Genomic DNA, 113,394 nt, shown 5'->3' with positions numbered 1-113,394 from the left:
GGAATTGTTTCGCAAGGCGCCGCTTGTTGCCGGCTTCCGTTGAACTCGCGAGCGGCACGAGTCTCCAGGTGTTCGCCCAGCAACTCGTGCCCCAATTCGACCGCTTTAGCCTACGAAGATTTCGCCGGTGAAGCTCGGATCGAAGGCGAAGAAACTGCTCAGCTCCGCCGGCGTTTGACCGTCGAACCGCTTGACATGGCGCCGGCACCCGGACGAATATCGGGTGATAGGTTCACGATGCTCGGGCGCGAGGACGTGTGCTCTCATACCCGAGACACGCTAGACCGAAAATCAATCACTGACCCTGTCCCCGAGCCTGCACGTCACTGCAAGTCGATGTCGTGCGTGTTGCTGCCCTTCTTGACGGCGAAACCCGGGATCGCGCCGGGGAGCGAATACTTCTTCGGAACGGCCGCGCCCTTGCTCGCTTCGGGCATGCCGGGCATCGAGGCCGTGCGCCCGACCACTTTCACCGGTCCCGAACCCGTGACGATGATCTTGGCGTCGCCGGGCGGGACTTCGTTGACAGTGTAGGTGCCATCGGCGTTCACGATGGAACTCGATTCCTTGCCGTCCGCGCCGATGAATTTGATGAGCGTGCCCGATGCTGGCGCGGCGCCTTTCACCGTGAGCTTGCCCGTCACCGTGCCCTTGTCGCCGGACGTCCCGCAGCCGGTCAGCGCGAGGGCAACACAAAGCAGGCCCGTTACGGGCAGCCAGCGGTTCGTGAATGAGCACTTCGGCAGAGTTTCGATGTGGGACATGGGTTCCTGATTGGTGGGAGAAAACGAACCGGTTCGGGAAACGCCCGCCCTGGTTGGGGCGGGTGGAAGATCGTGCAATTGGCGCTCTTACCAGTCGCTCGGCAGAACTTGCCCGTCGTCCGGGGTCAGTGCGTACAGCCAGCTCAACTGCGACACGCTGGCGCCGACGCTGCGGACGCTCCCGTCGGCCAGACCCACGAGGCACCCGCTGCTGTGGTTCGCGTACACGCGGGACCGGTCGGTCGCCGCGGACTGCGTCACCCCGAACAGCGGCGCCTGGTTCCAGCTCCCCCAACCGGTGTTGGCCCCGAACCGGTTGCTGGTCACGCCGCCCCAGCCGAACACCGCCGAGTACTTGCCGTCGCCCGCCCAGTCCCACCCCGGGTACGCCCACAGTTGGCCGTGGTCCGACGTGCGCCCGCCGTAGCTGTCCACGAACGTCATCGTGTTGGAGGTGCCGTCCGGGATGTTGCCGACCCGGTACGTCGACTGGTCCGCGTTGTTGACGCGGTTGCTCCCGAACAGCGCGTAGTTGGCCGCGTAGCTCGTCCCGGCCCAGTCCTGGCCGCGGTTGCTGGGGTACCCGCTGTTCATGGTCGCATCGGACGGGCACACGAACGTTTTGATGACCTGGTAGAGCACCTGCGGCTTACTGGTGTTGCCCGCGATCGGCCCCTCCCACGGTTGACTGTACGGCGTCCCGTTGTACGTACTGACGATCGGGGACAGCCCCGCCTGGTAAATGGCGTCCTGTTCGATGAACGGGAGCAGGTAGTAGTGGATCGAGCCCCCGTGCGTTTGCGACTGCGGCGACCCGTTCACGGCCGACGTGATGTTGGGGAGCTGGTCCGAGCGCGAGCTGGCGTAGTTCTGAACGGCCAGCCCCAGTTGCTTGAGGTTGTTGCTGCACGACATGCGCGCGGCCGCCTCGCGCACCTTTTGGACGGCCGGGAGCAAGAGCCCGATCAGGATCGCGATGATCGCGATGACCACGAGCAGCTCAATGAGCGTAAAAGCACGACGGCCCTTCGGTGCGGGCATGGAGAAACTCCCTCGGTTGAACCAAGTGGCAGAAGGAACGGACTCAATAACCCCGCGGCGCGCACTGACCCGCGCCGCACGAACCGGCTCGAACACGTGATTCGGACACTCGCGCGGCCCCGGGCGCTCCGGCCCCGGTCCCCGCGCCGGCAATGGACCGCTACTGATTTGAAAACACTCGGGGCTCAAAAGTTCCGCGGATCGCACACAATAATTCAAAAGATAAAACTATGAGTGGCTATCGGGTTTAATCACACATTCATTATTTGAATCGGCTCGAAATACGCCGCGCGGACGTTTCATTCGCGGCTGGAATTTGTGATCGGACCGGGCGACCTGCGTCCGATCCGCACAAGGGGTGCATACTTTCAAAACGGTCCGCGCGCCGGGAAAAGACGCGAAATTCGGCTACACTTTTCGTGGACCGCGGCGGAATCCGACACGCGGGCCGCGCCGCACCGTTCGTTCTTCCGGGTGAAACGTGAAAACTGTTCTCCTGCCAATTGGCGACGCAGCGGAGGTGCTGGACACCTACTACCCGCTGTTCCGGCTCCGCGAGGAGGGGTACGAGGTGCTCGTCGCGGGGCCGGAGAAGCGGGGCTACCACCTCGTGCTGCACGAGCGCCCGGACGGGTGGGACATCACGCAGGAGCGCCCGGGCTACACGCTCGCGGCCGAAATCGCGTTCCGCGACGTGGACCCCGGCGCGCTCGCGGGCATGGTGATTACCGGTGGGCGCGCCCCGGAGTACCTCCGGTACGACCCGGATCTCATGCGCATCACGAAATCTCTGTTCGCGGCGAACAAGCCGGTCGCGAGCGTGTGCCACGGCATCGAGATCGTTGCCGCGGCCGACGTGATCCGCGGGCGCGAGGTGACGACGGTCGCGAAGTGTCGGTTCGATTGTGAATTTTCGGGCGGGATCTACGTGGACCGCGAGGTCGTGGTGAGCGGGAACCTCGTGACGTGCCGCACGTGGCACGATAATCCGGCGTGGATGCGGGAATACCTGAAGCTCTTACGCGGGTGACGTGCAACGAGTCCGGGAACCATCGGCACCAAACGGGCGTCAAAAGGATGTGTGTGGTCGTGAAATGAATCCGCCCCGGTAGTGCGCCGGGGCGGAATACGGATTAGGGCACCACGACGTCGATCGTTTTTTCTTTCGCGTCGATGGTGTACTTGAGCGGCGACGTGTCCGGCTTGTTCACTGTTGCGGGCAGTTTGGCCAACTCCGGAGCCGGGGGTGCGTTGTCCGGGGCCTTCGTCGGGGTGCTACTGCCGCCGCCGCCCGGTGTAATCAAGCCCCCGCCACCACCACCCGGCGGCCCCGCTCCGGGAAGGGTACCTTTACCGGGTAGCGTCGACCCGCCTGTCTTTCCGGGCATTCCGGGCATCCCGGGGCCGCCGGCTTTGAGCCCGCCGGGGAGCCCGGCGCCGAACTGCTCGACGGTCACCTTGACGTCGCCCATCGGGACGTCGGTGCAGGTGTAAGAGCCGTCGGGCTGGATCGCCGCGGACGCCACTTCTTTATCGGCGCCGTGGAAGGTGATCGTACCCGTCTTGAGGGCCGCTCCTTTATACGTCACGGTCCCGCGCACGATCGCCGCCTGCTTTTTCGAGCACCCGGCCGGAACACCGACCGCTACGGTCACGCACGCCAAAACAATGATTCGGGAGGTTACAGAGCGCTTCATTCCGCGAACTCGGGGTGTGGGAGAAGAATGTGAAAACGCCCCGGCACGCGGGACACTTGCGCCCGCGTGCCGGGAATTGACGGAAACGCTCGGGGCTACCAGTCCGAGTTGAGGACGTTGCCGTCGGCCGGGTAGTTCGCGTTCTGCCAGGTGGCGGCGGAAACGCTCGTGTTGATGGTGCGGACGCTCCCGTCGCAGAGGCCGATGATGCACCCGCCCGGGGTCAGGCCCTGCGGGCGCGTGGGGATGCAGTTGGCGACCGTCGGCCGCGCCTGCGGCGGGTTCCCGTCCGCGTTGATCGCGTACACGGACATCCACGGCCAGTTCCAGTCGCCGTGCGTCCACAGGCTGCCGTTGCTCCCGCAGGTGCCCATCTTCTCGGCGAAGGCCACGGTGTTCGAGGTGCCGTCCGAAATGCCGGTCATCGTCCGCTTGCCGTCCCAGCTCACGTTCGGTTGGCCGAACACGGCGTGGTTCGAGGCGTAGTTCGAGATCGCCCAGTCGCTGTACACCAGGGAACCCGGGGTGGAAGCGTCCAGGGGCGAGATGAACGTCTTGATGACCCCGCGGCGGACCGTCGCGTTGTCGTGCGCGTACACCATCGCCGCGCCGCCCTGGGGCACGAGCTTGTACAGGTTGTCCTGCTCGATGTAGGGCAGGATCCAGAAGTGCAACGAGGCGGTCACGTTGCCGTAGGTCGCCCACTGCGGTGGGAGCCGGTTGACGGCGTCGTGGTGCGAGTGGCACGCGATCGCCAGTTGCTTGACGTTGTTCGTACTGGTCATGCGCGCGGCGGCCTCGCGCACCTTCTGCACGGCCGGCAGCAGCAGCCCGATGAGAATGGCGATGATGGCGATGACCACCAACAGCTCGATCAGCGTGAACCCACGCCGACCCTTGCGGACGTTCAATTCAGGCACGGGGAGAGACTCCTTACACCGAAACGAAGAATGGAACCGACGAGAAAGGACGTAGCGCCACTGTGCGCGTGGCCGTCACCGTTCGAGGCGACGGCCCCACTTTCGCTCAACCGGGGCGAAGGATCAAGGGAAAAATACACCAAAAATGCACATGCCGATGTGAGAGGTCTGTTGGGTTGTCATTCTAATATTATGAATCTTGGCAATCGGAGTGGTGCCTTTTATCGCACAACTGTCTCGATCGTATGGGCGGCGACGGGTTTTCGCGCTCCCGAAAACGCGACCCGCGGAGCGATTCGCGCGCCGCCCGGGGCGCACCGCGGGTGCCCGGTTCCGCACCGAACGTGCCGCCCGTCTTGATTACCCCTTCGCAACTCCAACAATACCTGAATCAGCGCGAATCCTTCCTGCTTGCGGGTGCTCTCATGCCAAATAGTTTCGGAAGCCTCTCGACCCTTTCTGTTGGTGGTAAGCCGTACACGATTCACCGACTCGCGGCCGTCGAAGCCGTTCACCCGCAGGCGAAGAAGCTCCCGTTTTCACTTAAGATCCTTCTGGAGAACCTCTTGCGCAACGAGGGCGTGAGCCTCGCGGTGCGCAAGGCGGACATCGACGCCCTCGCGCTCTGGCAGCCGAAGGCCGAGCCGAACGTGGAGATCGCATTCACGCCGGCCCGCGTGCTCATGCAGGACTTCACCGGCGTGCCCTGCGTGGTGGACCTCGCGGCCATGCGCGACGCGATGAAGACGCTCGGCGGCGACCCGTCGAAGATCAACCCGCTCGTGCCGGTCGAGCTGGTCATCGACCACTCGGTCCAGGTGGACGAGTACGGTACCGATCGCGCGTTCGTGGACAACGTGAACCTGGAGTACGAGCGGAACCAGGAGCGGTACGTGTTCCTGCGCTGGGGGCAGAACGCCTTCCGCAACTTCCAAGTCGTTCCGCCGGGCACCGGGATCTGCCACCAGGTGAACCTCGAACACCTCGCGCGCAGCGTGTTCGTGGACCCGCACGGGGCCGCGTACCCGGACACGCTGGTCGGCACCGACAGCCACACCACGATGATTAACGGGCTGGGCGTGCTGGGGTGGGGCGTCGGCGGGATCGAGGCCGAGGCCGCGATGCTCGGCCAGCCGGTGTCGATGCTCATCCCGCAGGTGATCGGGTTCAAGCTCTCGGGGCGGCTCTCGCCCGGCGCGACCGCGACCGACCTCGTGCTCACCGTTACGCAGATGCTCCGCAAGAAGGGCGTGGTCGGGAAGTTCGTCGAGTTCTTCGGCCCGGGGCTGGCGGACCTGCCGCTCGCGGACCGCGCGACGATCGCGAACATGGCCCCCGAGTACGGCGCGACGTGCGGCATCTTCCCGGTCGACGCCGAAACGCTCCGGTACATGACGCTTACGGGGCGCCCGGCCGAACTCGTGGCCCTCGTCGAGGCATACTACAAGGAACAGGGGCTGTTCCACGACGCCAACACCCCCGAAGCGAGCTACACGGACACGCTCGAACTCGACCTCTCGACCGTGGAATCGAGCCTCGCCGGGCCGACCCGCCCGCAGGACCGGATCGCGCTCAAGAACATGAAGACCGCGTTCGCGGAGGCGCTCCCGAAGCTGAAGGCTGGCGTGAAGAAGCCGACCGCGGTCCCGCTGCCGGTCGCGGCCCCTTCATCCGCGTCGGGACCGTTCGGCGTGAAGGAGGCGGCCCCCGCGCCCGAAGTGCCGGCCGGGTCGCTCCACGACGGCTCGGTGGTCATCGCCGCGATCACGAGCTGCACGAACACGTCGAACCCGTCGGTCATGATGGCCGCGGGCGTGCTGGCGAAGAAGGCCGTCGCCCGGGGCTTGAGCACGCGGCCCTGGGTGAAGACGAGCCTCGCGCCCGGCTCGCAGGTCGTGACCGACTACCTGACCAACGCGGGCGTCCTGGGCGACCTGGACAAGCTCCGCTTCAACGTCGTCGGGTACGGCTGCACGACGTGCATCGGGAACTCCGGGCCGCTGCCGGAGGCCGTGTCGCGCGAGATCGCGGCCGAGGGGCTGGTAGTGTCCGCGGTGCTCTCCGGGAACCGGAACTTCGAGGGCCGCGTGCACCCCGAGGTGCGGGCGAACTACCTCGCGTCGCCGCCGCTGGTCGTCGCCTACGCACTGGCCGGGCGCGCCGACATCGATTGGGACACCGAGCCGGTGGGCGCGGACCCGAGCGGGAACCCGGTTTTCTTGAAAGACATCTGGCCCACGCACGAAGAAGTGTCAGCGGCCATCGGCAGCTCGATCAAGAAGGAGTCGTTCGAGCGCATTTACGGCGCGGTGTACGAGGGCGATTCGCGCTGGAAAGAACTGCGCGTCCCCACGGGCGACCTGTACGAGTGGAGCGCGAGTTCCACGTACATCGCCAACCCGCCGTACTTCCGCGGCATGGGCGTGATGCCGCCGGCGATTGCCGAGATCACCGGGGCGCGGGTGCTGGCGCTGCTCGGCGACAGCATCACCACGGACCACATTTCGCCCGCGGGGAACATCAAGAAGGACTCGCCCGCGGGCAAGTACCTGCTGTCCCACGGGGTCGAGCAGAAGGACTTCAACCAGTACGGGGCGCGCCGCGGGCACCACGAGGTGATGATGCGCGGGACGTTCGCCAACGTCCGGCTGCGGAACCTGCTCGTGCCCGCGCGCGAGGACGGGTCGCGGGTGGAGGGCGGGTTCACCCGGCACCTGCCGGGCACCGAGGTCGTGAGCCTGTACGACGCGGCGATGGCGTACCAGAAGGACGGCGTGCCGCTGATCGTGATCGGGGGCAAGGAGTACGGGTCCGGGTCGTCGCGCGACTGGGCCGCGAAGGGCACGAACCTGCTCGGCGTGAAGGCGGTGATCGCGGAGAGCTACGAGCGCATCCACCGCAGTAACCTCGTGGGCATGGGCGTGGTGCCGCTCCAGTTCAAGGCGGGCGAGTCGGCCGCGAGCCTCGGGCTGACCGGCGAAGAGGTGTTCAACATCGACGGCCTGATCGCGGGCCTCGATAAGAACTTCGACGGCCCGACCCGCGAACTCACCGTCACCGCAACCCGCCCCGACGGGACGACGGTCGCGTTCAAGGCGGTGTGCCGCATCGACACGCCGCAAGAGGTGCAGTACTACAAGAACGGCGGTATCCTGCCCTACGTCCTGCGGCAGTTGCTCCAGGCGAAGTAGGGCGCGGTTCGGTTCCCGTCACCCGCCCGGCGCGCCGGGCGGGCGCGTCCTCACGGCGGTTCGCTCATGGAGTGCATCCTCGCGTTATTTCTGATCGTCGGGACGTTCATGGCCGCCGCGGTGGTGGTCGAGATCTTTTTTCTACTCACGCTCTCGAAGGCGATCGGCGAGTGCCACCCCCGGAACCGGACAATGGAACCGGGGATGGTGTGGCTGAACCTGATCCCGATTTTCAACCTCGCCTGGAAACTCGTCACGGTCATACGTGTCTCGGAGACGCTCGAACGCGAGTATCGGTACCGCGGGTGGCACCGCCGGGACGAGACCTACGGCTACGGGGTGGGGCTGGCGTCGTGCATCGCGATGTTCCTGTTCATGGGGCTGCCGCATCTCGTCCTGAAAATCATGTACTGGGTCAAGATCGCGGAGTTCAACAAACAGCTCACCGGCCAAGACCCTCCGCCCCGCGAAGACGAAGATGACGACCGCCCCGTGCGCCGGCGCCGGCCTCGTGCGGACGACCGCGACGACTACGACGACCGAAGCGACAACCGCCGGCGCCGTGACGATCGCTTCGACGAAGACGACCGCCCGACCCGGCGCCGCGACGAGCACGACGATTACCACGACGACCGCGGCGACGACCGAAAACCGTGGGATCGCGACGGGCGGTAAACGTCTTACTTGCACCTCGATTGTGTCGCGGAGGTGCGGATGTACGGCCAGAACCAGTTTCTCGAAATGTTGGGCGCGCTGGGGTGCGCGGTCACCGCGTTCGTGCTGTCGTTTAGCCTCTCGCTCTCGTTCCTGTCGGCGATCGGGCGGACGCTGCGCCGGGTGTCACCAGAGAACCGGCGGATGGAACCGGCCCGGGTGTGGCTGAACCTGATTCCGGTCTTCAACCTCGTGTGGGCCGCGGTCACGGTGGAGCGCGTGGCGGAGTCGCTGCGGAACGAGTTCCGCTCGCGGGGAATGGACGACCCCGACGAGGGCTACGGGCGCGGGTGCGGTCTGGCGACCGTCGCCTTCATCGTGCCGGGCGTGTGGTTCTACCCCGCGTTCGTGACGTTCCCGATCGCGTTCATTTGCGGCGTCCTCTACTGGCGCCAGTTGAACGACTACGTCGAGCGCCTGAAGCCCGGCGCGTACATCCCCCCGCCGATGGACGAGGGGTGGTGACCGGTCACGGAACGCGGTCGGTGTGGGTCTTGAGCGGGCCGGCCACGTCGTCGGGCACGAGCGGGAAGAACTTGTACCCGGTGCGCTGCTCGACCGTGCTGACGGGCACGACGTACTTCTTCCAGTCGCTCCCCACCGTCTGATCGTTGGGCATCCACACCGCGAAGACCGGCGTATCGGCGCTCGGGGCCGCGGTCTTGTTCGGCAGCACCATCACCACTTTCCAGACGCTCTCGGGCACTACAATCGGATGCGATTTGCCGATCGTGAAGTGCTTCACCTCATCCCTGCTAGCTCCGCCTCGACCGTGTGGACCGCACGCGATGTAAAGCTCGCTGTTCTTTTTCGCGAGAGAGCGGCAGTGCTCTTCCAGCAGGCGCCAGCCCTTTTGATTGTTGTTCTGCGATTGGGGAACAATGTTCGTCATGTAGAACAGGATCTCGTTATCTTCTTTTGAATTCGAGCGGTCCTTGGACGCGCACATGTGTCCGCGGTCGAACCCGGACGCGGCGTAGTCCGAGGATTTGACGCGGTAGAAGTCTTTCGGCAGGTCCGGGTCCGGCTCGAAGCTCGTGTCGCGTTCGGCCGTGCCGATGTCGCTCGCGGTCAGGTTCCAGCACACCCAGTTCGGGTTCTTCGTCGCGTCGTTGTACGAGAGGACGTACTGCGGCCGGTCGATCAGGTACGCTTCGCGGTTCGCCGGGTCGTGCTTGGCTTCGGCCGGTAGCCCGAATCGCACGTTGCGGTTTTCGAGCGTCTGTTGATCGCCCTGCGGACCGGGCGGGTGCCCCTCCTGGCGCGAGCGCACCAGCGCAACGACACCGGCGATAACGAGAATCACGACGCCGGCTATGACGCGCTGCGTCGGCGTCAGTTCGTCCAGGAAACTCTTCGAGGCCATTCCTTAGCTCCGAGAATCGGTCACGTTTCAACGACTTGGGTTTTCACACCGGCGTACTGCCCGTCGGTGGTGCGGCCGACGATGTAAACATCCATGTTTACCTCGCCCACCTTGAACACGGTCACGCCGCTGAGGTGGTGCGCGAGCGTCGCGAACAGGTGGAGGAACTCCCCGCGGCTCTCGCTGGGGATCGTCCGCGTGAGGTCCGGGACCGTGAGCTGCTGGACGGGCGCGTCCTTTTCGACCTTCGCGTTCGCGCGCACCGCGGCCTCGTCCGGCGGGCCGTCGCCCCCGGGCCACGCGAACGCCTCCAACGGCGCGTCCGACTCGCTGGGGAACAGGAGCCCCTTCGCCGCCGCCTTGAGTTCCTTCAGAACCGGGGTCGTCTTCGCCATGTGTGTCGTCCCGTGCGCTACCTTTTGTGAACGGTGACCTTCACCGCGTCGGGCTTTTCCTTCAGCACTTCCGAGACCTCTTTGGGCACCAGCGGGAAGAATTTCAGCCCGGTCTTCTTCTCGACCTCGGCCACGGACACGCGGTAGTGCGGCCAGTCGTCGGTAACCGTGTCGTCGTTGGGCATCCACACCGCGATGACGCGCGTGTTCTTGGTCGGGTTGGTGCCCTTATCGAGCACGAGCGCCACCTTCCAGACGTGCGCGGGAACGGTAATAAACGGCGCGTTTTTACCGATGGTGAGCTTCTTCGTGCCGTCGTTGGCGACGCCCCCGATGCCGTGCGGCCCGGCCGCGATGTACAGTTCCTTGCCGTCTTCCGCTAGCGTCCGGCAGTAGCTCTCGAACCGTTCCCAGCCCTTCTGATTGCACGCGGCCGATTGCGGCACCATGTTCGTCATGAGGAACACCGCGTCGTTGTTCTCCTCCGTGTCCGAGCGGTCCTTCGAGGGGACGAGGTGCCCGCGGTCGAACCCGCTCCCGGTGTAGTTCGCGCTGGTGATGTGGGTGAAGCCCTTCGGCAACCCCTTGTCCGGCTCGAACGCGCCGCGGGCCGTGCGCCCGATGTCCTTCGCGGTCAGGTTCCAGCACACCCAGTTCGCGGTCTTGTGCTTGTCGTTGTACGACATGACGTACTGCGGCCGGTCGATCAGGTACGCTTCCTTGTGGGCCGGGTCCGGTTTCGCTTCGCCGGGCATCCCGTACCGGACGTTGCGGTTCGCGGGCGGCTTCGGCGGGTCCGCGCTGGCGGGCAGCGCGGACAGAGCAACCGCGATCGCAAGAATCAGAAGGAGACGCTTCATGATGGTTACTCGCGAACGATTTTGAGTACGCGACCGTTGCTCGCATCGGAAATGTAGACGTCGCCGGTTCGCGGGTGAACGATGACTCCGTGCGGCTGATTGAACTCTGCCTTTAGCGGATCGCCCCCGCCGAGTCCCGTTCCCTTCTTCCCGGTACCGGCCACGAGCGAGAGTGTACCGTCTTTGGGGCTGTAACGCACGATCCGGTGGTTCTCGGTGTCCGCGATCAGCACCGAGCCGTCGCGGTCGATGCACAAGTGCTTCGGCCCGTTCATCGCGGCTTCGAGCGCTTTCCCGGTTCCCTGGCCCGCCTTCCCGGTCCCGGCGACAGTGCGAATCGCTCCTTTCGCGTCGACAACACGCAGTGCGTGCCCGCTGCGCTCCAGAATCCAGAGATTGCCGTCCTTATCGACCGCATGCGCCCGAGGATCGACGAGCGGCTGCTTCAGTGCGTCTTCGCCGTCTTTCGGAACGCCCTTTTCGCCGTTGCCCGCGACCGTCGTGACCACCTCGGATTTCATGTCGATCTTGCGAATCCGGCGGTTATCGAGATCGGTGAGGTAGAGGTACTTCTTGTCCGGATCGAACGCCGCGCAGAACACGCCGCCGAATTTCGCTTTGGCTGCCGGTCCGCCGTCACCGGAAAAGCCCTTCTCGCCGGTGCCCGCGAACACGGTGACCTTGTCGCTGGCAACGTCGTACCGGCGCACGCGGTTGTTCCAGGTGTCGGCGAGGTACACGTGCCCGTCCGCACCGACCGCGAGCGAGTGCATGCCGTTGAAGGTCGCTTTTGCCCCGGGACCGCCGTCGCCGTCGCTTCCCTTCTTCCCCTCGGTACCGGCGAGGGTGCCGAGTCGATCGTCCCGGAGTAGTCGAAGGCGCTCGCCCTTCGCCATTTCCACAATGTAGATCGTGCCCGTCGGGGCGAAATCGACTCCGAACGGCTGAATCAGCTTCGCCTTTAGTGCTTCTGTGCCGTCGCCACCTTCACCGCCGCCCGCGACGAGACTGATTTTGTCCGCCCACGCGGTCGATGCGCTTAAAAATAATAAGCATGATGCGAGTGACAGAATGCGGCGCATGGTTGGTATCCACGTCAGGGGTGTTGTGAGGGTACGCCGGTCGGGGTGTCGGAGTCAACGCGACCGCGGTATCTTTAGCCGTTATGGACAACACGGAGGTTCTTGTGCTTCACCCGGTCGAACTGATTCTGGCCCTACTCGCGGTTACGGTCGTGCTCGGTTTGGTGGCCCGTCGGCTCGGCATCGCGGAACCGATTCTGCTCGTTATCGGGGGGCTGGTGCTCGGCCTCCAGCCCTGGGCGCCGGGCGTGATGGTCGACCCACAAATCGTGTTCCTGCTGTTCCTGCCGCCGCTCTTGTACGCGGCCGCGTTCCGGACGCCGTGGCCGGAGTTCCGCGACCAGATCCGGCCGATCATGCTGCTCGCGATCGGGCTGGTGCTGTTCACGATGGTCGTGGTCGCGGCCGCGGCCCACTACTTCGTCGGGATGTCGTGGCCGACGGCGTTCGTGCTGGGCGCGATCGTCTCGCCACCGGACGCGGTCGCCGCGGTCGCCGTGACCCAGCGCTTGCGCGTGCCGCGCCTCATCACCACGATCCTCGAAGGCGAAAGTTTGGTGAACGACGCCTCCGCGCTCGTGGCGCTCCGGTTCGCGGTCGCGGCCGTGGTTACGGGCGCGTTCTCTTTGGTGGAAGCGGGTACCGAGTTCGCGATCGTCAGCGCCGGTGGGATCGCGATCGGCATCGCGGGCGGGTGGTTCGTGGTGTGGCTTCACGGGTGGCTCGATCGCAAAAAACTCTCGGACACGAAGATCGTCATCACGATTACGCTCCTCACGCCGTTCTCGGTGTACCTGACGGCGGAACACTTGCACCTGTCCGGCGTGCTCGCGGCCGTGAGTGCCGGGTTCTGGGTCGGGAACCGGTGCGAGCGGGTGTTCAGCGAGGAACTGTATGAAGAGGCCCGGGCCGTTTGGGAGTGGATGGAGTTTCTGCTGAACGGGCTGATCTTCATTCTGGTCGGGTTCGCGCTGCGGCAAATCATCGATCAGGCCAGCGGCGCTCGCTCACCGGCCGACGTGCTCGTGGCCGCCGCGGTGGTTTCGGGCGCCGCAATCGTGGCCCGGCTCGTGTGGATATTTCCCGGCGCTTACGTGCCGCGCTGGATCGATCACCAAGTGGGTATCCCCACCCCATACCCGCCGTGGCGGGGCGTGGTCATTGTGGGGTGGACCGGGATGCGCGGCGTCGTGTCACTCGCCGCGGCCCTCGCGCTGCCGCTCGCCACGAGTCAGGGGCACCCGTTCCCCGATCGCGACATAATTCAGGTACTCACGTTCGCCGTGATCTTCGCCACGCTGGTGGGGCAGGGGCTTACGCTTCCCCTCTTGATCCGCGGTTTGGGTGTTTCGGACGAGCCGGATGTAGCGTCCGATGCGCTGGAACCGCCCCCGGACGACCCGGCCGTTTGAGGCGCCGCGCCCGCGCTTTTTGACGCTCGCCGTTAATTGGACGATCGAGTAGTCTGTTGTGGCCGGCGCCGCGGGGCGCCGCACATCACCACATTAATAGAGGTGTGAAAATGCGGACGCTACTCGGACTCGGGATCGTGCTGGCCGTGGTTTGTGGCGCGCACGCGGCGGACGAAAAGAAGCTCGACGCGAAGAAGCTCGTCGGCAAGTGGGAGCCGGTGAACCCCAAGAAGGGCGAGGCGATGGTGATGGAGTTCACCAAGGACGGCAAGCTGACCGTCACCGGTGACATGGGCGGTAAGGAGCTGAAGATCGAAGGTACCTACACACTCGAAGGCGACAAGCTCTCCTTCGTGCTGAAGTTCATGGACAACGAGATCAAGGAAACGGTCACCCTCACGAAACTGACCGACGACGAGATGGAAGGCAAGGACAAGGGCGGGAAGGTCGAGTCCTTCAAGAAGGTGAAGCCGAAGTAACCCGCTGTTCTTGGTGACTCCGGAGCCGGTCGCGATAACCCTCGCGGCCGGCTCCGGTATTTGGTGCCCCGCATCGGTTTGCACTCGCCGCGTTCGGGCGGGGCGTGTAGTTTCTCCCCAACGACCGCGTGGCGGTCGCCGAAATCGTGTCACTCACCGGAGCAAGCACATGCGTGTCCTCGCCGCGTTGGTTGCGGTTCTCGCCCTCGCCGGGTTCGCCGGCGCCGCGGACGAAAAGATCGATGCCAAGAAGCTGATCGGGAAGTGGGAACCGTCGAAGCCCGAAAAAGACGGCCCGAAGCTGGTTCTGGAGATCGGCGAGAAGGGCAAGTTCACGCTCCACGTGACCATCGGCGGGAAGACCGAGAATATCGACGGCACCTACAAGCTGGAAGGCAACAAGCTGGACATCGAAATGACCTTCGGCGGTAAGACCGAGAAGGAAACGATCACGATCACCAAGCTCACCGATACGGAACTGGTGGCCAAGGACTCGAAGGGCAAAGAAGACACGATGACCCGGGTGAAGGATAAGAAGTAACCGGTTCGTGAACGCGCGCCGACGGCCGCGGGGGATTCATCCCCCGCGGCCGTCTCGCTTTACGCACGTTCGCGCTGGTGGTATCCTGGGACCACCCGTGAGGAGGTTCGTCGATGCGCGGTACCGTCGTCGGTCTGGTCGCGTTGTGGGTCGGTGGCTCCGTGTGGGCCGCGCCCGTTCCGAAGGATCGCACGGAAGCCGAGAAGGTGGTCGGCACCTGGAAGATGGTGCTCGACTCGCGCGGGAACACGGACACCGACGTGGAGGTCGAGTTCACGCAGGGCGGGAAGATGACCATTCGCCAGCGGATCGATAAGGACACGTTGTCCGTGTACGAGGGCAGCTACCGTGTCGTCGGGAACGAACTACCCTACGAAGTGAAGCAAGACGCACTCGTCAAGAAAGAGACGCTCACCATCAAGAAGATCACCGCCGACGAACTGGTCTTCATCGACCCGGACGGGTTGAAGGAAGAGTTCGTCCGCGTGAAGAAGAAAGTCGAACCGAAGAAGGACGACAAGAAGTAGCCGCGTCGGTGGCCCGTACTTCACCGGGCCAGCCGGCGAATCGCGTCGGCCGCAGTTACACACTGCTCGCGCGTCACATCTAAGTGCGTCACGGCTCGAATCACGCGCGTTTCCAGCGGAGCCACGAGCACCCCGTTCGCTTTTAGGCGCTCGGCGACGTCCTTCGCACTGCCGTGTCGTGCGTCTACCTCGAACCACACTAGGTTCGTTTCCACTTCGTAGGGCTTGAGCGTGAAGCCCGGTACTTCTGCCACCGCGTCCGCGATGATCCGCGCGTTCGTGTGATCTTCTGCGAGCCGGTCGATGTTGTGATCGAGCGCGTAGTCGCACGCCGCGGCGAGGAACCCGATTTGGCGCATCGCCCCGCCGAACAGCTTGCGGATGCGTCGGCCGTGGGCAATCAGCTCACGCGGGCCGAGTAACATCGAGCCGACCGGCGTACCCAACCCTTTGCTGAAGCACACGTTTATGGTGTCGAACATCCCGCCCCACACCTTCGCGGGCACACCGGTCTTCACGATCGCGTTCCAGATACGCGCGCCGTCGAGGTGTGTCGCGAGCTTGTGGTGGCGCGCCCAGCGCGAGATCTCGTTGATCGCGTCCGGTGACGTGACCGTGCCGCCCCCGCGGTTGTGCGTCACTTCCAGGCACACGAGCCGCGTTCGCACCGAGTGCATATCGTCGGGCCGGACTTTGTCCGTGAAGTCGCTGGCGCCGAGCCGCCCGTCCCCCGTAGTGCTATCGATCGTGCGGAGCGTGACGCCGCTCAGTGCCGCAGCGCCGCCGGCCTCCCACAAACAGATGTGACTGTTGGTTTCGAGAAGGATCTCGTCCTGCGGGCGGCAGTGAACCCGCACCGCGATCTGGTTGGCCATCGTGCCGCTGGGCACGAACAGCCCGGCCTCGCACCCGAACATCGCGGCGGTGCGCTGTTCGAGTGCGTTTACCGTCGGGTCTTCGCCGAACACGTCGTCGCCGACCGGCGCGGCCATCATCGCGGCCATCATGCCGGGCGTCGGTTTCGTAACGGTGTCGCTGCGGAGGTCGATCATGGAGGCGCTCGGGCTCGGGGAGCCGCTTACGGCTCTTTCTTCGGTTCCTCGGCCTGCCGGTTCTCGATGAACCAGCGCTCGCCGATCTTCTTGAAATACAGCGAGCGGCCCTTGACGTCCGCGTGGGACACGGACGCGGTGCCGTCGGCTTCCGCGAACATGCCGTCCCGCAGGAGCTTTCGCATGTCTTTGAGGGCTTGCGGGTCTTCTTTCAGCTTGCCTTCGATATCTTTGGTGAGCTGCTTGAACCCCAGGAGACGCGCCTTGGCTTCGACCGTCGCGCGGAACTCCTTCGGGTCGAGCGGGAGGCGGTCTTCCGGCGCTACTTTCGTCGGGTTGGCCCGCTGGAAATCCCGCAGTTGTGTGAGTTCGCGCTCCGTGGCGGCCTCGAACCCGGTCGCGCGATCGGTGACCATTTGGTCCGTGAACTTGGGGTCGAGGACTTGCGCAATGAAGTACGAGTAGTCGCCCGCGTCGATGCGATCGAGGGCCGTTCGGAGCACGTTCTTGGGCGTGTTCTGTGCGTGTAATTGGGGGCGGGCAGTAATCCCGTACCGCGGATCGGGGTCTTTGGCGGGCTGCGCGTGAACGAGCGCGCTGGTACAGAACAGGACGACACCCGCGAGCGCAGTTCGCATCGGCAACCTCCGTAAACGAATCGTTTCCACGATACCCGTGCTGCCCGCCGCGCTCCACCCCAAGCCGCGGAGCAAAATAGATGCAAAAGGCGCCACGGATAAACGCTGATAAACACGGATCAGAACAATACTTGAGTTTAAGTGCCGCTCGCACCGACGCGGCACGAATCCTTCCCTTTGTCGCGCAAATCTGACTTCTCTGATCCGTGTTTTTCGGTGTTTATCCGTGGCGCCTTTCGGCCTTTATTGGGCACGCAATACAATCGAAAGTATGGCAGGCAACACATTCGGTAAACTGTTTCGCGTCACCACATCGGGCGTCAGTCACGGCCCCGGGTACTTGTGTATCATCGACGGCTGCCCGGCCGGGCTGGAACTATCGGTCGAAGACCTCCTCCCCGACCTGCGTCGACGCCGGCCGGGGCAGAGCAAGTTGACCACTCAGCGCGACGAATCCGATACGCCGGAAATCTGGTCCGGCGTGTTTGAAGGCAAAACAGACGGCACGCCGATCGGCATCCTGTTTCGCAATTCGGATCAGCGCAGCGGGGACTACGGCGACATCAAGGACAAGTACCGGCCGGGGCACGCGGACTTCACGTTCGATGCGAAGTACGGGTTCCGCGACTACCGCGGCGGCGGGCGGTCGAGCGCACGCGAAACCGTGAGCCGCGTCGCGGCCGGGGCGGTGGCCAAGAAGATCCTCGCGCTCGCGGGCATTCGGGTACTCGGGTACGTGAAGCAGGTCGGCGACGTGATCGCGGACGTTCCCGATCCCACCGCGGTGACGCTGGAGCAAGTGGAAGCGACGCCCGCGCGGTGCCCGGTGCCCGACACCGCGGCGAAAATGATCGCGCTGATCGATTCCGTCCGCATGGATCGCGATTCCATCGGCGGCGTGTGTGAACTCGTCGCGACCGGGGTACCGCCGGGGTTGGGGGAGCCGGTCTTCGACAAACTGAAAGCGGATCTGGGCAAGGCGCTGCTCTCGCTGCCCGCGGTGCTCGGTTTCGAGTACGGGGCCGGCTTCGCGGTCGCGAACATGCGCGGGAGCGCGAACAACGACGTGTTCGTTCCCCCAGAACCCCACGAATCGCCGGTGGCCCCGGACGCGGCCGATTGCAACACCGCGGTGTGGGAACCGCACCACGAGGCCCCCGTGCGGACCGAATCGAACCGCCACGGCGGGATGCTCGGCGGGATCTCCAGCGGGATGCCGATCGTGTGTCGCGTCGCGGTGAAGCCGACGAGCAGCATTCCGCGCGCGCAGCGCACGGTTACGCGGGCCGGGGAGCCGACCGAAATTCTCGTGAAGGGCCGACACGATCCCTGCTTGCTCCCGCGCTTCGTGCCAATGGGCGAAGCCATGATCGCGCTCGTGTTGGTGGACCACCTCCTGCGGAGCCGCGCGAGCCGACTTCCCGGTTAGTACACGCGACGGCACATCGGTTGCATGATTGTCGTTCGTTTCCCGCAAGTCATGAGCGGGAACGCGCGACAATCTCCCTCATCGCCCGAGGAGCAATCCGATGCAAACGATTAGCTCGACACTTTTTCTGGCCGCCGGCTTCGTTCTCGCGGGGACCACCGACCCGCCCGCTGCGCAAAAGCCGCCATCGACACCCGAGAAACAAACTGCCGCTTCCTTGGAAGGCGGTTACGTAATTGTGTCTGGTGAAAAAGACGGGAAGCCGATTCCGGAAGCCGAGATCGCAGGGTCCATCGTCAAGTTCACCGGCGATTCCATCCTCGGCACTGATAAGGACAAGAAGGAGTTCTTCTCCGCAACTTACACGCTCGATACGTCGAAGACCCCGTGGGTCATCACGATGAAGGGCAAAGAGCCCAAAGAAATGACCGCGACGGGGCTTATCAAGAAAGAGGGCGACACGGTTACGCTGATTTACGCGCTGCCCGGTGGCGAGGCGCCGAAGGAATTCATGACGCGGGAGAAGCAGCACCTCTTCGTGCTGAAGAGCAACAGCAAGGGCGTCAAAGACCCGAACAAGTTCACGAAAGAGCCGTAGCCCTCGAACCGCGGCCCGGGAATCTTCTCCGGGCTATTGCCATTTGATGCGCGGGGCGCCTACACTGGCATCGCCGTTAACTGAACGGCCATTTCAACCGACCCGTCGCCCCGATCGCGTCCGACGCTGCCTCGCCCCGACACTTCGCCCGGAACCCCTCGCCCGACACGGAGGATTTCATGTCGATGTTCGTGCGCGCCGCACTGGTTGCGGTTCTGTGTCTGAACGTTCACGCGATGGCTATTTCAGCGGACAACGAGAAGCCAAAATTAGAAGGACAACACCAGATCGTCGGCGGAGAGCGGAACGGTCAACCGGTCGCCGAGGCCGATTTCAAGGGAGCGACGTTCCGGTTCGCGGGTAACAAGCTCACCGGTGCGAACAAGGACGGCACCGAGTTCCTGGTCGCCGAGTTTACACTCGATTCGACCAAGAGCCCGTGCGCGATCGTCATCAAGCCGACCGCCGGCAGCGACAAGGACAAGGAACTGTTCGGCCTGATCGAACGGAAGGACAACACGATCCGCATCATCTACACGGGACCGGGCGGCGAAAAACCGACCGAGTTCAAGACGAAGACCAACCAGGCGATGTACACGCTGAAGTGCGAGAAATAAGGCTTTCCATTGGGACGATATGACGTGGGCCGCGGTGTTCAAAACCGCGGCCCACATCGTTTTTAGCGCTCCCAAGGTTGGCGCGGCGGGGCCGACTGAGTGTGCATGTCGCTGAGGATCGAGTTCATCACGTCGTTGGTCACGTCGCGCCCGCCGCTCAGGTTGATGAAGAGCGACTCGATGGTAAAGAAGATCCCGAACGGGATGCCCCACCACCCGAGCACCAGACTGGTGAGCGTCGGGCCGATCGACTTGCCGAACGTCCCCTGACCGGCCCGAATGAAGTGGATGTCGGTGGGGTTTTTGAAGCTGACGACGAGGAGCGAGATCGCGTACTGAAAGATGACGAACTTGCCGCCGTTGTTTACTTCTTCGGCGAGTTCGCCGACCGTCATACCGTCGATGCCAACAATCTTCACGGGCGACTCCTGAAGGCACGCGCGCCCCGGAACCGGTTCCGGGGCGCGCGTCGATGAGCTTACACTGGGGAAAGCGCTTTCTCAAGAACCTTACGCACTTCGCTCTTCGGGATGCGCTCTTGTTTAAGCGTATCGCGATCGCGGATGGTAACTGTGCCGTCCTTCATTGTGTCACCGTCTACCGTAATGCAGAACGGCGTGCCGGCCTCGTCCTGGCGCCGGTACCGGCGCCCGATCGCGCCGCTCTGGTCGTACACCACGTTGAAGAACGGCTTGAGCTCGCGGTAGAGCTTCTTCGCCTCCTCGTCCATGCCGTCCTTGTTCACGAGCGGGAAGATCGCGGCCTTGATCGGCGCGAGGCGCGGGTGGAACTTCATCACGATCCGCGTTTCCGGGTTCCCCTTCGCGTCGGGCGCCGTGTCCTCGGTGTACGCCTCGCACAGCACCGCGAGCGTGAACCGGTCCGCCCCCGCGCTCGGCTCGATCACGTGCGGCACGAACTGGAACTGCGCCTTTTCTTCCTTCTCCAGCTTCTTTTTCTCTTCCTCGCGCTTGGCCTTGTCGTCCTTGAACGCTTCGAGCCGCGCCTGGAGGAGCGCGTTCCAGCCCTCTTCGTCGAAATACTTCAGGTCTTTTCCGCTGCGACTCGAGTGCGCGGAGAGGTCGAAGTCGCCGCGGTGCGCGACGCCCTCGAGTTCCTGCGGCTCGTCCGAGAACGGGAACATGTACTCGATGTCGGTGGTGCCGACCGAGTAGTGCGCCAGCTCTTCCTGGCCCTGTTCGCGCGGCACGAGGTTCTCGCTCTTCAGCCCCAGGCGCGAGTACCACTGCCGGCGCAGGTCGCGCCAGTACTCGTACCACTTCCGCGACTCGTTCGGGTGGCAGAAGAACTCGATCTCCATCTGCTCGAACTCGCGCGATCGGAACGTGAAGTTCCGCGGGTTGATCTCGTTGCGGAACGCCTTGCCCACTTGCGCGATCCCGAACGGCAGCTTCAGGCGCGACGAATCCAGCACGTTCTTGTAGTTGGCGAAGATCCCCTGGGCCGTTTCCGGGCGCAGGTAGACCTTGTTTTCGTCCGACGCGATCGGCCCCGCGTGGCTCTCGAACATCAGGTTGAACGCACGCGGTTCGGTGAGGGTGCCGTCGCAGTCCTCCGCCGGGCACGGGCGCGGCCACGAGGCCGGGAGTGCGGTGGCCGAATGGTACTCCAGTTGCGCTGCGGCCTTCAGCGCGCGCCCGACCGGGTGCTTCTTCTTGTCCAGCTTGGCGATCTTCTCTTTGAGCAGCGGTTCGGCGTCCGTGGCATTGTCGGCCTCGACCGAGATCGCGTGCGGGGCGCTGTCCACGACCGCGCAGGCGAAGTGGACCTTGTCCGCGCGGAACCGCTTCTTGCACTTGAGGCAGTCCACCATCGGGTCCGAGAACCCGCCCACGTGCCCGCTCGCGACCCACACGTTCGGGTTCATGATGATGGAGCAGTCCAGCCCGACCATGCGAATTTCCTGACCGTCCGGGCCGGGCGGCGGGTTGCGGACCATGTCCTGCCACCACGCCTCCTTGATGTTCCGCTTCAGTTCCACCCCGAGCGGCCCGTAGTCCCAGAACCCGTTGATCCCGCCGTAGATCTCCGAGGACTGGAAGACGAACCCCATGTCCTTGCAGAACTTCGCGAACTTCGCCATGTCGAGCTTGGTCGGCATCGAAAAAACCTCCACTCGGTCGGGCCATATCGGAGAGTGTCTCGCGGCCCGGCCAGGTATGCGAAGCCCTTGGTCTGGACCCCGCGTTAAATTGAGAGCCGGTACGGGCGCGGGGTTCACGTGAACCCCGCGCTCGCGCGGCGTGGACATGATACGAATTGCGGGAACCGGCAGAGTAAGTGCCGTGCGACAAAGGTGATCGGGTTCGTTGGAGGTGCGTTGTGCTGGCTGTCGAAAGGACAGGAAAGGATGTGTGGGAGCGAACGGTTGCTGTGCCGACAAATCGTATTTTCTAATTTTATATTGTTATGGTTAAGGTGTATTTTTAAATGCAACGATGTGGGAACAAGTCACCGTCTTAACTCGTTGCCAAAGACCCGGTACCTGGGGGGCGTTGTCGTGGTTCGAGAGGACCGCGAAATGAAAAGATGCGGCCACGAAGATCTGCGACCGGTCGCGCATCACCCAAGAGACGGCTCGCTAATCTTGGTGAGCGAGAATTCATGAATGAACAGCGTCGTGAAGGGAATTTCCAGCTCGACCCCAGTACTGAGAAGGATTCGATGCAAATACCCGGCGCCCCAGGGGCCCATGCGATCGTCCGTCACCGACTCGATTTCATCGTACAACCAGTGTTCGCCCTCCTTGGAAAACCGCCACCCCTCTGGTTGAGGACGGACGCGAACGTTGTCCCAAAGGCAATAAATCAGAGAGCGGATCGTGCCTTCGTCCTTTACCGTAATGATGGCCACAGAGTACCAAAACGGTACGACCAACGCGGGGTGAAATTCACGAAAAAATTCCCGAGAGAAATGCCGTGCGCCTGCTTGTGTTTGCTCCACGCGTGAAAGAACCAAGCAATCGTGCAAAGATAGTTCGGCAAGTCTTTGAATTTGAGACGGCGTGCGATCCCGGAAAATTTTGAGGTGTTGGGCGTACTGCTCCGCAGCCTTTTCCCATTCTTGGTAGGCTCGATCGGCTTCGTCTTCGTTCGGTGAATTAAACCGAATGTACAGTTCCGGCGTGAAAAATCGCATGGCTCGCTCAGGTGGCTTTGAGTTTGTCGGTCTCGTAGAACGTGTGACCTTCCGGTGGTCGCGGATCGGGTTGCCAATGCGGTAGCGACATCCGGCCCGCGCTCAAGTGGGGAAAGCAGCACTTCGGCTCCCTCCCGATTGCATTTCGTTCGATCTGGCCCGCGAGTCTTCGGTTCGTAACCCGGTCCGGCCCGCACACGATGACATCCTCGCCGTTTCTTCTCCTTGTTTCGGCATCGGTCTGAGTGATCTCGGCGCCCTTTTTTACAGCACCGGCATTACCTCGGATGCCCTCGTAAATCTTCGGCGGCTCCTGGAGAGAGGGAGCCTTGGTCGCCTGCTTCTTTGCCTTCGCCATGCCGTCCCCGAAACGTAGAAGGGCTTTCTCGTTGTGAACGAACGGGGTCACAGATGGTGTTAGTGTACATTTTTGTCCGAAGGGGATACAAGCGCTATCAAAGATCGGATTCAGGAGCAGTAATGACTGCAGGCCGGGTACCGCCCGACCTGCAATCTATCCGTTTGAGCGTCCTCATTCGGCAATCGCCGAACGTTACTTCTCAACGGGCAGTCGTTTGATCTGTTCGTTGATGTTCTTCGCGCGCTCCTTGATCGCGAACCGGAGCCGGTTGACCTGGTTCTTGTAGTCGTTCGCGGCCCCGGGATCGACGGTCTTGAGCGCCGGGTGGACGACGGCCTCCATTTCGTCGAGGCGCGCGATCAACTCGTCCGGCTTGTACACTTTTGTCATGATCTCGCGGAGCCGGGCGAGGTACCGCTTCTTGCCCTCTTTCGTTTGCATCAGCGCGCGGGCCACGCTCCCGCCCCAATCCGGCATGATGGGCCAGTTGGTCTCGGCGAACATTTGGTCCATCCCCGACGGGATGAACGTGATCTTGTTCGTCTTCGGGTGGTGGTAGATGCGGTAGTTGTTGCACTTCGACGGGTACCCGTCCCAGTCGGACGTGATCATTTCGACCACGACGTAGCTGATGAACTTGTCGAGGTCGAGGAGCTTCTCCAGTTTCTCGAACCGCTTCTTCTCGTTCCCCTCGCGGGTCGCGGCCACGAGTGCTTTCAGGTCGGCACGGTCGGCCACGTCGTTCTTGCTCGACACCAGATCGAGCTGCTGGTCGATGTCGCGCAGGAACCCGCCGTCGTAGAAGTTGCCGTTGCTGTTGCCGAAGTGGTTCTGGAGGAACTGCTTGTCGTAGCCCTCCTTGATGTAGTACAGCCCGCGCTTGCGCCCGTTGATCGTGACCGTCGCGTGGCTGACGCGCGAGGCCGGGACGCCCGCGGCGCGGAAGATCTCGCCGCAAATCAGTTCCGAGAGGTAGCTCGGGTCTTGTGCCGAGTTCGCGAGGTGCCACTTGTCCATGCCGTTGTACCGCTGGGCGTCGGTGAACTTGTCCATGTTCAGCGTGAGGCCCGGCTTGTCGTCGAAGTTGCGGTAGCTCCCCGCCGCGCCCTTCAGGTGGAAGCCCACTTCGGCGTACTCGGTGGTGCCCTCTTTGAGCAGCGCCTTGGCGTACTTGCGCGGCTCGCGGTTGATCGCGTCGACCTCCTTCTTGTCCACCGTCAGGACCAGATCGTGGACCTTCGGCTTGCGGAAGAAGTCGTCGCGTTCGGTAATCAGGCGCGGGGCCGGGGCGGTGTCGACGGCGGGTAAATTAGCGGCGGCAAGAACGAGCACGAACAGGCCGAGTAACAGGAGGGGTCGCTTCACGGCAGACTCCGGTGGCGCGGAACGGTCAGCGTGCAACGATTTTACCCGTTATCGGGTCGGTTCCACAAGCGCGACGTAATGCGTCCTCATTTATGTCGTTGTGTCCACGATGACGACATCGACCCCGCGCACTGTGTGGAGGAGCCGGTCAACGAGCGACGGACCGAACCAGCGCCGGTACCACGGGCGCTGCGGGCGGCCCATCACGAGGTGCGTGATGCCGTACTCCGCTACGAACGCGGCCACCGCGGACGGGAAATCGGCTCCCTTGAATGTAAGCGGCACGCCATCGAGTTGCTGCGCGAGGGCGAGTGAATCGGCCACGCGGCGCTGAGTGGCGGCGTCGGTTTTTTCTGTGCTTTCACCCGGAGTTTGCACGTAGACCGCGAACCACGGGGCGCCGAGGCGGTCCGCGAGTCGCGCGCCCTTGCGGAGCAACCGCAGCGCGTTGGGGCTGCGGCTCGATAAACACACCATGACCCGGGCGGACGTGTTCGCTTGCGCCGCGCCGTCCCGCTCGTGTCGGCGCCGGTCTAGTACGTGTGCGACCTGTTCCAGCGCGATCTCACGGAGCTGGTTCAGGTTCGGTTCCGTGAAGAAGTTCGCCAGCGCGCGTTCGGCCCGCTCCGGCGGGTATACTTTCCCGGCCCGCAACCGCTCCTGAAGATCCTCCGCGGGCAGGTCCACGTTAACCACCTGGTGTGCCTGCGCGAGCACGTAATCGGGCACCCGTTCCTTGACCTTCACTCCGGCGAACCGTTCGACGATGTCGTACAGGCTTTCGAGGTGCTGCACGTTCATCGTGGTGATGACGCTGATCCCGGCTTGGAGGAGCGTCTCGACGTCCTGGTAGCGCTTCGCGTGCCGGCCGCCCGGCGCGTTGGTGTGCGCCAGTTCGTCCACGAGGGCGACCGTCGGTCGGCGGTTGAGCATCGCGTCCAGGTCCATTTCTTCGAGCACGACGCCGTGGTATTCGAGTTTGCGCCGCGGAACCTGTTCGAGATCGCTGACGAGCGCGGCCGTGTCGGCGCGCCCGTGCGTCTCGACCACCCCGATGACCACATCCACGTTCTGCTTGCGGAGCCGGTGCCCCTCCTGAAGCATCTCGTAGGTCTTGCCCACACCGGGCGCGAAACCGAGGTAGACCTTCAGCCGGCCGCGCTGCTGTTCCCGCAACAGCGTCAGGAACCGTTCGGGACCGGGGCGAGCCGTGTCAGTGGTCATGGTGTGCTCCCGTTCGCTCGTCCCAGGTGGGGAGCGTGATCCGGAACGTTGTTCCTTTTCCGGGTTCGCTCACGCACGTGACCTCGCCCCTATGGGCCGTGACCACTTCCTTTACGATCGCCAGTCCCAGCCCAGTACCGGCTTCGTCACTTTGACCCGGGATGCGGAAGAACCGGTCGAACACGTGTGGGAGGTACTCCGCCGGGATGCCGACGCCCGTGTCCGTGATCGTGAGGACCACGCGCCCATCCGCTGCTGAGCCGGCGGTGAGTGTGATCCGACCACCTGGCGCGGTATAGGTGATCGCGTTGTTGAGGATGTTGCCGAGCGCCTGGCCGATTCGGGTTGCATCGACTGCGATCAGTGGAGCTGGTTCATTTCCCGTGAGGGCCAGTTCGACGTGTTTGTCGGCGGCCCTTGACCGCACCTCTTCGGCCGCGTGCCTAAGTAGCTCGGTTGGGTCCGCGGGGGTGAACGTCGTTTCGTCACGCGGGCGCTGGAGCCGTGCGAGCGCGAGCAACTGGTCAATGAGCGCGAGGAGCCGTTCGCTGCCGTCGCGTGCATCTAAGAGCAGTTCCGTTTGTTTGGGGGTAAGCGGCCCTACCGTTTCTTCCAGAAGGACGTGAACGGCCAGGCGCACCGAGGTGAGCGGCGTTTTCAACTCGTGGCTCACGGTCGCAACGAGGTCCGACTTGAACTGGTCGAGCAGCCGGAATCGGGTCACGTCGTTCAGGACCACGGCGGCGCCGAGGGTATCGCCCTCCGGGGAACGGATCGGGCGGATTTGCGGCAGGTACGTGCGCTCCTCTCCTCCCGCCCGGAACGAAACGACCTGATCGAAGCCCTCGGGCTGGTACGCGCGCTGAGTTTGGAGAGCGTCCGCCAGCGGCACGCGGAGCGGATCGGGCGGCTGCCACATCGGGCCGGTATCGCTTCCCGCTGGCGCGACGCCGAGTAGCCCCTGTGCCGGGGGATTGGCCAGTTCCACGCGCCCGCCCGGTTCCACCACGAGAATCGGGTCGGAGAACGAATCGATCGTCGCTTGCGCCGTCCGCTGGGCGCGAACGATCCGATCAAGATTCGAGCGCCGGTACTGGCGCAGTTGTGCGGTCATCGCGTTGAAGGATTTGGCGAGCTGGCCGAGTTCGTCCCGGCCGAAGACGGGCACTTCGCGGTCGAACTGACCCGAACCCCCGATCGCTTGAGTCGCTTCTGTTACGGCCCGGATCGGTCCGAGGATCTTGCGGAGCAGGTACCACGCGATCCCGAACACGATCGCTACCAGCGTGCCGAGGCTGATCCCGAATCCGACGAGTGCCCGTCGCGCCGTTTGGCGGGCGTCGTCCCGGGCGCGTTCCATGCTCTCCTGGTTGATGCGGAGGATCTTGCCGGAAACCGTTTTGATCTCCTGGAACGTACCGAGCAGGCCCGGATCGCCCGCGGCGCCCTCGTAGTCCGCGTGTCGCTCTGTGAGGGGGCGGGGGGAGGCGAAGAACCGTACCCCGCGCCGGCGGTAGTCGTCTTTTAAGATTCGTAACCGCGCGACCAGTTCGTCCTCGTCCGGGTAAATGGTAACGTTGCCCTCTTCGATCCGGAACTGCTCCTCGAACGCGCGCCAGTGCGCCTCGAACTGGTTCCGGGCACCTGCTTCCTTTTCCGGAGTCCGGCCCGATAGTGCGAACTGGAACGACGAGTCCATTCGCTCTAGCGCCTCGTTCAAGCGGAACATGGCCTGAACGCTGGCGTAGTTCTCTTCCAGGATCGCGTCGATCCGCGTGCCGGTCCGATCGAGCTGTGCGAATCCGATGGTTCCGAGCGCGGTCAGGAGCGCGACGAGTGGTAAGAACGCGAGCAGGATGCGGGTGCGCAGTCTCATGGGTTCCCCTTCGGCGGGTTCGACCGCTTCCGCTTGCGCCACAACGTGCTCGGGTCGATGCCGAGAACCTGGGCGGCCTCGTCGAGAGACGGGGCCGATGCGATGACCCGGCGAATGTGCTCGGCTTCCAGATCTTCGAGCGTGACGTGCCCGCCGATTTCCATTCGGGGTGCGGGCGCGGTGGTGAGCTGACCGGGCAGGTGTTCCACCCCGATCTCCGATCCCGCCGTCATGATGACCCCGCGCTCGACCGCGTTCCGTAATTCGCGCACGTTGCCCGGCCACGAGTAAGCGTTCATGACCGCTTCGGCTTCCGCGGTGAAGCCGACCACCGACTTGCCGGATTGACGGTTGAAGAACGCGAGCAGACCGCGTGCGATGGACAGCAGATCTTTTCGCCGCGAGCGCAGCGAAGGGACCGTCAGGTCGATCACGTTGAGCCGGTAGAACAGATCTTCCCGGAAACGCCCCGCGGCGACTTCTGCTTCGAGCGGGCGGTTGGTCGCGGCGACGATGCGCACGTCCGCTCGGCGAACGATCGGCTCCCCGACGCGCTCGTACTCGCGATCCTGGACGAGCCGGAGCAGTTTCGGCTGAAGGACGGGCGGGAGGTCGCCCACTTCGTCCAGAAAGAGTGTTCCGCCGTCGGCCGCGTCCACCTTCCCGGTTTTGTCCTGCACGGCGCCGGTAAACGCTCCTCGCGTGTGCCCGAACAGGTCACTTTCTAATAACTCGGCCGACAAACTCGGACAGTGGACCGTCACAAACGGGCGCTTGGAGCGCTTGCTCCGGGCGTGAAGCGCCCGGGCGAGCACGTTTTTGCCGGTCCCGCTCTCACCGCGGAGCAGCACTGTTGCGTCCGTCGGGGCGACCTGAAAGGCCGCGTCGAGAACGCGCTGCATGGCGGGTTCCTGGGTTTCCAGTTCGGTTGTCGGGTCAGGGCCGCCGACTCGTTCCTCGAGCGCTGCAACTCGATTCCGCAACCCCCGGACGAGGGCAGATCGGTCGAGCACCATTCGGATCTGGTTCGGGGTGAACGGTTTGGGCAGGTAGTCGAACGCTCCTCGGCGCATGGCTTCGACCGCGGAATCGAAGCCGGCGAACGCGGTCACAATGACGATGTGCAGGTCGCCCGCGGAGCGGAGCAGCTCGGGGAGCAGGTCTAGCCCCTTTTCCGTTCCGAGCTTCAGGTCGAGGAACGCGAGGTCGAAGCGCTGGCGCCGGACCGCCTCCAGCGCTTGCGCGGAGTTCGCGGCTTCAGTGACCTTGTGGTCCATGCTCTCCAGCGCCGTCCGGAGCGTCCGGCGCAGAGCCGTCTCGTCGTCGATCACGAGCAGGTTAAACGGCTCGGTCGTGTGCTTCATGGGTCACCGGGTTGCAGTTTGCAATCCTCGTCGTGCGGTTCGCAACCCGCGTTCACGCAGGGTTGAGAGAGCCAATTTCGTAAGTCCCGTTATTTCCAGCGGTTCGGCGATTCCGCGAACTTCGGCGCGGGAACTGCCAAGAGGGATAACGCAACATCGCTGCCGGAGGATCGTGAGATGTCCCTTGAGTTCTGGGTGCCGGTGACCATCGGCATCGGGCTAGTCGTGTTCGCGCTCATGTTCGCCTTCGTCGTCGCGTGCGACAAGGTGTGAGGAGAACTACCGTGATCTGGATCACCGTGGCCGTGACCCTGTTCCTGTTCCTGTACCTGCTCGCCGCACTCCTGCGGCCCGAACGGTTCTAACCCGGTCCCGCCTCAGTGCGGACCCCCAATCCGATTTCGTGCTCCCTTGATTTAAGAGTACCGCCATGTGGCTCCTTCCATTACTGATCGTCGGCACCACGGTCTTGCTCTCCGTTCCTATGGGGCGCTACCTGGCCGGCGTTATTGACGGCAAGTACAAGGGGTTCGGCCCGCTCCGCTGGGTCGAGCGCCGACTCGATACCGGCCCGCAGACCTGGAAACAGTACGCGGTCAGCCTGTTGTTGTTCAACACGGTCATGTTCGTGTTCGGGTACCTGGTGCTCGCGCTCCAGCCGGTGCTGCCGCTGAACCAGTCGGACCCGGTGTTCAAGGACGGGAAGGGGATGCTGTCCCCGACCACGATCTTCAACACCGTGACCTCGTTCCTCACGAACACCAACCTCCAGCACTACTCGGGCGAGCAGCACCTGTCGTACTTCTCGCAGCTCGTGTTCATCGTCTGGAACATGTTCACCTCGGCCGCGGTCGGGTTCTGCGCGCTCGCGGCCGTGATTCGCGGGTTGCGCGGCGACGCGCACATGGGCAACTACTACGTGGACATGTGGCGCGTGGTGATGTACGTGTTCGTGCCGTTCAGCGCCCTCACCGGGGGGCTGCTGATCGCGTCCGGCATGCCCATGACCCTCGAACCGGCGGCGGAAGCACAAACTGTGCAGGTCGGCGCGATGGGGACGGATACCGTTGACGGCAAGGACGTGCCGAAGTCGCAAGTGATCGCACGCGGGCCGGTCGCCGCGGTCCTCCCGATCAAGCACCTGGGTACCAACGGCGGCGGGTTCTTCGGCGCGAACTCCGCGCACCCGTTCGAGAACCCGACCGCGTGGACCAACTATTTGGAGTGCGTCAGCATCCTGATCTTCCCGTTCTCGCTCGTCGTGATGTTCGGGCGGATGCTGAACCAGATGCGCCACGCGGTGGTGATCTACGTCGTGATGATGGTGATGTTCGCGGCGATGATCGGCTGGGCCGTCTACCACGACACCCTGAAGCCGAATCCCGGGTTACTGGCGCAGCCCGAGCGCACGGTGAAAGTCGCGGGCGCGCCGGAGAAGGTCGTACCCGCGCTGGCCGCGCTACCGGTCGATCAGGAGGGACTCGGCAACCTGGAGGGCAAGGAACTGCGCTTCGGTCCGTCCGCGGGCGCGACGTTCTCGGCGGTGACCACCGCGGTCACCTGCGGATCGGTGAACTGCATGCACGACAGCCTGAACCCGCTGGCCGGGATCACCCCGCTAGCCGGGATGCAACTGAACTGCGTGTTCGGTGGCAAGGGCGTCGGCATGATTAACATGCTGATCTACCTGGTCGTGGGCGTGTTCCTGGCGGGGCTGATGGTCGGCCGTACCCCGGAGTATTTGGGCAAGAAGATCGAATCGCGCGAGATGAAACTGGCGATGCTCGCGCTGCTCATTCACCCGGTCATGGTGCTCGGCCCCACCGGGCTGTTCGCTGCCCTCGATTGGGGCACCGCGGCGACCAACAACCCGGGGCCGCACGGGTTCAGTGAGATCCTCTACGAATTCAGCTCGGCCAGTGCGAACAACGGGTCCGGGTTCGAGGGGCTGGGCGACACGCACGGGTTCAACGACGCGAAGAAGAACCTTTCGACCCCAGCGCCGTTCGCGGCCCACTGGGACATCGCGACGGGGCTGGTGATGCTCCTGAGCCGGTTCATCCCGATCATCGCCCCGCTCGCGCTGGCGGCTAGCCTCGCGCGAAAGAAGACGACCCCGTTCACGTCCGGAACCATGCGCACGGACACCGTTACGTTCGGGTTCGTGTTGCTGGGCACGGTGCTCCTGGTCGGCGCGCTGTTGTTCCTGCCGGCCATGTGCCTGGGACCGGTGGCCGAGCACTTCGGGCCGATGCCGTTCGGTCGCTAATTGGGATCGTCCCTGGGACTGTGTTCATTCACGGTCCCAGGGAAATCGCGGCCGGTGAACGCCGGCCGATCGCCCAAAACTCTAACTACACACAACGAATATGTCCGCGATATTGATGCCTCCCGAAACTGATCCGAAGCTGGCTCGCAGGGCGAGTCGGCGCTTGAGTTTGTTCGCGCCCGACCTGCTGCGTGCGGCTCTGGTGCGTGCCGTTGTCATGCTGCGGCCGGACATCCTGTGGAAGAACCCGGTGATGTTCGTGGTCGAAGTCGGCACCGTGCTGTCGTTCGTGTACACGGCGCACAAGGTGGTCGCACCCGACTCCACAATGGCCACGCTCGGCTACCTGATCGCGCTAGACGTGTGGCTGCTCCTGACGGTGCTCTTCGCCAATTTCGCCGAAGCTCTCGCCGAAGCTCGCGGGAAAGCTCAGGCCGACGCGCTCCGCAAGACGCGGCAGGAATCGCCGGCGCAACGACTGCGCGTGTCGGACACGTCCCGCGTACCGAACGGCACGCTTGCTGCGTGGTTGCGCGAACCACGCTCGTTCATCGACGAAGTGCCGTCCACGCGACTCAAGCCCGGGGATCTCGTGATCGTGGAAGCCGGTCAGGTCATTCCCGGCGACGGCGAGATTGTCGAGGGTGTCGCGTCGGTGGACGAATCCGCCATCACCGGTGAATCGGCACCCGTCGTGCGCGAAGCCGGCGGTGACCGCTCCGGCGTCACGGGGGGGACGCGCGTTCTGTCCGACGCGATCCTGGTGCGCGTGACTGCGGCGCCGGGGGAATCGTTCCTGGACCGGATGATCGCACTGGTCGAAGGCGCGGCCCGGCAGCGGACACCGAACGAGATCGCGCTCTCGCTCGTGCTTTCCGCGTTCACGCTGATCTTCTTGATCGTGGTGGTGGCGCTGTGGCCGATGGCCGCACACGCCGAGGAGTACATGAAAGGCTTCGTCGGTGCGACCGAACTGAAGAGTTTGGGCACCGACGTCCCGACGCTGGTCGCGCTGCTCGTGTGCCTGATCCCGACCACCATTGGCGCGCTGCTCGCGGCCATCGGGATCGCGGGTATGGACCGCGCGCTGCGGGCGAACCTGATCGCCAAGAGCGGTAAGGCGGTCGAAGTGGCCGGCGACGTCGATACGCTGCTGCTCGACAAGACCGGGACGATCACGCTCGGGAACCGTCGCGCGACGCGGTTCGTCCCGCTGGGGAGCCTCGCCGCGACCGAAGTGGGGTTGCTCGCGGCGCTGTCCAGTGCGGCCGATGAGACCCCCGAGGGCAAGAGTATCGTCGAACTACAACGGCGCACGTCCAGTGCCATCGCCGCGGTTCCGCCGTCGGGCGCGCGGTTCATCGCGTTCACCGCACAGACCCGGATGAGCGGCGTGGATTTGCCGGACGGCCGGGCGATTCGCAAGGGAGCGTCGGACGCCGTTATCAAGTACGTCAAAGCGCAAAACGGGGTAATCCCTCCCCACACCGACGAGCAGGTGAACTCGTTCGCGAGCCAGGGGATGACGCCGCTCTTGATTGCTGAGGGGAACGCGATCGTCGGGCTGGTCGTGCTGGAAGACATCCTCAAGCCGGGGATCAAGGAGCGGTTCGAGCGCTTGCGGAAGATGGGCATTCGCACCGTCATGGTGACCGGGGACAACCCGCTGACCGCGAAGAGCATCGCGGAGCAGGCCGGGGTCGACGACTACATCGCGGAGGCGACCCCGGAAGCGAAGCTCGCCTACATTCGCAAGGAGCAGGCGGGCGGGCGGCTCGTGGCGATGATGGGCGACGGGACTAACGACGCCCCGGCGCTGGCGCAAGCCGACCTTGGCGTCGCCATGAACAGTGGCACCCAGGCGGCCAAAGAAGCCGGCAACATGGTCGACCTCGATAGCGACCCGACGAAACTGATCGAGGTCGTCGAGATCGGCAAACAACTCCTGATGACGCGCGGCGCGCTCACCACGTTCAGCATCGCGAACGACCTGGCGAAGTATTTCGCCATCGTACCGGCGCTGTTCGCGGGGACGCTCCCGTGGCTCAAGGCCATCGACGTGATGAATCTGACCTCGCCGACCTCGGCGATTCTCTCGGCGGTCATCTTCAACGCGATCATCATTCCGCTGCTGATCCCGATCGCGCTGCGGGGCGTGACGTACCGACCAGTGGGTGCGGACGCGCTTCTGCGGCGCAACTTGCTGGTCTGGGGGCTCGGCGGCGTGATTATCCCGTTCGTCGGCATCAAGCTCATTGACATGCTGCTGGCCGTGTTCGGTGTGGCGTAACCGATTCGTGTGGGAACAAATGTAGTCCGCTCGCGGGCGAGCGGGGCTTGGGCTTCCGCTCTGGATCTTGTGGCACAGGCCTCTGGCCTGTGGAGGCGCAACACAGGCCAGAGGCCTGTGCCACAAGTAAATGAACGGAAAGGAATCGTGAGTGTGGTCCGCTCGCTCCGCGAGCGGGGCTTGGGTGCCCGGGGTATCGGGCACGGCACCATAACGTAGGAAGCCGACCGCTCGCGGAGCGGGCGGACCACACTCACGGGCACCACACATGCGTTCGCGGCTCGTTGGGTGCAACCGCGGTTCAAACTCATCCGGGCACGATAACGTACCGGTTATTCTGGAGACAAATATGACTGCTCACATACGTGCGAACTTGTTTTTGCTGGTGTCTACAGTTCTGATTTGTTGCGTGCTGTACCCCGTCACGATGTACGCCGTCGGGCGCGGGCTGTTCCCGACGGCTGCGTCCGGGAGCCTGATTACCGAAGCGGGGGTGGACGGGAATGATGTGGTGAAGGGTTCGCGGTTGATCGCGCAACCGTTCACAAGCGACGAATATTTCTGGTCGCGGCCGTCGGCGGCCAGTTACAACGCGACCGCGTCCGGGGCGTCGAATTGGGGCGCGAACAACCCGAAGCTCCGGGACCGCGTGTCGCAGTTCCTCGGGCCGATCGTGCAGTACAAGAAGAACAGCCGGTTCTACACCGGGACCGATCCCGAAAAGGCCGTCCAGAAGGACATCGAAGCGTGGTTCGCGGCCAAACCGGACCGAGTTGCGGACTGGGCGGGCGAGTTCGATTTGGCCGTTGGGAACTGGGCCAAGACGGATTTCGCGGCCAAAACGGACACGTCCGACGAGAAGTACGGGCTTCAGGGCGAGTTCATCCTCGCGTGGGCGAAGGAGCACCCGGAAGTGATTCGCGACTGGAAGGCCGCTAACCCGACCAAAACGGACGATCCAAAATCCGAAGATTTGGCCGCGGGCTTCTTCGCCAGTTTCGCGAAGATTCACCCCGGAAAATGGCCGGGCGTGGTGGAAGTCGAGCAGGCGGACAAGACCAAAGTGAAGCGCGTCGAACCGGTGCCGTCGGATACTGCGATCAGCGCGAACTTCTTCGAGCGGTGGTTACGCGACCCGGCGAACGCGAATCGTGTTGCGGACCTGGAACCGGTGGCCGCAGACATGGTGATGGCGTCGGGTTCGGGTCTCGATCCGGATATCACGCTTCGCAACGCGCTATCGGTGTACCAACTCGATCGCGTGGCGAAGGCCCGTACCCCGATGGGTGGGGACGGTAAAAAGGTCCGTGACGATATCGCCGCCCTTGTGAAGAAGCGAGCGTTCACCCCGCTCGGTGGGCTCGTTGGCGAACCGCTAGTCAACGTGCTGGAACTGAACCGCGAACTGGACGCCAATTTCCCGGTTCCCGCGACTGGTAAATAAGCACCGTGCCCCGGTCAAGTAGCTTGAGGCTATTCGACCGGGGAATACACTTCTAACGCGGCAGTTACCTCGGCACCGATCAGCCGACCTTCTTCAGCAGCGTGATGCGCCCGGTGCTGACCCACTCGACGACGAAGATGTTGCCGTCTTTATCGAAGGCCGCGTCGTGCGGGTGGACGAACTTGCCCGGGAGCCACTCCTTCGGCTGTGAACGCACCTTGAACCCGTCGAGCACCTTCTTCCGCCACTCCGCGTCGTCGCCCAGGTGAACGATCGGCTTGTTCTCCTTGTCGAACAGGCTCACGCGAGCGTGCAGGTCGGGGACCAGGAGCACGTCGCCGCGAATTTTTGCGTGCGCGGGGAACAGCACGACTTGGCCGGATGCGGTGGAGTCGATCGGCGTGCCGTCCAACCGGAAGCGGCTGAGGCGCGCGTTGGCGCGGTCGCACACCACGAGCACCGGCTTGTCCTTCACGCGGTCGTCGACCCACTGGCCGTGCGGCGTTTGGAGTTGCCCCTCACCCTTTCCGCTACCACCGAACACTTTTACGAGCTTCCCGTCCTTGTCGTAGTTGAGCATGTAGTTGGAGCCGTACCCGTCGCCGACGTTGAACCCACCGTCCGGCAGCCAGCAGATGTTGGTCGGGTTGTAGGCGGGGGTGACAGTTTTGGTCGCGTCCTTCGCGTCGGGGCGCGGGGCGTATTCCGGGCACTCCGGGCGCCCCTTTTCCCACACCTGTTCGCCTTTGAGGTTGGTCTTCACGAGTTTTTTGGTCTTGGTCCAGGTGTTCGAGAAGTAGATGAACTCCTCGCTCCCCTCCTTGCGGATCTCGATGCCGTGGCCCCCCTCGTGCCAGTCCTTGCCGAACGAGCGGATGTACTTGCCCTTCGGGTCGAACACGAACACCGTGTCCATGCCCTTTTTGTTTTTCAGCCCCTGGTGCGTGATGTACACGTTGCCCGCGCCGTCGAGCGCGACGTTGTGCGTCGTCTGCCACTCGAACTCGCCGGGCAGTTCGCCCCAGTTGTGAACGCACTCGTATTTGTGGCCCTCGACGCCGATGACCGGCTTCTTCTCTTCGGCCTTCTTGGTCATGCCGAGCAGGACCGGTCCGGTGGACGTGACAGCAGCAGTAGCGATGAATTCGCGACGGTTCATTGTGGGGAGAGTGGGTATGAGTTACGGGCGGGGTAGGAACGAAGCGTTGAGTTTACGCAAGCATGGAGCCGAACGCAACGAGGCATATTGGGGCCACCGTGATCTCTGTGGCGCGGCCGGCCTCTCTCACCCACTCGGACCAGTTTACCGCCCTGTCGGAGCTACCGATTCGCGCATTTCGGTTTGAGATTGACCGCGTCGCTCCTTGTCGTCATACGACTCGGCATTCCGCACTCTGCACGTTCGTTGCCAAGGCGCCGGACCCGGGAAGGGTGACATGAACCGCGCTCGCGCCCTCGTTATTGGTGGTTTTCTGGCGCTCGCGGTAAGCGGGTGCGCAACCGCCATCGAAAATTCGATCGTGTTCCAGCCGCGAAAATACCCCACGGGCGATTGGGCGCCGACGTCCGGCGTTGAGGACGTGTGGATCGAGTCGTCGGACGGGGTCCGCCTGAACGGGTGGCTCGCGCGCGCCGAGCGCCCGCAAGCGGTCGTGCTGTACACGCACGGGAACGGCGGAAACATCACCACCCGGCGCGAGGTACTCCGCCTCTTCCGCGACCGACTCAACGCTTCGGTCATGGTCTTCGACTACCGCGGGTACGGTAAGAGCGGAGGCGTCCCGACCGAAACCGGGGTACTCGACGACGCCCGCGCCGCCCGGCGGTACTTGGCCGCGACGTGTGGCGTTCGCGAGGGCGACGTGGTGCTCGTGGGGCACTCACTCGGGGGCGGGGTAGCGGTGGATCTCGCGGCGGCGGACGGCGCACGCGGGCTGATTCTGGAGGGCACCTTCACCTCCTTACCGGACGTGGCCGCGAGCCACGTCCCGCTGCTACCGGTGCGTGCGGTGATGCAGTCCAAGCTCAACTCGGTGGACAAGATCCGGAACTATCGTGGCCCGCTCTTCCAGGTCCACGGGGACGCCGACCGCATCGTTCCGTATTCGCTGGGCCAGAAGCTCTTCGCGGCCGCAAACGAACCCAAGCAGTTCATGACGATCCCGGGCGGCGGGCACTCCGACCCGCCGACCTCAGAGTACGTTGCGGCCTTGAAGCAATTCCTGGCGGCACTTCCGTAACGCGCCTCTGCTCGCTCGACCGCGCAACTTTTCTGGGAGAACGCAGAACCACTTTGTGGAATGCGGCCCGAACTGCCGTCGTCTTACCTGAGGGCTGGGCCAATGAGCAACCACTGATAAGCAAAGATCGCCATGTTTTATCTCTCCCTGCCCTTTGCTCTAGTTGTTCTGGTGGCGGCGCACGCAGCGGCTCGTCCGCACCCGCACCCGATTCGCTGGGCCCGGTTCGCTCTGGGAGGTATGTTCCCGGCCTTCTTCTGCCTCGTTGGTTTTTTGCCGGTGGTGGCTGGGGTGTACTTGTTACTGGCGGTGGCTCTTGGGGTGTGGCCTCGTGTGCGCCAGCGAGTGCCCATCTTCTTACCACTCTCGGCCGCGGCTGCGCTGACGGCCTATGGGATCGCCGGTTGGTTTGCCTTGGAGGAGCAAGCGACTCGTGCCCCCCTCCGACAGAAGTACCCGTTTGAATCAATGGCGGATCGAGTGGCCGAGCCATCGGGTACTTTTCGGCGCCCCTTGATCGGTACCACGGCCGAGCAGTTGGATGGGTTTGAACAGGCGGTGCAGAGTGAAGCCGGTGTCACGCTCCGGGGATACCTGTTAGGGCGGCTACACGAGGATACCGTTGAGGCGTTCGTCAACAGTCCCGGCTTCGGGGTGGCACGGGGGGTAGGTTTCCCGACGGAGGAAAGGCTAAAACCCCGGTTGGAGCGCGAGGATACTCCAGTTCAGCCCGGGTCACCAGTGATCTGGGGGTACGGGGAGCCGTTTGGGACCGTCCCGGACACGGACCAGAAGCGCCTCGCCGGATTGCACGCGAGCGGGCTACTGGATTTTGTGAACGCGCGGGAATGGGGGTACGTCCAGTCTCGGACGCGCGTCGCCGGGTTCCTGTCTCACCGATTCAGCCGAGTACCCGAGATCGAAGCTTGGCGGGTACAGCGAATCGAGTTGGTTGGCCTTCTGAAGCACCCGGAGCCGGTGGTGTACATGTCCGATCGGCTCCCGGCGATGACCGAACTGCCGGGCGTGCCGACGCGCCCGTTAGACACGTTCGAGGAAGCGGGGTTGGGAGCCGTTCGCCGCGGGGAAGACGGCTTCGCGGCCCGGCGCGGTGATGTGGTCCGGTTCGTGGGTGGGATTCGCAGCGCGCGACAGTGTGTTGAATGTCACGGGGGCGAGCGCGGTGACCTGCTCGGCGCGTTCACTTACACGCTTCTACCGGCCGGAACGCGCCCGTGATTCGTTGACTCACCGCCCCATGAGTTCGATCCACCGGGCTTCGAGGAGTTCGGAATACTCCATCGATTCCAGCCCGTAGGGGTTGAGCGAATAGCCCTCGTTCACTTCCACCAGAACCGTGCGACCGGTGGTCAGCACGCCGAAATCGATGCCGTAGCCGGCCGGGGCGATGGGGCTGTGGTCCGCGATCGCGTTCTTGATGATTTGCGGATCGGGGTAGTGGAACACGTCACCTTGATAGCGGCACACGTCGAGTACCTGCCCGTTGCGCACGAAGCACCGCCATTCTGAAACGAACGTGACGTACTCCGACACGAGTACCTCGTGGCCGTCGGGCAGGCGCGCCGCGTCCGGCATGTCGTCGGCGTCGTAGACCGCGACCGAGGGGAAACCCTTGTTCCGGCGCAGCGGTTTCACCCAGAGCGGTTCGCTCGGCACCTTTTGGCCGTACTCGGAACGTAGTGTGCCCCACGTCGAGGACCAGACCTTGCGCCCGCGGTATTTGGCGAGACACGCGGGGAGATTGTCCGCTACGGGAACCGGTACCCCGAGTTTGGTCAGTGCGGCTTCAACGACCGGCACCCCACCGGCCACTAGCGTATCTCGCGCAAGGGGAAGTGCTTCGAGTTGCGACGGCTCGAACAACTCGCACCGGACGCCGCGTTTGCGGAACCCGTCCCACGCACGGTAGAAGGAGTCCGTTGCCGGAATGCCGTTCTGGGACTGGATGTAGGCAAGTTTGATTGACATGGGATCGCGCTCCGGGGCGTTCGGAATCGTCCGTCGCGATCATTGTACCGGCTGCTTCAACCCGAAAATCAACACGGCCCGCCGAATGGATTTCGTCCCACTCGATGGGCCGCGTGCGATTTCGCAGTTCGTTGTTTCGGGAGCGATTACCCCGGAATCCACGGGAGGAAGACGGTCGTCGTCCCGGGGCGGCTGATAACGCCGCTCGCGGGGTTCAGGAACGTGTTTTGCGCGGGGTTGAAGTACAGCCCGGTGCCCGGGGCGTAGGCGCCGGTAAAGGTGGGCAACCCGCTCCCGGGAACGCGGAAGAACGTGCTGCCGTCCGCGGTGCGGGCGACGCCGCTGAGCGGCCTATAGACCGTACCCGAGATCGGGTTCACTTGCAGGTCCGGTCCGCGCCACATCAACTGGCCGGGTTGCTGGATCGCAATCGGCGGTGTGGAGGTCGCGAACGGTCGGAACGGGTTAATTGCAAACGGGTTGTTGAACACGTTCGGTGCAAACGGGTTGTTGACGAACGGGTTGTTCGGCGCGAATAGCGGGTTAAACGGGTTCAGTACGAACGGGTTGTACGGCACAAATTGGGTCTGGTTCAACCACGGGTTGTTGAGTGCCGGGTTGAAGAACGGGCCGGGATTAAACGCCGGCGGATAAACCACGGACGCGGGGATGCCCGGCATCGTGTTGATTTGCGGGTGAACGATGACGGCCGGCGCCTTTTGGCCGGCATTCGGTTGCGGGCGGAACACTCCGCCGACTTGCGGCTGAACTTGTTGCGCCTCGGCCCGCGTTGCGGGCGCGACGGCTGCGAGTGCAGCGAGCACGCGGAACGACCACTTGGGAGCGATCATGGCAGTCCTTTCGGTGCAACTCTTCCCCAAACGCTTGAACGCGCTTCGGGCCGTGGCGTTTGTAAATTTATGTGGCGCTACCTGATAGGTGGTAGACCCGCGTCCGCCACCCACTCATGAAACGCTCGGAGCGGTCCGACTTGCGCGCCGATAGAGAAACAGTTTGACGAACCCGAACGCGACCAGCCCCGGTCCCTCGCCCGCGGTCCACCACCAGGGGACGCCCGCGCTCAGGTCCACGATCAGCAACCCGACCCCCAGAACGGCGTGGAGCCACGCGAGGACCGGCACGAGCGGCCGGTACCGCTTCCAGTCGAGGGTGATCGCGAGCACAATGGCCCCGTGCATCGCGTACACGAGCGAGAGCGACCGCGTCATGTACCGCGTGATGACGGCGTCCGGGAGCGGGCCGAGCCCGAGCCAGTCGCGGTGAACCGTGTCCATCCACCCGAACGGCAGGAACGCACACGGGAACGCGCAGAGCACGACGCCTGCGTCGATCCGCATGAGCCACAACAAGAGTCGGTCGGCGGTCATGGAGGCCCAGTAGAAGCGGTGAAGTGGAAGCGCTCGCCGAACCGGATGCGGAGCGCGTCTACCGTTTCTGGCGAGAGTGGGTTGTAACTGAGCGAGAAGCGTTCCATCTTTTCGGGATCGATCGCGTCGGCGAGTGCCAACGCACCAGCGTCAGTGATGTTGCTACCGCACAAACTGAGGTCAGTCAGTCGGGGGATGAGTGGTAGCAAACTCCGCACGCCGGTGTCGGTGAGTTCGTTGCCTCCGAGGTCAAGTGATCGCAGTTTGGGCCACGCGACTATCGCGAGTGCCCGTGTCCAGTCGCCTTCGAGATAGCTCTGAGTTAGATCCAATTCTTCCAAATTCGGACGAAATGCAGCGCTGGCGATAACGCCGGTTGCGCCCGGCATCAAGCGCCCCCACACGCTAAAAGTGCGGAGATTCTCGATTTGGGGTTGGTGTGTGAGTAAGTGGAGATCGGGCTGTTCGACCATTAGGGAGAGTGAGTGGAGGTTAGATAAAAGTGGTGAATGAGCTAATTGCTCTATGTACTCGCGTGGCCCCGGTTGGAAATTGGGTGCCGAGCGCTCTAGCGTCAGCTCATTAAGGCCCGACCAGTGGTGACCGTGAAACACGTTTTCAAGTATTTCGAGGATTTGTTGGTTGTGCTCGTTTGGCACCCCAATGGTCAACGACCTTAAGCGAGCGAGGCAGGGGGCGTTCAAGCGTTGCCACTGATCGAGATTCCCGGCGATCGTGACCCGCAGATCATTGACCGGCTCCAGTCGGAATGCTGCGGTAATGTCGCGGATTGGGAGCCGTGATTCAAGAGAAACCCGCAAGCAACTGACGAACCCGTTGAACAAGTAGAGAGATTCGACAGGTTCGTTAAAGGCCGTCTAGAAAGCTAGGATTTCACCGCCTTGGGCGGTCTCCTCAGTAGGTCATCGTCCTTGTTCTTGTCGGGCAAGCCGAACCGCGACATGCGATGGATCATGGCGATGTAGATCCATGCCTCGCTGCTCTTGGTGTTGTGCTCATAATCCTTGGACAGGCGCCGGTACCGGCCGAACCAGCCGAACGTGCGCTCCACGATCCATCGCCACTTGTGGACCTCGAATGTGGTCTGACCGGGGCGCCCGGTGACCACCTCCAGTACCCACCGCGCGTGCCCCTTGATCCACTCGCCCAGGGCGCTCGCCCGGTAGTTCGCGTCGGCCCACACCTTGGCCAACCGGGGCATCGTCTTCCCGACCTTCTCGAACACCTTCACCGCCCCGTCCCAGTCGGTCGGGGCCGCGGGAAGAACGACCAAACCCCAGATCAGCCCGAGCGTGTCCACGAGCACGTGGCGCTTGCGCCCGGACACCTTCTTGCCCGCGTCGTACCCCTTCGGGCCGCCGGCCTCGGTCGTCTTCACCGACTGGCTGTCGATGATCCCGGCACTCGGAGTTGGTTCCCTTCCGCCGCACACCCGGATCTCGGACCGCAGGGCGTTATGTACCTGCTCCCACACCCCCGCATCGCGCCACGTGTAGAAGTAGTAGCTGACCGTCTTCCACGGCGGGAAGTCGTGCGGCAGCATGCGCCACGTACACCCGCCCCGGGCCAGGTACAGGGCCGCGTTCACCACCTCACGTACCGGGTACGTGCGCGGACGACCGGTCTTCCCATTACCCTGCGGGAACAGGTGCCCGATGTTGTCCCACTGAAGGTCCGTCAGGTCGCTCGGGTAGCGCTCGCGAGTGCTCATACCCGAATGGTAACGACCACCCCAAACGGCTCCCGGGACCGCTTTCTAGACGGCCTTTTAGAACGCCCTTCAATGTGAATGCAACCGAACAGCAAGTGGCTAAATTTTTCACCCATTGGGTGTGATCGGCTGCCGGTGACGCGCCGCCAAAACCGCGACGACCAGCGCTCCCGGCGCACGGACGGAGGTTCTGTTCCGAGTGCCCGGTAGAACGGGGCGAGCCAAATCGCACCACGCGACTCGAATAACTCTTGCACTCGATTTCGTAGCGACTGGAGACTTTTGGGCAGTTGTTTGGGGCACTTCGCCTCGCACCACCCAGTCCTCAGTTCGTGTAACACGCGCACGAACTCGGCGCGGTCCTCTTCGCCGTTTTCCTGCAGCCAGTCGGCGAACGCCAGCCGGACGGTGTCGTCGGCTGGGTTCGCCGCGATCGCTTCGATGAACGCCTCGCGCTCGGTCACGGGGTCACCTTTCCGCCGGTGCCGAACCACTGGCGGAGCAGTTCGTGCTGTTTGCTCACTTCGCGGTCCTTATAGGCCGTGGTGATGCTGTCGCGCTCCGTAGTTGTGAGGTACCAGTTTAATGCCGCCGGCCGGCGCAACTCCAGCCACGCGGTGTAGAAAAACTGGCTCGTCGGCATGTCGCCCGGGCAGGTATTGAACGCGCGATGGAGCACCTCAATTTGCTCCGCGTTGCGGAAGAACGCGGCGTTGGCGCGGGCGGAGAGCAGGGCTTCGGCCGGTGCGCTGGCCGAGGCGAGGATGTCGGCGAACAGGTCGCCTTTGGGCGGCTTGGCTTCGAGTTTGCCGGTGTCCGGGTCGAACGACGCGAACTTGTTCCGGGCGTCGTGGAGCGGGAACGCGCGGATCTGCACCAGTGCGACCCCGGACGTGTACTTGAGGATCGCGTCCTTGTTTTTCAGGAGCCACAGCCCGGCCACGTTCACCCCGTAGTTGTCGTAAAGCCCGGCGTCCACGAGGCGCCGCGGGGGCGCTGTGGGGAGGCTCACGGCCGGGCTGATGACCGGGAACGTGGCGTTCATTCGGGCCGCGGTCGCTACGCGGAAGTCTGCCGACGAGCGCACCTTCCCCGCGGCCTCGCGCCGCGGATCGGATGCGTTCGGGCCGGGCGAGAAGTAGTCGCGGAACTCGTCGGGCGGCAGGTCCGGGAACAGTCGGTGGAACTCGACCGCCGAGCGCCCGGCCGTTCCGTGCGGCCCGGTCGCGACGCTCACGTCCGTCAGGTCGGTCCAATCGTCCAGCCCGCTCAGTTCCAGGTTGCTAATCAACAGGCGCCGGGAGTCCTCGACCATGAGCGGCGAGTAGATCATCGACGGGCGCTTGCCCTGGCGCTCCAGCACGCGCAGGTCCGCGAACGTCTTGCGCCACGGGTTCTGCCAATCCGCGCCCGCGTGCTTCTGGAGGTGCTGGGCCGTGTTCAGTTCCCACATCCATTCGAGGGTGCGCCCGCGGTCCCAACTGGCGTGGTTCCAGGGCGGGACCGCGATGGTGTTCCACGTCATGTCGCGCAGGATGAGCGACTGACCGGTGCGCGTGAGCGAGTCCGCGGCCAGTGCCTTGATGTGCGCCTCCCCGAACCCGTCCGGGTTCTCGAAATCGGCGGTGTACAGGGTCGCGCCCACCATCCCGCCGCTCGCCCCGGTGATTAACCGGATGTGGTTCCGGAACCCCGGGAGCGCGGAATCTTTCTCCAGTTCGTTCAGCACGACGCCGGTCCAGACCGCGGCCCGGATCCCGCCGCCGCTCGTGCAGACGATCACGATCTTCGGTTTTTCCTTTTCGCGGCCCGGTTGCTTCTGCCACCGTTCGCACATTTGTTGGAGCGGTTCGTCCGCGGGGATCAGGTACACTTCCGCGTAGCCGCTCGTCGCTTCGAGGATGGCTTTGACGTCGCGCCCCCCGTCTTTCTGGGCCGGATCCCAAAGGGGCAGGTTCACGCCCGCGTTTTCGGATGTGCCTTCGAGTCCGGGAAATTGCAGCTTGTAGTGGTTCTTCCCGTACCCGTCCGGGGCTTTGAAGAAGTCGGTCGAGTTCCACACAAGGAGGACCAGCGCGCCCCCGATGAACGCGAGGCGCTGGATGCGGAAGTGGGACTCGAAGAACCCGTACAGCATGCTCATGACGATGAGGATCAGGCACACCAGCGACACGAGACCGGTGAGGGAGTACCCGGGCGCCCAGTGGTCCAACACGTACACCACCGCGAGCAACCCCACGAGAATGATCAGCGCCATCCCCATAACCAGAGTCGCGATCCCGTGGAGCGGGGTCACCTCTGGCGGAACCGGGTTCCGGTCGCGGCCGATGAGGTACTCGCGCACCGTGTCCCAGGGCGTGCCCCGCGGGGAGGTGATGCTGGGCGGGACGATTCGCAGATCCAGCACCCAATCCCGGAGCGACGGGCGCGCGGGAACCCGGAGCCTCTCGTCGAAGTAGTACGTCACGCGCGCGAATAACCCGGCGAGCACGTACCCGATTACGAACGGGACCAACCAGAGCCGGTCGTTCAGGTAGTCCAGCCAGGGGTGTTGAGGGGCGAGTGCGGCCGCCTCACCCTCGAGCGCGCCGGTCGCGGGCGGCGCGGAAGCGGCCGCAATGAATTTGGGAACGAGAATAAGAGCGAGGACCAGGAGCATTCCCCACAACAGGAACTGACCCAGGCGCCGAACTTCCGCGTCGGCGCTGGGGATGAGCGTTCCCGGGAACCGGAGGAGGAGCCCGGGGCGCTTCGGGTCGGGCGGGTAGGAGCCGACGAGCCAGTCCGGGCGGAACAGAATGTAGTTGAGGAACAGGAACACCCCGACGAACAGTCCGACCGCGCCCCCGGTACCGAACTGAACCAGCGGGCGCTCGTGCCAGAACAGGTGCTCGGCCCCGAGATCCTCCCCCACGATCCCCCAGGCCGCGAACAACAGAACGAGTAGCTGCACCAGAAACAGCGGGTACGCGGTGAGCCAGCGGAGCACCGCTTCGAGCGCTTCCAGTGTGGCCGCCCCGAGGAGAACGAGCTTGCGGAACCAGCCGGGCGGGGGCGGGTTCGGGGCTGCGGGGGGCGTGCTTGCGGCCGGCGGCTCGACGGGATCATTCCCGGAACCGCTCGCACTCACGTTCTGTGGGTCGATCATGAGTTCCTCGCGTGCGGGAGATCGACAGGTTCCAATACTTCTTTCGCCGAGTGTACCAAGTGCGCGCGGCGAATCACACGTCCGAAGACGGTGATTTCGCCCGCGCGCTTGCCCGGCGTTTCCACAGTGCGTAAAGTCTGCGGTGCGTCCCCGATTGACTCAACACGAGCGTAACCTCTTCCCCAGTACGAGGCAGACCGATGGGATTCGCGCAGACCGTAGACAGCGAGGGCAAGCCCGTTCACCGGCCCGGTAAGGGCAGCTACCACCAGATCGGCCTCGTGCGCGGGCAGTTCGGCGGCGTGCCGGAGGGCGAGTGGATCAAGTTCATCGCCGGGGCCGGGTTCGACGGGTGGGAAGAAGCGTCCTGGGAACTCGACCTGCGCCGGTGCGATACCGACGCGGGCGCGGCCGAGTACGCGAAGGAGCGCGTGGCCATCGCCAAGCAGCACGGGATGGAGATCTTCACCGTCGCGACGCACCTCCAGGGGCAGGTGTTGGGCGACGAACCGAGCGCCAAGACGCTCAACTTCTGCTCCGGGAAGGGCGAGGCGAAGGCCGCGTACAAGGCCTGGCGCGCGGCGGGTAACAACCCGCCGCGGACCGACCCGTTCTTCGTGCCCGCCGAAGTGGGCAAGTTGATGCACGCGGAGGCGAAGAAGGATCTGCTCGCGGCCACGCGGTACGCCGGGCACCTCTCGAAGCTCCAGAACCGCAAGGTCGCGCTGCCCGGGTTCGTGGGGAGCCCGGCGCACTGCTGGAGCCACTGGTTCCTGTTCCCGCCGTTGCCGAGTTCGATGGAGGGGTACGACATTCCGGACGTGTGGAAGGTGTCGCTGGAACTGATCGCCGAGCGGTTCGGGGACGTGTGGAAACTGTGCAAGGAGTACGGGGTCACGTTCGACCTGGAGTGCCACCCGTCCGAGCGCGCGATGGGCGACCTCGAGAGCGCCGGCGACTACATCTCGTTCATGAACAACGCCGGGTTCGAGGGCACGGTCGGGTTCAACCTCGACGGCTCGCACATGGAATGGCAGAACGTGTCGGTGATCCAGTTCATCCGCGAGTACGCGAAGTACATCCACTGCGCGCACGTGAAGGGCGTGCAGGTGGAGCGCGAGCACTGCCGCGGCGGGTTGCTGGGCGGGCACCGGTGGATGGGCCACTGGACCAACGGGTGGAAGTTCGTCACCCCGGGCACCGCGCGCGACGCGAACAGCCTCGAAGAGATCTTCATCGAACTGAACCGCGTGGGCTTCGAGGGCGCGGTGTCGATCGAGTGGGAGGACAACGACGCCGACAAGTTCTCCGGCGCGAAGGCCGCGCTCGCGAACTGCCGAAAGGCGGACCTGCCGCCGAGTTGGGGCAAGCACGACGACGCGCTGAAGGGCTGATCGGCAACTCTTGGGGCACAGGGCTTCTGCCCTGTGCTACGTCCGCCGGCCCCTCCGGGGCGGAAAGGCATTGGAGGTAGTGGCCTTCGCCCTGGAGGGAGCGACTGACGAAGTGCGTTGACTTCAGGCGGTTGGTGGTTTTTGTTTTCGCCCCGGAGGGGCCGACTGACGTAGCACAGGGCGGAAGCCCTGTGAATCAAAGATCATCGCCCAGGCCGCACCCTTCCCATCCCGCGGTCGACGGGGTACTCTATCGCTTCTCCGAACCCGTCAGGAACTCCGCGGCATGTTCCCAACGCTCGAAAGTGTCAGCAGGCTCCGGGCCGCACTGGACAACGATCTGCTCGTTTTCCTGCCGGAACTCGCGGTGTGTGCCGGGATCGTCGCCCTTTTGCTCGCTCGTCTGCTCCCGATACTGGACCGCGTTCACCTCGGGAGCGTGGCGCTGATCGCGCTCGTCGTGTCGCTGTTCGTGAGCGGATACCAAATTTGCGACAGCCACGGGTACCTGTCGACCGGCGATCAGTGGTCCGTGCCCTACTTCGGCGGGATGCTCGTTGCGGACGCATGGGGCCGGTTCGTGCGCCTGATCGTGCTCGCGGCGGCACTGATTACGGTCGTTCTTTCGCTACTCACCGGTATTCCCGATCGGGACGATTCCGCCGACTTCTATGTGCTTCTGCTCGGTGGAACGCTCGGCATGACGCTGATGACGTCCGCGGCACACTTGCTGATGGTGTTCATCGCGGTGGAGATGGCGAGCCTGCCCGGGTACGCCTTGGCCGGTTTCCTGAAGGGGAAGCGGAGCGGGAGCGAGGCCGCGCTGAAGTACGTGGTTTATGGTGCCGCGGCGAGTGGGGTGATGCTCTACGGCATCACGCTCTTGGCGGGCATGTTCGGTACCGGAACGCTTCACGATGTGGCCGGGGGTATCGCGCAACGCGGACTCGATTTACCCGTGCTCGCGGGGCTGGCGTTCACGCTCGTGGGCCTGGGGTTCAAACTTGCTGCGGTTCCGTTCCAGTTCTGGTGCCCCGACGTGTTTGAGGGCGCTGCGGCCGAGGTCGCGGGCTTTCTGTCGGTTGCGTCGAAGGCCGGTGCAATCGGGTTGACCGGGCGCGTGTTGCTCATACTGCATGCCGCGCAGCACGGCAGTTGGGCGATCCCTGCGAGTCTCGGTATCGGGATCGCTGGAATCGCGATGATTACGGTGACGTTCGGGAACCTCGCCGCGTTCGCGCAAACGAACCTGAAGCGATTGCTCGCGTACTCGACCATCGCGCACGCAGGCTACATGCTGATGGCCCTCGCGGTCGTGACGCCCGAGGGCGCGTCGGCGGTGTTGTACTACCTCACGGCATACGTCGCGATGAACCTCGGCGCATTCGGCGTTGTCGCTCTGGTGCGGAACGCGACCGGGAGCGAGGAACTCAGTGCCGCTCGCGGGTTGGTGCACCGGAACCCGCTGCTCGCGGTCGCGATGACGGTGTTCCTGGCGAGCTTGCTCGGGCTCCCACCTCTGGCCGGGTTCGCGGGGAAGTTTCAGGTGTTTGTTGCGGTGTATCAGGCCGCGAAAGCCGCGACCGCGTCCGGCCCGCCGGGTCTCGGTACGGTGTTCTTCGTGCTGCTCGCGGTGGGTGCTGTGAATACGGCGATCAGTGCGTACTACTACCTGAAGATCGCGCGCGCGATGCTCCTGGACGACCCCGCGGAAGGCACGGCCGCGCCCGCAACGAATTCCCCGGCTGCGGGATTGTTTTTCGTCGCCTTGGTCGCGTTCTTGTTTGCGGCCGGTGTGGTGTGGGATCCGCTAATGAGCGAAACGGCCCGCGCCGCGAGTGCGTTCAGTGCGAAATGAATTCACGGGTTACTGCGGAAACGATGCATGTTGATTGATACCCACACACACCTGTTCGATGACCGGTTCCGTAAAGACCTACCGACGGTACTGGAACGCGCGACCGCAGCCGGTGTAGAGCGCGTTATTTGCCTCGGGATCGACCTCGAATCGTCTCTCGCGGCTGTTGAGATCGCGAACACGTACCCGCTCGTCGTGGCCGCGGTGGGCATTCAGCCGAATCACGTGGCCGAAGCCAAGGTCGGTGATTGGGAAGCCATCGTCAAACTCGCGGGGAGCGATCCGCGTGTTGTCGCGATCGGTGAGACGGGGCTCGACCGCTACTGGGATCGCGCGCCGTTCCCCGTTCAGGAAGATTATTTCGCGCGCCACATCCAACTCGCGCGCGACCTGCGAAAACCCTTCGTGATCCACTGCCGCGATGCCGAAGCGGACGTGGTGAAAGCTCTGCGCGGACAGGAGGCTAACGGACCGCTCCGCGCCGTGATGCACTCCTTCAGCGGCGACGCGGCCACCGCACGCGAGTGCCTAGAGATGGGGCTTTACATTTCGTTTGCCGGGATGGTGACTTATCCGACAGCGCAAAATTTGCGCGACATCGCGAAAGACGTGCCGCTCGACCGGCTCCTCGTGGAAACCGACTGCCCCTATCTCGCTCCGCAACCGGTTCGCGGGAAGCGCAACGAGCCTTCATATGTCGCACACACGGCCGCGTTGCTCGCGCAGGTGAAGGGTGTAAGTATCGCCGAGATCGAAGAACACACCACGCGGAACGCGAAAACTCTTTTCGGACTGTAACGGCTGTTCCTGGGACCGCGGACGTCTCGTCCGCTGAACTCTGGGCCTTCGGGTTTCGGTCGTGCGTGCGACTTGCATTTCCTTCACCCCGATCTCATGTCTGTTTCGGGGATCTGTGGCATTCTGATATCGGTTGCTGAGCGGAACCTTCGCCCTTGTGCGGGGGTTGGATCTGGTATCGTTCGCTCGCACCCGTGAGGGTTTGCCAATGCGGTTCCGTTCACTGGCCCTGTTCGCGCTAACCGCCGGGTTCGTTGCGCTGATCGGTGACTTCTCGCCGCTCGACGCGCAGGAGAAACTCGGGAAGAAGGGCAAGAAGTTCGTACTGCCCGCGCGCCCCGCTGCCAAGCCCGAAATCAAGCCGGCGGTCGAGAAACCGCCCGCGCCGATTCTCCCGACTCTCGCGACACCGAAAACCAAGGACGCGGTCGCGCTCGCAAAAATTATCGACATCGAAATCAACCGTCGACTCGCGGACGCGAAACTGACCGCGTCGGCGCAGAGTTCGGACGAAGAGTTCCTGCGCCGCGTGTCACTCGACATCACGGGCGTCATCCCGTCGGCGGAGCGGGCGAAAACCTTCCTCGACTCGAAAGAGGTCGACAAGCGGGCGAAGCTCGTCGACGAGTTGCTCGCCGATCCGCACTTCGGCCGGCGCATGGCGGACATCTGGACCGCGAAACTGTTCCCGCGCGACTCCGGGAACCGCTTCGTCCTGAAAGACCCGCTCTACAAGTGGCTGGAAGACGAGTTCAACAAGAACCCCGGCTGGGACAAACTTGTGACCGGCCTCGTCACGGCGACCGGTACCGTTACGGACAACCCCGCGGTCACGTACTTCCTCGCGAACCGCTCAGTGGACAAGCTCACCGACACCACCACGCAGCACTTCCTGGGCATTCAGCTCCAGTGCGCACAGTGCCACAACCACCCGTTCACGTCGTGGAAGCAGACGGAATATTGGGGAATGGCCGGCTTCTACAGCAAGGTGAAGGCGGACAACCCCAGGAACGCGAACAAGGGCGCCGACAACACTACGATCGGCGTGACCGAGGGCAACGGGCGCACGCGCCAGCGGGACTTCTTCCCCGAATCAGCCAAAACGGTGCCGACGAAGTTCCTCGGTGGCGAGGAGCCGAAGCTAGGGGCCAGTGAACCGTACCGCCCGGCGCTCGCGAAGTGGATGACAGGCTCGAACAACCCGTTCTTCGCGAAGGCACTCGTAAACCGCACCTGGGCGCACCTGTTCGGGCGCGGGATCGTGAACCCGGTGGACGACATGCTCCCGGAGAACGAGCCGACGCACCCGGACCTCCTCGCCGCGCTCGCGTATCACGTTTCGACCGCGGGCGAGTTCGACCTCAAGTACCTCTTCAAAGCGATCTGTTTGAGTGATGCGTACCAGCGGACCAGCAAGCCCACCGCGGACAACAAGAACGACAAGGCCCTCTACAGCCACATCGCGGTGAAGGTGCTCTCGCCCGAACAGCTTTACGACTCCCTCGCACAAGTGACCGGGGGCGCCCGTGTGGTAGACATGCGGGGGGCGCGAGGTATGGTCGGGGCTGGACGGGGGGCGCGAGTGGGCGGGCGCGATCAGTTCGTGAACTTCTTCCTCGCGGGAGCGGATTCGACCAGCGCGCTCGATTACGAAGCCGGTATCCCGCAAGCGCTCCGATTGATGAACGCACCGGTCGCGAATAGCTCGGCTGCGGCGCGGGGAATCATCGGTTCGACGACAAACCCCGAAGAAGCGATCGAGCGCATCTACCTCGCCGCACTCTCCCGGCGCCCGACGAGCGAGGAAACGAAGAACCTGACCACTTACGTGAAGCGCACCGGCGCCCAAGCCGCATACAGCGACATCCTCTGGGCCATACTGAACAGCAGCGAATTCACATTGGTTCGCTGATGGTGAACCCCGCCCGCAAGGGCGGCGGGTGCTTACCTACATAACTACCCCCGTCCTTGCAGACGGGGTTCACCGGACACCAACGCGGAGACGGTCATGTTCTCGACGAAGCTGCAAGAGAAGACCCGGCGCGACGTGCTGAAACTGGCCGCGGCCGGTGTGTTCGCGCCCTCGTTGTCGGGTTGGTTCCCGGCGCTGGCGAAGGCCGCTCCAACTGGCGGGAAGGGGAAGGCCAAGTCGTGCATTCTCTTGTGGATGGACGGCGGACCGAGCCACAAAGACACCTGGGACTTGAAGCCCGACAGCAAGGGCGCGGGTGAGTTCAAGGCGATCAAGACGGCGGCCCAGGGGATCGAGATCAGTGAGCACTTGCCGAATGTCGCGAAGGTCATGAACCACGGCCTCGTCGTTCGCGGGATGACGACGCCCGAAGGCGCGCACCCGCGTGCGAAGTATTACATGCACACCGGGTTCCGGGAGGGGCAGGGGGGCGTCACCTACCCGTCGCTCGGCTCGATCGTGGCGCAAGAAGCGGGTAAGTCCGATAGCCCGATGCCGAACTTCGTCGCCATTGGCGGGCGCACTTACGGGTCGGGGTTCCTGGGACCGAAGCACCAACCGCTTCTCGTCACCGACCCGAGTCGCGGGGTCGAAGACCTGAAGTCGGCCGTTTCTGCCACGCAGCTCGGGAACCGCGTGGGGTTGCTCGAACAAATGGACAAGGCGTTCCACCGCGAGTACGGTGCGGATTCCATCATCGACCACAAGACGACTTACGAGCGCGCGGTCAAGTTGATGCAGTCGAAGGAGGCGAAGGCGTTTGATATTTCGTCCGATTCGACCAAGAGCAAGTACGGCTCCGGGCGCTTCGCCGAGGGCGTGTGTATGGCCCGCCGGTTGGTCGAGGTCGGGGTGCCGTTCGTGGAAGTCGCGCTGGGCGGCTGGGACACGCACCAGGACAATTTCCGGCGCGTGAAAACGCTTTCCGAGCAGGTCGATTCGGCGCTCTCGACGCTGGTTACCGACCTGAAGGAGCGCGGGCTTCTCGACAGCACGCTGATCGTGTGGATGGGCGAATTCGGACGTACCCCGAACATCAATACGCGCGGCGCGAACCCGGGGCGCGATCACTTCCCGCGTGCCTGGAGCCTCGCGATGTTCGGCGGTGGGCTGAAGGGCGGTCAGGTATTCGGCAAGACCGACAAGGAGGGCGCGAGTGTGGTCGACCGCCCGACCACCGCTCAGGACTTCCTCGCGACCGTGTGCGAGTTGATGGGCATCGACCACACCAAGAAGAACGAAACCCCAACCGGGCGCCCGATCCAGATCGTGGAGAAACCGAAGCCGTTCACGAAGGACGTGGTGTAAGTTTCGTGCTTTTGCTTGTGGTACAGGCCTCTGGCCTGTGGAGGCGCCTCCACAGGCCAGAGGCCTGTACCACGAACTAGATCGGTCCGGGCTTCATAACGAGCTGCGACCGCAAGGGAGCGGGCTGTGGCCTCCTGTATGCGGAAATGGCAACCATACAAGATCGGTTGCGCCTCCCGCTTCCTTGCGGTCGCGGCTCGTTACAGCCGCACCAGAACCCGTCACCGGTTCTGGAACAGCACGTCCATCGGCTTCCCGGTGCAGACTTGCGACGGGCGATTCTGCGAATCGCGGATCTCGCTGTCCGGGGGCACTCCGAGCGCCTGATAGATCGTCGCGCCGATGTCGAACGGCGTGTACGACGTGGTGACCGGCTGTGCCCCGACGCGGTCGGATTTGCCGATCACACGCCCGCCGATCACCCCGCCGCCCGTGAACAGCCCCGAATACACGTGTGCCCAGTGGTCCCGGCCCGAGATCTTCTCTCCGGGCAGCGTGGAGATTTTTGGCGTGCGCCCGAACTCACCGGACACCACCACGAACGTGTCGTCCAAGAGCCCCTGTGTGTCGAGGTCGTCCGCCAGTGCGGTGATCGCCTGATCGAGCCACGGGAGCAACCGGGTCTTCATCGCCCCCCAGTTGTCCACGTGCGTGTCCCAAGTCTGCACGATCCCCATATTGGCCTGCACGATCGGCACCCCGGCTTGCACCAGGCGCCGGGCCAGTAGCAGCGACTGACCGAACTGGTTCCGGCCGTAGCGGTCGCGGACCTTCACCGGCTCGCGCTCGAGCTTAAAGGCGCCGGCGACGCGACCGGAGGCGAGCAGCTCGAAGGCGTGGCGCTGGTGCTCGCGGAACGCCGCGTCCCCGCGCCCGGACGAGTCCAGACGTTCGAGGAGACTGCGCCGGCCGTCCACGCGGCTCTGGTCGGTGCCGCCCGGGAGGGCGAACGTGTCCATCGTAAAGGTCGGGGAATTAGGGTCTTGTGTCACCAGCATCGGGTCGTGGGTTGGCCCGAGGAACCCGCCGTGTTGCCCCGGCCACGTGAGCGGGCCTTCGATGAGCGCGTGCGGCAGCGTGACGCCGCTCGGGATGCCGTCCTGCCGCGGGCGGATCTGGTTCAGGGCGGCCGCGTAGCACGGCCAGTCGCGCCGCGACAGCACGTTATCGAGGTCCGTTTGCCGTTGGTTTGGCATCGTCGCGCCAGTTAACAGGCGGTGCGTACCGGGGAGGTGGCCGTTTTCGCCGTGCGAGAGCGACCGGACCAGTGCCCACCGGCGCATTTGGGCCGCGAGTTGCGGCAGGTGTTCGCAAATCTGAACGCCGGGCACCGCGGTCGAAATCGGCTTGAACTCACCGCGAATCTCGGCCGGCGCGTCCGGCTTCATGTCCAGCGAGTCGATGTGACTCATCCCGCCCGTCAAATTGACGAGGATCACGGACTGTGTTTTGGTCCCTCGATTCGCTGCGGCTTGCACCGCGCCCGGCGCACGGAACCCGAGGCCAAGCGCGGCCCCCACTCCGATCTGGAGAAACTCGCGGCGCGCGGGGTGTGATGAGATGGGCATCAGATGCTCTCGGCGTGGAAAGAGCGAACAGGCAGGTGTGGCAGGCAGGTAAACGGGATGATACCCGGAGCGAAACGGTCGGAGCAAGCTTATTACGTGTTTCGCCGGCACGCCGGATTCATTGGGCGTTGTTGGGAAGCCCTAAGTGTGGGCAGTGTATTGCCAAATTGCGCAATAATGGCGCACGCCTGATTTGCCCCGTTTCCCAGGTCACGAAAGAGATCAATGCAAAAAGCCTTGTGAAATGCGTGTTTCCGATTTTTTTTCTTCGAGATGCTCGCAATTGGCGCGGTGCGTGCTTTACTTCCCAACACTAACGAGGCGACTCGTTGTACAGTGCGGTGGGAGAGGCGTGCTGTACAACGGGTCGTTCTCCGCAGAAAAACATGAGCCGGGTTTGTGGTAGAGGGAGAGGCTGCCGCAAACCCGGCTCGTGATTTTTACTCAGGCATCCAATCTCAGCGCGACCGGGTATCTGCTCTTTCAACCCTTCTTGCGTTTGTACGTGGCGAAGAACTGTTTTGTGTCGGCGGTTGATTTGAACTCGGTCGGCCGTTTCTTCCCATCGAGATCGTAGCAGACCTTCAGCGAGTCCCCATCAAGTTCGTAAATGGCCGGGAAGGACTTCCCCTTATTCGGCCCTTCGAGACCCGTTACGTCCAGTTCCTTCGGCTTCTTGGTCGGGTCAATTTTGACGGTGCCGGTATCGTCCGGGCCGGGGGACTTCAGCGTATACTTCCCGTCTTTCATCACCAGCGTCAGGGACTTCACCACTTCGTCGGGCAATTTCATGCCGCCCAACTCGGCGGACACCAGTTCCCACGTGCCGTTCATCGCCTTGGTTTCATCATCAACTTTCTTTGTGTCCGCGGCCTCGGTCGTGGTTAACACGCAGATTGCACATGCGGTGACGAACAACGATCGGAGCATGACGAATCTCCTGTGAATGTGGGTAGACGGGCATTTTCGCGGGTGCGAATTCAAGATGTGTTGAGAAGCGTATGCGCGGCCCGGGAAAAACGCGAGGTTCGTTGCGGCTTGTCGTAGAATTACGGTCGTAATACAAAGGGCCACATGCGATTCCCCAAGGACCAGAAGGCCAAGACCCGGGAGCGAATTCTCGATGCCGCTGCGACCGTGTTCCGGCGGCAGGGGTACCGCGGTGGCGGGGTGGACGCGGTGATGCGCGAGGCCGGGCTGACGGCCGGCGCGTTCTACGCGCACTTCCCGTCCAAGGACGCGCTGTTTGCCGAAGCCGTCGTTCACGCGCTGCGGAAGGCCACGGTGTTCACCGGGGCGCACCTCGACGGTCTGTCCGGGGCAGAGTGGGTGGCCGCGGCCGTGGGGTGGTACCTGAGTCCGCAGCACCGCGAGCGGTCAGAATCAGGGTGCCCGTTACCGCCGTTACTGGCCGAAGTGGCCCGCGGACCCAGCGAGGCGCGAAGTGGGTTCGAGAAGGAACTGCGTGCGGCAGCGGACGCGATCGCCGGGCAAGCCGGTGACGCGGACGACGCACTCGCGGTGCTGGCGCTGATGATCGGGGGCATGTCGTTGGCCCGCGGGGTCGCGGACGAAGAACTGAGCAATCGCATTCTGGCCGCCTGTCGGCGAGCTGCAGACACGGTGTCGCGTCCGAAACCGGTACCCGAGAAGAAACCCAAGAAGGAGCGAAAATGAGTGCGACCAAAGCCACGGACATGCCCCGAATCGGGGAACCGGACGAGATCCTTCAGGGAGCGAATTACTCGGCGGTGCAGCTCGGGGCGTCCGGCGACTGGAACCGCTACGCGGTTCGGCACCCGTCTCTACCCACGACCATTCACGGAAAGGTGTTCTTAAAGGGGCTTCTCGGCTTGACCGGGACGGAGATTTCGTGCGGCGTACTTCCCAATCGCGGGGCCATGCCCTTCCTTCACGCGCACCGGGAAAACGAAGAGGTGTACGTGTTCGTTTCGGGTCGGGGGCAGATGTTGGTAGACGGTGAGGTGTTCGACGTGAGCGAGGGGAGTGTGGTGCGAATTGCTCCGGCCGGGGTGCGGTCGTGGCGCAGTACCTCGGACGAACCGCTCGTGTATCTTGTCATCCAGGCGAAAGAAGGGTCATTGCGGCAGTGGACCCTGACCGACGGGGTCGGGGTCGCCGGCGCCCCGGTGTGGCCCGAGAACTAACGCTGTGTGATTCGTCACGCCCGGACTACGAGGAATAAATCGTGCGATTCCTGATCGTCGGGGCCGGTGCGACCGGCGGGTATTTTGGCGGCCGGTTGCTCGAAGCGAGGTGCGACGTCACGTTTTTGGTCCGCCCCGCCCGGGCGGAACGATTAGCGGCGACGGGCTTGGCCATCACGAGCCGCGCGGGTGATGTTACTCTGCCGGCGCCGCCGACCGTTCTGGCCACGGAGTTGCGGACGTATTTCGACGTCGTGATCCTGTCGTGTAAGGCGTATGACCTCGACTCGGTGATCGATTCCATTGCGCCGGCGGTGGGACCGAATACGACCATCATCCCGATACTCAACGGGATGCGCCACCTCGATGCTCTCGACGCTCGGTTCGGCCCGGAACGGGTGCTCGGCGGATCGTGCTTTATTTCCGCGCGCCTCGATGATACCGGGCGCATCGCACACTTGAGCGACATTCACCGGATCGTGTTCGGCGAACGTCCGCGCGGTCGATCGGCCCGCGCGGACGCGATCGCCGCGGCCATGTCTGGGGCGAAGCTGGACGCCGTCGCGAGCGATCAAATCATACTCGAGATGTGGGAGAAGTGGACGTTCCTGGCGACTCTGGCCGGGATGACGTGCCTCACGCGGGCGTCGGTCGGTGACATCGTCACGGCCGGTGGGGTGGATCTGGCTCTCGCGTTTCTGGAAGAGTGCCGGTCCGTGGCTGCGGCCGCGGGGTACGCTCCGCGTGCGGATTCGTTACAAGCGGGGATCGCGCGCCTCACGGACCCACAGTCGGCGGTTACTGCGTCGATGCTCGGTGACGTTGAGCGCCGCGGAAAAACGGAAGCCGACCATATTCTCGGCGATTTGCTCCAGCGCCGAGGCGGATCGGTCACCGGAGACCGGTCCTTGCTTCGACTGGCCTACACCGCAGTTAAAGCGGCCGAAGCTCGAGTGGCGCGAGAATCGGAAGCGAAGAACTCGTGACCGCGGATCAAAAATGTGCTTCTTTCGGCAACAGGTCCGCGAAGCAGAAGCCGTCGCGCTCGACCACGTCACCGACCCGAACCGGAATCGCCCGGTCGAATATCGGACCACCGTGGCAGAACGTGTGGAACTCACCGTTCTCCCCGCACGGGTCGATATCGGCCGGCAGATCCGCAAGCAGTGCTGAATCGAACTCGCGACCCGCGAAGGCCGGCGATAGTCGCTTGGGATCGACACACGTGAGTGTGGCCCGGAACCCGGCACCGATCATTGTCCGGGCGAGCGCGGGCGTGTCGGGGGCCGTTCCCCAAATCGGGAATAGTGGAGCGAGACCGGTGCCCGCGAGTTGGCGTTCGCGGTAGGCCCGAATGTCGGCCAGAAACAAGTCTCCGAACGCGAACGCGGTGACGCCTTCGGCACGAGCCTTTTGGACCAGGGCGCGCATCCGGGTTTCATACTGTTCGTTCGAGCACGGCCACGGCAGCGGCACCGGCCAGAGCGGTAGGCCGACTGCTTCGGCTTGCGCTTGCACCAGTTCTGCACGGACGCCGTGCATGGCGACTCGCCCGAACGCCTCGTTCAGCGTGGTGACCAACCCCACCACTTCGACGTCCCCGCGGCGCCGTAGTTCGTGTAGCGCCCAAGCCGAGTCCTTGCCCGAACTCCACGACAGCAGAACTCGCGGCTTCATACGCACGCCACTCGTTCGGTACCCAGTTCGGTGCGCGTCATATGATCTTGTTTTGATTGTTTTCTGTAGCCGGCCTCACAGAGGCCGGGACGTCTACTGTGTGTGGCTCACCGGCCTCACAGAGGCCGGCTACAGAAGATCGGCAGCTCGCGCGATTCAGCACCCAGTGTTGCGCGGGTGGTAATCCTGGCGGGAGCGGGTGCAGGTCGGGGTGAAGCGTGTGAGCGATGATCTCTAGGCTGTCCACCAATCGCGGACCGGGGCGACTGAAGTACGCATTGCCGTCCGTGACGTACACCTGCTCGGTCTTCACTGCGGGCAGGTTCGCCCACCCGGGACGGGAGCACAGCCCCGGTAGGTCCACTAGTGTTCGTTCCAGCGAGAACCCGCAGCACGCCACGAACAGCACATCGGGTTGAGCCGCAATGACTTCGTCCCAGGTCAGTGTTCGTGACGGTTGACCGGCGCGCCCGAGAACCTCGTCCCCACCGGCCAACTGAACTAACTCTGGAGTCCAGTGCCCGCAACTGAACGGCGGGTCGAGCCATTCCAAAACGACCACGCGCGGACGCTCCGTTACGCGCATCGAGCGCGCGGCAACGGAATCGATGCGCTGCTGCAACGCGCCGATGACGGCATCGGCCCGATCCGACACGCCCGCGGTGTCTGCGACCATACGGAGCGTCGTGAGCACCTCGTCGAGTGACGTCGGCTCGAGGTTGACGACGCGCGGGCGCCCGGGCAGTGCGCAGGCTGCAGCCGTGACCTCGGCTTCGGCCACGGCACACACATCACATAGCGCCTGCGTGACGATCAGGTCGGGGCGCAGGCGCTCCAGTGTGGGCAGATCGAGTGTGTACAGGGCACGCTGGGTTTTCAGGCGCTCCCGTACCAGCTCATCGATTTCGCGACTGGAGGCGTCGTGCGGGATCAGCGTGCGCGTGACCTTCGGCAAGTCCGCCACGAACGGCGGGTAGTCGCACTCGTGCGTTACGCCCACGAGTGCGTCACCCAGACCGAGTTGGCAGATGATCTCGGTCGAACTCGGTAACAGAGACACGATCCGCATGACTGCCTCCAGTGCTCAAACTGTCGCGGTGGCCGGTGCCGGTTCGCGCAGCACTGGGAACGCGCGTTCCGCGACGGCCCATCCGCCGAACAAGAGACCAACGAACACCGTGTCCCCGAGGAGCGTGTTCCGGAAGTACGGGAGGGCGGCGATGTAGCACTCACGCAAACCTTCGGCCGTGTGCGGGTAGAAGGCGATCCAACACGCGAAGTTGGTGACGATGAAGAACTGGAGCGCGCCGAGTAGCGTTACGGTCGCCGTTGCCACAACCGTGCGATGAGAACGCAGCCACCGGGCGATCAGCACGTTCAGGGCAAAACTGGCGTACACGACCGGGATCAGGACGTGCAAACTGGTGAAGAGATCACCAACGAAGAGAGCAACCAGCGGGACCACCAACGCGGCCCGTCGATCCGTGAAGTACGCCCCGCTGAAGATCGCCATTGCCCCGATTGGCGTGAAGTTCAGTGGGTGGGGCACAACCCGGACAACCGCCGCGAGCGCGATGACAACAGATAGCACCGCAACGCGCGGCAGCCAGGAACGAGACGAAGGACTAAACGATTCTTCGCGAGACACAGATCGGCTCCTCTTCGCCGGGACGGGCGGAAGGGGGTGCCTGCGGAGACCGGAAACGAGCGGACGGGGATGCACGCGAACGAAAAGCCCGTCGGCCCGGTCGCCTGGTTCCGAGGCACCGAACAATGAACGACAGGCAGGTCTTCTGGCTCACGGCTCGTAACGGGTTGCGGGCGCCTTCCCGTGACCTATGGTCACAGTGGCGAGTGCCCGAGAACCCTGGCCGAACACAGCAGCGGCCCTGCGCCGGATTCGCACCGGCTTCCCTCTTCGTCGCGCCGCCTGATGGCGGCGCGAACCTGTCGAGACGCAACTGGCTTATGCCGCGAGCGGTGGAGCGTCCACAACCTGTGAGGCACGGGCCTTTAGGGGCGTTCTTCCGTTCGCGTTCATCGCGAGCAATGTCGTAAGCTCGTCACCAACGCCGCACGCATCATCCGCAAACGACACTACCTGTGACGATTGAAATTCGGGCTCGTGAGGCCGGCTACAGAAGACACGTAATCCGCACGCTTCGGTACTACCCTCCGAGCGACGCACCGAAGCGGAAACCAGTTTCGTATACGAAGAACGCATCCAACACGCCGTTTGAAGGAGCATCGAGAATCCGAATGTCTGTTGCGGCCGCGGTGTTTGTGGCGGTAACCAGCGCGCGGTGCCCGTTGCGGCCGGTCGTGGCGAGTTGCACGCCCCCACGGAACCCGGGATCGTAAGCGTAGAAGCTACTCACAACCTCTTCCGTCAGCGGGCGGAGCACTTTTACGTGCGGATCGTACCCGGCAGTCGAAGGGGCCACGGCGACTTCCGCGGCTCCGTCGCCGTCGAAGTCGCCCGCGGTTACGGATAGCGCCCCCGCGAACGCGGGGCCGAATGCGAAGAAACTGGCCAACAGCCCGAGATCCGTTCCCGAAAACACCATGACGTGTCCCTGCCCGCCGGTCCCGGCCGTGACGATGATGTCGGCCGCGCCGTCCCGGTTCACGTCCCCGCTCGCGACGCGCCCGCCGCCCGTAAACGCCGACGGGAACGCGAGGAAGCTATCCAGTAACTCACCGGATGCACTGAATACTTTTACGTGTGCGGGGGCGTTGGCTTCCGGGCACACGATGATGTCGGCCGCGCCGTCGCGGTTCACGTCACCAGTTGCGAGGCTCAGACCCGTCGTTAAACCGGCGTCGAAGGCGTAGAAGCTCGCGATCAGTGATCCCGTTTGGCCGTCGAACACCTTGACGTGTGGCGGCCCAGCGGGGCCGACCGACGCGATGAGATCCGGTACGCCGTCGTGGTTCACGTCCGCCAGCGCGACGCGGACGGTTCCGTCGAACCCGGGGAACGGATCGAAACGGAACAGCGTGCGCCGCGTGGTCGTGTCGATCACTTCGACCTGAAAGCCGGTTGTGTCTCCCGCGGCCACGGCGAGGGCATTCGTGAGCGGCGCCCACGATTGATTGTCGCTCGGTAAGTCGGGCGACTGGCCCGAGATCAGAACGCGCCGCAATTTATCGAGCGTCTGGAGCGCGGTGAGATTGCGGACGTTGTAGCCGAACTGAAGTCCCTTCTCGGTCAAATCGCCTCCACCTGTTGGGGACACGCTGGGGTGAACGCCGTCCGCGCTGATCCCCAAATTGGGGAGCTGCTGGAGCGCCCGCCAGTAGTTCCAGAGCGGCACCCGGAGGGCTTCGCTGACGTCTTCGATGACCTGGTTGTAACTCGGTTGTAGCCGTTCCAGTTCGGCCGAGAACTTGCTGTTCGGAATCGTGCTGAGGACGGGGACCACGCCCATGTTCAGTGCGGTCTCGGCGATCCGCGTCAGGTTCTGCCGGAACGTGTCGAGCGGCACGCCCGCGGCGACGTCGTTCGTCCCGACCATGACGAGGACGAACGCGGGCCTGCTGACCGCGAGTTCGCTGGGCAACAGCCCGAGTACGTCCGCGGACTTGTACCCGCTCACGGCCGCGACGCTCGGGTGCGCGAAGGAGTTCGATCCCCCGATCTGGCCGGCGCGGAAGTAGGCGAGCGTGTCGTTGAGCGAGCCGTCCCCGGCGAGGTCGACCCCCATAGAGGGCGTTGCGAGCGGGATGAGGAAGTTGTTCGAGAACGTGATGCTGTCGCCGGCCCGCGTGAAGACGTTCGTCTGGTTCCCGGCGGCCGCCCCGCGCTGGATCACCGCCGACAACCGGGCCGCCATAGCTGCGTCAACGACCGGAACGACCGGTGTCAGAGTGTAGGCCGTTGGCACCCACCGGGCCTCCAGTGCTTCCACGTGTAACGGGAAACGCAACGTGGGCGCGAAGGCGCGCGAACCCCTAACCATGACGGCTCCTGAATCGCGAGCGCGGGAACTCGGGCCGGGAATATCGGGATGGAATTTCAAACGTTATTGTTCCCCGTATAGACACATCTTCCGATAGGGAATTGGCCGCGGCATTGAGAACCCAGGGGACGTGATTGATATGATTTAACTTGTTGATTAAATCGATGTAATTGGTGAAATTGAATTGATCGCTAGTATCGTTGCTTTATGAGGGCCATTGAGCGTGGAGGTGGGTGGCCGATAGCACCGAGCGATTGGTGAACCCCGCCCGCAAGGGCGGCGGGTGGAGCACAAGGGGCAGGTGAATCCCGCCCGCAAGGGCGGCGGGTGGAGCACAAGGGCAGCGGGTGGATGCACAAGGGCGAGGTACCCACCGCCCTTGCGGGCGGGGTTCACCTACGCCATCTGGTTCAACTCATATATTTCTCAGATATTGCGGCGGCTAACTGCTTTCCTGCTATCAGTTTGCACTTTCATGCGAATCTAGATAATCTGGCTAAACGGCATCTTCATCACCAGGGCACCCCGCCATGACTCGCTGCCACGCGGTCGTCGCGATCGTTGTGATCGCGCTAGCTCCCCTCGTTTCCGCTCAAGAGCGGATCACCGGGGCGAATTACCCCCTCGCTCAAAAGTTCGATCGCGACTTCGTGACGCGCAACGTTCAAGAAGCGTCCGTCGCGCCGCAGTGGATCGGCAAGACGGACACGTTCTGGTACGCGGCCCGCACCGCGACCGGGAACCGGTACTGGCGCGTCGACCCCACGAAGAAGGAAAAGGTGCCGCTGTTCGATCACGTGGTCTTGGCCGCGGCGCTCTCGGAAGCGTCGAAGAAGCCGCTCGACGGCGACACGCTCCGGCTGGACCGCGTCGTTGTCGCGGCGGACGGGAAGAAGTTCACCTTCGCGTTCGGTGAGAGCCAGTACGAGTACGATCTGGGCGCGAACAAACTGAAAGCGACCGGCAAGGCGTCCGCGCCCGGGAACGGTCCCCTCAACGCGGAAGCCATCGAGCGCCTGCGCGGGCAGCTCGGCGACGAGCGCGTGAACGAGATGCTCCGCCGGTTGCGCGAGGGCGAGACCGAGCAGAAGAAGGACGACATGGGCGGCGGGACGGGCGGGATGGGTGAAAACCAGCCCAAGAACCCGACCGATCCGGCGTCCTCGTACAAGAACTACTCGCCGGACAAGAAGAAGTACGTGTTCCTGCTGAAGTACAACCTCTACCTCTGCGACGAGGGGCAGCCCGAAGACAAGGCGACGCAACTCTCGACCGACGGCGCGGAAGAGTACACGTTCGTGGGCGGCTTCGGTGGCGGTGGTGGCGGGTTCGGGAAAGGGAACAACACCGGGAAGGGGGCCACGACTCCGACGGACCGCAAGACGCGGCCCAACGTGACGTGGTCTTCTGACTCGAAGGCGTTCTACATCACGCGGTCCGATAGCCGCGGGGTGAAAGACCTTTACCTCGTGGACTCGATCGCCGACCCGCGGCCCAAGCTCGAACAGTACAAGTACCCGATGCCGGGCGAAGAACTCGTCCGCAAGACGGAACTCTACTACTGCGTCGCCGACAGCAAGACGCTCACGCGGATCACGCCGAAGTGGAAGGACGAGCGGTACTCGGACCTGCGTTGGGGCAAGAGTCCGGGCGAACTGCGGTTCATCCGGCGCGACCGGCTCCGGCGGAACCTCGAAATCTGCGCGTTCGACGTGCTCAACAGCACGTGCAAGTGCCTCGTGAACGAGGCGTTCGACGCCGCGTACCTCGACATGCAGGCGCCGCGCTACATCGAAGAAACCGACGAGTTCGTGTGGTGGTCGGAGCGCAGCGGGTGGGGCCACTTCTACCGCTACGGGCGCGACGGCACGTTCAAGAACGCCCTCACGAGTGGCGCGTGGCGCGCGAGCCGGATCGTCGAGGTCGATGCGAAGGCCGGGTTCGTTTACATCATCGGCAACGGGCGCGAACCGGGCGAGAACCTCTACTACACGCACCTCTACCGCGTGAAACTCGACGGCACCGGCCTGACCTGCCTCGACCCGAGCGAGGAACCGACCGCGAGCTTGGGCAGTTACCCCACACTTGGTGGAGTGGTTGAGAATCAACCACTCAGCGGCTTCAACCAGTCGTCGTCGCTGTCGCCGTCGAAGAAGTTCGTCGTGACCAACAGCACGCGCGTGGACCGCGCGCCGTTCGCCACGCTCCGCGACGACGCCGGTAAGGTGCTGATGGTGCTGGAGACGACCGACCTGTCCGCGCTCAAGAAGGCCGGCTGGCAGATGCCGGAAACGTTCACGGTGAAGGCCGCGGACGGCGTCACCGATCTGTACGGGAACATGTGGAAGCCGTTCGACTTCGACCCGAAGAAGAAGTACCCGATCATCGCCCACGTGTACCCGGGGCCGCAAACCGAGGGCGTCGTGTACCGGTTCTCGGCCCACAGTCAGACGATGCAGTTAGCGCAACTCGGGTTCATCGTCATTCAAGTGGGGCATCGCGGTGGTAGCCCGGAGCGGTCGAAGGCGTACCACTCGTTCGGGTACTTCAACCTGCGCGACTACGGGCTGGTGGACAAGAAGGCCGCCCTCGAAGCGCTCGCCGCGCGCCACAGCTTTATCGATATCGAGCGCGTGGGCATCTACGGGCACTCGGGCGGCGGGTTCATGTCGGCCGCGGCGGTGCTGCAGAAGCCTTACAACGACTTCTTCAAGGCCGCGGTCGCCAGCGCCGGCAACCACGACAACAACATTTACAACGACAACTGGTCCGAGACCTACCACGGTCTGAAGGAGGTGCCGGTCAGCGACGGGAAGGGCACCTCCGCCACGACCACCGCGACCGACGCGAACACCGGGGGCGGAAAGGGCTTCGGCAAGGGAACGGGCGGGCGCAAGAAGGGGCCGACGCCGGAGGAGGCACTGGAAGCCGAACTCGAAGACCTCCTCGATTCGTTCGACCCGCGGAACGAGGACTCGGTCGCGGACCTGGAGCGCAAACTCGCGGAGCTGAACGCGAAACTGGCCGCGCTCAAGAATTCGGCGGCCCAGGTCCAACAAGCGCCGCCGCCGCGCCCGGCTGGTGCCGCACTCCCGACGGTCACGCTGCCGGCGATGCGGTTCGACATCCACATCCCGACGAACGCGGAACTGGCCGCGAACCTGAAGGGCCACTTGCTGCTCGTTCACGGGGAGATCGACAACAACGTTCACCCCGCCAACACGATGCGCCTCGTGGACGCGCTCATTAAGGCGAACAAGCGGTTCGACATGCTGATGATCCCCGGCGCCCGGCACGCCTTTGGGAACGCCCAGCCGTACTTCACGCAGCGGATGTGGGACTTCTTCGCAGAAAATTTGCTGAACGATCGCCAAACCGGGGCGGACATCAACATCAAGGACGTTAAGCGCAAGTAAGCCCGCGGCGGGTACTTCTCGCGCATTCGTGGTCACGAAGCGGCCCCTGGAATATCCAGGGGCCGTGTCTGTTTTGGCCCAATCTCAACCGCTCGTGCGCCGGGGCAACGACCATTCAATCATTGCAGCCGAAAGTTCTTTGAGAAAAAGACTTTCCGCTCAACGTGCCGTTGAAACAGGGGCCGCCACTTCGCCTTCAGGAACTCGCGCGATGGTACGCGCGAGCCGCGTGTGAAACACACTCCGGCCCCCGATGTGCTGCGCACCAGTTGACCACGAGAGTAACGAGAATTACTTGTGTTTTTCGCGACGGAACCCGGCTGTTGGAACCAGAATAGAAATTATGAAAGGTTAGTTTGCGCGCAAGAGATCGTCCCTGAAACCGGTGCCACCCGAGGACGGGTGGATGAGGAGATGGGTTGTGGACGACAAGTATCCCTCCATGATGGAGCGGAGGCTCGCTCTGGTTCAGTTGCTTACCGACCGAGACACGCTCACGATTCCGGAGATCGAGGTCGGTTTGGGAACCCACCGGTTCGCTGCCATTGCCGCTCTGTCGCACGGTTGGTTCGAGCGCCGATCGGCCGGTCGTAACGCGCGTTACGGCCTGTCCGAACGCGGCCGCGAGAAGGCCGCGCAACTCAATATGGATAAAGGTATTGGAGATCGGTCGGTGGAGTGACGCTTGCGAGGGGCGAGAACACAGGGCTTCCGCCCTGTGCATTCTTGCATTTACGCCGCTTCGGTGCGGGCGAGTTGGATCGGCGGGAAGAGGAACCCGGCGGGGGTGGGCAGGCCACCCGGACCGTGCGGACCGGCGGGCGTGCCTTCCCACGGGTGCACGCGGAGCGCGTCCAGTACCCGTTCGGCCAGTTCGAGTGCGTCGCGGCCGTCGGTGCCGGTCACGCGGGGCGTCTTCCCGGTGCGCACGCAGTCGATGAAGTGGCGGAGTTCCGCCGTGAGCTGGTCGTGCTTCCGGTCCGCGTCCAGGTTCAGCACTTGCAGGTAGCGCCCGAATACTTCGTCCTTCAGTCGTGCGCGTGTAACCTGGTCCATCTCCGAGACGCGCAGCCCGTACTTCCGCACCTCTTCGCTCTGCTGCACCAGCGTGAGCTTCCGCGTGACGAAGTCGATGCCCGCGTAGCCCTCTGGTGCCCAGATGCGGAGCCGGCGCTTGGGGTGCCGGGTGATGCGGCTCGCGGTAACGTGCGCGATGCACCCGTTCTCGAACTCCAGGCGCGCGTTCACCATGTCCTCGTGCCCGCCGAACACCACCGCGCCCACGGCGGAGACGCGCGCGACTTTCCCGCCCACGAGCGCGAGCAGCATGTCGAGGTCGTGGATCATCAAATCGAGCACCGCGCCGATGTCCACCGAGCGCCCGGTGAACGGCCCGTGGCGCTCGGCCTCGACGAACTTCGCGCGGATCGGGCGCTTCACCAGTTCCTCGAACGCCGGGTTGAACCGCTCGATGTGCCCCACCTGGAGCGCGACCTTGGCCTTCTTCGCCAGGGCGATGAGGTCGTCCGCTTCCGCGACCGTGCGGCACACGGGCTTCTCGACCAGGACCGGAACCCCGGCCCGGAGGAACGCGCTCGCGACCGAGTGGTGGTGGATGGTGGGGGTAACGATGCTGACGGCTTCGACCTTGTCGAGGAGGGGCTCGAAGCACTCGTAGGGGGTCGTTCCGAGCTTCGTGGCGACCGCGCGGGCCTGGTCCGGGTTCGCGTCGACCACGCCGACCAGGTTCACGTCCGGCAGGTTCGCCAGGATGCGGGCGTGGTGCTGTCCCAGGTGTCCGACCCCAATCACCGCCATCCGCAAACGGTCCATATCAACCCCAATTGTTGCACGTCGAAGATCGTCGTCCGGTCCGGTGTCGAATGTCAGGCGGCCCGGCTCGCGGGCTTTACGACTTTCCGACCCGTGGACTTTCGACTTTTGGACTCGGCCTCGGCACCGGCCCCGGCCGCACAAGCCAGTTGCCGGGCCAGTTCCACGTTCAGTGAGTGCCCGGACCGGTACGCGACCAGGTGGCCCGCGAGATCGAACCCGCACAGCGCGAGGTCGCCGATCAGGTCCAGGATCTTGTGCCGGGCCGGTTCATCGGCGAACCGGACCGCGTTCTCGATCGGTCCGTACTTGCCGAACACGAGCAGGTCCGCGCCGGTCAGGTGCCGGCCGACGCCCTGAGCACGCAGCCCGTGTGCTTCGGGTTCGGTGAGGAACGTCCGGCACGGGGCCAGTTCGTGCGCGAACGTGTCCGGTGTGATCGCGAGCGTGTGCGTTTGCGGCGCGATCGGGCTGCCGGGGCCGTAATCGAGCCGGTAGCTGATCCGCAGTTCGCTGCCGGTGGCCGGGTGCAGCCCGAGCGTCGCGCCCGGCGCGCGGACGACGACCGGCTTGGAGACGCCATAAATGGCCCGGCGCGTGCGCTGGTTCACGGTCGCGACGGTGGACAGTGCGGAGACGAAGCCCGCGGCCGACCCGTCGAGTCCGGGCGGTTCCGCACCGTCGAGTTCCACGACACAGTTGTCGATGCGAAGCCCGGCGAGGGCCGCCAGAACGTGTTCGACGAGTGTGATGCTGGTGTGCTGGGGGCCAAGGGTGGTGCGGCGCTGCGTCCCGCTCACGCGGGCGGCGCGGGCGGGTACCGTCGGTGCGTCCGGCAGGTCCGTGCGCCGGAACACCAGACCCGTGTCCGGTTGGGCGGGCAGGAACCGCAGGGACACCCGGGTCCCGGTGATGAAGCCCACGCCTTCGACCGAAACCGGTGCGGCGAGGGTTCGCTGGTGTCGATAGCCGATGACGCGCACGATGTCCGCCTTCCCTGGCGTAACCGTTCCGAATCGAGGTCGAGTCACTCGTACCCATTCGGGCCGGTCGCGACACCTTGTATCGGCGCCCCGACCGGCCCAAGTTTAGCCATCTTACCGAATCGCGCCTCCCGATCCGACCGGGTGGTCGGCGGGAGCGCGAACATGGATTTTGCACTCTGTACCACGTTCGCGGTTCGGGGTTAACACCAATCTGCCCAGTTTTACTTCGGCGACACGGGCAGCCCGCCCGCGCCCGGCGCGGGTGGCGCACCGGTGGTGGGGGCCGGCGCGCCCGGGTCGGCGACCAGCTTGCTCACGTCCACGGGCTTGCCGTCGGCGCCGATCGGCTGGTACCAGGCGTTGAGGGTCTTCACCACGACGCCGGTGATGTCCGCGTGCGGGGCCACGAAGAACGGCTGGGCCGCCGGGGGCTTCAGCTTCAGTTCCTTGATGTACGCGCTGTTCTGTTCTTCCGGGGTCACCGCGTCCGGGTACGCGAACACGACGTGGTAGCCGTTCATCTCGGCGGTCTTGTCCACCACGGTCTTGATCTTGTCGTACAGGTCGGAAATGATCTTGCTCGCGTCGTCGTTGAGCATCTTGTTGATCTTCCGATCCTCGTCCTCGATGGACCGGGTCAGGGCGAGCATGCGCTGCTGCTTGGTGTCCTTTTCCGGGTGGTTCGGGTTGGTCGCCAGATCCTTCTGGTGCCCGAGGTACTCGGCCCGCAGCGCGAGCAGGGCCTTGGACATCTCGTTCTTCCGCTGGTTCAGCAGGTGAACCTGGTACTTCGCCTGGCCGAAGTCGCGCATGACGCCGGCCATGTTGAAGACCGCGACCGTCGGGCGCGTGGCCGGGGCCGCCGCGGGCGCGCCGCCGGCTGGGGGCTGGGCGTGCGACAGGCCGGTGACGTACACCACGCCCGCGATGCCGAGGGCCGCCGACAGGTACGTGAACGTGCGATTCACTCTCAGTCCTCCTCTTCGTCCGCTCCGGTAACGCGGGGTTCCGGTCCCCGCGGGTTGTACCACACCGGCCCGCATTGCAGGCGCTGTAAGCAGTAAAGCCGGGCGAATCCTCGCTTTCGGCGCTGCCGCTCACATTTCCCTCTGGTGCCGTGGCGAGCGTAGATACCCAATCACTTTGGGGGCGTCAATGCTAACGGGGTAAGTGTCCGGTGACGGAAATTCGCTTGAAACGAGTGCGTTTCGCGGGGTGGGACCGCGAACACTTTAATCCGGCGGGGCAGATTCCGTCGATGGCAAGAGGGTCGCAATTCGCACCCGGGACGGTCTTCATGAAAACGGCAATGAGGTTGTGGCTCCCCGCCCTGGTGCTGGCGGGCAGTGGGTGCGGGACCGGTGCGCCCGAACCCGTAACGACAACGGTCCGCGGAAAAGTGATCCTGAACGGGCAACCCGTTGTGGGCGGGCTAGTTGTGTTTACACCGCACCCCGAGCGCGGGGGGAGCGGGAAGTCCGCGTTCGGGGAAACCGGTCCCGACGGCTCATACGCGCTGCAAGTCAACCGGTCGAACAACATCCCGCCGGGCTGGTACCGCGTGTCGCTGGCGCCGCCTCCGCCCGCCGGTGTCGAAGAGGGCGTTTCGTCCGTGTTCCCGCCGAAACTCGCGCGCCCGGACCTATCGGGCCTGGAGCGCGAGATTCAGGCGGGCAAGGAGCACGTGTTCGAGTTCATGGTGGACGTTCCGAAAGGCGATTGAGGGGCGGTTTCGCGCGCGCGGTTGAAACCCGGGATTTCTGGTGGCGCCGTTGGCGTCCGAAACGCAACGAATGGTCCGGGGGCCACACAGACGGGCGTGGACGCACCCGGGGTTGAAACCCCGGGCTATTACCGGTGACCCCTTCGGGGTCCGAAACGCAACGAATGGCGTTTGCGCCCCCAACGAGTTAGCCCGGGGGTGAACCCCCGGCTATCTTCGCGCTCGGCGCTGGGGTAGAATCGTGCGGCACTGATCCCGGGCGCTCCGGCGCCGAATCTCCTGGGAGACGGGGATGACACTTCACTTCGCCGGGTGCTGCGCGCTCGTAACGGCCCTTTCGAGTTCCACCGCGGCGCCGGTGCCGAAGGGCGCGGGGACGACGATCTACTTCCCGATCACCCCGGGCGCCAAGTGGGTGTACGAGAAGGTCAGCGGGGTGGACGAGGTCGCGGTGGTCTCCGGGGTGGAGAAGATCGGGGACGATTTGGTGGTCGCGCGGGCCGGGGCGGACGGGAACGAGACCCGGTACACGAAGATGGTCGTGTCGGCCGAGGGGCTGCGCCAGGAGCGGGAGGGGGCGAACGGCGAGTCCGCGTGGCTGCTCAAGAGCGGGCTCCGGTCGGGCGACTCCTGGGACGTCCCTGATGGGGGCAAGCGGACGGTCTATGGCCCGGAACCGATCGAGGTGCCGGCCGGGAAGTTCACGGCCCTGCGCGTGGTGTGGGAGCACGAGGGCGGGCGGCTCACCTCCTGGTACGCGCCGGGCGTCGGGGAAGTGAAGCGCGTGGAGAAGAAACCCGGTGGGAAGGAAACCGTGACGCGGCTGCTGAAGTCCTTCCAGGTGAAAGAGAAGAAGTAACCGACCTTCCGTGACGTGAGTGAGAGTGCCGGGAACGCTTTACGAAAGGGTACGTGATGCGCGCGATGCTACTCGGAACGCTGGCGGTGCTGGTTTGCTACCCGGCCCTCGCCGATGACAAGAAAGAGGAGAAGATCGATGCTAAAAAGATCATCGGCAAGTGGGAGCCGAAGAACAAGAAAAAAGATGAGCCGACGGTAATTGAATTCGCAAAAGATGGCACGTTCACATTGACGTTCGATCTCAATGGCAAGGAGATGAGGCTGACTCAAAAGTACAATGTGGATGGCAATAAGATCATAACGACAGAGAAAGTAGATGGAAAGGAGGTGGTTGTCAAAACAATTATTGTCAAGCTGACGGATACCGAGTTGGTGACCAAAGACGAGGACGGGAAGAACGAGGAAACGCTCGTCCGCATCAAGGACAAGTAACTGTGTCGCGGGAGGCGTCGTTTCTTCGCGGAGTGAAGTGAATGGAGGCCGATGATGTGGTTCCGCACGTCGGGATTCGATCCCACGCGGGCATGATCCGTCTGGGGATGACGCGCGAGGAGGTTCGCCCCCTCCTCGACCGGGACCGGGACATTCAGGTCGACTTTCGCGGTTCGCCGTCGGTGGTCGCGTTCATCCAGTCGCCCAAGTATTGGGGGACGTTTGACGGTATCGAACTGTTCGAGTCGGCGGCCGACGAAGTGGTAGCGGAAATTGCAAGGCGGTTCGGATTCGACCCGGCCGTCTACTGCCCGGGTCGGAACACGTATCATTTCCCGGCCCTGAACATGATCTTGTGGCGGAGCTGTGCGTCCGACGTGGACGGGGAGCAGGGGTACATCTTCGACTGCGTTAGTCTTCACGTCCCGGGATACTACGACGCCAAAACGATCGCCCACATTCGCGAAAAGAGCGGGTTGCCCCGCTCCCCGAAACAGGCGCTTAACTCGGTGCGGCCGATTTCACTGCACCACGTATTCCTCGAACAACACGTCCTTGATCGGGTTCTCCTTGCGGTCCTGTTGCAGGATCTTACCGAGTGCTCGTTTCATGTCTTCCCGGAGCCGGGATACACCGGCGCTACCCGACACGTCCTTGGTGCTCTGGTCGGCGAGGTACGTGATGAGCCAGGTCTTGAGTTCGGCTTTCTTCTTCACAACCAGTGCGGACAATTCCCTGTGGTTCGCGGGATCGACCTGGAACGCGACCACGATGCGCAGGTACCGCTGATGGCGTTCGTCCTTGATGTTCACCACCACGTCGCCGAACCGGATCGTGTCGTCCGCGGGCGCGGCGAGTTGCTTCTCGACGCGCGCCAACCGCTGTTCCAGTTCGCGCACTTTTTCGCGCAGAGCCGCGTTTTCTTCCGGAGGCTGGTCTTGGGCCGTGGTCGGAGCGAAGGCAGCCGCGATCAGTGCCAGTGCGATCAACATCGAGATGCGCATGATGCTCTCCTGTGCGGTTGAGATGCCACATCAACTACTAGTTCACCTTTTACGCCTCGGCGGGAAAATTTGCCCGACTCTACCGCGCTAGTCGCAAACCGTGTGCCCGTCGAAGTATGGCTCGATCCCTCATTGCAGCGGAGCGACTTCACTACAATCGCATCGGGATCTCTCCTGTAAACGAAAGGACCGCGACCGTGCAGAAGCAGTTTCTCAACCCGCCCACGCTGAACCCCGCGAACGGGTACTCCCACGTCGTCACCGCGACCGCCGGGAAGACGATCTATGTTTCGGGTCAGGTGAGCCTGAACGAGCGGGCCGAGGTGGTTGGTAAGGGGGATCTGCGTGCCCAGACGGAGCACGTGTTCGAGAACCTCAAGTCCGCGCTCGCGGCCGCGGGCGCGACGCTCGACGACGTGGTGAAGGTCACGTACTTCGTCGTCGACCTGAAGCCCGAGCACCTGGGGCACATCCGCGAGGTGCGGAAGAAGCACCTGAACCAGGAAAAGCCGCCGGCGAGTTCGCTGATCGGCGTCGCGGCGCTGGCGGTCCCGGACTGGCTCATCGAGATCGAAGTGATCGCCGTCGTCGCTGGGTGACGCGGGGCCGGGCCGAACCTTCTCTCCGAGCGTGCTGTCGGGATCAGGGGCGCTTTAGAGGGCGCCCTCGCTCCTGGTCTCGGAGAGCGCCCGTGCCCCAGCAACGCGAGATCCGCGCGGACTTCGACCGCGAAACGATCGTCGTCTACCAGGCTTACTCCCCTCAAATCGCCGAACCCGCGCTGGACGCGCAGCGCTTCGTTCCGCCGTTCTCGTTCCAGCGCATGACCTGGATCAAGCCCTCGTTCTTGTGGCTCATGCACCGCAGTAATTGGGGTCAGAAGAGCGGGCAGGAGCGCGTCCTCGCCGTTCGCATCACGCGCTCCGGTTGGGAAGAGGCACTCGCGGCGGGCGTTCTGACGTCCTTCGCCCCAGGCGCCTTTACATCGCACGCGGACTGGTCCGAGAAGTTCACGAACGCGCGCGTTCACGTTCAGTGGGATCCGGAACGTTCGCTGCGCGGAGCCGGGTTACCGTGTTCCAGCATTCAAGTGGGCTTGAGCCGACACGTGATCCGCACGTTCGTGGAGGACTGGATCGTCGGCATTGAGGACTACACGCCCCGCGTGCGCAAGATCTACGACTTCCTTCAATCGGGTCGGGCCGACCGAGCCAAGCGCCTGCTCCCGCCCGAGCGCGTGTACTCGGTGAGCGACGAAGTTCGGCGCCGGCTGCTGATCGACGAATAACAATTCGGATCGGCTTTTGGCGGTTGATTCCCGAAGCGACGCGGGGCAGAAATCGGTCACTTCTCAAAAGTCGCGCGCACATTGTTTTGCGTTCGGGCAGATACTACTGAATAGCAGTTCCGCCCGGAGTGCTTCCCATGCTTGCACGTTTCGCGTCCGCGCTGACCCGCGCGTCCGCACCCACGGAAACCGACACCGAACTCCTCACGAGCTTCGTCCGAAACCGGGACGAAGGCGCGTTCGCCGCACTGGTGGAGCGCCACGGCCCGATGGTGATGGGCACCTGTCGGCGCATCCTCTACGACTCCCACGCGGCCGAAGACGCATTTCAGGCCGCGTTCCTGGTTCTGGCGCGCCGAGCTGCGTCGCTTCCGCGAACCGAAGCCCTCGCGCGGTGGATGTACGGCGTCGCCCGGCGCGTGGCGCTCAAGACGCGCTCGGCGCGGGCCGAATCGCTTCCGCCACAAGAGGCCGAAGGCCGTGGTTGCGATCCGCTGGACGAACTGTCCGGGCGCGAGTTGCTGGCGATTCTGGACGAAGAGGTTCGCCGGTTGCCCTCCGGATACCGACTTCCCGTTGTTCTGTGCTGCCTGGAAGGGCTGACGCTGGAAGAAGCAGCCGCTCGGCTGGGGTGCGCGACCGGCGCGCTCCGCGGGCGCCTGGAGCGCGGGCGCACCCGACTGCGTGCGCGCCTCTCCGCACGCGGACTCGCGCCGGTCGCGGTGCTGGCGCTGGCGGGCGTGTCCCGAATCACGATGGCCTCGACCGTCACACCCGGGCTTCGCGCACTGACCGCACGAGCAGCCCTCAACTTCGCCTCCCGCACCGGTCCCGTACCCGACGGCCCGCGTCGGATCGCCGAAAGTGCGCTGGGGACGGTATTCGCCACCAAATTCAAACGCGCGGCCGTGGTGCTGATCGCCGTCGTGCTCGCGGTTCCCGTGTTCGCCGGTCCGCGCACGGTCGATGCCCCCGCACCGGAGGAGAAAGCGGCGGTGAAGGCCACCCCCAACGAACAACCCGCGCGAACCACGGTAACTGGTCGCGTGCTGTCCGCGCCGGGCGGGAAGGGTGTTGCGGGTGTAGTGGTGACGCTCTGGGACAGTGAGAGATGGCTCGCTAAGTCCTTACGCTGGACCGCGCGAACGGACGAAGAGGGCGCGTACTCATTTGCCAACGTGTTACCCGGTGAGCACTATCGTGTGTGGATCGCGGAGCGCCCCAAAAAAGAAGTCGGCGCTTGGAGTGAATGGGCACAGGTCCATTTCAAAGGTCGTGCTGCTCGTGCCGATGACCTCTTCCTTGAACTACTGCAAAGTGTTTCTGGGACGGTCACCGACGCGGACACCGGGAAGCCCGTACCCGGGGCCGAGATCAACTTTCCCACAACCGACGGGAACCGCGACAGCCTCATCGCCGACGCCAACGGGCGGTACCGCTTGTTCGCGGCACCGCGCAAGATGGACCTCTACTGTAACGGCACGAGCACCCGGTACAACAGGAGCGAAGGGCTCCAACATGTCGATGTGAGTGCCGGCAAGCACGTCACGGGAATCGACTTCAAGATCGCGAGCGCGCCGAAGTTTACAGGGCAGGTTCTTCTGCCGGACGGGAAGCCGGCCAAAGGGGTAGAAGTGGTCGTTGAGATCCATAGTGTCCCCGCGAGCGAATTTTTTGGCGGGTTCAGTAAATCCGTTCACCTCAAGAGCGATGCCGAGGGGACGTTCGCCGGGTACATGGTGGGTGCCCGTGCGGTCAACAAGGGCCAGGCCGTCCATTTGACTGCAATCGCGCACTCGGATCACGCACTCGCCGGAACCGCCTACGCGAGGACCACCGACCGAGCCGGGTACCAGATCGATCCTCTGAAAGTCGTGCTCGCCGAATCCGCGATCGCGCGCGTGCGCGTTCTCAACCCGGACGGCGAGCCGATCACTAACGCTCGTTTGCACCTCATGCCCATCGTGATACGGGGCGACTTTAGTCTCGATCCCAATGAAGGCTTCCCGGGGGGGGCTTCCGACCAGCACGGCTCCGTCAAACACGTGGGGGCCGGAAAGTACACGATAGCGGCCCTGGTCCCCGGGTTGCCATATGATCTACAAATTGGGGCGCCGGGCTATCGGGCCGGTCCGTATCTCGGGCCCTTGGTGCTGAAGCCGGGGGAGAATCACGAGATTAGAGAGATCCGACTGGACTGGTGGGGAAAGAAGGCCGTTCCGGGCCTGCTCAAGAAGTTGCAGAGCGACGATCGGTACAAGCGCGAAGAAGCCGCGCGCCAGTTCGGGGAGCTTGGGGCGGATGCGGCCGAAGCAGTTCCCGCACTAATCGAAGTGTTGAAGCGCGACCCAATCAACACCGTTCGGTACGAAGCCGCGGCCGCTTTGGGTAATATTGGCCCGGGGGCACTGGCGGCCGTCCCGGATCTCATCCGAGCGCTGGAGAAAGACACCGGGGGAGGGGTGCAACGAGAAGCGGCCACGGCCCTCGGGCTGCTCGGCGATCGCGCCGCGTTGCCGGTCCTCAAAGTTGCCCTGGACCACCAGGACAACGACGTCAAGCGCGCCGCGACCGAGGCCATCAAGCGCCTGGAGCGCCCAAAAAAGTAACGGCGCTCGCAGCGTAAACGCCACGGCCCCAAGCAGATGGCTTGGGGCCGTGGCGTTTGGAGTGCCCGTTCTTACGCTTTCGCTTCGGCCTCTTTCTTCGGCCCGCGCAGCTTCATGTTGACCATCTCCACGATCAGCGCGAACGACATCGCGACGTAGATGTACCCCTTGTCGATGTGCTGGCCCAGGCCCTCCGCGACCAGCATCACGCCGATGAGGATGAGGAAGCTCAGCGCCAGCACCTTGATCGTCGGGTTCTTCTCCACGAAGTGCGCGATCGGACCCGCGAAGTAGAGCATCACGAGCATCGCGATCACCATTGCCACGATCATCACCCACACCTGATCGACCATCCCGACTGCGGTGATGACCGAGTCGAGCGAGAACACGATGTCGATGACCGCGATGGTCATGATGACGCGGGCGAAACTCACTACCTTTGCGGGCGCGGTCGGTTCGGTCCCGGCGTGCTCGGCCTTCGCGTGCTCCATCTTCTCGTGAACCTCGAACGTACTCTTCCCGATCAGGAACAGCCCGCCGGCGAGCAGGATGAGGTCGCGCCACGATACCTCGCGCGCTTCCATGTCGTGCAGGAACCCGAGTTCCGGGAGCGTGAAGATCGGCGTCGTAAGCCCCAGTAGGAACGACAGCGAGAGTAGCAGCAGCAGGCGCGTGCCCAGTGCCGCGGTCAGGCCGATTTTGCGCGCACGCGGGCGCTGGTCGGCGGGCAGTTTGTCCGCGACGATGGCCAGGAAGATCACGTTGTCGATGCCCAGCACGATTTCCATTGCGGTGAGTGTGAGGAGCCCCAACAGGGCCGCTAGCAGCGAGAGTTGTTCGACACGCACAATCTTGATTTCGCGGATCTCGCTCTTCTTCAACGGGGTGTCGGCGCCGTCCGTCTCAACCACAAACGGGTCCGCGGTCACGCGCCCCCGAATGATGGACTTGTCCGCGAGCTGAACGGTGTCGCTCGACTGGCCCTCGGGGTTGCTCTGGAACGTGATCCGCTTGACGTGCTGCATCCCGACGGTCGTGCTGCCCGTGTCGGTCTTCAGCGTGACCGCCGAGAGCTTGAGTTTCCGGACCACCGTGGGGCCGGAAACGGTTTTGATCTCCACCGTCGGGTACTGGGTGGGATCGTCTGCCGGTACCACGTCCGCGTGCGCGAACACGGGCCGGAGCGCGGTGAACAGCACGAGACCGAACCCGACCGACAGGATGTAAAGCGGGAGCGGGCGGCGGCGCATTGGCAGCGTCCGAAATGGAGGATTGGGCACGGGCACGACGGGAGAAGTGTATTCAAGTCGGGTGCCGAACGGGAGGCGGTACCGGTATTTCCGCCGCGCCCGCGCGAACTCGCGCGCCGGACCGTTGCCGTTTGGCCGGAATTGCGGACAATCCGCTGCATGAGCCGTGAACAAGATTTGCAGCGCGTGACCGAGTGCGGCATCGTCGCTGTTGTGCGTTTCTCTTCCCCGGAACCGCTCGTCGAGGTCGTGAAGGCGCTCGCGGACGGCGGCGTAACGGTGGCCGAGGTCACCTTCACCGTGCCGAACGCGCTCGACGTGATTCGCGCCGCCAAGAAGCAACTCGGCGACCGCGTGCTGCTCGGCGCGGGGACCGTCCTCGACCCGGAAACGGCCCGCGCCGCGCTCCTCGCGGGGGCCGAGTTCATTGTCGCGCCGAACCTGAACGTAGACGTCATCAAGGTGTGCCGGCGCTACGACAAGCTCGTGATGCCGGGTGCGTTCACGCCGACGGAAGTGCTGACCGCGTGGGAGGCGGGTGCGGACATCGTGAAGGTGTTCCCGGCCGAGGTGGTCGGCCCCCCGTTCTTCAAGGCGCTGCGCGGGCCGCTCCCGCAAGTGAAACTGATGCCCACGGGCGGGGTCGATCTGAATACCGCGCCGGAGTTCCTCAAGGCCGGGGCGGTGTGTCTGGGCGTTGGGTCGCAAATGGTGGAGCCGAAGGCGGTTGCGGCCGGCGACTTCGCCCGCATCACGCAACTGGCGAAGCAATACGCCGAGGTCGTGAAACAGTATCGGAAGACGTCGTAGGCGCGGGCGGTCGCCCGCGTTTGGTGCCGGTACGTTCTCCAAAACAAAGCGAAAGACGTCATGCCCGATATCGTCGCGTTCGGCGAAGTCATGGTGCGGCTCGCGCCGCCGCACTTTCAGCGGTTGGAACAGGCGCGCTCACTCGATCTGGAAATCGGCGGCGCGGAGCTGAACACCGCGGCCGGGCTGGTGCGGCTCGGGCACTCGGCGGCGTGGGTGTCGCGGTTGCCCGATAACGCGCTCGGCAAACTCGTGGCGAACCGCGTGCGCGAGATCGGGGTGTCCGATCAGTTCGTGCAGTTCGCCGAAGACGGGCGGTGCGGGCTGTACTTCCTGGAGTTCGGTGCGTCCCCGCGCGCCAGTTCCATCCTCTACGATCGCAAGGATTCGTCCATCGCCCGCGCGCACCGTGGTATGTTCGACTGGCCCGCGATCTTTCGGGGCGCGAAGTGGTTCCATGTCTCCGGTATCGCGGCGGCACTCAGCCCCGGCGCGGCCGAAGTGGTCGATGAAGCGATGCACGCGGCCCGCGACGCCGGCGTGAAAGTGTGCATGGACCTCAACTATCGCTCGAAACTCTGGGCGAAGGACCACGCGGCCGAGGTCATGGGCATCCTGCTCCCGCAAGTGGACGCGCTCATCGCGAGCGAGGCGGACGCGGAGCACCTGTTCGGTATCACGGGGGCGGACTTCACCGAGGTGGCGGAGGGGTTGGTGGAGAAGTTCGGCGTGTCGACCGTGGTCGGTACGCGGCGCGAGGCGTCGCTCGTGTGGCGGAACCGGTTTGCGGCGGTGGGCTATTCGGCCGGTCAGACCTACGAATCGGCGTGGTACGAGGTCGAAATCGTGGACCGGTTGGGTGCGGGCGACGCGCTCGCGGCCGGACTGATTCACGGTCTGATCGACGGTGATTTGAAGAAGGGGCTCGACTACGGTGCCGCAATGGGCGCCCTCAAACACACCGTCCCGGGCGACCTCCCGTGGCTCACAAAGGACGAGGTCGAAGCGGCCATGCAGGGGCAGGGGCTACGCATCAAGCGCTGAGCGTTTTGTAGGCGGAACGCGCGTCACGCCGGCGAAAAGCCGGCGTTTCTTTTTGTATTTTAAGTGGTATTGTGTATACTATTGATGGGGTGGATTGCGCGCGGAAGCTATCGATCACTCACGGTGATGTGTTCTCGAAAAAATAATTCGGGGCGAGTGTCCGAACGCTCGTGGCTCGTTCGTTGTCCTTCCGGAATCGGGGATACGGCCCCGGTCCGAGCACGTGAAACTGTTTGGAGACCCGTCCCATGTCGAAGTACCTGTTCATCTTCCGTCACTCCACCGATCCCCAATCTCAGCCGTCTCCGGAGGAAATGCAAACCTTGGCGGGTCAGTGGTACGCCTGGATGCAGAAGTTTAATGCGTCGATCCTCCCTGGTGGCGACGGGTTGAAACCGGGCGGCCGGGTTCTCCGTGGGGAAATCGTAACCGATGGTCCCTACGTCGAAGCCAAGGAGTTCGTCGCCAGTTTCAGCCTGATTCAGGCCGAGAACTACGACGCGGCGCTGACCATCGCCCGGGAGTGCCCGGGGCGCAATCTAATCGAGATTCGCGAACTGGGCGGCTACGCATGAGTGAACCTCGCGCCCTCGTGGAGCACTTTTTCCGTCACGAGTTCGGCCGGCTCGTCGCCGTACTGACCCGGTCGCTCGGCGTGCGCCGACTTGATCTGGTCGAGGACGTCGTGCAGGCCGCGCTCGTGCAGGCTCTGGAGTCGTGGGCGCGGCGCGGCGTTCCCGAAGACCCGGCCGGCTGGCTCTATCGCACCGCCCGCAATCTGGCGGTCGACGCCTTACGGCGGGAGCAAACCTACGCCCGGGTACTGCCGCACTTGGCGGACGGAACCGAACAGGGTGCGGTACCACCCGAAGTGCATTTTGCCGATGAGATCGGCGACGAACCGCTCCGCCTCCTCTTCGTGAGTTGCCACGAAGAGGTTCCGGCGGAGTCGCGCGTCGCCTTTGCGCTCCGGACGTTGTGCGGATTTAGTTCGGCTGAGATCGCCCGCGGCCTGCTCACAACCGAAGTCAACGTCCAGAAGCGCATCGAGCGGGCGAGAGATCGGTTGCGCGACCTGGACGTCGATTTCGAGGCACCCGCCACCCCTCAACTCCGCGCCCGGCTGGACGCGGTGCTCTCGGTCATTTACCTGCTGTTCAGTCAGGGGTGTCACGCCACGCACGCCGATGTTCCGATTCGACGCGACTTGTGCGACGAGGCCCGGCGGTTGGCGCAAATGCTGGCCGCGCACCCCGTTGGCGACGTCCCGGTGGTACACGCGCTGCTCGCGCTGATGTGCTTCCACGCGGCCCGTTTCGACGCGCGGGTTGCTCTCGATGGCGGCATCGTTCTGTTCGAGCAACAGGACCGCTCTACCTGGAATTGGAGCGACGTGCGTGAGGGCATGGAGTGGCTTGCGCGGGCTGCTGCCGGCGACGAGTTGACGCGCTATCACGTGGAAGCGGGCATCGCCTGGGAGCACTGCCGCGCGCCGAGCGTTGCGGACACCGACTGGCACCGGATCGCTGAAGGGTACGACGTACTCGATCGCATTGCACCGTCGCCGATCCACGCACTCAATCGCGCCGTTGCCGAAGTTTATCTTCACGGCCCGCAAGCCGGACTCGACCGGCTGGCAGCCGTGGCCCCAGAAGACGTTCCCGCCCGCTACCCCGGCTGGCACGCGGTCATCGGTGAACTTCACTCGCGCCTCGGCCAGCACCCCGCCGCCGAGCGCGCCTGGCAGGAGGCGCTGCGGTTGACGAGCGCGAGCGCCGATCAAGAGTTCCTGCGGCGCCGACTCGCCGATTGTCGGCGCGCCCTCGGTCTTGCGACCATCGCGCGTTCCTGAGATACGGTCGCGGTATCGGGATCTAACCGTTCAAGGAGAGAATTCGTGCCCCAGGAATACATCGAGATTCGCGGCGCGCGCGAGAACAATTTGAAGAACGTTTCTCTGCGCATCCCCAAGCGCAAGATCACGATCTTTACGGGCGTGTCCGGCTCCGGGAAATCGTCGATCGTGTTCGATACGATCGCGAACGAAGCGCAGCGGCTGCTGAACGAGAACTTCAGCCTGTTCATCCGTAACTTTCTGCCGCGCTACCCCCAACCTGAAGCCGACGCGATCGAAAACCTAAGTATGGCCGTCGTCGTGGACCAGAAGCGGCTCGGCGGCGGTTCCCACTCGACTGTGGGGACAGTGACGGACATTTACAGCATCCTGCGCCGCCTCTTTTGGCGCGTCGGTCAACCTTTTGCCGGTCCGGTCAACGTCTTCAGCTTCAACGATCCGCAGGGCATGTGCCCGAACTGCAACGGACTCGGGCGGAAACTGGACGTCGATCTGGACAAGTTCCTCGACACGTCCAAATCGCTCAACGAAGGCGCGCTCCTGTTCCCGGACTACGCGGTAGACAAATGGGATTGGAGCCTCTGTATTCAATCCGGCTTGTTCGACGCGGATAAGAAGCTCTCGAAGTACACCAAGAAGGAAATGGACTCGCTGCTGTATTGCGAGCCGATGAAGATCAAGACGAAGATCGGCGCCAAAGAGATCAATCTGACTTTCCAGGGCATTCTCGAGAAGTTCGCCTCCAAATACATCCGACGCGACATCAAAACGATGTCGGAACGCACACAAAAGGCCGTGGCCCCCTACATGACGATGGGGCCGTGTTCTGTGTGCGGGGGAGGGCGGCTCAGTCAAGTAGTGTTGAAGTGCAAAATCAACGATCGCAACATTGCTGAGCTGGCGAACACGGAGATCACGGAGTTGATCGGGTTTTTGAAAGCGATTCAAGATCCGATCGCCCGGCCCATCGTAAATACGCTGGTCGAGCGCCTGCAACACCTGGTGGATATCGGTCTCGAATATCTCAACTTGAACCGCGAAACCGACACACTGTCTGGCGGTGAATCACAGCGCATCAAGATCGTCAAGCACCTCAGTAGCAGCCTGATGGACGTGACATACGTCTTCGACGAACCCAGCACGGGCATGCACCCGCGCGACGTTCACCGCATGAACGAGCTGCTACAGAAATTACGCGACAAGGGAAACACGGTCATCGTCGTGGAGCACGATCCGGACGTGATTAAAGTGGCGGATCACATCGTCGACGTCGGTCCGCGCGCGGGGCGGCACGGCGGCGAGATTGTCTTCGAGGGTAGCTATAAGGATTTACTGCGTGCCGATACGCTAACCGGCAAACACATCAAGCAGAGCGTCCCGCTCAAGGGCGAGTTCCGCAAGCCCAAGGGGAAGTTGTCGGTTAAGAACGCCAAAGTGAACAATTTGCAAAACGTCAGCGTGGATATTCCTACAGGTGTGCTGACGGTGGTAACGGGGGTGGCCGGTTCGGGGAAGAGTTCGCTGATCAACCGAGTTTTTTTGCAGCAGCACCCCGACGCTATTGTCATCGACCAATCCGCGGTGGGCGCGTCCAGTCGCTCCAACCCCGCGACCTACACCGGCATCATGGACGACGTCCGCAAGGCGTTCGCCACAGCCAACAAGGTTTCCGCCGCGCTGTTCAGTTTCAACTCCAAGGGCGCTTGCGACAACTGCCAGGGGCTCGGCGTGATTTACACCGATCTGGCCTTTTTGAGCGAAGTGAAGACGCCCTGCGAAGTGTGCGGCGGCAAACGCTTTAAAGACGATGTGCTGGCTTACAAGCTGAAGGGCAAGTCCATCAGCGACGTGCTGGCCATGAACGTGCAGCAGGCGCTGGAGCACTTTGAGATCCCGGAAGTGCGGCGCAAACTGCAAGCGATGAGTGACGTGGGGCTGGATTATCTGAGTTTGGGGCAACCGCTCAGCACGCTTTCGGGCGGGGAGTGCCAGCGCATCAAGTTGGCCAGTGAGTTGCACAAAAAGGGCAGCGTTTATGTGATGGACGAGCCCACCACCGGCTTACATATGTCGGATATCGGCCATCTTTTGGGAGTCATGAATCGTCTAGTGGATACCGGAAACACGGTGATCGTCATCGAGCACAATCTGCACGTGATTAAGAACGCCGATTGGATCATCGATATCGGGCCGGAAGGCGGCACTAAGGGCGGTACCGTCATGTTTGAAGGTACGCCCCGAGACCTTCAGCGGGCCAAGCGGTCGCTTACCAGTGCCTACATTCAAGACTGATCGCGCTGTCAGGGGCGGCTCCGGCCCGGGTGGGTGACCGGAGGGCCGAGAATGTTAGCATTTGTTAGCACGCGGCTCGCCAAGACATAGAGGCGAACGGTCGGTGTGAGCCGGCCGCTGAACCCGGTAACCGCTGCTGCCACACATCTTAGCGTGTGTGTGCAGTCTTGATTGTCTTGCGGGTCGGTGAACCCGCTAGTCGCCGTTGTCACACTGCGTGCAGTAGTTGGTTGTGTCTCTCACCGGCTCACACCGGCCGTTCGCCAAGAATGCCACGAGCCGGCGTTTGCAATTTACTTCGCAGCGGCAGCTCGGCGGCGCCGACCGCTCAGCAGGTAGATATCGGACCGGACGTCCGTGAGCGGATCGCCCGCGGAGTCGATTCCGTCCACGCGCGGAATCGGGTCGAAGATGATCTTCCGCATTTCCGGGTTCAGCTCGTCGACCCGTTCGGTGATCGTGAGCGTGCCGAAAGGCACCAGTTCGCGGGACTCGGGCCACACAGCCGTCGCGTCGGTCACCTCGTCCCCGTCTTGGGCTAGTTGCACCACAACGCGGAACGTGACCGCGCCTTTCGACAAGCGCTCCGAAAGCTCGGCCGTGAGGAAGTCGGCGGTCTTCGTCGCGGCTTGTTCCGGGCTGAGGAACTCGGTTCCTGCGTCCGGTACGAGGCGGAACCGCCCGAACCGGCTCGTGCCCTCGGCGTTCGTGAACTTGAACGCGGTGACAGCGAAGAACGCTTGCCGGGCGAAGCTCGACGGGATCGGCTTCGGGGTTTCGACGAACTGCCTCGTTACGGGGTGCGTGGCGAGGAACTGCGCGACCGGTGGCGGCGTGGGCGCATCGGGACCGCTGGCCGCGACCGCACGCAGGAACTCCAGGAACTCTTCCCCCGTTCGGGCCGGGAAGCCGTTGTGCGAGTGGGCGATGATGTCCGTGTGGACGTGGTCACCCAGGTGGAAGCGGACCGCAAACCCCTGCGGACTCGATCCCTTCGGATCGTTATCGGCCAGAGTCGGGATTCCGCCGGACAGCGAGAACCGCACGGTGATTGGGGTGGACGGCCGGGTCGCGTGCGGCGCCCGTGTCAGCTTTGCGGCTTCGGGGGCGGGAGCGAACGTACCAGAGTACAGGAACCCCTTTGCGTGCGCCGGTCGGAACCCGGCGTGAACGCCTCCGGAGAGTTTGTCGAGGACGTCGAGCAGGTCGGTAATCAGTGCGGACGACATATTACGAGGCTCCGGGATCGTGGGTGAATCGTGCAGGGCACGGCCTGAAATGCACAGCGGAGATACCGCACAACTTATAGAAGCTGAGGCACCGCACACAACTCTGTACCGAGTGGTTCGCGAACCTTATCGGAATTGGCACGGGGACGTCTCGTGGCGTGGCGATTGCTGCGAGCACTGAAGTTGAGGGCGAATTCACGAACTCCACGGGAAAATGGTGCTGCCATGAGCAGTTGGGGGCAACAAATCTGGAGCACGGTACAGGAGGAATTCTCGGACCTTCCCGACGCCGCGCAGGTGACCCGCGTTGTTCTTCGACTGGTGATCGCTGCGGTACTGGGCGGAGTGCTGGGGTACGAGCGGGAATCCAAGGGGCGCGCTGCGGGCACGCGAACGCACATGTTAGTCGCGATCGGTGCGGCTCTCTTCGTGCTGATCCCGCACCTGTCCAAAGTGTCGGACGCGGACCTCACCCGCGTCTTGCAGGGACTGGTGGCCGGGATCGGGTTCCTCGGCGCCGGGACTATTGTTCGGGGATCGGGGCAGGAAGACGTAAAAGGGTTGACGACCGCGGCGGGCATCTGGTTGACCGCCGCGATCGGGGTTGCTGCGGGCATGGGCCGCGAAGCGACCGCGGTGCTAGCGACTGCGCTGGCCCTCTTCGTGTTGCACGGGCTTCCCAAACTCATACCGTCCTTGCACTACAACGGATCGCCTCCGGAGGACGAAGCGAAGTCGAAGAAGTGAACCTGACTCACGAGGCGGCCCTTACTGCGGACCGGCTGGCGCGGCTGTGCGCAATCGCTTGACTTCGGCCTCCAGTTCCGTGATCCGCGCCTGGAGCTTCTCGACGACCGGGGCAATCTCTTCGTTCGTGTACCGCGGGTGAATGTGCTGAGGGCAATTGCTGTCCCACGCCTCGACCGTGAACAGGATCGCCCGCTCCACCTTGCCGGGGTAGCTCGGGTCGCGGAGCTTCGCTTCCAGGTCCGCGTCGCCCTCGACCGCCCGCGCGGTGCCCCACAGTTTCACGCGCTGGCGGTTCGCGTAGTCCATCAGGAAGATGAACGCCTTCGGGTTCTCGGACAGGTTGCCCAGCGTAAGGTACTGCTTGTTGCCGCCGAAGTCGGCGAACCCGAGCGTGCGTTCGTCGACGACTTTGAGGAACCCCGTCGGGCCGCCGCGGTGCTGGATGTACGGCTGCCCGTCGGCGGTCGCGGTGCCCAGATAGAACATGTCCCGCTCGGCGATGAAGGCGGCCAGTTCGGGCGTAACGGTGGTTTCCCAACTGCCGCTGCGCTCCATCCGGGCGTAGCTGTTGCGGGAGCCTTTTCGCTCCTGAAGGGCCTTCACCGCGGGGGTGAAGGCGACGTCGCTGGAGTATTTTCGCATGGGACACCCTCATCGGGTTATTTCTTGTTCACGTGCTTACCGAGGAAGTTGCGCATCAGTTCGGCGATCTCGGCCCCGTTGGTTTCCAGAGCGAAGTGCCCCGCGTCCAGGAGGTGGAACTCGAGTGTCTTCAGGTCGCGCTTGTACGGCTCGGCCCCGGCCGCGGGGAAAATCTGATCGTTCTTGCCCCACGCGATCAGCACCGGCGGCTGGTGCTTGCGGAAGTACTCCTGCCACTTCGGGTACAGCGGCGGGTTGCTGCCGTAGCTCAGGAACAGGTCGAGCTGGATCTCGTCGTTCCCCTTGCGGTCGAGCAGGAACTGGTCGTGGGCCGCACCGTCCGGGCTGACCAGTTCGGGGTTCTTGACCCCGTGCGTGTACTGCCACTTCGTGGTCTCGTAAGTCAGGGCGTCGCGGAGGGCATTGCGCTTGTCCTTGTTAGCGGGTTCCTTCCAGTACGCCTTGATGGGCTTCCAGAACTCATTGTCCAAACCCTCTTCGTAGGCGTTACCGTTCTGCACCACGATCGCGGTGATGCGGTCCGGGTATTTGACCGCGATCCGGTATCCGACCGGCGCCCCGTAGTCCTGCACGTAGAGGGCGAACTTCTTGAGTTCCACCTTCTCGGTGAACTGATCGATCACGTCCGCGAGGTTGTCGAAGGTGTACTTGAACTTGTCGCGCGACGGCATCGAACTGTGGCCGTACCCGGGGTAATCGGGTGCGATCACGCGGTACTTGTCGCCCAGCGCCGGGAGCAAGTTGCGGAACATCTGCGAGCTGGTCGGGAACCCGTGGAGCAGAAGGATCGCGGGGGCGTCCTTCGGTCCGGCTTCGCGGTAGAAGATGTCCAGGTCACCAACTTTCACCGTCTTGTGCGCCACCTTGACGGCAGGCGCCGGTTGTTGAGCGACGGCGGAACCAGCCAGGCCGACCGTCAACGCGACGGCCGCAATCGGGGCGAATACTGCCAGGCGGATCATGATCGTGTCTCCTGTTTGAAGGCGTGAGGGGGATTCGGGATTCACGGTGCTGAATTAGTTCGGGCGAGTGACCACAAAACGGGACGCGGTTCGGACGAGCCGCGCCCGCAAGGAAGCGGTAGCGCCTCCCGCTTCCTTGCGGGCGCGGCTCGTTATCAAGAGAGGTGCTCCCGCTTCCTTGCGGGCGCGGCTCGTTGTTAAGACCCGGATCAAGCCGCGACTGCCGACTTCGCGTCCCGCTTTCGCAAATATGCTTTTGCCGAGTCAGCCATCGTAACCACAGCGGCACCCATCATGATCGCGTCCTTGATAACGAGCCGGCCGGCGCCGGACAGAAGCGGGAATCCATGCTCCGTACTTCCGAGCGGCGGAACCCAAGTTTCGGGAGTTGTGATGAGGAACGAGAGTGTCGCGAACGACATCACGAACACCAGGAAACTGCCGACGGTCGCGACTCGTGGGAACACCGGGTGGAGTGCGATGAGGACGCCGTAAGCGACGATCACCGAACCGAGACCGTAAGCGAACAGGTACGTCCCGTTCTGCTCGTGCCATTCGCGGTTGGCGGGCACCAGTTCGCCCTCGCGGTTCATGTGCTTACGGTATTCGCCCGCGGGCTGATGGTAGAAGAAGTTCATGAGAGGACTGTTGGCCACGAACGGGACGATTCCCTCGTCCTCGTACTTGAAGATCTTGAGGCCACCGATCCACACCAGCACCACGATTAGCCCGACGCGGGTCAGGGCGACCCCAAACTTATCCGCTCGTGCGGCCAGCTCGAACAGTTGGTTGATCCGGTTCATGACAGGTGCTCCGCGAAACACTCGGTCGAAAAAGTTGGAGAGTGAGTTACCGCACGTCCGGGATGCCCGGGTGGTCCGCCGGTCGGGGACCGGGTGCGGGCCAGAAGAACGTCCGCTCCTCTTCGCGAATAGCGAGGTCGTTGATGCTCGCCTCGCGCCGGCGCATCAGCCCGCGCTCGTCGAACTCCCACAACTCGTTGCCGTAGCTGCGGAACCAGTTCCCGGCGTGGTCCTGCCACTCGTAGCGGAACCGGACCGCGATGTGGTCCGCGGTGAACGCCCACAGCGCCTTCACCAGCCGGTAGTCGAGTTCCTTCTCCCACTTGCGAGTGAGAAACGCGCGGATCTCGTCGCGCCCGACCGGGAACTCGCTCCGGTTGCGCCAAACCGAGTCCTCAGTGTAGGCCAGCGCCACGCGCTCCGGGTCGCGGGTGTTCCAGGCGTTCTCGGCCAGTCGGACCTTTTGAGTGGCGGTTTCCAGAGTGAACGGCGGAGCAATTACGGTGTGCGTCGGGTTCATGGCTTCTCCAATCAGGTAAGAGCGAATGCCCGCAAGGAATCCGCGGGCGCTGAACGGAAAGAACTATTCGGTGACCGCCTGCAACCGCTGATCGGGCAGGGCTTCGGCTTTGGGGAAATCGAGATCGGTCTTAACGGCTTCGTTGAAGTAGTTCGTGAAGACGTTGAGCGCGACGTGTGCGATGACTTCGGCGATTGCGTCGTCACCGAAACCCGCTTCGCGGACCTCATTGACGTCGCCGTCCTCGACTCGGCCGCGCGTCTCAACCACGCGGCGGGCGAACCGGAGTACCGCGTCGGCCTTCGGGTCGACCGCGGTCCCGAGTCGGCTGTCGCGGATCTGCTCGGCCGTCAGCCCGACCATCTTGCCGACAGCCGAGTGCGCCCCCAGGCAGTAGTCGCACCCGTTCGCTTGGGAGACCGTGAGTGCGATTTGTTCACGGAGCTTGGCCGACAGCACTCCTTTGCTCAACGCGCCACTGAATTGCAAATAGCCGTCGAGAACCGCCGGGGAGTTCGCCATCGCACGGGTCATGTTCGGGACGAGTCCGAGTTTGCCCTTCACTGCGGTCAGCAGTTCTTTGGCCCGGCCGGTCGCGGTATCGGGATGGACTTGGTTGAGACGAGACATGGTTTTGGTCCTTTCGTGTCGCCTGCTATCATTCAGCAGATTGGCCTCGAATAAATCACGCCGCGTGCCAACACAAAAAGAATCGCGTAACATGCGACTCACCAAGTGATTGAGGCGGGAATGGGTTTTCGTAACGGAGTGACGATATTTCGTATCGATATGATTTTTCGTAAATTGATTGCGAAATCTCGTTGAGGGGCCGTAATGGATTCCGACGGTATTAATCCACTGTTCGCTGATCCCAAGCGGTTGCTGCTCGACATGGCTCGTGAGCACCGGTTGCCGGAGTTGCTGCGGATGGTGGTTGAGCGCGCCGCAGAGACTCCGCGTGTGGCTCTCGCGCGAATCTGGTTGGCGCAGCGGACCGTGGACTGTGCGAAGTGTCTGACGCCGACCGAGTGCAACGGGCGCCCCACGTGTCTCCAGTTGGTCGCCAGTGCGGGGCGGTCGGCGGTTGATCCGCGTGTCGAATGGACGCGGCTCGACGGTGCGTTTCGGCGCATCCCGCTCGGCGCGCGCAAAGTCGGGCGAATCGCGGCGACCGGCGAACCAATCGAAGTGCCGAATCTCTCGTCTCCTGAGCCGCCCGAATGGGTCGCGCGGCCCGAGTGGGTGCGCGCGGAGGGCATCGCGGGGTTCGGCGGACAACCGCTCGTTCACCGCGGTCAGGTGCTCGGTGTGTTGGCCGTCTTCGCACGCGGAGCTATTGGCGCCGAGTGCATGAGTTGGCTCCGGACCATCGCGGACCACGCCGCGGCAGCCATTGCGACCGCGCGGGCTTTCGAGCAGATCGAGGAGCTGCGCGCCAAACTGGAGCTGGAGAACGAGTACCTGCGCGAAGAAGTGACGCGGACCGGCGCGTTCGGCGAGTTAGTTGGGGGCGGTCCCGCGCTCGAAGCGGTCGCGCGCCAGATCGACCTGGTCGCGCCTACGGATTCGGCTGTTCTTCTTTTGGGTGAGAGCGGGACCGGCAAGGAACTGGTCGCGCGTGAGGTTCACCGTCGGAGCAAGCGATCGGCCCGCCCGCTCGTCAAAGTGAACTGCGCTGCGGTACCGCGCGAGCTGTACGAGAGCGAGTTTTTCGGCCACGCGAAGGGCGCGTTCACCGGGGCGCTGCGCGACCGGGCGGGGCGGTTCGAGTTGGCCGACGGTGGAACGCTGTTCCTTGACGAAGTGGGGGAAATCCCGCTCGAGCTTCAGGCGAAACTGCTCCGCGTGCTTCAGGAAGGCGAACTGGAGCGCGTGGGCGAAGAGCGCACCCGGAAGATCAACGTTCGACTTATCGCGGCTACTAATCGTGACCTCCGCGCCGAAGCCGAGGCCGGGCGGTTCCGGCAAGACCTGTACTACCGGTTGAGTGTGTTCCCGGTGGAACTTCCGCCGCTCCGCAAGCGCGGAGAAGATATTCCGCTGTTGGCCGAACACTTCCTCGCGCTGACCGCGCGCAAACTCGGGCGCTCGAAACCGCGACTCACACTGGCGAACGTTCAGCAGCTTCAGAGATACCACTGGCCCGGGAACGTCCGCGAGTTGCAGCACGTCATCGAGCGCGCGGTCATTACGGCCGACGGCTCTCGTTTGACCATCGATCTGCCCGTCGGTTCCCCTGGAACCACGAGCAAAGCAGCCGCCGTACCCGCTGCGGGCGGTGAGGACCGAGTGCTGACCGACGCCGAGGTGCGGGAACTGGAGGCGAACAACATCCGCGTCGCGCTGCGCCAGACGAAAGGTAAAGTGTCCGGCCCGGGCGGGGCGGCCGAGTTACTCGGGGTGAGACCGACCACGTTGGCATCGCGGATCAAGGTTCTGGGCCTTGCTGAGTGAAGGTGCGGGCGCCCCGATTTCTCGTCGTAGAGGTGTCCAGAGTGCTTCGGGGCCGGAATTCTAGATAGCGCTGGTCTCGGCCCCCGATGATAACGCTTCGTATCAATACCGTGCCTCACACGCCCCGATTCCCACCTGGAACACGACCATGCTCCGATGGCCCGGCTCGTTCGCGTTCGCGGTGACCGCACTGTCGATTGTTCTTGCTCCCGCGTATTCGGTCGAAGAGAAACCGCTCCCGGCGAAGGCGCCCGCGGAGAAGATCGACGGCCCACCGGTCGTGAGCGCGAAGGCGTGGGCCATCGCCGACGGCAAGACGGGCAAAGTGCTGTGGGGATCGAAGGAACACGACCCACTCGCGATCGCCAGCACCACGAAGATCATGACGGCGCACATCGTGCTGCGCCTCGCGGCCGGGGACGTGAAGGTGCTCGACGAAGTGGTCACGTTTTCCGAGGCCGCGGACAAAACGCCGGGCAGTTCTTCCGACCTCAAGGCCGGGGAGAAAGTGACCGTGCGCGACTTGCTGTTCGGCTTGCTGCTCCCGTCCGGCAACGACGCCGCGACCGCGTTCGCCGAACACTTCGGCGGGCGCTTCAAGGGTGAGGGTAAGGAAGACGACGCGGTCGCGAAGTTCGTCGCCGAGATGAACCGCACCGCGAAGGCGCTCAAAATGGAAGAAACCAAGTACCTCGATCCGCACGGGCTGAGTAAGAACCTCGCGAGCGCACGCGACCTCGCGACGCTGACGTTTACCGCGCTCAAGAACCCTTTGTTCGCGAAGTACGTGCAGACGCGGCGCCACACGTGCGAGGTGGTCGACGCGGACGGCAAAAAGCGCGAAGTGACCTGGAACAACACGAACAAGCTGCTCGACATCGAGGGGTACGAGGGCGTGAAGACCGGCACCACGACCGCGGCCGGCTCGTGCCTCGTGGCGAGCGGGCGCTACGAGGGCGATCACGTGCTCGTGGTCGTGTTGGGCTGCACCTCGAACGATAGCCGCTACGCGGACGCGCGGAACCTGTTCCGGTGGGCGTGGCGCGAGCGCGGTCACGGATCGAAGGGGAAGTGATTCCCGGGACAATTCCCGCGGGGATAGTTCGCGGTGCGTGGTGTTGACCCGCGCACCGCGTCCTGAGACACTACCTATCTGCCCTCCGGCTACTCCCCGCACGGAACCCGCCATGCCCACCTCGCGCCAAATTAGTCGCGTCACGTTGTGTGCTGCTCTCTTCATCTCAGTCAGTGGGTTGCCGGCTCAACCCCCGAACGCACCCGACGTCGTCGCAGTGCTGAGAACGCACACGGAAACGGTCGAAGCGGTCGCGGTCAGCCCGGACGGGAAGTTCGTGGCGACGGCGAGCTTCGACAAAACGGTGAAGTTATGGGACGCGGCCACCGGTAAAGAGTTGCGGACCTACGGCGGCGAACAGGGGCACAAGGGGCAGGTGCTGTGCGTCGCGTTCTCGGCGAAGGGCGATCTGCTCGCGACCGGCGGAGCCGACAACAGCGTCCGTGTTTGGGACGTTCCAGTATCAGCGCCCGCGAAAACGTTCGCGACCACCGGCGCAACAACGAACGTGGCGGTCGCGAGTGACGGTAAGACGTTCGCGCTGGCCGGTGCGGACGGTGTGGTGAAGGTGTTCCCGGCTGGTGAAGAGAAGGGCGCGATCGAACTGAAGGGGCACGCCGGTGCGGTTCTGGGAGTGGGGTATCTCGCTTCGGGGAATGTGTGGGTCACGGCGGGTGCGGACAAGTTGATTCGTTTCTTCAACGGCGCAGACGGGAAACTGAGTACGAGCTACGGTGCGGGCACCGCGGATATTACTGGACTTGCCGTTCGCCCCGATAGCCAGGGGGCTTTTACGACGAGTGCCGACGGTGTGTTGCGGTTCTGGCAGACGCCCGCACAACCAACGCGGACTTTCCCCGGACTCAAAGAAGCCGTGACTGCGTTCTATTCCACGGCCGACGGCAACACCGTGCTCTACGCGACCGCGGACAAAGTCGTGACGATCGGCACCACGAGCAACAACCAGGCGGCGGGGACGTTCGCGGGCGCGAAGGGTACCATCGAGAGCGTTGCTCTGTCTCCGGACACGAATACGGTCGTTGCTGGTTGCGCGGACGGTCAGGTGATTGCCTGGGACCGTCAGGGTAAGCCAAAGGGCGACGTGTTAGCACACGCGGGCGGCACGACCGCAACTGCGTTTCACCCCTCGCAACCGGTCCTGTTCACCGCAGGTGCGGACGGCGCGCTGAAAGGGTGGAACCTGCCACTCGATGCGAAATTGCCGAAAGACAAAGACGGCAAGGAACCGAGCCGCACGAAGTACGACATCAAAGCGCACACGGGCAAGGTCACCGCGGCACTGGTGAACCGCGCGAACGGCCAGGTCATCACCGCGGGCGCGGACAAGTTGATTCGCGTGTGGGACGTGACCAAGCCCGAAAAACCGGTGCGCGAGATCGGCCCGCTTGTAGCCCCTGCAACCACACTCACGCAGAGCCGTGATAACCTCACGCTCGCGGCCGGTGTGGGTAAGGACGTGCTGCTCTGGACCCTCGCGGACGGCAAAGAGGCGGGGAAACTGACGCAACCCGCCGATGTACTCAGCCTCAGCTTCAACGCGGACAAAACACGCTTGCTGATCGGGCGCAGCGACAACCTCGCGGTACTCGTGGACGTCGCAACGGGCGCGGCTTACCAGACGTTTATGCACACTGGTGCGGTACGGGGAGTCGTCGCGCACCCCACCACTTCCGCCGTTATCACCGCGAGTGCGGATAAGAGCGTCGTGATTTCGCCCGTTACCTGCACGCGCCTCATCCCCCTGGGAAAAGGAAAGTCTGCGGGCGTGGCGGTGTCGCCCGGTAGCGAGCGCGTACTGAGTATCGGGCCGGGCAAGGACGTGGTGAGCTGGAACACGAACAACGGCACGAAGGAGCGCGTGTTCGAGGCCGGAGGGGACGCGACTGCGGTCGCGATCTCCAAGGACTCGCAGCGCGTCGCGGTCGGTGCCGCGGACGGCTCCATCAAGGTCTACACGGTGGGCGATGCGAAACTCGTGGGCACGATCGCCGCCGGCGCGCCGGTCGTGGGCCTCGCGTTCCAGCCGACGAACACGGTGCTGGTCGCGCTGGTCAAGGACAAGGAGAACAACGCGGTCGCGTGGAACGTGGGCTTCACTCCGGGACAGCCCACGCCGGCCGAGTTCAGGCGTCAGATCCAGGCGTTTCCGCACCCGGTCGCGGCGAGCGCGGTGGCGTTCAGCGCGGACGGCCAGTTCACTACCACGGCGGCCGATAAACAGGCGCGCCGGTTCCGTCTTGCGACCGACGTTCCGGTGAAGACGTTCCAGCACCCGAATCTCGTTGACTGCGTCGCGTTCGACGACACCGGGAACGTGCTCGCGACCGGTTGTCACGACGGCGTTCTGCGGACCTACGACCTCGCCAAGAACGCTCTTCTGAAACAGGTGAACGCGCACATCACCACGACCCCGCAACAGGTGCAGAACCCGATTTACGCGGTGCTGTGGTCGAACGATTACAAGCAGATTTTCACCGCGAGCTACGACAAGAGCATCAAGTTGTGGGACGCCGCGGGCGGGACGCTGGTGCGCGAATTTAAGGGCGCGCAAGACCCGGCGCCGGAGCCGAAGAAAGACGACAAAGCGCCCCCGCCGAAGAAGGACGACGGCCCGAGCGGGCACCGCGACCAGGTGTTCGGGCTCGCGCTCTCAAAGGACGGGAAGTTCCTCGCGTCCTCGTCGAGCGACAGGACGGTGAAACTGTGGGACGTGGCGACGGGGAAGGTTTTGCGCGACTTCCAGAACCCCGACCTCAAGCCCGTGTTCCCGGGCGAGCCCGCGCCGTCGCACCCGGGGTGGGTGCACGCAGTGCGATTCACCCCGGACGGGAACCAGCTTATTACCGCGGGCGCGGCCCCGCGTGGGAAGTCGTACCTCGCCGTGTGGGGCGTCGCGGACGGCAAGCGCGTTGCCGGCGCGGAACGCGACTTCGGGCCGATTCATACGATGACGATCTTCCCGGACGGCAACAGAATCGTGATCGGCTATTCGGGCGTTCCGCGGAACAAAATCGACCCGGCCGCAGCTATCCTGAAGTTTCCCGGGAAGTAGCAGGGAACGGCCGCTCGCAAGTGGTGATTCATGCCAATCAAGACGGTGATTTTCGACTTCGGGAACGTGATCGCGTTCTTCGACCACGGGCGCGCGGTTGCACGCCTCGCGGACTACACCGACATGGACCCGGTGGAACTCGCGCTCGTGCTGTACGGGAGCGCGATCGAGGACGACTACGAGCGCGGGGCCATTAATACCGCGGAGTACATTCGCGAGGCGAAACTCAACGGGCGGCTCACGTGTACCGACGAGCAGTTCGTCGCGGCGTTCGTGGACATCTTCTGGCAAAACGATGAAGTGTGCTCGCTGGTTCCGCTACTGAAGCCCAAATACCGCGTGGTGCTCGCGAGTAACACCACGCAGGCGCACTTCGATGCGTACACGCGGCAGTTCGCGAACGTGCTCGCGCACTTCGACGAACTCGGCACGTCGTTCAAGTCCCGGGCGCGAAAACCGGAGCCGGCGTTCTTCGCCGATGTCCACCGGCACGCCCACGCTGATCCCGGTGAGTGTGTGTTCGTCGACGACCTCCCCACGAACGTCGAAGCCGCTGAGAAGTTTGGTTGGAAGGGGGTTGTGTACCGCGCGGACGGGACGCTCCGGGACAAACTGCGGGCGGCGGGGGTGGATGTCGGTACAACATAAGGAACATTGCAGATCGCAGAAGTGTGGTCGCGGGTTCGGGTCGGTGCGCGGCGCCGGCGTTCATCCGTGGTCAAAATTTCTGGCACTCTCCGTGAGTCAAGGAAACCGATGGACATTCTTCAACAGGCCGATCCCGAAGTGTTTGCTGCGGTCGCGGGCGAGCGCCAGCGCCAGCGGATCGGCTTGGAGATGATCGCGAGCGAGAACTACACGAGCACTGCGGTGATGGCCGCGCAGGGCTCGTGCCTCACCAATAAGTACGCCGAGGGGTACCCGGGCAAGCGGTACTACGGCGGGTGCGAGTTCGTGGACGTCGTGGAGAAGCTCGCGATCGACCGCGTGAAGCAGCTCTTCGGCGGCGACCACGTGAACGTGCAACCGCACTCCGGCGCCCAGGCGAACATGGCCGTGTTCCTCGCCGCGCTCCAGCCCGGCGACACGATCATGGGGCTGGACCTCGCCCACGGCGGGCACCTCACCCACGGGATGCGGCTGAACTTCTCCGGCAAGTATTTCAAGGTCGTCAGCTACGGCGTGCGGAAGGACGACCACCGGGTCGACTTCGACGACCTCGTTGCGAAGGCCCGCGAGCACAAGCCGAAGCTCATAATCGCCGGGGCGAGCGCCTACCCGCGCACGCTCGACTTCGCGAAGTTCGCCGAGGTGAGCGCAGAAATTGGCGCGCCGCTCATGGTGGACATGGCACACATTTCGGGCCTGGTCGCGGCGAAGGAGCACCCGGACCCGGTCCCGCACGCCGCGTTCGTGACGAGCACCACGCACAAGACCCTGCGCGGGCCGCGCGGCGGGTTCATCCTGTGTAAGCAGGAGTGGGCCGACAAGATCAACTCCGCGGTGTTCCCCGGGGTGCAGGGCGGGCCGCTCATGCACGTGATCGCGGCGAAGGCGGTCGCGTTCGGTGAGGCACTGAAGCCCGAGTTCAAACAGTACGCCAAACAGGTGCTGGCGAACGCGAAGGTGCTGGCCGAGGAGCTGCTGGCGGCCGGGTTCCCGGTCGTGTCCGGGGGAACCGACACGCACCTGATGCTGATCGACGTGACCGCGAAGGGGTCGACCGGCAAGCTCGCCGAACACGCGCTCGACGCGGCGGGCATCACCGTTAACAAGAACATGATCCCGTTCGACCCGCGCAAGCCGCTCGACCCGTCCGGCATCCGGCTCGGTACGCCCGCGCTGACGACCCGCGGGATGAAAGAGCCCGAGATGAAGCAGGTCGCGCGCTGGATCACGGACGTGCTGACGGCCGGCGGTGACGCGGCCGTGACCGCCCGCGTGAAGGGCGGCGTGCTAGAATTGGGTAAGCAGTTCCCGGCACCGAGCGAACCGGCGGTGGTCGGCGCGAAGTGAGTCGGGCCTTCAAAACCCGGGAGCGGCGTCAACGGCGCGTGCTCCCGGGGTTAGAATTGAGAGACGTGTGGGACGCGGGCGCCCGCCCGCTTCGTGCGATCCGGGGTTCGCTGCTCCGCGGAGGGGCCAGTAGTGGGATTCCTGATCGTATGCGCCGCCTGCCTCTTCTTCTTAATGCTGGTGCCGGTTACGCTGTTCGCCCTCACGTTCATTTACCGCTCGTCGTGCGTGCTCTGTGGGTTGCCGAAGCCAACGGTAATGGTCGCGTCCGGGATCATGTTCGTGGCCTGGCTCTCGCTGGTAATGGCGGTCGGCGTTCTGGACCGGGTCGTTCACGAGGCCTGTAACGCGGCCGGGCTGCCGCCCTGGGAGGCGGCCATTATTGTCTTCTTGCTCGCGCTCCCACTGGACCTGCTGATTTCCGCGGGGATCGAGTCCGGGCTGATGGGGGTGCGGTTCGGGAAGGGTGTCGAGGTCTGGTACACGCAGCGGCTGATTCAACTCTCGATCATCGTCGCGATCGGTTTCGTGGTCGGTGTCATCGTCCTGATCCAACAACTGGTTTAATGGCACGCTATTTTGCGACTTGTGCCCGCGGACTGGAACCGGTCCTCGCGGGCGAATTGAACGATCTCGGGGCGCGGGACATCGAGCCCGGGCGCGGGGGCGCGACGTTCCACGGCGACGCGGCGATGCTGTACCGCGCGTGCCTCTGGCTCCGCACTGCGGTCCGCGTCCTGCGCCCGATCCACGAGTTCGACGTGCGCTCGCCCGACGAACTGTACGATTCCGTTCGGTCGATCAACTGGTCCGATTGGATGACGCCCGACCAGACGCTCGCGGTCGATTGCAATGTGCGCGATTCCGCAATTACGCACTCGCAGTACGCCGCGCGCCGGGTGAAGGACGCGATCTGTGACCAGTTCCGCGACCGCACCGGGCGCCGGCCGAGCGTGGACACCGAGCAGCCGATGATCGGGCTGAACCTGCACGTGTCCAAGAACCACGCGATCCTGAGCCTCGACAGCTCGTGGTCGTCGCTGCACAAGCGCGGGTACCGGCCGATTCAGACGATCGCGCCGCTCAACGAGGCCCTCGCCGCCGGGTTGCTCCTGCGCGCCAACTGGGACAAATCGACGCCGCTCGTGGACCCGCTGTGCGGGTCCGGGACCTTCTGCATCGAAGCGTCGTGGATCGCACTGAACCGCCCGCCCGGGCTCACGCGGAAGTGGTTCGCGTTCCAGGGGTGGCCCGATTTCGACCGCCCGCTGTGGAACGCGATCCGCGACGACGCGCGCCGGGCCGTGCGGAAAGACCTGCCCGCGCCAATCGCGGGTTCGGACGTGAGGCAGGACGCGGTCGACCTCGCGCTCCAGAACGCGCGCGCGGCCGGTGTGGGGAACTTGCTGAACATCCAGCGGCTCGAAATGCGCGACGCGCGCCCGCCCTCGGACGTACCCGGTGTTCTGGTTTGCAACCCGCCCTACGGCGAGCGCATTGGTGAAGAGGAAGAGTTGATCGGCCTGTACGCGCGCATCGGCGCGGCTGCCAAGGAACATTGGTCCGGCTGGCGCTTGCTCGTATTTACGAGCAACACGATGCTCGCGAAGAAAGTGGGGCTGAAGGTGGTTCACAAGGAGCCGTTCTTCAACGGTTCGTTGGAGTGCTTCTTGTGGGAATTCGCGACCGAGCGATAGGGCGTATATTTGCGTTACGGCGAGCGCCGCACGTCATACGGTCTCGTTTTGATTGCTTTCTGTAGCCGGTCTGTGAGGCCGGTGAGCCACAAACTTAGGGGCTCACGGCCTCACTCAACAGCAATGGCCTCTCGTACCCGGGGTTGAAACCCCGGGCTATTACCGGTGACGCCGTTGGCGTCCGAAACACAATGCGTCTTGGACCCCGAATGGGGTCACCGGTAATAGCCCGGGGTTTCAACCCCGGGTGTGGACTACAAAAAACAAAGCAACCCGCACGATTCGGTATCACACCACGCGCGTTACTACGAAACCCAACAGGGCGAACAGCGCCCCCGCCGTGAGGCACCCGCTGCGCGAGGGCTTTTCCGGTGGGATTTCCAGTACCTCGATCGACCCCGGGGTGTCGTCGAGGTTGTGAACCAACTCCCAACCGGGACCAGCGCTAGTTTCCGGCAAGTCTTCGCCCGGTACGAGTTCCCACAAGCCGGTGTCGTTGCCCGGTGTATCGGCGAGCACGATCGCGTCGATTGGCGTGCGGGTTTGCGAAGAGGTCGCCCACTTTGCGAGCAGATCGCGCACCTCGGACGCGGTGCCGTACCGCATTTCCGGGGACTTGGCCATGAGCCGGTGAACGATTCGCGCGAACTCCTGCGGCACCTGTTCGAGGGCGGGGGGCCAATCGGACCGGTGGCGGGCGATTTTCTCTTTGGCCGTTGGTGCGGGGAAGGGGACCGAGCCGGTCAGAGCGAACACGAGCGAGCACCCGAGGCTGTAAAGATCGGCCGCGGGGCCGACGGTACTCGCGTCGCGGGCTTGCTCGGGCGCGAGGTAGTCCATCGTGCCGACCGTGTACCCGCGCCCCCCGACAATGGTCGGGTCGGTCGGTAGTTGCTCGCCCGGGACGAGCGCGAGGCCGAGATCGAGCAACACCGCGCGCCCGTCGGGGCGCACGATCACGTTACTCGGCTTCACGTCGCGGTGGATGAGCCCGCGCTCGTGGACGTGGGCCAGGCCCGCGGCGACGTCCGCGAAGATCCGCGCCGCGTCGCCGACCGCGAGCGGGCCGGCTTCTTGCACGAGTTGCCGCACCGTGCGCCCGGGGATGTACTCCAGGGCGGTGTAGTAGACGTCGTCGAGTTCGCCGGCCACGAACGTGCGCACCACGTTCGGGTGATCGACGCGCCGGCCCAGCACCATTTCGCGCCGGAACCGCCGGAGCGCCTTCGGCTCGCGCTCGGCCTTTCGGTTCGTAAGGATCTTCAGTGCGACCAGTTCCGAGTCGCCGAGGGCCGCGGACAGGCGCCGGTCGCGTGCGAGGTACACCACGGTGCCCATGCCCCCGCGCCCGAGCGGTGCGAGCACGCTGTACGGGCCGAGGACCAGCCCGTACCAGTGCCCGTTGAGGAGCTTTTCGGCCTGGTAGTGCGTGAGAATCCCGGTGCGAACGAGCGCGTCGGCGAACGCGCGGGCGGACGTCGGATTGTGGCGGGTGGTGAGCCGGTCGAGGTCGGGCGGGTCGAGGAGCCGGCTGCGGCGCAGCGTCGCGAGGAACGTTCCGAGCGGCGGATCGGCGGTCATGCCCGTCATGATAGGGACTCGACCAGGCCGTCGAGTTGCTGGCGCAAGTGGCGCACCGCGTGGTCGTCGAGTTCGGTGGTCGCGCCCATTTCGCGCGCCAGGGTCGGGCGCGCCCCGAGGCTCTGGTCCGAAACGGGTGCGCGCGGGCCGGCGTGAACCTGGTCGCACCGCGTCGCGCGCACGAGGTCGGCGACGTTTTCCCCGCGCACGCGCCCCGCGGGCAGGATCTCGATTTGCCACCCGGCGTGTTGCACGAGCGCCGCGAGGTGCGTCGTTCCGGCTTCCGCGGTCGATGCGCCGCCGCTCGTGAGAACGCGCTCGAAGCCGATTTCGATCAGTTCGTCTAGCGCAACGAGCGGCTCGGGGAGGAAGTCGAACGCGCGGTGGAACACGGCCTTCCCGCGCGCCGCTTCGACCAGCGTGCGGCACCAGTGGTGCTGGATCTGCCCCTTAGACGTAAGCGCCCCGAACACGAGCCCGTCCGCCCCCTCGTGCATGAACGTTTCCGCGTCCTCGACCATCGCGGCGAACTCCGACGGCGAGTACGCGAACCCGCCCGCCCGGGGGCGCAACAGCACGTACAGCGGAACGTCGGGCGCCATCTTGCGCACGGTGCGGAACAGCCCGAGCGAGGGCGTTAGGCCGCCGAGCGCGAGCCCGCTGGACAACTCCAGCCGGTCCGCACCGGCGCGCGTCGCGTAGATGGCTTCTTCGGGCGTGGTGACCGCAACTTCGAGTGCGTATCGCTGCGGGCGCGGGACGGTGTACCGGTCGTCGCGGCGAGCAAGGGCCGTGAGCAGCGCGCCCGTTCGGTGGGCCGCGGCTTCGCCCGAGGTGATTGCGGCGTCCGCGTGGTCGGCGCTGCCGCTCGCGAAGCCGTCCCCCGCGAGAACCGCCGAGAGATCACGCAGCACCGCGCAGGGGGGGCGAATCGGGGACACGGGGCGCGCCCAGCGCCACTTGTGAACCCAAACCCAGTCCGGGTGAACCGGCGCGCCGACCCACGCGCGCAACCGCGGTAGGAGCAACTCGATAATTCGGGCGTCGGGGTCGTTCCAGTGCTCGGTGGCCCACTCGTTCGTAGTGAGGGCGGTAACCGACCCGCTAACCGCGGACACGTTCTTCAGGTGGTTGTCGGTGACCCATTCGAGGGGGCCGTCGCCGAACCACAGGCCGCCGGGTTGCAGTCCGCCCGCGCCCGCGAACACGCCGTAGAGGGCGATGCACCGCGCGTAGGTCACCTTGCGCAGAGAATCGCGCAATTCGTCCGGCAGTTCGAGTTTGTTTCGCTCGAACAGTTCGAGCGTTTGGGGAACGGGCGGGGTGACGATGAGCGCGTTCGCGCCGACGGTGGTCTGGTGCTCGTCGCGCAGCGAGCGCGTGTGGATGCGCCAGCCGCTGTCGGTGCGCTCCAGTTTTTCGGCGAGCGTGTGGTCGCGGAAATCGAGCCGGTCGCCGTGTACGGTGAGGAGCCGGAACGCGAGTTCGCGCATCCCGCCCGCCGCGGTCAGCCCGGTAATCGGCGCGCCCGGGGCCTCACCCGAAGCCCCGATGCGGCCGACCGCGCGGCTCGTGAAGAGCGGCTCGCCGGGGAGCTCCGAGGCCAGGGCCGTCATTTTGAACTCGGGCCGCTCCGGGAGCGTGTCCGGTGCGGGGCGCCCGTTCAGACCGAGGAGCCGGGAGTGCCGCGCGTAGAGGTTCGGCGGGCCGAGGTCGAACCGCGCCTTGCGCCCGTCCGGGAGGTCGACGGTGCGCGTACACGCGCGCCCGCCACAGTGCCGCCCCTTGTCGATGATCGTAACATCGGGGGGCGACGGGCGCGACAGCAGCCGGTGCGCGGCGGTCAGCCCCGCGAGCCCGGCGCCGATGATCGCGACGCGCGGGGTCATTGGCCGGCCTTGTTCCACTCGCGGCTCACCTTCTCGGCCTCGGCGAACACTCGCATCAGGTTCCCGCCTAGCACCTTGTGGATCTGCTCCTTCGTGTACCCGCGGTCGAGCATGATCTGCGTGAGCAGCGGGTAGCACGACACGTCGTTCATCTGCGTGGGCAGTTTGGGCACGCCGTCGAAGTCCGATCCGATTCCGGCGCAGTCGATCCCCGCGGTCTTCACGATGTGATCGATGTGGTCCACGATGTTGTGAACGTCGCCCGCGGGGTAGTCGTTGTCTTTCGACCACGCGCGGAACGCTTCGCGGTATTTGGCGTCGTCGGTCGGGAACTGCTTCCGCAACTCGCGCCCCTTCTCGAACATGAGCTTCATGGCCCGCGCGCCCTCGGGCGTGAGGAACCCGCTGTAGAAATTCACCATCACCACCCCGCGGTTCTCCTTCACGAGCTTCAGCACGTCGTCGGGGACGTTGCGCGCGTGATCGGCGACCGCGAACGCCGACGAGTGCGAGAAGATGACCGGGGCTTTCGTTGCCTTCAGCGCGGCCTTCATCGTGGCGGGCGAGACGTGCGAGAGGTCGACGAGCATGCCCAGCCGGTTCATCTCGTGAACCACGTCCACGCCGAACGGCGTGAGGCCGTTCGCCCTGGGTTCGTCCGAGCACGAGTCGGCCCAGTCGAGCGACTCGGAGTGCGTGAGCGTCATGTACCGCACGCCGAGCCGGTAGTAGTCGCGGAGCAGCGGGAGCGAGTTGTCGATCGCGTGGCCGCCCTCGATCCCGATGAGGCACGCGACCTTCCCGGCCTTGCGCACGCGGCGGATGTCCTCGGTGCCGTAGGCCATCTCGAACGTGTCCGGGTAGCGCCGGGCCAGTTCGTGAACGACGTCGATTTGTTCGAGCGTCATTTTGACCGCGGTGCCCTTCTTCGCGGTGGACGACGGCACATACGCGCTCCAGAACTGCGCCCCGACGTTGCCCTTCTTCAACCGGGGGATGTCCGTGTGGAACTTCTTCTGGGGCTTGGTGAGGTCGATGTTCTTGAAGCCCGGGCCGTCGTTCTCGCGCAGCTCCCACGGCAGGTCGTTGTGCCCGTCGATGAGGAGCGCGTCGTTGTGGATCGCGAGCGCCTGCTCGGACACGACGACGGTTTTCGACCTGGCGGGCGCGTCACCGGCCGGTGCCCGCAGTAACCCCACAGCCGCAACGAGGCTGAGCGAAGCGAAGAACAGTCGGTACATGGAAGGACGCTCGCGTGCGAATCCGGTGAGAGGTACCCATCAAGTTACCGGAGACGGCGCGCCCGGGCAAACGTGATGTGTGAAGGGAACGACCTCTCACCGGTTGCGGCCGGGCGATCACTCCGGGACCACGATCGGCTTGAACTCGCGCCGGCGGTACTCGGTGGCGAACTCGGTCACCTCGAGGTACTGGTTGGGCGCGAGGTCGCGGAACGTCTGGGTGGTACCGCTGGTCGGCCATTCGATCTCCAGTATCGCGATCCGGTCGGTCTTGCCCAGACCGAGGTGCTGCTCCAACGGGTTGGCCCCGAAGCTGCTGCCGGTCGACACCCAGCGGTAGACGGTCTTCGCGTTCGGGCCGGCGGTCACCACCTTGATCCTGGCCCCGATCGCCGAGCGATTCGTCTTCTGGCCGATCAGTTTTACGTTCAGCCAGTTGTTGTTGTTCCCCGGGTTCCGGAACAGCACGTTGTGGTACCGGTCCCCGTCCACCGCGCCGCCCATCTCGATCACGATGTCGATCGTGCCGCACCGGCGCCAGTCCCCGCACGCGACCGCGTGGCCCTTTTGGAGGTGCCCGGTGCCCGACGAGCCGGTGATCTCGGCGAACCGCCGACCACTCAGGTTGCGGAACATCCGGTTCGGGACCAGCATGGAGAAGTGGGGGTTGCCGGTACCGAGGTAGAAATCGAGGTACCCGTCGTTGTCGAAGTCGCCGAAGTTACTGCCCATTGTGGCGAACACCGCGTCCAATCCCGCGTCCTTCGTGACGTCTCGGAACATCTTCCCGTCCAGGTTCCGGTACAGCCGGTTCGTGCCGTCGGTGTGCGGTTCGCCCATCAGCCCCTGCGCGACGGTCGCGACCGAGTGCTTGTAACAGGTGGCGAAGATGTCGGGCCGGCCGTCGTTGTCGAAGTCGAACGCCCAGCACGAGAAGCCCCCCACCGGACCGGCGATCCCCGCCGACGCCGTTATGTCGGTAAACTTCCCGTTCCCGTTGTTACGAAAGAGCCGGGCTGCTCCCGCGAGATCGTTGAGGAACAGATCGGGGAACCGGTCACCATCGAAATCGGCCCATGTCGCCCCCTTCCAGGTGCCCCCCGGCAGGGCCAATCCCGCTGTGGCCGCGACCTCTTCAAAGGTGCCGTTGCCGCGGTTGTGGTAGAGCCGGTTGGCCTGGCGCTCGCCGCAGACGAACAGGTCGAGCCAGCCGTCGTTATCGTAATCGACCCACTGGGCGGTGATCGCGTTGACCGGGGCGAGCAGTCCCGCCTCCGCGGTCACGTCGGTGAACGTGCCGTTGCCGTTGTTCCGCAGCAGCGTCGGCCGCATCGGGGGCAGAACCCACGCGCCACGGGGGATGAAGATATCGAGGTGGCCGTCGTTGTTGTAATCGGCCTGGACGCAATACAGGCCGCCGAGTTGACCGGTCAACCCCGCCCGCTCCGTCCGGTCCTCGAATGTGCCGTTACCCCTGTTCCGGTAGAACACCATCGACCCGGTCGGGTCCATCGTGGTGAACACGATGTCCAGAAGGCCGTCGTTGTCGAAATCGTCCAGGATCGCGCCGCCGGCCTGGTTGAGCCGGTTGATCCCGACCCGGTCCCCGATGTCGCGGAACTTCCCGATCCCGTGTTCGGCGGACTCGTAATGGTCGAGCGCGATCCGGAACCGGGGATCGACACCGGCCGGGTGCTCGCCGAGGGTCATGTGGGCGATGTTGAGTAACCAGCGGATCTCCAGATCGTCGGGGAACCGGTTCAGGTACTCGGTGAAGTGCTTGATCGCCAGCCGCGAGCCGATCGGTTTGGTGTGGACCGCGCCCTGCGCGAGTGGGAGGATGCACGAACTCTCCCCCCGACAGAGGACACAGTTGTCGGTCTCGCCGCGCCGCAGCGCGGTGACCCCCTGAAAGGCGATGACGGTGTACAGCCACTCCGCGGCCAACTCCGGGTTGCTCTCGGTCAGCGCCCGGCACTCCTCCAGCATCGCATACGCCTTGTCCGGCTCCCCGTCGTAGTTCAGAAGGCTCGCCTTCAGCGACAGGATCTGGACCTGGTATTCGGGCGAACTTATGCCAAAGTTCTCGTCCAATCGCGCACTCAGGCGGTGCCCGACCCCGCGCCAGTACGTCGCGATCTGCTCCAGGGAAGAGTCGGCCGCCCAGCGCGGCATCTGGTTCGTCACGGTACTGAACCCGGAGGTGTCAACCCATCGGCGAGGTTTGTAACTCACTTCGGCCGGCGCGACCGGCGCGGGCGCGGCGGTGATCTGCTCGGGAGGAGCTGACTGACGGGGCCAAGCGACCACCGCTGCGACGCCTAGCGGTGCCAGAAGCATGAGGGCGCTGAAGTAACGGTAGGAAGCGGGCATACGTTGAGTCGTCATGGAGAGGCGCCTTTTGCAGTTACTCGGGGGGAAGTGCTCGGGCACAGCGCGGGCGGAATCCCACACCGGCGCGAGCCTCGCGAGGTTGTCGAAGGAAAATCGAGAGCCTCTCCGAATCCGGGGTCGGTTAGAGGAACTCGGAGACGAGTCAGGGCAAATACGAATTCGGGCCGCGCGGGGGGTGAAAGATCGAAGTGGCCGGACGACTCGGGCGCGGGGGAACGAGATCGTGAAGGCGCGCCGACGATCGGTCCGCCGGCTCATCGGCGGCGAGGGTCGGTGCCCCTTCCTTGCCGTGTGGTCCGGACGAGGTCGGGCCACACGGTGGGTGTTGGCGGGTCGGGGCGCGCGAGCAGTCGGAACCCGAACACGGCACCGTCGGTAACATGGGGAACCCCGCCGCGTCGAGCGGGGCGACGGTTGCGGCGGCTTCCGGGGTTATCAAATCGTTGCTGTAGAGGGTGACGACGTGATTTCCGCACCCGGCCATTGCCGGATCGGGCGTCGCGCACGCGACCCCTGCTGCGATGAGCAGGGCGACACGCCATTCTCGGAACGGTGGAGTGTGGGGAAAGGACATTTGAAACACAGACTAACGAGCGAAGTGGTATGACGCAATTCAGAAGTTTCGCTGCTCACTTCTTGTTGACACTCGCGCGACTTTATTGCCGAAGTGCTTCTGGTCGGTAGAACGTCGCAGTCTCGGGCGGGGCCAATTATGACCTATCTCGTTGTTTGCTCCGTCGCGCTGTTCGCGTCCGGGTTGACGTTTTTCTCCGGGTTCGGGCTGGGCACGCTGCTCCTGCCCGCGTTCGCACTGTTCTTTCCCATCGAACACGCGGTGGCGCTGACCGCGGTCGTTCACTTCCTCAATGGGTTGTTCAAACTCGCGCTGGTCGGGCGACACGCGGACCGGCGCGCCGTGCTCCGGTTCGGCGTACCGGCTATTGTTGCGTCGTTCGCGGGGGCGTGGCTGCTGCTGCAACTCACCGACCTCCAACCACTCGTGCGGTACGCACTGTTCGGCCACGAGGTGCGGGTGACGCCAGTGAAGCTCGCGGTAGGCTCGCTGCTCGCCGCGTTCGCACTCATCGAACTACTACCGACCACGCGCGACGTCACCTTTAGTGCCCGGTACCTGTCGATCGGCGGGGTGTTGAGTGGCTTCTTTGGCGGGCTTTCGGGGATGCAAGGCGCGCTCCGGTCGGCCTTCTTGTTGAAGGCCGGGCTGTCGAAAGAGGGGTTCGTCGCGACCGGGGTCGTGGTCGCGTGCCTCATCGATTTCTCGCGCCTCGGGGTGTACGTCCCGGCCCTCTTCGCGACCGGGGCCGACCTGGATTACTCGCTACTCGGTGCCGCGGTGGTGTCTGCGTTCGTCGGCGCGTACTTCGGCAACCGGTACTTGCAGAAGGTCACCATGCGCGGGGTTCAGGTGCTCGTCGCGGTGCTGCTCCTGGCTGTCGCGCTGGGATTGGCGAGCGGGGTGCTGTAGCAGCGGCGGACTCGCGCTGGGATTGGCTTTGATCCGCTACGGGAGTGGGCGATGGCGAACGGGGACGAACCACTGAATTTCGAGGCCCACCGCCGGAGACGGGACGAGAACCCGAGTCTGGTACCGTGCGCGCGGTGCGGCAAGAAGATCCTTGCTACTGCAACTCGATGTCCGGAATGCGGCATCCACTTTCAGGGCGAGGCACAGGACTTCGTTCACGAATCCGAGCGCGATGTACCGGCGCGAGGTGCACCCGCGTGGGTCGTTGCTCTCGCGGTGCTGGTGCTGATCGCGATGTTGATTGGCGTTTTGGGCCTCGGGTGATTGATACCTCGAAGCGAACACGGCCGGGAGTTACTCAGGCCGTGTTCACGTTTTTACTGGCGCTTTCAACCCGTCGGTGTCACTGGTTGAACAAGAACGCCTTCGAGTTCAACAGCGCCCAGATGATGTTCGCGTAAGCGAGCTTCTTGTTCGCCCCGGACTTCGCGATGTGGTCCAGCGCGAGCGCGAGCTTCTCCTTGGTCGGCTTCGCGCCGGTCGCGAGCACGAACAGCTCCTCGATCTTCTCGGTGTCGGGCCGGGGGTCTCTGGCCAAGCGGTCCGCGCGGCCGCCCGCGCGCCCGATCTTGTCTTCCACTTCTTGGCTGTTGATGAGGTGCAGTGTCATCGCGAGGCTGGCCTCGTTTACGCGCTCGCACTCGCACGCGCTGATGCGCTGCGGGCGCCCGGCCACGTCCAGGAAGTACGACTGGAACGACTCGTCCGGCAGCATGATCGCCCGGTTCGGGGCGAACTTGTCCGCGGGCAGGCCCGGGAACGCGGTCGGGCTGTCGGTCAGCTTCACCACCGCGTCGAACAGCACCTCCGCCTGGATCCGCTTCGGGTAGTACCGCGCGAACGATTGCTTGTCGCCGCGGTTGAACTCGTTCGGATCGGCCGCGAGCTGGTACGTCCGGCTCTTGCAGATCGTTCGCACGAGGGCCTTGAGCGAGAACTTGTTATCGACCAGCGTTTGCGCGAGTGCGTCGAGCAGTTCGGGGTTCGAGGGCGGGTTGGTGATCCGCATGTCGTCGAGCGGATCCACGATCCCGCGCCCGAAGAAGTGCGCCCAGTACCGGTTCGCCACCGTCTTCGCGAAGAACGGGTTCTTCGCCGAGGTCATCCAATCGGCGAGTTTCTGCCGGGGGTCTTCGTCCGCGGAAACCGTCATCGGGTCGCCGTCGAGGGCCTTCAGCGGCGCGGTCTGCCCGGTGCGCTTGTTCTGCACGTTACCACTGGTCCGCACGAACAGCACTTGCTTCTGGTTCTGCTGGTTCTGGTTCGACACGCCCGGGGTCTGGACCGTCTTGAACCCGACGCGCCCGAAGAACGCGGCGACGCCCCAGTAATCGTCCTGTGACCACTTCTCGTAGGGGTGGTGGTGGCACTGGGCGCACGCCATGCGCTGGCCCATGAACACCTGACTCACGTCGTCCACGAAGCTCTCGGGCGTGCGCACCTCCTTGTACCACACGGTGGCCGGGGACTTGCTCTCGTCGCCGATCGCGCAGAGGATGTCGCGCACGAAGTCGTCGTAGGGCTTGTCGGCCGCGACCGCTTCGCGGATCCACGTGTGGAACGCGAACGTGCCGAACGCGCGGTTCGGCTGCTGCCGGCGCTTCACGCGGAGGATGTCGGCCCACTTGTTCGCGAAGTAGTAAGCGTATTCCGGCGAATCGAGGAGCTTGTCCACGAGCGCGGCGCGCTTGTTCGGGGCCTTGTTCGCGAGGAACTCGGTCACGTCCTTCGGGTCGGGCAGCGTGCCGGTGATGTCCAGGTACACGCGCCGGACGAACACTTCGTCGCTGCACAGGTCCGAAGGGGCGATGTTCAGCTCGCGCCACTTCTGGGCGGTGAACCGGTCCACAACGGTCTGTTCTTTGAACTCGAACTTGGCCGCGTCCCCGGCCCGGGGTACGGTCGCGCGGAACACCGTCACGTGCCCGTTGAACCGGGCCATGACTGCGGCTTGGCCCGTAATTTTGAGCGCGTTCACCAGGCCCGTTTCGGTGACCGTGGCGATGTCCGTGTCGTTGCTCTCGTACTGCGCCCGGCGCGTCACGTCCTCCACGGCGCCGTCGGAGTAGTGCGCGAACACCGCGAGCTGCTGGCGGTTCTGGCGGTCGAGGACGCGGGCTTCGGGGTACACGCTGATCTTCGTCACGGTCGGGTCCGAGGGGCTCCCGAACGGCAACCCGGACGCGATCCACCGGCGCACGATCTTGTACTCTTCGCTGTCGGCGTCCATCTTCTTACCGCCGCCGTGCGCCATCGCGCCGCTCGCCTTGGTGAGCACCAGGCTCTGGTCCGGCGCGGCCGGGAACACGCGGCGCCCGCGCGCCTCTTTCAGGAGGTTCTCGTAGTCGAAGACCGGGTCGAACCCGAGGAGCGAGAGCCGGAACCCGTTCTGCCCCGCGATCTTCCCGTGGCACCCGCCCGAACTGCAGCTCAATTTGGTGAAGATCGGGACCACGTGGTTCGTGAAGTTGATCGGCAGCGGCGCCTCCATCTTCTCGGCGACGAGCGGCACCTTGACGGTCTTGCCCTCAACGGTCGCGGTGATTTCCGTGGTGCCGTTGACGAGCGGGAACACGCGGCCCGTCTTGTCGACGCGCGCGACGCTCGTATCGGCCACGGTGTAGGTCGCGAGTGTGGTGAGGTCGACCGCGCGCCCGTCGGCCCGGGTGCCGGTGATGACGAGTTGCGGGGCGTCGTCCATCCCCTTCAACTTGAAGGACGCGGGGTACGCGGTGACTGCGGTTACGGGTGCTTCGGCCGCGCGCCCGGCGGAAACGGACACGGCGAGGGCGAGAAGTGCGAGGACCAGGCGGGTCATGGAGGAACCCTGTGTGGTGGGTAACGCAGGTCGCGCGCCGAGGTGTGGCGCGCGACCGTGTGTTAGGTGGGTACCGATTTCGGCGGCGCGGAGCGACTACCGATTACGGAATTTTAGTCAGCTTCGTCACGCCTTCGTTGTCGGTGAGGGACATTTGGTCCCCCGTAATGTTGACCTTTACTCGGGCTTTGTCTTTCTGACCGAATAAGCCGCCACCGGATTGCATATCCTTGGGCATATCGGTGACTTCGACCCCGTCTCCGGACAAGAGCTTGTACTTGGCGTCCCACGTGATCTTTTGGTTGGGGGACGCCGCTTTCACGATTGCAAGCATTTCAGGCTTATCGGCACCCAATCCGACCGTGAGTCCGCCGTCGGCTTTGAACTCCAAGTAGATGTACATGCCAGCTTTGGCGATTTCGTCCATGTCCTGCTTGTTTTTGCCGCTCGTCTTCTCGGGGAACGCGGTGACTTTCCACTTCCCTTCGATTTTACCTTTATTGCTCGAGCCGCACCCAGTTGTGAACATGGTGCAACCGACGAGCAAAACAAAACCAATTGTGCGCGACACCGAAACCATGTGGGCGTACCTTCTCAGAAGAACTACTGTGCGGACCCGCCCGCCGAGTGCGAACGAACCAGTGCAGCACAACATTTGTACCGCATCGGTCGCGAGTCAACCAGCACGGATGGGTCAGCCGATCAGTTCTTTCACCGGGTCGCGCGCGTCGAGGATGTACATCGGGCGCCCGGCCCCGTTCGGGAACGTCATGCTCGGGTCGATCCCGATCGCGCGGTAGAGGGTGCTCAGTACGTGGGGAACGGTCAGCGGGAGATCCTTGGGGCGCTCGCCCTTCGTGGTGCTGGCGCCCACAGCTTGTCCCATCTTCAACCCGCCCCCGGCGACCAGCGCGCTCATGACCGGCGCCCAGTGGTCGCGGCCCGCGTTCGAGTTGATCTTCGGGGTGCGCCCGAACTCGCCCCACATGACGGTCACCACGTCGTCCTGCATCCCGCGGTCGTGCAGGTCTTGAATCAGGTTCGCGACCCCGCGGTCCACGAGCGGCAGTTGGCGCTTCAGCGACTGGAAGTTCTGGCCGTGCGTGTCCCAGCTCCCGACCGAGAGCGTCACGCACCCGACGCCCGCTTCGATGAGCCGGCGCGCGGTGAGGAACTGCTCGATGCCCTTGTACCGTTCCGCGACTTTGGGAGTTTCCCTGCGGAGGTCCAGGGCGTTGCGCACCACGCCCGCGGTCACCATCTCCATTGCTTTTTCGGCGTAGGCGTCCATCCCGATCATCGTGCCGGACCCGTCGATCTCGCGCCGGGTGTCGTCGAACTTGTCCAGCAGGTTCTTGCGGTCCTCGAGCCGGGCGGGGGTGACGCCGGTCGAGAGCTTGAGATTCGCGTTCCCCTGCCCGCTCGGGGTGAACGGCCGGTGCGCGATGCCGAGGTACCCCGGCTCGCTCCCGCGGCTCATCCCGCGCAGGCTGACGAACGGTGGGACCGCGCCGCTGCCGCTCCGGAGCTTCGAGACGACCGAGCCGAAGGCCGGGTGGTTGGCGGTGCTGTTCACCCGGTCCGGGTACCCGGTCATCACGAGCGAGTCGCTGTGCTCGTCCACCGACACGATGGACCGCACGCACGCGAGCTTGTCCCACATTTTCGCCTGGAGCGGGAAGTGCTCGCAGATCTCGACGCCCGTGACGTTGGTCTTGATCGGGTTGAACTCGCCCCGAAACTCGGCCGGCGCGTCGGGTTTGAGGTCGTACATGTCCATGTGGGACGGGCCGCCCGGCAAATAGATCATGATCGCGGACTTCTGCCCCTTGCTCGCCTGCTTGTTCGTGGTCGCGCTCGCCGCGCTAGCGGTTCTGAGGCGCAGCATGTCGGCCAGCGTCAGGCCCGCGCCGAACGCGCCGATCTGGAGGAAGTCGCGCCGCGAAGCGCCGTCGCAAAATTTGTGAGCGGACCCGAGGAAACGCAACATGAAAGAATCCTCGCGAACACAAAGAAGAGACGTGAAACGCGACCCCGGGCCGAGTAAAGCCCGCTTTCGGAGGCGCAAGAGTGCGGGGGAGGGAACGCGCACGCGATAACCACCTCACTGGATGTTCACATCCCGTGAGGTCGGCGTCAATGGAATTATCGGGGGCCGAAAGGGCGGAGGAACCTGCGAACGTTGCGCAGAGTACGCAGAATTTCCGCCCTCGCTTTCCCGCCGTTGTCCCCGTGCCCGCGTCACTTCGCTTCTAACTCTGATTGCAACTTGAGCCACGTCTGCTCGGCCGTGTCGAGTTCGGTCGCGATGTCCGCCAGTTCGTCGCACATGCGCTGGAGTTCGTCTGCCTCGGCCGGTTCGTTCAGTTGCGTTTCCAGTGCGCGCCGCTTCTCGTCGAGGGTGGCGATGGTGCCCTCCAGCGCCTTCATCTCTTTGCGAACCTGTGTCTCGTCGCGCGTGACACGCGGGGCCACTTTGGGAGCCTTCGTGACCTCGTCCGGGAGCTTCACCTTACCGGCGGCCAACTCGCGCTCGCCGGCCTCGATCTCCTTGTTCACGCGGTACACGTAGTCGTCGTACTTGCCGTTGTAGAGCAGCACGCGCCCGTCCCGGACTTCGATCACGCTCGTGGCGATGCGCTTCGTGAAGTGCCGGTCGTGGCTGGTGAAGACGACCGTCCCTTCGTACTCCAGGAGCGCGTCCATGAGCGCCTCGACCGTGTCCACGTCGAGGTGGTTGCCCGGTTCGTCGAGCACGAGGACGTTGTAATCGCTCAGCAACAGCCCCGCGAGGCACACGCGGGCGCGCTCGCCCCCGGACAGCACCGAGATCGGCTTGTCGACGTGCGACCCGCGGAACAGCAGCGCGCCGGCCACTTCCAGGATTTCCTGGATCTTCCGCCCCTTGCCCTTCTGTTGCAGGTACTCGAGCACCGTGTCGCGCTCGGGGAGGGTGGTGTAGACGTGCTGTGCGTACACGCCGAGTTTGCACCCGTGCCCCCAGCGCACGTCGCCGGCCACCGGCTTTAGCGAGTCCACGAGCGTGCGCAGGAACGTCGTCTTGCCCTGGCCGTTGTCGCCGACGATCGCGACCCGCGTGCCGTGGTCGATTTCGAGCTGCACGTCCGACGCGATCTGCCGGTCGGGGTAGCCGATGGCGAGGTCGCGGCACCGCACCGCGACGCCCTTGCGCGGTTCGATCTGCGGGGCGCGGATGTGCGGGGTCGGTTCGTCGCCGAGGACCTCGACCGTTTCCAACTTTTCGAGCGCCTTCGCCTTCGATTGGGCCAGCCCCGCGGTCGCGGCGCGGGCCTTGTTGCGCGCGATGAAGTCTTCGAGGTGCCGGCGCTTCGCGAGGATCGCCTCGTTCGAGCGCTCGGCGCGCTCGCGGTTCTCGCGCTGG

General features: G+C 64.2%; 99 protein-coding genes and 1 riboswitch (1 of these 100 running past the window's edge). Of the genes, 48 read left to right on the top strand and 51 right to left on the bottom strand.

Going from position 1 to position 113,394, the window contains the following annotated elements; all coding sequences use genetic code 11:
- Positions 1 to 323: 323 nt before the first annotated feature.
- Positions 324 to 764, bottom strand: a complete 441-nt coding sequence (locus VT84_RS26535) for a carboxypeptidase-like regulatory domain-containing protein (RefSeq protein WP_052561446.1) — start codon at positions 762 to 764, stop codon at positions 324 to 326.
- A gap of 87 nt (positions 765 to 851) precedes the next feature.
- Complete coding sequence (locus VT84_RS26530; protein ID WP_082843419.1) at positions 852 to 1,805, bottom strand: DUF1559 domain-containing protein; 954 nt, start codon at positions 1,803 to 1,805, stop codon at positions 852 to 854.
- 481 nt (positions 1,806 to 2,286) lie between these two features.
- On the opposite strand from VT84_RS26530, the gene VT84_RS26525 reads away from it, so the two are divergent.
- On the top strand, positions 2,287 to 2,835 hold the full coding sequence (locus VT84_RS26525; protein ID WP_052561450.1) for a DJ-1/PfpI family protein: 549 nt from the start codon (positions 2,287 to 2,289) through the stop codon (positions 2,833 to 2,835).
- A 103-nt stretch (positions 2,836 to 2,938) separates the two neighbouring features.
- Here VT84_RS26525 and VT84_RS26520 read toward each other — a convergent pair whose 3' ends face one another.
- Entirely contained in the window at positions 2,939 to 3,502 is a 564-nt protein-coding gene (locus VT84_RS26520; RefSeq protein ID WP_082841621.1) for a hypothetical protein, read from the bottom strand.
- Between the two features lie 95 nt (positions 3,503 to 3,597).
- On the bottom strand, positions 3,598 to 4,422 hold the full coding sequence (locus VT84_RS26515) for a DUF1559 domain-containing protein (protein ID WP_082841620.1): 825 nt from the start codon (positions 4,420 to 4,422) through the stop codon (positions 3,598 to 3,600).
- A gap of 425 nt (positions 4,423 to 4,847) precedes the next feature.
- Between VT84_RS26515 and acnA the strand changes: the two genes are divergently transcribed.
- The 3 genes from acnA (at position 4,848) to VT84_RS26500 (ending at position 8,792) form a co-directional block, all read left to right on the top strand.
- Positions 4,848 to 7,613: an aconitate hydratase AcnA gene (gene acnA, locus VT84_RS26510; RefSeq protein WP_082843418.1), complete on the top strand. Its 2,766-nt coding sequence runs from the start codon at positions 4,848 to 4,850 to the stop codon at positions 7,611 to 7,613.
- Between the two features lie 66 nt (positions 7,614 to 7,679).
- Positions 7,680 to 8,288, top strand: a complete 609-nt coding sequence (locus tag VT84_RS26505) for a hypothetical protein (RefSeq protein WP_082841619.1) — start codon at positions 7,680 to 7,682, stop codon at positions 8,286 to 8,288.
- A 39-nt stretch (positions 8,289 to 8,327) separates the two neighbouring features.
- Complete coding sequence (locus VT84_RS26500) at positions 8,328 to 8,792, top strand: hypothetical protein (protein ID WP_082841618.1); 465 nt, start codon at positions 8,328 to 8,330, stop codon at positions 8,790 to 8,792.
- Positions 8,793 to 8,796: 4 nt separating this feature from the next.
- Here VT84_RS26500 and VT84_RS26495 read toward each other — a convergent pair whose 3' ends face one another.
- The 4 genes from VT84_RS26495 to VT84_RS26480 are packed head-to-tail and all read right to left on the bottom strand — an operon-like array spanning position 8,797 to position 12,030.
- A complete protein-coding gene (locus tag VT84_RS26495; protein ID WP_082841617.1) occupies positions 8,797 to 9,693 on the bottom strand; it encodes a DNA/RNA non-specific endonuclease in 897 nt (298 codons plus the stop codon).
- A 20-nt stretch (positions 9,694 to 9,713) separates the two neighbouring features.
- Positions 9,714 to 10,088 (bottom strand): nuclease A inhibitor family protein, encoded by a 375-nt coding sequence (locus VT84_RS26490; RefSeq protein WP_052561464.1) that lies wholly within the window; start codon positions 10,086 to 10,088, stop codon positions 9,714 to 9,716.
- Positions 10,089 to 10,105: 17 nt separating this feature from the next.
- Positions 10,106 to 10,948: a DNA/RNA non-specific endonuclease gene (locus tag VT84_RS26485; RefSeq protein WP_082841616.1), complete on the bottom strand. Its 843-nt coding sequence runs from the start codon at positions 10,946 to 10,948 to the stop codon at positions 10,106 to 10,108.
- Positions 10,949 to 10,953: 5 nt separating this feature from the next.
- Entirely contained in the window at positions 10,954 to 12,030 is a 1,077-nt protein-coding gene (locus tag VT84_RS26480) for a hypothetical protein (RefSeq protein WP_082841615.1), read from the bottom strand.
- A gap of 104 nt (positions 12,031 to 12,134) precedes the next feature.
- Between VT84_RS26480 and VT84_RS26475 the strand changes: the two genes are divergently transcribed.
- From VT84_RS26475 to VT84_RS26460, 4 genes are all read left to right on the top strand, one after another.
- Complete coding sequence (locus tag VT84_RS26475; RefSeq protein ID WP_082843417.1) at positions 12,135 to 13,442, top strand: Na+/H+ antiporter; 1,308 nt, start codon at positions 12,135 to 12,137, stop codon at positions 13,440 to 13,442.
- Positions 13,443 to 13,552: 110 nt separating this feature from the next.
- Positions 13,553 to 13,921 (top strand): TIGR03066 family protein, encoded by a 369-nt coding sequence (locus tag VT84_RS26470; RefSeq protein WP_082841614.1) that lies wholly within the window; start codon positions 13,553 to 13,555, stop codon positions 13,919 to 13,921.
- Positions 13,922 to 14,090: 169 nt separating this feature from the next.
- On the top strand, positions 14,091 to 14,462 hold the full coding sequence (locus VT84_RS26465) for a TIGR03066 family protein (protein ID WP_052561471.1): 372 nt from the start codon (positions 14,091 to 14,093) through the stop codon (positions 14,460 to 14,462).
- Between the two features lie 113 nt (positions 14,463 to 14,575).
- Entirely contained in the window at positions 14,576 to 14,989 is a 414-nt protein-coding gene (locus VT84_RS26460) for a TIGR03066 family protein (RefSeq protein ID WP_052561473.1), read from the top strand.
- 20 nt (positions 14,990 to 15,009) lie between these two features.
- Here VT84_RS26460 and ltaE read toward each other — a convergent pair whose 3' ends face one another.
- Together ltaE and VT84_RS26450 are read right to left on the bottom strand one after the other, a co-directional pair.
- Positions 15,010 to 16,041, bottom strand: coding sequence for a low-specificity L-threonine aldolase (gene ltaE / locus VT84_RS26455; protein ID WP_082841613.1), 1,032 nt, complete (start codon positions 16,039 to 16,041; stop codon positions 15,010 to 15,012).
- Positions 16,042 to 16,067: 26 nt separating this feature from the next.
- Entirely contained in the window at positions 16,068 to 16,679 is a 612-nt protein-coding gene (locus VT84_RS26450) for a hypothetical protein (protein ID WP_082841612.1), read from the bottom strand.
- A 271-nt stretch (positions 16,680 to 16,950) separates the two neighbouring features.
- On the opposite strand from VT84_RS26450, the gene aroC reads away from it, so the two are divergent.
- From aroC to VT84_RS26435, 3 genes are all read left to right on the top strand, one after another.
- On the top strand, positions 16,951 to 18,108 hold the full coding sequence (aroC, locus tag VT84_RS26445; RefSeq protein WP_082841611.1) for a chorismate synthase: 1,158 nt from the start codon (positions 16,951 to 16,953) through the stop codon (positions 18,106 to 18,108).
- Between the two features lie 100 nt (positions 18,109 to 18,208).
- Positions 18,209 to 18,706 (top strand): TIGR03067 domain-containing protein, encoded by a 498-nt coding sequence (locus VT84_RS26440; RefSeq protein ID WP_082841610.1) that lies wholly within the window; start codon positions 18,209 to 18,211, stop codon positions 18,704 to 18,706.
- 179 nt (positions 18,707 to 18,885) lie between these two features.
- Positions 18,886 to 19,323 carry a TIGR03067 domain-containing protein gene (locus VT84_RS26435; RefSeq protein WP_082841609.1) on the top strand — a complete coding sequence of 146 codons (438 nt, stop codon included), beginning with the start codon at positions 18,886 to 18,888 and terminating at the stop codon, positions 19,321 to 19,323.
- 62 nt (positions 19,324 to 19,385) lie between these two features.
- On the opposite strand, the gene VT84_RS26430 is transcribed toward VT84_RS26435, so the two are convergent.
- The 8 genes from VT84_RS26430 to VT84_RS26395 all read right to left on the bottom strand — a co-directional run bounded on the left by VT84_RS26430 (position 19,386) and on the right by VT84_RS26395 (position 28,672).
- The gene (locus VT84_RS26430) at positions 19,386 to 19,742 is read right to left on the bottom strand and encodes a hypothetical protein (RefSeq protein ID WP_082841608.1); all 357 of its coding nucleotides are present in this window, start codon (positions 19,740 to 19,742) and stop codon (positions 19,386 to 19,388) included.
- Positions 19,743 to 19,801: 59 nt separating this feature from the next.
- Positions 19,802 to 21,445, bottom strand: coding sequence for a glycine--tRNA ligase (locus VT84_RS26425; RefSeq protein WP_052561487.1), 1,644 nt, complete (start codon positions 21,443 to 21,445; stop codon positions 19,802 to 19,804).
- Positions 21,446 to 21,906: 461 nt separating this feature from the next.
- The gene (locus VT84_RS26420) at positions 21,907 to 22,482 is read right to left on the bottom strand and encodes a hypothetical protein (protein ID WP_052561490.1); all 576 of its coding nucleotides are present in this window, start codon (positions 22,480 to 22,482) and stop codon (positions 21,907 to 21,909) included.
- 7 nt (positions 22,483 to 22,489) lie between these two features.
- Positions 22,490 to 22,840, bottom strand: a complete 351-nt coding sequence (locus VT84_RS26415) for a hypothetical protein (protein ID WP_052561492.1) — start codon at positions 22,838 to 22,840, stop codon at positions 22,490 to 22,492.
- A gap of 195 nt (positions 22,841 to 23,035) precedes the next feature.
- A complete protein-coding gene (locus VT84_RS26410) occupies positions 23,036 to 24,208 on the bottom strand; it encodes a CotH kinase family protein (RefSeq protein ID WP_162271856.1) in 1,173 nt (390 codons plus the stop codon).
- Between the two features lie 90 nt (positions 24,209 to 24,298).
- Positions 24,299 to 25,432 carry a universal stress protein gene (locus tag VT84_RS26405; protein ID WP_082841606.1) on the bottom strand — a complete coding sequence of 378 codons (1,134 nt, stop codon included), beginning with the start codon at positions 25,430 to 25,432 and terminating at the stop codon, positions 24,299 to 24,301.
- On the bottom strand, positions 25,422 to 27,308 hold the full coding sequence (locus VT84_RS26400; RefSeq protein ID WP_157469845.1) for a sensor histidine kinase: 1,887 nt from the start codon (positions 27,306 to 27,308) through the stop codon (positions 25,422 to 25,424). Before VT84_RS26400 ends, VT84_RS26405 begins: the two co-directional genes overlap by 11 nt.
- A complete protein-coding gene (locus tag VT84_RS26395; RefSeq protein ID WP_082841604.1) occupies positions 27,305 to 28,672 on the bottom strand; it encodes a sigma-54-dependent transcriptional regulator in 1,368 nt (455 codons plus the stop codon). Before VT84_RS26395 ends, VT84_RS26400 begins: the two co-directional genes overlap by 4 nt.
- A 269-nt stretch (positions 28,673 to 28,941) precedes the next feature.
- Here VT84_RS26395 and kdpF point away from each other — a divergent pair, with 269 nt between their 5' ends.
- The 4 genes from kdpF (at position 28,942) to VT84_RS26375 (ending at position 34,675) form a co-directional block, all read left to right on the top strand.
- Positions 28,942 to 29,037, top strand: coding sequence for a K(+)-transporting ATPase subunit F (gene kdpF / locus VT84_RS39735; protein ID WP_162271855.1), 96 nt, complete (start codon positions 28,942 to 28,944; stop codon positions 29,035 to 29,037).
- A 65-nt stretch (positions 29,038 to 29,102) separates the two neighbouring features.
- Positions 29,103 to 30,941, top strand: a complete 1,839-nt coding sequence (kdpA, locus tag VT84_RS26385; RefSeq protein ID WP_082841602.1) for a potassium-transporting ATPase subunit KdpA — start codon at positions 29,103 to 29,105, stop codon at positions 30,939 to 30,941.
- 100 nt (positions 30,942 to 31,041) lie between these two features.
- Entirely contained in the window at positions 31,042 to 33,231 is a 2,190-nt protein-coding gene (gene kdpB, locus VT84_RS26380) for a potassium-transporting ATPase subunit KdpB (RefSeq protein WP_082841601.1), read from the top strand.
- A gap of 349 nt (positions 33,232 to 33,580) precedes the next feature.
- On the top strand, positions 33,581 to 34,675 hold the full coding sequence (locus VT84_RS26375; protein ID WP_082841600.1) for a potassium-transporting ATPase subunit C: 1,095 nt from the start codon (positions 33,581 to 33,583) through the stop codon (positions 34,673 to 34,675).
- 79 nt (positions 34,676 to 34,754) lie between these two features.
- Here the strand turns inward: VT84_RS26375 and VT84_RS26370 are convergent, their stop codons facing one another.
- Positions 34,755 to 35,834: a peptidase gene (locus tag VT84_RS26370; protein ID WP_082841599.1), complete on the bottom strand. Its 1,080-nt coding sequence runs from the start codon at positions 35,832 to 35,834 to the stop codon at positions 34,755 to 34,757.
- 277 nt (positions 35,835 to 36,111) lie between these two features.
- Here VT84_RS26370 and VT84_RS26365 point away from each other — a divergent pair, with 277 nt between their 5' ends.
- Both VT84_RS26365 and VT84_RS38905 read left to right on the top strand, forming a co-directional pair.
- Positions 36,112 to 36,915 (top strand): alpha/beta hydrolase, encoded by an 804-nt coding sequence (locus VT84_RS26365; RefSeq protein WP_082841598.1) that lies wholly within the window; start codon positions 36,112 to 36,114, stop codon positions 36,913 to 36,915.
- A 741-nt stretch (positions 36,916 to 37,656) separates the two neighbouring features.
- Positions 37,657 to 38,154, top strand: coding sequence for a hypothetical protein (locus tag VT84_RS38905; protein WP_157469843.1), 498 nt, complete (start codon positions 37,657 to 37,659; stop codon positions 38,152 to 38,154).
- A 9-nt stretch (positions 38,155 to 38,163) separates the two neighbouring features.
- On the opposite strand, the gene VT84_RS26355 is transcribed toward VT84_RS38905, so the two are convergent.
- From VT84_RS26355 to VT84_RS26325, 7 genes are all read right to left on the bottom strand, one after another.
- Complete coding sequence (locus VT84_RS26355) at positions 38,164 to 38,904, bottom strand: ATP-grasp domain-containing protein (protein ID WP_082841596.1); 741 nt, start codon at positions 38,902 to 38,904, stop codon at positions 38,164 to 38,166.
- 146 nt (positions 38,905 to 39,050) lie between these two features.
- Entirely contained in the window at positions 39,051 to 39,755 is a 705-nt protein-coding gene (locus VT84_RS26350; protein ID WP_082841595.1) for a hypothetical protein, read from the bottom strand.
- A 114-nt stretch (positions 39,756 to 39,869) separates the two neighbouring features.
- Positions 39,870 to 40,292 (bottom strand): hypothetical protein, encoded by a 423-nt coding sequence (locus VT84_RS26345; protein WP_082841594.1) that lies wholly within the window; start codon positions 40,290 to 40,292, stop codon positions 39,870 to 39,872.
- Positions 40,289 to 41,137 (bottom strand): hypothetical protein, encoded by an 849-nt coding sequence (locus VT84_RS26340; protein ID WP_082841593.1) that lies wholly within the window; start codon positions 41,135 to 41,137, stop codon positions 40,289 to 40,291. Before VT84_RS26340 ends, VT84_RS26345 begins: the two co-directional genes overlap by 4 nt.
- A gap of 41 nt (positions 41,138 to 41,178) precedes the next feature.
- On the bottom strand, positions 41,179 to 42,024 hold the full coding sequence (locus VT84_RS26335; RefSeq protein ID WP_239465478.1) for an IS5 family transposase: 846 nt from the start codon (positions 42,022 to 42,024) through the stop codon (positions 41,179 to 41,181).
- On the bottom strand, positions 42,021 to 42,488 hold the full coding sequence (locus VT84_RS26330) for a TIGR02996 domain-containing protein (RefSeq protein ID WP_162271854.1): 468 nt from the start codon (positions 42,486 to 42,488) through the stop codon (positions 42,021 to 42,023). The genes VT84_RS26335 and VT84_RS26330 overlap by 4 nt, the downstream gene beginning before the upstream one ends.
- Positions 42,485 to 45,172 carry a patatin-like phospholipase family protein gene (locus VT84_RS26325; RefSeq protein ID WP_082841591.1) on the bottom strand — a complete coding sequence of 896 codons (2,688 nt, stop codon included), beginning with the start codon at positions 45,170 to 45,172 and terminating at the stop codon, positions 42,485 to 42,487. The genes VT84_RS26330 and VT84_RS26325 overlap by 4 nt, the downstream gene beginning before the upstream one ends.
- Before the next feature lie 200 nt (positions 45,173 to 45,372).
- Between VT84_RS26325 and VT84_RS26320 the strand changes: the two genes are divergently transcribed.
- The 5 genes from VT84_RS26320 (at position 45,373) to VT84_RS26300 (ending at position 52,502) form a co-directional block, all read left to right on the top strand.
- The gene (locus tag VT84_RS26320; RefSeq protein ID WP_052561519.1) at positions 45,373 to 46,566 is read left to right on the top strand and encodes a sugar phosphate isomerase/epimerase family protein; all 1,194 of its coding nucleotides are present in this window, start codon (positions 45,373 to 45,375) and stop codon (positions 46,564 to 46,566) included.
- 286 nt (positions 46,567 to 46,852) lie between these two features.
- Complete coding sequence (locus tag VT84_RS26315) at positions 46,853 to 48,424, top strand: NADH-quinone oxidoreductase subunit N (RefSeq protein WP_082841590.1); 1,572 nt, start codon at positions 46,853 to 46,855, stop codon at positions 48,422 to 48,424.
- 27 nt (positions 48,425 to 48,451) lie between these two features.
- A complete protein-coding gene (locus tag VT84_RS26310) occupies positions 48,452 to 49,222 on the top strand; it encodes a TatD family hydrolase (RefSeq protein ID WP_052561523.1) in 771 nt (256 codons plus the stop codon).
- Between the two features lie 208 nt (positions 49,223 to 49,430).
- Positions 49,431 to 51,134: a DUF1549 domain-containing protein gene (locus tag VT84_RS26305; protein ID WP_052561525.1), complete on the top strand. Its 1,704-nt coding sequence runs from the start codon at positions 49,431 to 49,433 to the stop codon at positions 51,132 to 51,134.
- Positions 51,135 to 51,230: 96 nt separating this feature from the next.
- Positions 51,231 to 52,502, top strand: coding sequence for a DUF1501 domain-containing protein (locus VT84_RS26300; protein ID WP_052561527.1), 1,272 nt, complete (start codon positions 51,231 to 51,233; stop codon positions 52,500 to 52,502).
- Positions 52,503 to 52,723: 221 nt separating this feature from the next.
- On the opposite strand, the gene VT84_RS26295 is transcribed toward VT84_RS26300, so the two are convergent.
- A complete protein-coding gene (locus VT84_RS26295) occupies positions 52,724 to 54,070 on the bottom strand; it encodes a DUF1501 domain-containing protein (protein WP_082841589.1) in 1,347 nt (448 codons plus the stop codon).
- 483 nt (positions 54,071 to 54,553) lie between these two features.
- On the bottom strand, positions 54,554 to 55,000 hold the full coding sequence (locus VT84_RS26290) for a TIGR03067 domain-containing protein (protein WP_082841588.1): 447 nt from the start codon (positions 54,998 to 55,000) through the stop codon (positions 54,554 to 54,556).
- Between the two features lie 144 nt (positions 55,001 to 55,144).
- Here VT84_RS26290 and VT84_RS26285 point away from each other — a divergent pair, with 144 nt between their 5' ends.
- The 3 genes from VT84_RS26285 to VT84_RS26275 are packed head-to-tail and all read left to right on the top strand — an operon-like array spanning position 55,145 to position 57,224.
- Entirely contained in the window at positions 55,145 to 55,747 is a 603-nt protein-coding gene (locus VT84_RS26285; RefSeq protein ID WP_082841587.1) for a TetR/AcrR family transcriptional regulator, read from the top strand.
- Complete coding sequence (locus tag VT84_RS26280; protein ID WP_082841586.1) at positions 55,744 to 56,238, top strand: cupin domain-containing protein; 495 nt, start codon at positions 55,744 to 55,746, stop codon at positions 56,236 to 56,238. Before VT84_RS26285 ends, VT84_RS26280 begins: the two co-directional genes overlap by 4 nt.
- A gap of 41 nt (positions 56,239 to 56,279) precedes the next feature.
- Positions 56,280 to 57,224 carry a ketopantoate reductase family protein gene (locus tag VT84_RS26275; RefSeq protein WP_082841585.1) on the top strand — a complete coding sequence of 315 codons (945 nt, stop codon included), beginning with the start codon at positions 56,280 to 56,282 and terminating at the stop codon, positions 57,222 to 57,224.
- A gap of 7 nt (positions 57,225 to 57,231) precedes the next feature.
- On the opposite strand, the gene VT84_RS26270 is transcribed toward VT84_RS26275, so the two are convergent.
- From VT84_RS26270 to VT84_RS26255, 4 genes are all read right to left on the bottom strand, one after another.
- Positions 57,232 to 57,915, bottom strand: a complete 684-nt coding sequence (locus VT84_RS26270) for an ATP-binding protein (RefSeq protein WP_082841584.1) — start codon at positions 57,913 to 57,915, stop codon at positions 57,232 to 57,234.
- Between the two features lie 37 nt (positions 57,916 to 57,952).
- Entirely contained in the window at positions 57,953 to 58,984 is a 1,032-nt protein-coding gene (locus tag VT84_RS26265; protein ID WP_082841583.1) for a cobalamin-binding protein, read from the bottom strand.
- Between the two features lie 15 nt (positions 58,985 to 58,999).
- On the bottom strand, positions 59,000 to 59,563 hold the full coding sequence (locus VT84_RS26260; RefSeq protein ID WP_082841582.1) for a DUF6580 family putative transport protein: 564 nt from the start codon (positions 59,561 to 59,563) through the stop codon (positions 59,000 to 59,002).
- A 117-nt stretch (positions 59,564 to 59,680) separates the two neighbouring features.
- Positions 59,681 to 59,881: riboswitch (cobalamin riboswitch) on the bottom strand.
- Between the two features lie 202 nt (positions 59,882 to 60,083).
- Complete coding sequence (locus tag VT84_RS26255) at positions 60,084 to 61,877, bottom strand: GDSL-type esterase/lipase family protein (protein ID WP_082841581.1); 1,794 nt, start codon at positions 61,875 to 61,877, stop codon at positions 60,084 to 60,086.
- 530 nt (positions 61,878 to 62,407) lie between these two features.
- On the opposite strand from VT84_RS26255, the gene VT84_RS26250 reads away from it, so the two are divergent.
- Both VT84_RS26250 and VT84_RS26245 read left to right on the top strand, forming a co-directional pair.
- Positions 62,408 to 65,293, top strand: a complete 2,886-nt coding sequence (locus VT84_RS26250) for a S9 family peptidase (protein WP_082841580.1) — start codon at positions 62,408 to 62,410, stop codon at positions 65,291 to 65,293.
- A gap of 406 nt (positions 65,294 to 65,699) precedes the next feature.
- Positions 65,700 to 65,975, top strand: a complete 276-nt coding sequence (locus VT84_RS26245) for a hypothetical protein (RefSeq protein ID WP_052561546.1) — start codon at positions 65,700 to 65,702, stop codon at positions 65,973 to 65,975.
- A gap of 50 nt (positions 65,976 to 66,025) precedes the next feature.
- On the opposite strand, the gene VT84_RS26240 is transcribed toward VT84_RS26245, so the two are convergent.
- From VT84_RS26240 to VT84_RS26230, 3 genes are all read right to left on the bottom strand, one after another.
- Positions 66,026 to 67,126 carry a Gfo/Idh/MocA family protein gene (locus VT84_RS26240; protein ID WP_239465477.1) on the bottom strand — a complete coding sequence of 367 codons (1,101 nt, stop codon included), beginning with the start codon at positions 67,124 to 67,126 and terminating at the stop codon, positions 66,026 to 66,028.
- Between the two features lie 53 nt (positions 67,127 to 67,179).
- A complete protein-coding gene (lpxC, locus tag VT84_RS26235; protein ID WP_052561550.1) occupies positions 67,180 to 68,157 on the bottom strand; it encodes a UDP-3-O-acyl-N-acetylglucosamine deacetylase in 978 nt (325 codons plus the stop codon).
- 176 nt (positions 68,158 to 68,333) lie between these two features.
- On the bottom strand, positions 68,334 to 69,080 hold the full coding sequence (locus VT84_RS26230) for an OmpH family outer membrane protein (protein WP_052561552.1): 747 nt from the start codon (positions 69,078 to 69,080) through the stop codon (positions 68,334 to 68,336).
- 329 nt (positions 69,081 to 69,409) lie between these two features.
- On the opposite strand from VT84_RS26230, the gene VT84_RS26225 reads away from it, so the two are divergent.
- The 3 genes from VT84_RS26225 to VT84_RS26215 all read left to right on the top strand — a co-directional run bounded on the left by VT84_RS26225 (position 69,410) and on the right by VT84_RS26215 (position 71,128).
- Positions 69,410 to 69,835, top strand: coding sequence for a hypothetical protein (locus VT84_RS26225; RefSeq protein WP_157469841.1), 426 nt, complete (start codon positions 69,410 to 69,412; stop codon positions 69,833 to 69,835).
- Between the two features lie 292 nt (positions 69,836 to 70,127).
- A complete protein-coding gene (locus VT84_RS26220) occupies positions 70,128 to 70,694 on the top strand; it encodes a hypothetical protein (protein WP_052561555.1) in 567 nt (188 codons plus the stop codon).
- Positions 70,695 to 70,750: 56 nt separating this feature from the next.
- Positions 70,751 to 71,128: a TIGR03066 family protein gene (locus VT84_RS26215; RefSeq protein ID WP_052561557.1), complete on the top strand. Its 378-nt coding sequence runs from the start codon at positions 70,751 to 70,753 to the stop codon at positions 71,126 to 71,128.
- Between the two features lie 521 nt (positions 71,129 to 71,649).
- Here the strand turns inward: VT84_RS26215 and fliL are convergent.
- Positions 71,650 to 72,132 carry a flagellar basal body-associated protein FliL gene (fliL, locus tag VT84_RS26205; protein WP_082841576.1) on the bottom strand — a complete coding sequence of 161 codons (483 nt, stop codon included), beginning with the start codon at positions 72,130 to 72,132 and terminating at the stop codon, positions 71,650 to 71,652.
- Between the two features lie 197 nt (positions 72,133 to 72,329).
- Here fliL and VT84_RS26200 point away from each other — a divergent pair, with 197 nt between their 5' ends.
- The 3 genes from VT84_RS26200 (at position 72,330) to VT84_RS26190 (ending at position 76,029) form a co-directional block, all read left to right on the top strand.
- Entirely contained in the window at positions 72,330 to 72,731 is a 402-nt protein-coding gene (locus VT84_RS26200; RefSeq protein WP_052561562.1) for a RidA family protein, read from the top strand.
- Between the two features lie 92 nt (positions 72,732 to 72,823).
- The gene (locus tag VT84_RS26195; protein ID WP_052561564.1) at positions 72,824 to 73,420 is read left to right on the top strand and encodes a DUF4291 domain-containing protein; all 597 of its coding nucleotides are present in this window, start codon (positions 72,824 to 72,826) and stop codon (positions 73,418 to 73,420) included.
- Positions 73,421 to 73,557: 137 nt separating this feature from the next.
- Positions 73,558 to 76,029, top strand: a complete 2,472-nt coding sequence (locus VT84_RS26190; RefSeq protein WP_082841574.1) for a sigma-70 family RNA polymerase sigma factor — start codon at positions 73,558 to 73,560, stop codon at positions 76,027 to 76,029.
- Positions 76,030 to 76,100: 71 nt separating this feature from the next.
- On the opposite strand, the gene VT84_RS26185 is transcribed toward VT84_RS26190, so the two are convergent.
- Entirely contained in the window at positions 76,101 to 77,279 is a 1,179-nt protein-coding gene (locus VT84_RS26185) for a TerC family protein (RefSeq protein WP_082841573.1), read from the bottom strand.
- A gap of 159 nt (positions 77,280 to 77,438) precedes the next feature.
- On the opposite strand from VT84_RS26185, the gene VT84_RS26180 reads away from it, so the two are divergent.
- The 5 genes from VT84_RS26180 to VT84_RS26160 all read left to right on the top strand — a co-directional run bounded on the left by VT84_RS26180 (position 77,439) and on the right by VT84_RS26160 (position 83,280).
- The gene (locus VT84_RS26180) at positions 77,439 to 78,089 is read left to right on the top strand and encodes a bifunctional 4-hydroxy-2-oxoglutarate aldolase/2-dehydro-3-deoxy-phosphogluconate aldolase (RefSeq protein WP_082841572.1); all 651 of its coding nucleotides are present in this window, start codon (positions 77,439 to 77,441) and stop codon (positions 78,087 to 78,089) included.
- A gap of 60 nt (positions 78,090 to 78,149) precedes the next feature.
- Complete coding sequence (locus tag VT84_RS26175; RefSeq protein WP_082841571.1) at positions 78,150 to 79,133, top strand: sugar kinase; 984 nt, start codon at positions 78,150 to 78,152, stop codon at positions 79,131 to 79,133.
- Between the two features lie 248 nt (positions 79,134 to 79,381).
- Positions 79,382 to 79,708: a YciI family protein gene (locus VT84_RS26170; RefSeq protein ID WP_082841570.1), complete on the top strand. Its 327-nt coding sequence runs from the start codon at positions 79,382 to 79,384 to the stop codon at positions 79,706 to 79,708.
- On the top strand, positions 79,705 to 80,985 hold the full coding sequence (locus VT84_RS26165) for an RNA polymerase sigma factor (RefSeq protein ID WP_082841569.1): 1,281 nt from the start codon (positions 79,705 to 79,707) through the stop codon (positions 80,983 to 80,985). The genes VT84_RS26170 and VT84_RS26165 overlap by 4 nt, the downstream gene beginning before the upstream one ends.
- A 45-nt stretch (positions 80,986 to 81,030) precedes the next feature.
- Entirely contained in the window at positions 81,031 to 83,280 is a 2,250-nt protein-coding gene (locus VT84_RS26160; protein ID WP_082841568.1) for an ATP-binding cassette domain-containing protein, read from the top strand.
- Positions 83,281 to 83,573: 293 nt separating this feature from the next.
- Here VT84_RS26160 and VT84_RS26155 read toward each other — a convergent pair whose 3' ends face one another.
- The gene (locus VT84_RS26155; RefSeq protein WP_082841567.1) at positions 83,574 to 84,509 is read right to left on the bottom strand and encodes a catalase family peroxidase; all 936 of its coding nucleotides are present in this window, start codon (positions 84,507 to 84,509) and stop codon (positions 83,574 to 83,576) included.
- A gap of 225 nt (positions 84,510 to 84,734) precedes the next feature.
- Between VT84_RS26155 and VT84_RS26150 the strand changes: the two genes are divergently transcribed.
- Complete coding sequence (locus VT84_RS26150; RefSeq protein ID WP_082841566.1) at positions 84,735 to 85,256, top strand: MgtC/SapB family protein; 522 nt, start codon at positions 84,735 to 84,737, stop codon at positions 85,254 to 85,256.
- A gap of 21 nt (positions 85,257 to 85,277) precedes the next feature.
- Here VT84_RS26150 and VT84_RS26145 read toward each other — a convergent pair whose 3' ends face one another.
- The 5 genes from VT84_RS26145 to VT84_RS26125 form a co-directional block, all read right to left on the bottom strand.
- Complete coding sequence (locus VT84_RS26145; RefSeq protein ID WP_082841565.1) at positions 85,278 to 85,901, bottom strand: pyridoxamine 5'-phosphate oxidase family protein; 624 nt, start codon at positions 85,899 to 85,901, stop codon at positions 85,278 to 85,280.
- A gap of 17 nt (positions 85,902 to 85,918) precedes the next feature.
- Positions 85,919 to 86,884, bottom strand: a complete 966-nt coding sequence (locus VT84_RS26140) for an alpha/beta fold hydrolase (RefSeq protein ID WP_082841564.1) — start codon at positions 86,882 to 86,884, stop codon at positions 85,919 to 85,921.
- A gap of 209 nt (positions 86,885 to 87,093) precedes the next feature.
- Positions 87,094 to 87,687 carry a DUF417 family protein gene (locus tag VT84_RS26135; RefSeq protein ID WP_082841563.1) on the bottom strand — a complete coding sequence of 198 codons (594 nt, stop codon included), beginning with the start codon at positions 87,685 to 87,687 and terminating at the stop codon, positions 87,094 to 87,096.
- A gap of 46 nt (positions 87,688 to 87,733) precedes the next feature.
- Complete coding sequence (locus tag VT84_RS26130) at positions 87,734 to 88,207, bottom strand: DUF1348 family protein (protein ID WP_052561585.1); 474 nt, start codon at positions 88,205 to 88,207, stop codon at positions 87,734 to 87,736.
- Between the two features lie 63 nt (positions 88,208 to 88,270).
- Positions 88,271 to 88,837 (bottom strand): carboxymuconolactone decarboxylase family protein, encoded by a 567-nt coding sequence (locus tag VT84_RS26125; RefSeq protein WP_052561588.1) that lies wholly within the window; start codon positions 88,835 to 88,837, stop codon positions 88,271 to 88,273.
- Between the two features lie 204 nt (positions 88,838 to 89,041).
- On the opposite strand from VT84_RS26125, the gene VT84_RS26120 reads away from it, so the two are divergent.
- The 7 genes from VT84_RS26120 to VT84_RS26090 all read left to right on the top strand — a co-directional run bounded on the left by VT84_RS26120 (position 89,042) and on the right by VT84_RS26090 (position 98,522).
- Complete coding sequence (locus VT84_RS26120; RefSeq protein ID WP_052561590.1) at positions 89,042 to 90,661, top strand: sigma 54-interacting transcriptional regulator; 1,620 nt, start codon at positions 89,042 to 89,044, stop codon at positions 90,659 to 90,661.
- A 148-nt stretch (positions 90,662 to 90,809) separates the two neighbouring features.
- On the top strand, positions 90,810 to 91,736 hold the full coding sequence (locus VT84_RS26115) for a D-alanyl-D-alanine carboxypeptidase family protein (protein WP_082841562.1): 927 nt from the start codon (positions 90,810 to 90,812) through the stop codon (positions 91,734 to 91,736).
- A 112-nt stretch (positions 91,737 to 91,848) separates the two neighbouring features.
- Positions 91,849 to 94,809 carry a WD40 repeat domain-containing protein gene (locus VT84_RS26110; RefSeq protein ID WP_082841561.1) on the top strand — a complete coding sequence of 987 codons (2,961 nt, stop codon included), beginning with the start codon at positions 91,849 to 91,851 and terminating at the stop codon, positions 94,807 to 94,809.
- 30 nt (positions 94,810 to 94,839) lie between these two features.
- Complete coding sequence (locus VT84_RS26105; RefSeq protein ID WP_052561594.1) at positions 94,840 to 95,457, top strand: HAD family hydrolase; 618 nt, start codon at positions 94,840 to 94,842, stop codon at positions 95,455 to 95,457.
- Between the two features lie 108 nt (positions 95,458 to 95,565).
- Positions 95,566 to 96,825 carry a serine hydroxymethyltransferase gene (glyA, locus tag VT84_RS26100; protein ID WP_082841560.1) on the top strand — a complete coding sequence of 420 codons (1,260 nt, stop codon included), beginning with the start codon at positions 95,566 to 95,568 and terminating at the stop codon, positions 96,823 to 96,825.
- 132 nt (positions 96,826 to 96,957) lie between these two features.
- Positions 96,958 to 97,392, top strand: a complete 435-nt coding sequence (locus VT84_RS26095; RefSeq protein ID WP_052561600.1) for a hypothetical protein — start codon at positions 96,958 to 96,960, stop codon at positions 97,390 to 97,392.
- Positions 97,392 to 98,522 (top strand): class I SAM-dependent RNA methyltransferase, encoded by a 1,131-nt coding sequence (locus VT84_RS26090; protein WP_082841559.1) that lies wholly within the window; start codon positions 97,392 to 97,394, stop codon positions 98,520 to 98,522. Before VT84_RS26095 ends, VT84_RS26090 begins: the two co-directional genes overlap by 1 nt.
- A 288-nt stretch (positions 98,523 to 98,810) precedes the next feature.
- On the opposite strand, the gene VT84_RS26085 is transcribed toward VT84_RS26090, so the two are convergent.
- The 4 genes from VT84_RS26085 to VT84_RS26070 all read right to left on the bottom strand — a co-directional run bounded on the left by VT84_RS26085 (position 98,811) and on the right by VT84_RS26070 (position 105,621).
- A complete protein-coding gene (locus VT84_RS26085; RefSeq protein WP_082841558.1) occupies positions 98,811 to 100,112 on the bottom strand; it encodes a serine/threonine-protein kinase in 1,302 nt (433 codons plus the stop codon).
- A complete protein-coding gene (locus VT84_RS26080) occupies positions 100,109 to 101,992 on the bottom strand; it encodes a copper homeostasis protein CutC (RefSeq protein ID WP_082841557.1) in 1,884 nt (627 codons plus the stop codon). The genes VT84_RS26085 and VT84_RS26080 overlap by 4 nt, the downstream gene beginning before the upstream one ends.
- Positions 101,989 to 103,233 (bottom strand): dipeptidase, encoded by a 1,245-nt coding sequence (locus tag VT84_RS26075; protein WP_082841556.1) that lies wholly within the window; start codon positions 103,231 to 103,233, stop codon positions 101,989 to 101,991. Before VT84_RS26075 ends, VT84_RS26080 begins: the two co-directional genes overlap by 4 nt.
- 117 nt (positions 103,234 to 103,350) lie before the next feature.
- Positions 103,351 to 105,621 carry a CRTAC1 family protein gene (locus tag VT84_RS26070; RefSeq protein WP_162271853.1) on the bottom strand — a complete coding sequence of 757 codons (2,271 nt, stop codon included), beginning with the start codon at positions 105,619 to 105,621 and terminating at the stop codon, positions 103,351 to 103,353.
- A 718-nt stretch (positions 105,622 to 106,339) separates the two neighbouring features.
- Between VT84_RS26070 and VT84_RS26065 the strand changes: the two genes are divergently transcribed.
- Together VT84_RS26065 and VT84_RS26060 are read left to right on the top strand one after the other, a co-directional pair.
- A complete protein-coding gene (locus tag VT84_RS26065; RefSeq protein ID WP_082841554.1) occupies positions 106,340 to 107,113 on the top strand; it encodes a sulfite exporter TauE/SafE family protein in 774 nt (257 codons plus the stop codon).
- A gap of 51 nt (positions 107,114 to 107,164) precedes the next feature.
- Complete coding sequence (locus VT84_RS26060) at positions 107,165 to 107,437, top strand: hypothetical protein (RefSeq protein WP_082841553.1); 273 nt, start codon at positions 107,165 to 107,167, stop codon at positions 107,435 to 107,437.
- Between the two features lie 79 nt (positions 107,438 to 107,516).
- On the opposite strand, the gene VT84_RS26055 is transcribed toward VT84_RS26060, so the two are convergent.
- The 4 genes from VT84_RS26055 to VT84_RS26040 all read right to left on the bottom strand — a co-directional run.
- Positions 107,517 to 109,991: a DUF1549 domain-containing protein gene (locus VT84_RS26055; RefSeq protein WP_082841552.1), complete on the bottom strand. Its 2,475-nt coding sequence runs from the start codon at positions 109,989 to 109,991 to the stop codon at positions 107,517 to 107,519.
- Between the two features lie 103 nt (positions 109,992 to 110,094).
- Positions 110,095 to 110,571: a hypothetical protein gene (locus tag VT84_RS26050; RefSeq protein WP_052561619.1), complete on the bottom strand. Its 477-nt coding sequence runs from the start codon at positions 110,569 to 110,571 to the stop codon at positions 110,095 to 110,097.
- Between the two features lie 114 nt (positions 110,572 to 110,685).
- Positions 110,686 to 111,981, bottom strand: coding sequence for a DUF1501 domain-containing protein (locus VT84_RS26045; protein ID WP_082841551.1), 1,296 nt, complete (start codon positions 111,979 to 111,981; stop codon positions 110,686 to 110,688).
- A gap of 251 nt (positions 111,982 to 112,232) precedes the next feature.
- Positions 112,233 to 113,394, bottom strand: partial view of an ABC-F family ATP-binding cassette domain-containing protein gene (locus tag VT84_RS26040; protein WP_082841550.1) — the 3' portion only. 620 nt of this gene lie beyond the right edge of the window; 1,162 of the gene's 1,782 nt are visible here — the last part of the coding sequence; the start codon falls outside the window, past its right edge; its stop codon occupies positions 112,233 to 112,235.

The organism is Gemmata sp. SH-PL17 (assembly GCF_001610855.1).
GTDB lineage: Bacteria > Planctomycetota > Planctomycetia > Gemmatales > Gemmataceae > Gemmata > Gemmata massiliana.
The sequence above is the reverse complement of the archived record's forward strand: the minus strand, read 5'-3'. Positions and strand labels throughout refer to the sequence as shown.

What these genes read in the sequence shown, in the direction of transcription:
- VT84_RS26280 (WP_082841586.1), top strand. Translation starts at nt 55,744, where the DNA reads ATGAGTGCGACCAAAGCCACGGACATGCCCCGAATCGGGGAACCGGAC.
- VT84_RS26315 (WP_082841590.1), top strand. Translation starts at nt 46,853, where the DNA reads ATGTTCCCAACGCTCGAAAGTGTCAGCAGGCTCCGGGCCGCACTGGAC.
- VT84_RS26120 (WP_052561590.1), top strand. Translation starts at nt 89,042, where the DNA reads ATGGATTCCGACGGTATTAATCCACTGTTCGCTGATCCCAAGCGGTTG.
- VT84_RS26080 (WP_082841557.1), bottom strand. Translation starts at nt 101,992, where the DNA reads ATGACCCCGCGCGTCGCGATCATCGGCGCCGGGCTCGCGGGGCTGACC.
- VT84_RS26465 (WP_052561471.1), top strand. Translation starts at nt 14,091, where the DNA reads ATGCGTGTCCTCGCCGCGTTGGTTGCGGTTCTCGCCCTCGCCGGGTTC.
- VT84_RS26125 (WP_052561588.1), bottom strand. Translation starts at nt 88,837, where the DNA reads ATGTCTCGTCTCAACCAAGTCCATCCCGATACCGCGACCGGCCGGGCC.
- VT84_RS26130 (WP_052561585.1), bottom strand. Translation starts at nt 88,207, where the DNA reads ATGAACCCGACGCACACCGTAATTGCTCCGCCGTTCACTCTGGAAACC.
- VT84_RS26060 (WP_082841553.1), top strand. Translation starts at nt 107,165, where the DNA reads ATGGCGAACGGGGACGAACCACTGAATTTCGAGGCCCACCGCCGGAGA.
- VT84_RS26460 (WP_052561473.1), top strand. Translation starts at nt 14,576, where the DNA reads ATGCGCGGTACCGTCGTCGGTCTGGTCGCGTTGTGGGTCGGTGGCTCC.
- VT84_RS26215 (WP_052561557.1), top strand. Translation starts at nt 70,751, where the DNA reads ATGCGCGCGATGCTACTCGGAACGCTGGCGGTGCTGGTTTGCTACCCG.
- kdpB (WP_082841601.1), top strand. Translation starts at nt 31,042, where the DNA reads ATGTCCGCGATATTGATGCCTCCCGAAACTGATCCGAAGCTGGCTCGC.
- VT84_RS26150 (WP_082841566.1), top strand. Translation starts at nt 84,735, where the DNA reads ATGAGCAGTTGGGGGCAACAAATCTGGAGCACGGTACAGGAGGAATTC.
- glyA (WP_082841560.1), top strand. Translation starts at nt 95,566, where the DNA reads ATGGACATTCTTCAACAGGCCGATCCCGAAGTGTTTGCTGCGGTCGCG.
- VT84_RS26180 (WP_082841572.1), top strand. Translation starts at nt 77,439, where the DNA reads ATGAGCCGTGAACAAGATTTGCAGCGCGTGACCGAGTGCGGCATCGTC.
- VT84_RS26250 (WP_082841580.1), top strand. Translation starts at nt 62,408, where the DNA reads ATGACTCGCTGCCACGCGGTCGTCGCGATCGTTGTGATCGCGCTAGCT.
- VT84_RS26245 (WP_052561546.1), top strand. Translation starts at nt 65,700, where the DNA reads ATGAGGAGATGGGTTGTGGACGACAAGTATCCCTCCATGATGGAGCGG.
- VT84_RS26065 (WP_082841554.1), top strand. Translation starts at nt 106,340, where the DNA reads ATGACCTATCTCGTTGTTTGCTCCGTCGCGCTGTTCGCGTCCGGGTTG.
- VT84_RS26405 (WP_082841606.1), bottom strand. Translation starts at nt 25,432, where the DNA reads ATGACCACTGACACGGCTCGCCCCGGTCCCGAACGGTTCCTGACGCTG.
- VT84_RS26350 (WP_082841595.1), bottom strand. Translation starts at nt 39,755, where the DNA reads ATGATCGCTCCCAAGTGGTCGTTCCGCGTGCTCGCTGCACTCGCAGCC.
- VT84_RS26240 (WP_239465477.1), bottom strand. Translation starts at nt 67,126, where the DNA reads ATGGACCGTTTGCGGATGGCGGTGATTGGGGTCGGACACCTGGGACAG.
- fliL (WP_082841576.1), bottom strand. Translation starts at nt 72,132, where the DNA reads ATGCGCATCTCGATGTTGATCGCACTGGCACTGATCGCGGCTGCCTTC.
- VT84_RS26500 (WP_082841618.1), top strand. Translation starts at nt 8,328, where the DNA reads ATGTACGGCCAGAACCAGTTTCTCGAAATGTTGGGCGCGCTGGGGTGC.
- VT84_RS26190 (WP_082841574.1), top strand. Translation starts at nt 73,558, where the DNA reads ATGCTTGCACGTTTCGCGTCCGCGCTGACCCGCGCGTCCGCACCCACG.
- VT84_RS26425 (WP_052561487.1), bottom strand. Translation starts at nt 21,445, where the DNA reads ATGCCGACCAAGCTCGACATGGCGAAGTTCGCGAAGTTCTGCAAGGAC.
- VT84_RS26375 (WP_082841600.1), top strand. Translation starts at nt 33,581, where the DNA reads ATGACTGCTCACATACGTGCGAACTTGTTTTTGCTGGTGTCTACAGTT.
- VT84_RS26450 (WP_082841612.1), bottom strand. Translation starts at nt 16,679, where the DNA reads ATGCGAACTGCGCTCGCGGGTGTCGTCCTGTTCTGTACCAGCGCGCTC.
- VT84_RS26050 (WP_052561619.1), bottom strand. Translation starts at nt 110,571, where the DNA reads ATGGTTTCGGTGTCGCGCACAATTGGTTTTGTTTTGCTCGTCGGTTGC.
- VT84_RS26365 (WP_082841598.1), top strand. Translation starts at nt 36,112, where the DNA reads ATGAACCGCGCTCGCGCCCTCGTTATTGGTGGTTTTCTGGCGCTCGCG.
- VT84_RS26300 (WP_052561527.1), top strand. Translation starts at nt 51,231, where the DNA reads ATGTTCTCGACGAAGCTGCAAGAGAAGACCCGGCGCGACGTGCTGAAA.
- VT84_RS26110 (WP_082841561.1), top strand. Translation starts at nt 91,849, where the DNA reads ATGCCCACCTCGCGCCAAATTAGTCGCGTCACGTTGTGTGCTGCTCTC.
- VT84_RS26170 (WP_082841570.1), top strand. Translation starts at nt 79,382, where the DNA reads ATGTCGAAGTACCTGTTCATCTTCCGTCACTCCACCGATCCCCAATCT.
- VT84_RS26295 (WP_082841589.1), bottom strand. Translation starts at nt 54,070, where the DNA reads ATGCCCATCTCATCACACCCCGCGCGCCGCGAGTTTCTCCAGATCGGA.
- VT84_RS26535 (WP_052561446.1), bottom strand. Translation starts at nt 764, where the DNA reads ATGTCCCACATCGAAACTCTGCCGAAGTGCTCATTCACGAACCGCTGG.
- VT84_RS26305 (WP_052561525.1), top strand. Translation starts at nt 49,431, where the DNA reads ATGCGGTTCCGTTCACTGGCCCTGTTCGCGCTAACCGCCGGGTTCGTT.
- VT84_RS26105 (WP_052561594.1), top strand. Translation starts at nt 94,840, where the DNA reads ATGCCAATCAAGACGGTGATTTTCGACTTCGGGAACGTGATCGCGTTC.
- VT84_RS26220 (WP_052561555.1), top strand. Translation starts at nt 70,128, where the DNA reads ATGACACTTCACTTCGCCGGGTGCTGCGCGCTCGTAACGGCCCTTTCG.
- VT84_RS26140 (WP_082841564.1), bottom strand. Translation starts at nt 86,884, where the DNA reads ATGATCCGCCTGGCAGTATTCGCCCCGATTGCGGCCGTCGCGTTGACG.
- VT84_RS26090 (WP_082841559.1), top strand. Translation starts at nt 97,392, where the DNA reads ATGGCACGCTATTTTGCGACTTGTGCCCGCGGACTGGAACCGGTCCTC.
- VT84_RS26480 (WP_082841615.1), bottom strand. Translation starts at nt 12,030, where the DNA reads ATGCGCCGCATTCTGTCACTCGCATCATGCTTATTATTTTTAAGCGCA.
- VT84_RS26070 (WP_162271853.1), bottom strand. Translation starts at nt 105,621, where the DNA reads ATGACGACTCAACGTATGCCCGCTTCCTACCGTTACTTCAGCGCCCTC.
- VT84_RS26345 (WP_082841594.1), bottom strand. Translation starts at nt 40,292, where the DNA reads ATGACCGCCGACCGACTCTTGTTGTGGCTCATGCGGATCGACGCAGGC.
- VT84_RS26055 (WP_082841552.1), bottom strand. Translation starts at nt 109,991, where the DNA reads ATGACCCGCCTGGTCCTCGCACTTCTCGCCCTCGCCGTGTCCGTTTCC.
- aroC (WP_082841611.1), top strand. Translation starts at nt 16,951, where the DNA reads ATGGCAGGCAACACATTCGGTAAACTGTTTCGCGTCACCACATCGGGC.
- VT84_RS26175 (WP_082841571.1), top strand. Translation starts at nt 78,150, where the DNA reads ATGCCCGATATCGTCGCGTTCGGCGAAGTCATGGTGCGGCTCGCGCCG.
- VT84_RS26145 (WP_082841565.1), bottom strand. Translation starts at nt 85,901, where the DNA reads ATGCGAAAATACTCCAGCGACGTCGCCTTCACCCCCGCGGTGAAGGCC.
- VT84_RS26085 (WP_082841558.1), bottom strand. Translation starts at nt 100,112, where the DNA reads ATGACGGGCATGACCGCCGATCCGCCGCTCGGAACGTTCCTCGCGACG.
- VT84_RS26505 (WP_082841619.1), top strand. Translation starts at nt 7,680, where the DNA reads ATGGAGTGCATCCTCGCGTTATTTCTGATCGTCGGGACGTTCATGGCC.
- VT84_RS26420 (WP_052561490.1), bottom strand. Translation starts at nt 22,482, where the DNA reads ATGCGATTTTTCACGCCGGAACTGTACATTCGGTTTAATTCACCGAAC.
- VT84_RS26270 (WP_082841584.1), bottom strand. Translation starts at nt 57,915, where the DNA reads ATGAAGCCGCGAGTTCTGCTGTCGTGGAGTTCGGGCAAGGACTCGGCT.
- VT84_RS26440 (WP_082841610.1), top strand. Translation starts at nt 18,209, where the DNA reads ATGCAAACGATTAGCTCGACACTTTTTCTGGCCGCCGGCTTCGTTCTC.
- VT84_RS26400 (WP_157469845.1), bottom strand. Translation starts at nt 27,308, where the DNA reads ATGAGACTGCGCACCCGCATCCTGCTCGCGTTCTTACCACTCGTCGCG.
- VT84_RS26310 (WP_052561523.1), top strand. Translation starts at nt 48,452, where the DNA reads ATGTTGATTGATACCCACACACACCTGTTCGATGACCGGTTCCGTAAA.
- ltaE (WP_082841613.1), bottom strand. Translation starts at nt 16,041, where the DNA reads ATGATCGACCTCCGCAGCGACACCGTTACGAAACCGACGCCCGGCATG.
- VT84_RS26470 (WP_082841614.1), top strand. Translation starts at nt 13,553, where the DNA reads ATGCGGACGCTACTCGGACTCGGGATCGTGCTGGCCGTGGTTTGTGGC.
- VT84_RS26325 (WP_082841591.1), bottom strand. Translation starts at nt 45,172, where the DNA reads ATGATCGACCCACAGAACGTGAGTGCGAGCGGTTCCGGGAATGATCCC.
- VT84_RS26435 (WP_082841609.1), top strand. Translation starts at nt 18,886, where the DNA reads ATGTCGATGTTCGTGCGCGCCGCACTGGTTGCGGTTCTGTGTCTGAAC.
- VT84_RS26335 (WP_239465478.1), bottom strand. Translation starts at nt 42,024, where the DNA reads ATGAGCACTCGCGAGCGCTACCCGAGCGACCTGACGGACCTTCAGTGG.
- VT84_RS26495 (WP_082841617.1), bottom strand. Translation starts at nt 9,693, where the DNA reads ATGGCCTCGAAGAGTTTCCTGGACGAACTGACGCCGACGCAGCGCGTC.
- VT84_RS26225 (WP_157469841.1), top strand. Translation starts at nt 69,410, where the DNA reads ATGAAAACGGCAATGAGGTTGTGGCTCCCCGCCCTGGTGCTGGCGGGC.
- VT84_RS26045 (WP_082841551.1), bottom strand. Translation starts at nt 111,981, where the DNA reads ATGTTGCGTTTCCTCGGGTCCGCTCACAAATTTTGCGACGGCGCTTCG.
- VT84_RS26155 (WP_082841567.1), bottom strand. Translation starts at nt 84,509, where the DNA reads ATGTCGTCCGCACTGATTACCGACCTGCTCGACGTCCTCGACAAACTC.
- VT84_RS26490 (WP_052561464.1), bottom strand. Translation starts at nt 10,088, where the DNA reads ATGGCGAAGACGACCCCGGTTCTGAAGGAACTCAAGGCGGCGGCGAAG.
- VT84_RS26115 (WP_082841562.1), top strand. Translation starts at nt 90,810, where the DNA reads ATGCTCCGATGGCCCGGCTCGTTCGCGTTCGCGGTGACCGCACTGTCG.
- VT84_RS26285 (WP_082841587.1), top strand. Translation starts at nt 55,145, where the DNA reads ATGCGATTCCCCAAGGACCAGAAGGCCAAGACCCGGGAGCGAATTCTC.
- VT84_RS26320 (WP_052561519.1), top strand. Translation starts at nt 45,373, where the DNA reads ATGGGATTCGCGCAGACCGTAGACAGCGAGGGCAAGCCCGTTCACCGG.
- kdpA (WP_082841602.1), top strand. Translation starts at nt 29,103, where the DNA reads ATGTGGCTCCTTCCATTACTGATCGTCGGCACCACGGTCTTGCTCTCC.
- VT84_RS26185 (WP_082841573.1), bottom strand. Translation starts at nt 77,279, where the DNA reads ATGCGCCGCCGCCCGCTCCCGCTTTACATCCTGTCGGTCGGGTTCGGT.
- VT84_RS26520 (WP_082841621.1), bottom strand. Translation starts at nt 3,502, where the DNA reads ATGAAGCGCTCTGTAACCTCCCGAATCATTGTTTTGGCGTGCGTGACC.
- VT84_RS26265 (WP_082841583.1), bottom strand. Translation starts at nt 58,984, where the DNA reads ATGCGGATCGTGTCTCTGTTACCGAGTTCGACCGAGATCATCTGCCAA.
- VT84_RS26290 (WP_082841588.1), bottom strand. Translation starts at nt 55,000, where the DNA reads ATGCTCCGATCGTTGTTCGTCACCGCATGTGCAATCTGCGTGTTAACC.
- VT84_RS26255 (WP_082841581.1), bottom strand. Translation starts at nt 61,877, where the DNA reads ATGGTTAGGGGTTCGCGCGCCTTCGCGCCCACGTTGCGTTTCCCGTTA.
- VT84_RS26355 (WP_082841596.1), bottom strand. Translation starts at nt 38,904, where the DNA reads ATGTCAATCAAACTTGCCTACATCCAGTCCCAGAACGGCATTCCGGCA.
- VT84_RS26075 (WP_082841556.1), bottom strand. Translation starts at nt 103,233, where the DNA reads ATGTACCGACTGTTCTTCGCTTCGCTCAGCCTCGTTGCGGCTGTGGGG.
- VT84_RS26370 (WP_082841599.1), bottom strand. Translation starts at nt 35,834, where the DNA reads ATGAACCGTCGCGAATTCATCGCTACTGCTGCTGTCACGTCCACCGGA.
- VT84_RS26485 (WP_082841616.1), bottom strand. Translation starts at nt 10,948, where the DNA reads ATGAAGCGTCTCCTTCTGATTCTTGCGATCGCGGTTGCTCTGTCCGCG.
- VT84_RS26415 (WP_052561492.1), bottom strand. Translation starts at nt 22,840, where the DNA reads ATGGCGAAGGCAAAGAAGCAGGCGACCAAGGCTCCCTCTCTCCAGGAG.
- acnA (WP_082843418.1), top strand. Translation starts at nt 4,848, where the DNA reads ATGCCAAATAGTTTCGGAAGCCTCTCGACCCTTTCTGTTGGTGGTAAG.
- VT84_RS26395 (WP_082841604.1), bottom strand. Translation starts at nt 28,672, where the DNA reads ATGAAGCACACGACCGAGCCGTTTAACCTGCTCGTGATCGACGACGAG.
- VT84_RS26165 (WP_082841569.1), top strand. Translation starts at nt 79,705, where the DNA reads ATGAGTGAACCTCGCGCCCTCGTGGAGCACTTTTTCCGTCACGAGTTC.
- VT84_RS26135 (WP_082841563.1), bottom strand. Translation starts at nt 87,687, where the DNA reads ATGAACCGGATCAACCAACTGTTCGAGCTGGCCGCACGAGCGGATAAG.
- VT84_RS26530 (WP_082843419.1), bottom strand. Translation starts at nt 1,805, where the DNA reads ATGCCCGCACCGAAGGGCCGTCGTGCTTTTACGCTCATTGAGCTGCTC.